The following is a 108009-nucleotide window of genomic DNA, read 5'->3' as shown; positions in this document are numbered from 1 at the left end:
TTGTTCCGTGAACGCGCGGCTCAGGCGTCCGAGTAGGTTAACCTCGCAGCGTCAACGGCAAAGCGTTCGGCGAGATCCGTCTTGATATCGATGTCCAGCGGCTCAGGTTTTTGCTGACCCTTTCGCGCGTTGGGAGAGTCGTTAAAGCCGTTCAGGCTGCGGATCCACATCGGCTTGTCCGGGTAGCTGACCACAGGCATGAACCGCGCCAGGCGCTGGTGGGCGAAATTCATAATTGTCAGATCGCTGTTACCCTGAACGTACATGCCCAAACCTGCGGAAATCAGGCTGCGATGCAGCCGCAGGGCGCGCGGTGCGCCACGGCTGACGTCCAGCAGATAGCCGCAATTGAAATCTATGGTGATTGCAGGGTGTCGTTTGATCAGGCCGGTGAAGTCACCTATCGCCCCGCGCAACCGTTCGATAAAATCCACGGCCACCGCATCGTCGTCATCCAGCCGAAATTGAAGGCATGGTTTTCCGGGGTCCGTACGCGCCTGATTCAGAATGCGCTTCATAACCTTGCGGTGTTCGTCCGGTGTCTCTGCAATGATGCGAACTTGCTTTACACCAGCTGTCAGATCGTACAGCCTGTCCGAAGCATCCGCCGGCAGGCAATTTCCGACAACGATAAGAAACTCAAAATCCTCGTCGGTTTGATCCTTGAGACCGGGCAGGGTGACAGTTTCCAACAGATGGAACCGCTCATTCAAACGTTTTGAGGAATAGAGAAAGGCCCGGCGGTCTTCAATCGTCTCATGCTCGATTTGGAATCCTCCGATGGCAGGGTAGGAAAAGCGGCACAGGCCGGTAACTTGCATGATCTATCTCTTGTAACTCGCGTGGCGTGACTATGCGTGCGGCTTTGACAGGCTACAACTTACAATATGCTGCTCATCTGTTGCGGGCATTGATAAATCAGCATATTTCGGCCAGCGAACGGGTATTCCCCAAGCGCTGTTGACACTGCGCCCGACTCCCCCTATTACGCGCGACATCTCGGTGCCGGGGGCCGCCCCACAACCGATTCCAGTAATGAACTGGTCAAGGCCCGAACAATTTTGTCGTTCGCGCCCTCTGATAAACAACCGCGACGTTCACCTCGGAATGGGAACGCTCGCGGGTTTTGCGCTTGTGGACGCATAAGTGCAGCGAATTTAACCGCACGCAGCCGCGTGCATGTCATGTGTGTTGCAAAACGGGGAAGAAACCGGAATGCCAACTATTCAACAGCTGATCCGCAAGCCGCGGCAGCCCAAAGTAAAACGCTCGAAGTCCATGCACCTGGAGCAGTGCCCGCAGAAACGCGGCGTCTGCACCCGCGTGTACACCACCACACCTAAAAAGCCGAACTCGGCGATGCGTAAGGTTGCCAAGGTGCGCCTGACCAACGGGTTCGAGGTCATCTCGTACATCCCCGGTGAAAGCCACAACCTGCAGGAACACTCGGTTGTTCTGATCCGTGGCGGCCGTGTAAAAGACCTTCCCGGTGTGCGTTACCACATCCTGCGCGGTGTTCTGGATACTCAGGGCGTCAAAGACCGTAAGCAGCGTCGTTCGAAATACGGCGCGAAGCGTCCCAAGTAAGAAGGAGAGGCTGATATGTCACGTCGTCACGCCGCCGAAAAACGCGAAGTTCTGCCTGACGCCAAATTTGGCGACAAGGTACTGACCAAATTCATGAACAACCTGATGATCGACGGCAAGAAGTCGGTCGCAGAGCGCATCGTTTACAACGCATTTGACCGCGTTGAAAACAAGGTAAAGCGCGCTCCTGTCGAAGTGTTCCACGAAGCGCTCGACAACATCAAACCGTCGGTCGAGGTTCGCTCGCGCCGGGTTGGTGGTGCAACCTATCAGGTTCCGGTCGAAGTCCGTCCTGAGCGCCGCGAAGCTCTGGCCATCCGTTGGCTGATCACCGCTGCGCGCGGCCGCAACGAAAACACCATGGAAGAACGCCTCGCCGGTGAGCTGCTGGACGCTGTACAGTCCCGCGGTACTGCCGTGAAGAAGCGCGAAGACACCCACAAGATGGCCGAGGCGAACAAAGCCTTCAGCCACTACCGTTGGTAATTCAGAGGCTTATCAAAAATGGCACGCGAATATCCGCTCGAACTATACCGTAACTTCGGTATCATGGCGCACATCGACGCAGGTAAGACCACCTGCTCGGAGCGTATCCTGTATTACACTGGTAAATCCCACAACATCGGTGAGGTGCACGACGGTGCAGCCACCATGGACTGGATGGAGCAGGAGCAGGAACGCGGCATCACCATCACTTCGGCTGCGACCACCACGTTCTGGGAGCGCACCGAGGACGGTCAGACCGCCGATACCCCCAAGCACCGCCTGAACATCATCGACACCCCCGGCCACGTTGACTTCACCATCGAAGTCGAACGCTCGCTGGCGGTTCTCGACGGTGCCGTCTGCGTTCTGGACGCAAACGCTGGTGTTGAGCCCCAGACCGAAACCGTGTGGCGTCAGGCTGACCGCTACAAGGTTCCGCGTATGGTTTTCGTCAACAAGATGGACAAGATCGGCGCTGACTTCTTCAACTGCGTCAACATGATTGAAGACCGCACCGGCGCACGCGCTGTTCCGGTTGGTATTCCGATCGGTGCCGAGTCCGAGCTGGAAGGTCTGATCGACCTGGTCACCATGGAAGAGTGGCTGTGGCAGGGTGAAGATCTGGGCGCAAGCTGGATCAAAGCTCCGATCCGCGACAGCCTGAAAGACATGGCTGACGAATGGCGCGGCAAGATGATCGAAGCGGCCGTCGAAATGGACGACGACGCGATGATGGAATACCTGGAAGGCAATGAGCCCGACGTTCCGACCCTGCGCAAACTGCTGCGCAAGGGCACACTGGAAATCGCGTTTGTTCCGGTTCTGGGTGGTTCGGCGTTCAAGAACAAAGGCGTACAGCCGCTGCTCAACGCCGTGATCGACTATCTGCCCAGCCCGCTGGACGTTGTTGATTACATGGGCTTCAAACCCGGCGACGAGGAAGAAGTTCGTGACATCGCCCGTCGTGCAGACGACGACATGGCCTTCTCGGGTCTGGCGTTCAAAATCATGAACGACCCCTTCGTTGGCTCGCTGACCTTCACTCGGATCTACTCGGGCACCATGAACAAAGGTGACTCGATCCTGAACTCGACCAAAGGTAAAAAAGAGCGCATCGGTCGTATGATGATGATGCACTCGAACAACCGGGAAGAGATCGAAGAAGCGTTTGCAGGCGACATCATCGCGCTGGCGGGTCTGAAAGACACCACCACCGGTGACACCCTGTGTGATGCGAAGGATCCGGTGGTTCTGGAAACCATGACCTTCCCTGATCCGGTGATCGAGATCGCGGTTGAGCCCAAAACCAAGGGCGACCAAGAGAAAATGTCCCAGGGTCTGGCCCGTCTGGCCGCCGAAGACCCGTCCTTCCGCGTGGAAACTGATCTGGAATCCGGTCAGACCATCATGAAGGGCATGGGCGAACTTCACCTGGACATCCTGGTTGACCGTCTGAAGCGCGAGTTCAAAGTCGAGGCGAACATCGGTGCGCCGCAGGTGGCCTATCGTGAAACCATCTCGATGCCGGTCGAGCACACCTACACCCACAAGAAACAGTCGGGTGGTTCGGGTCAGTTCGCGGAAGTCAAGCTGGAGATCCAGCCGACCGAAGCAGGCGAAGGCTATTCGTTCGAAAGCCGCATCGTTGGTGGTGCCGTTCCGAAGGAATACATCCCCGGTGTTGAAAAAGGCATCAACTCGGTCATGGACAGCGGCCCTCTGGCTGGCTTCCCTGTGATCGACTTCAAGGTTGCCCTGCTGGACGGTAAGTTCCACGACGTTGACTCGAGCGTTCTGGCGTTCGAAATCGCATCGCGGATGTGTATGCGTGAAGGCATGCGCAAAGCTGGCGCGAAACTGCTGGAACCGATCATGAAGGTCGAAGTGATCACCCCGGAAGAATACACCGGCGGTATCATCGGCGACCTGACCTCGCGTCGGGGCCAAGTGTCTGGACAAGAGCCGCGCGGCAACGCCATCGCAATTGATGCGTTCGTTCCGCTCGCGAACATGTTCGGCTACATCAACACTCTGCGTTCGATGTCGTCGGGCCGTGCCCAGTTCACCATGCAGTTCGACCACTACGATCCGGTTCCGCAGAACATCTCGGACGAGATCCAGGCGAAATACGCATAAGCGAAGATTTGAGGGAGCTCCGGTCAGGGGCTCCCTTCATTACCGAAAAAGGAGGCCATCATGGCAAAGGAAAAGTTTGAGCGTACAAAACCGCACGTCAACATCGGCACGATTGGCCACGTTGACCATGGTAAGACGACGCTGACCGCAGCAATCACCAAGTATTTTGGTGACTTCAAAGCGTATGACCAGATTGACGGTGCGCCGGAAGAGAAAGCGCGCGGCATCACCATCTCGACCGCCCACGTGGAATACGAGACCGACAACCGCCACTATGCGCATGTCGACTGCCCCGGCCACGCCGACTACGTCAAGAACATGATCACCGGTGCCGCGCAGATGGACGGCGCGATCCTGGTTGTGAACGCAGCTGACGGCCCGATGCCGCAGACGCGTGAGCACATCCTGCTGGGCCGCCAGGTTGGCATCCCGAAGATGGTCGTGTTCATGAACAAAGTTGACCAGGTTGACGACGAAGAGCTGCTGGAACTGGTGGAAATGGAAATCCGCGAGCTGCTGTCGAGCTATGAGTACCCCGGCGACGATATTCCGATCATCGCAGGGTCGGCTCTGGCCGCGATGGAAGGCAACAACCCGGAAATCGGCGAAGAGAAAATCAAGGAACTGATGGCGGCTGTTGATGACTACATCGACACCCCCGAGCGTGCTGTTGACCAGCCGTTCCTGATGCCGATCGAAGACGTGTTCTCAATCTCGGGCCGTGGTACTGTTGTGACCGGTCGTGTTGAGCGTGGCGTGATCAATGTTGGCGACGAGATCGAAATCGTCGGCATCCGCGACACCACCAAGACCACCTGCACCGGCGTTGAAATGTTCCGCAAGCTGCTGGACCGCGGTGAAGCGGGCGACAACATCGGCGCGCTGCTGCGTGGTGTTGACCGTGACGGCGTTGAGCGTGGCCAGGTTCTGTGTAAGCCGGGTTCGGTGACACCGCACACCAAGTTCGAAGCCGAAGCCTACATCCTGACCAAGGAAGAAGGCGGTCGTCACACCCCGTTCTTCGCGAACTACCGTCCGCAGTTCTACTTCCGGACCACTGACGTGACCGGCACCGTGACGCTGGCCGAAGGCACCGAGATGGTCATGCCCGGCGACAACGTGTCGTTCGGCGTTGAGCTGATCGCCCCCATCGCGATGGAAAACGGCCTGCGCTTCGCGATCCGCGAAGGCGGTCGCACCGTCGGCGCTGGCGTTGTGTCGAAAATCATCGAGTAATTCGCACCCGCGAATAGCCAAAGAAAGGGCGCCCCTCGGGGCGCCCTTTTTCGTTTTTGCCTCAGCTCACAGTGATGCTAACCTCTTTCATATTGAGACATTGCAATAGAAAAGAGGTAATCAGATGCACTTTTCGACGCGTTCAATCTGTCTTGTCGCAGCAATCGCTTTCTCCTCTACCTCGGCGTCCTCGCAACAAATCGCTGATAGAATTTATCTCGGTGGGCCAATCGTAACGATAAACGATGCAGCTCCGTCCGCTGAGGCTGTCGCCGTCAAGGACGGGCGCATTCTTGCCGTGGGGTCGCTGTCTGATTTGTCAGCACATCAGGGGGAAGGAACCGCAACCTATGATTTGGAAGGGCGCGCGATGCTTCCGGGTTTCGTCGATAGCCATGGACATGTCGTCATGGGGGGCTTGCAGGCGCTGTCCGCTAATCTTCTCGCGCCACCGGATGGCGAGGTTGTTGATATTGCCAGCCTGCAATCCACGCTGTCAGACTGGGCCGAGGAGAATGCGCAGGCCGTTGAACAGGTTAAAATGATCATTGGCTTTGGCTACGACAATGCTCAACTAAAGGAACTGCGCCATCCTACACGGCACGAGCTGGACATGGTGTCCAAAGACTTGCCTGTCATTATTATTCATCAGTCTGGGCACTTGGGTGTCGCAAACTCGAAGGCCTTAGAATTGGCTGGCATCACAGCCGCTTCAGAAGCTCCTCCGGGTGGAGTAATTCAGCGCGATGACGGTGGGGAACCAAATGGTGTATTAGAAGAGTATGCGTTCTTTTCGGTTCTTGTCCCCATGCTAGGAAATTTGGGTGAGGAAGGTCTGGCGGCATTCGCCCGTGCAGGTGCCGATCTCTGGGCAAAGTTTGGATATACAACCGGACAAGAAGGCCGATCTTCGGGTGAAATTGTAGAAGTTCTCAGGAAAGTTGCGGCCGAAGACGGGCTTCCAATCGACGTGGTAGCGTTTCCGGATGTTCTTGAGGCCAGGGAATTTATTGGTGCCAACACCTCAAAGAACTACAATGACCGGGTTCGAGTCGGGGGCTGTAAGCTCACGATTGACGGTTCGCCTCAGGGTTTCACAGCATTGAGGGATCGACCCTATTATGATCCGGTTGGGAACTATGCTGCCGGGTATTCAGGATACGCCGCTATCACGATGGAGCAACTCCAGGACGCGGTGAACTGGTGTTACGAGAACGGGTTCCAGATTCTTGTGCATTCCAACGGTGAGGGAGCATCTGACATGCTGATTGCGGCCCTAGAAGAAGCGCAGATCAAGTATGGCGACCCTGGTAACCGTCCTGTTCTGATTCATGGCCAGTTTCTACGAGAAGACCAGGTTGCGAGCTTTAAGCGCCTTGGTGTTTTTCCGTCGCTTTTCCCTATGCACACCTTTTACTGGGGCGATTGGCACCGGGATCACACCGTTGGGCCGATCAATGCAGACAATATCTCACCCACCGGATGGCTGCGCGAGCGGGACATGATGTTTGGTACACACCACGATGCCCCGGTGGCCTTTCCCGACAGCATGCGTGTCCTTGCCGCAACCGTCACTCGCCGTACTCGGTCCGGTGATATCTTGGGGCCGCATCAGAGGGTCGATGTTATGACTGCCTTGAAGGCCATGACGATCTGGCCTGCGTGGCAGCATTTTGAGGAGGATGAAAAGGGCTCGATCGAGGTTGGAAAGGTGGCGGACTTTGTGATCCTGTCGGATGACCCCACAGCGGTTGATCCGGAAACATTGGCGGAACTTGAGGTGCTGGTGACCGTCAAGGCGGATCAGGTTATCTATGAGGCCGTGGAAGGGGTCAAAGAGGGCAATTTGCAGTTCTCGCCGTTTTCGAATGACCCTGTGATTGCTCATCTCTTTTTGCATGCGGTGTATCAGGGGATGAAGGTTGAAGACCCGTGGCTGGTGCGGAATTAGTTGGGGTTCATCGCAGTAGTCTCAGGAAACACAGAGAAAGTCGTACCTGGCGACAACGTGTCGTTCGGCATTGAACTGATCGCGCCGATCGCGATGGAAAACGGTCTGCGCTTCGCCATCCGCGAAGGCGGCCGCACTGCTGGCGCGGGTGTTGTGTCGAAGATCGTCGAATAATCACGGTAGGTCGGACATCAGCCCGGCATATCAGTGAGACTAAAAAAGGCCGTCCCGAAAGGGGCGGCCTTTTTGTTTGAATTCAATAATCCCGAGACGCACATAACAAGTGCGTCGAAAATCATCGCGTAAGGCGGCTTTGCCTGCTGGTGGGCGGCAGTTGCTCTGAAAGAATTAAAAACCGCTTAGTCGGGCGCGGTTTGGTGCCATTTGTTTTCCAAATGCCTCCCATCCACCATGAGCAAGGGAGCGTATTTACCAGGAGGGTAAATAACGAAACAATCCTCTCTCTGTGCGACCTCCAAGCGCTTGTCTGGATTCGAGTTGTCAGAATTCCAAGGATACAACACTTCACAGAGTTTTCCTGGAGGCACTTCATACAATTCAAGATGAGGTTCGATCAGGACGTTAAGTGATTCAGCATCTTTCTCATTTAATACGGTCAATATTAATGTGGTGAAATCCGATAAATCTACCATCCTTATCCCTTCTTTTGCGAGCCCAGATTGAGAGCGTTTAGGGTTCATTCATATATTGCCTACTGCTGTTTCATGTGCTTGCAGGCGGTCATCTAACCGTTCGTCTACATCAGATAAGCTTTGCATGAAAATGGAAGCCGCGGCCCCAACTTTTTGGCTTGCCAAACCCCACCAACCCCACTATCACGCGCGGGTTCTCCATAAGAACGTCAAGGCGGGGTGATTCCCGCCTTTTGGGTTCGAAGAGGGTTGGCGATGCGCGTCTGTCCTCCTCTCAACCTCAACGCCTGATAAAAGGCTGTTAATATGCAAAGCCAAAACATCCGTATTCGGCTGAAGGCATTTGACTATCGCGTTCTGGATGCCAGCACGCAAGAGATCGTCAACACTGCCAAGCGGACCGGCGCGAACGTGCGCGGCCCGATCCCGCTGCCGAACAAGATTGAGAAGTTCACGGTTCTCCGTGGCCCTCACGTAGACAAGAAATCCCGCGACCAGTTCGAGATCCGTACGCACAAGCGTCTCTTGGACATCGTTGATCCGACCCCCCAGACCGTTGACGCGCTGATGAAGCTCGACCTCGCTGCTGGTGTGGACGTCGAGATCAAGCTGCAGTCGTAAGATCGGAGGGTATAGATTATGCGCTCTGGTATTATCGCAAAAAAAGTTGGCATGACCCGCCTGTTCATGGAAGACGGCAAGCAGGTCCCTGTGACCGTTCTTCACCTGGACAACCTGCAGGTCGTTGCACAGCGTACCGCTGACAAAGACGGCTACACCGCCGTTCAGCTGGGCGCCGGTGCTGCCAAGGCAAAACGCACCTCGAAAGCCATGCGCGGTCACTACGCCGCTGCAAAGGTCGAGCCCAAGCGTAAGCTGGCCGAATTCCGCGTCTCCGAAGATGGCCTGATCGATGTGGGTGCCGAGATTTCGGCAGAACACTTCCTGGAAGGTCAGAAGGTTGACGTTTCGGGTACTTCGATCGGTAAAGGTTTTGCCGGTGCGATGAAGCGTTGGAACTTTGGTGGTCTGCGCGCCTCGCACGGTGTTTCGATCAGCCACCGTTCGCACGGTTCGACCGGTCAGTGTCAGGACCCGGGCAAGGTTTTCAAAGGCAAGAAGATGGCCGGTCACATGGGTGCTGCCCGTGTTACCACCCAGAACCTGGAAGTCGTCAAAACCGACGCCGACCGGAACCTGGTCTTCATCAAAGGCGCCGTTCCCGGACCGAAATCGGGCTGGGTCACCGTCAAGGACGCCGTCAAGAAGAAAGCACCGGAAGGCCTGCCTTTCCCGGCTGCTGTGAAGTCGGCTGTCACCGAGGCAACCGAAGCACCTGCGGAAGAAGCGCCCGCAGAAGGTGGTGAAGCATGAAACTTGATGTAATCAAACTGGACGGCGGCAAAGCCGGCAACATCGAGCTGGATGCGGACCTGTTCGGCCTCGAGCCGCGCGCGGACATCCTGCACCGCGTGGTCCGCTGGCAGCGCAACAACGCGCAGGCTGGCACCCACAAGGTAAAGACCCGCTCGGAAACCAGCTACTCGACCAAGAAGATCTATCGCCAGAAGGGCACCGGTGGCGCACGCCATGGTGACCGCAACGCGCCGATCTTCCGCAAGGGTGGTATCTACAAGGGCCCGACCCCTCGTTCGCACGGCCACGACCTGCCGAAAAAGTTCCGCAAGCTTGGCCTGCGCCACGCTCTGTCGGCCAAAGCCAAAGCAGGTGAACTGGTTGTGATCGAAAACGCCGAAGCCGAAGGCAAGACCGCCGCTCTGGCCAAACAGGTTGCAAACCTGGGCTGGAAACGCGCTCTGGTCATCGACGGCGCGACCGTGAACGAAGGGTTCCTGAAAGCGTCCAAGAACATCGAAGGTCTGGATATCCTGCCGTCGATGGGCGCAAACGTCTATGACATCCTCAAGCGTGACACCCTGGTGCTCACCAAAGCGGCTGTCGAAGCACTGGAGGCTCGTCTGAAATGAGCGCGAAGGCAGAACACTACGACGTGATCCGCAAGCCGATCATCACCGAAAAGTCGACCATGGCGTCCGAAAACGGCGCGGTTGTCTTTGAAGTGGCGATCGACAGCAACAAGCCGCAGATCAAAGAGGCCGTTGAGGCGCTGTTTGGTGTGAAGGTCAAAGCGGTGAACACCACCGTGACCAAAGGCAAGGTCAAGCGGTTCCGCGGCCAGCTGGGCCGTCGGAAAGACGTCAAAAAAGCATATGTGACCCTAGAAGAGGGGAACACCATCGACGTGAGCACCGGTCTCTGATCGAACCCGTCTTTGGAGAGAGATAAAGGCCCCCGCGCAAGCGGGGGTTTTTGTTGTGCATGTCTACCAAATGATCAACGGCACTTGGCACGAGGGCGCTTGGTACTCGGGGTAGTTCTTAAGTGCGTAAAGTACACCTAAAACATTGGTGTTATTTAGTCGTTCCCCTTGTTCAAGCCATTCTCCGGCGTCGCCGACTAACTCGGAGTACAATGCCGGGTCCTTGCCGCGAGTGACGAGGCCGACATCCGGTTGGAAGACAAGGCCGGTCGCAGAGCCCTGACGCTCATCGATATCGACCCAAAAAGCCGTTGTCTGTGAGAAAAGGAGTCTCTCATCGTTGCCGACGGACAAAATTTGAAAGTCCGGACCCCGGACCACCGGTAGTGGAGTTCCAAAAGATCGAGATAGATCGAACAGCGCCTGATAGGAGACAATCACGCCGTTAGGCAAGCGCACACAGGTTCCATAGTCTTCGATACGATGGTGTAGAAACAAGACAACATAGCCAAGCACAGCAGTCGCGATTACAGCGAGGAGGAAGGCGGTAAAGCCTTTGGTCAAAGAAAACGAGCGGCCGCAGTGTTGGGGCATTTTTTTGAGCTGAATTTTAATTTCCTATCGCGCCCCAAGATCTATTCCAGCCAACCATCAAATAACCGTTAACGCTCTTTATATTGAATTGCTTTTGAACGCGCAGAAACACCGTACCCTTTGCATGTTACTGGGTCAGCTCAAACGTTGGTAGCGAATTGCGATGATTCCGAACCGCTGCACCGCAAGCGGACCTTCGGATAAGAGCGCAAGGCGTGCCGGAGACTGCCCGTGGGATGGCGCTGCAACGGCTAATCAGTGCGATTTGTGGTGCCAAATACATCCGAATTCTTAGCGAGGTGCAAACTTCCCCAAAGTGCCAGCCCGCCGAGACGGACAGTCGCTGGCGGGGCGGCCTTCGGCCTTGTCCCGCGCCCCACCGCGAATAGTTCGCAGGATTACTGCTTGCTTAGTCAACACCACGGACCATCCCGCTGAAACTAAGTAAGAAACGAAAGACCCCGCCAATGCGGGGTCCAATTTGCTTGCGCTATTTGCGAATAACAAACGTCAGCCTGCTATACAGCTATTGGCAGCATCAGCCTGAGCCTGCGTCACACCGTTTTTGGGCAAAACGCGCTCTTTAATCTGACCGCCGGAAATAGTGGTTTCAACCGCCAGCTGTGATTTGATCCCTGCAGCTTTGGCACATTCGAATACTTTTTCTTTTGACGCAGCACGCGATTGGTTTTCCGCGGCACCGCCATTTTGACTAGAGGTTTCAGCACATGCAGCGATGAATGCGCAGCCAAGCGCAGCAACGATAACTTTTTTCATTCTGGTTTCTCGGGTTCTGTGGGAATCAACTTATGAAATCGACTTGAGGCAGTTTTCAAAGGCAATAGCCTCTTTCAACGGAACTGTGCTTCCGGGGGGATCCGTCTTCAGTGATCTTTCTCCTGTGGGAGAGGTTTCCACGATGAAATCTATCTCGATACCTGCAAGGTCGCGGCATGTGTCGACGCTTTGCTGGTCAGGAATTTCTGTTGTGCTGCACGCTGCGATAAACGTAAGCCCACCGACTGCAGCGAAGCGCAGTGTAATCTTCTTCATGTTGATTTTCCTTTGTACTAAAGAAGGTTAAGAACGATCTACATGGTCGGTTCTTACGCGCAACAGCGCGCTGAAAGATTCAATCAAGAGTTGCTTAATTGCCATCGAAGGATACTGATTGCCCCATACCATAACTTTCTTTTTTTGATAAATTGGATGCCCAGATAGCGTTATGATTTGGAAGGAGGAGAGCTGTTGGTCCTCCGACAGAGGCGAGAGACGGTCAGTTAAAGTACCCTCGTTCTTTGTTGGAAAGTGAAGCCTTTCCCCTATAGACACCCACCCCCAACCCTGTTAAACGCACCCAATCTTGCGGCCTCGGATTCGTTCCGGGGCCTCTGATATTTGTAACCGGGGACCTTCGGGGCCCTATACCCTTGGCACCTACGGGGGCCTATCACATAGCAGGGAAACTCCCTGCACTTGCTAAACGGAAGACAGAAAGCATGGCACTCAAGTCGTACAAGCCGACGACGCCGGGCCAGCGCGGGCTGGTGCTGATCGACCGTTCGGAGCTTTGGAAAGGACGTCCGGTCAAGTCTCTCACAGAGGGTTTGACCAAATCGGGCGGCCGGAACAACACCGGACGGATCACTTCACGCCGCCGCGGCGGTGGCGCAAAGCGTCTCTACCGGATCGTTGACTTCAAACGGAACAAATTTGATGTCGCGGCAACCGTCGAGCGGATCGAATATGACCCGAACCGGACCGCATTCATCGCACTGGTAAAATACGAAGACGGCGAGCAGGCATATATCCTGGCTCCGCAGCGTCTGGCTGTTGGTGACAAGGTCATCGCGTCGGCAAAAGCTGACATCAAGCCGGGCAACGCAATGCCGTTCTCGGGCATGCCCATTGGTACCATCGTCCACAACATCGAGATGAAGCCTGGTAAAGGCGGTCAGATCGCACGTGCGGCCGGTACTTACGCTCAGTTCGTTGGTCGCGATGGCGGCTACGCTCAGATCCGTCTGAGCTCGGGCGAACTGCGCATGGTCCGTCAGGAATGCATGGCCACCGTTGGTGCCGTGTCCAACCCCGACAACAGCAACCAGAACCTCGGTAAAGCCGGTCGTATGCGCCACAAGGGCGTTCGTCCGTCGGTTCGTGGTGTTGCAATGAACCCGATCGATCACCCGCACGGTGGTGGTGAAGGTCGGACCTCGGGTGGCCGTACGCCGGTTACTCCGTGGGGTAAGGACACCAAGGGTAAGCGTACCCGCAACAAGAACAAAGCGTCCCAGAAGCTGATCATCCGCTCGCGGCACGCCAAGAAGAAGGGACGTTAATCTATGTCTCGCTCTGTTTGGAAGGGTCCTTTCGTCGATGCTTACGTGCTGAAAAAAGCCGAAGCAGCGCGCGAGTCGGGCCGCAACGAAGTCATCAAAATCTGGTCGCGTCGTTCCACCATTCTGCCCCAGTTCGTGGGTCTGACCTTTGGTGTGTACAACGGCCAGAAGCATATCCCCGTCAACGTCTCGGAAGACATGATCGGTCAGAAGTTCGGTGAATACTCGCCGACTCGTACCTATTATGGCCACGCCGCAGACAAAAAAGCGAAGCGGAAGTAAGTCATGGGCAAGGAAAAGAACCCCCGCCGCGTGGCTGAAAACGAAGCAATGGCGAAAACCCGCATGCTTCGCACCAGCCCGCAGAAACTGAACCTGGTTGCGCAAATGATCCGCGGCAAGAAAGTTGAGAAGGCTCTGACCGACCTGACTTTCAGCAACAAGCGTGTCGCGCAGGACGTCAAGAAGTGCCTGCAGTCCGCAATCGCCAACGCCGAGAACAACCACAACCTGGACGTTGACGAACTAATCGTCGCCGAAGCATGGGTTGGCAAGAACCTGGTCATGAAGCGCGGCCGCCCGCGTGCACGTGGTCGGTTTGGTGCAATCATGAAGCCGTTCTCGGAGATCACCATCAAGGTGCGTCAAGTTGAGGAGCAAGCCTAATGGGTCATAAAGTAAATCCGATCGGCATGCGCCTGCAGGTCAACCGCACCTGGGACAGCCGCTGGTACGCCGACACCAAGGACTACGGTGATCTTCTGCTGGAAGACCTCAAGATCCGTGAGTTCATCAACAAAGAGTGCAAGCAGGCCGGTGTTGCCCGTGTGATCATCGAACGTCCGCACAAAAAGTGCCGCGTTACGATCCACACTGCACGTCCCGGTGTCATCATCGGCAAGAAAGGTGCAGACATCGAAGTTCTGCGCAAAAAGCTTGCTCGCATGACCGACAGCGAACTGCACCTGAACATCGTCGAAGTGCGCAAGCCCGAGCTTGACGCGCAACTGGTTGCCGAGTCCATCGCTCAGCAGCTGGAACGTCGTGTTTCGTTCCGTCGCGCCATGAAGCGCTCGGTTCAGAACGCCATGCGCATGGGCGCCCTTGGTATCCGGGTGAACGTCGCGGGTCGTCTGGGCGGCGCCGAGATCGCACGGACCGAGTGGTACCGCGAAGGCCGCGTGCCTCTGCACACTCTGCGTGCCGACATCGATTACGCACATGCCGAAGCGATGACTCCTTACGGGATCATCGGGATCAAGGTCTGGATCTTCAAAGGTGAGATCATGGAGCACGATCCGCAGGCACGTGACCGTAAAGCACAGGAACTCCAAGACGGCCCTGCACCTCGTGGTGCTGGTGGCGGTCGTCGCTAAGGAGGGAAAGATATGCTTCAACCAAAGCGTACTAAATTCCGCAAGATGCACAAAGGCCGGATCAAGGGCGAAGCCAAAGGCGGCTCTGATCTGAACTTTGGCACCTACGGCCTGAAAGCTCTTGAGCCTGAGCGTGTAACCGCACGCCAGATCGAAGCTGCACGTCGTGCCATGACGCGTCACATGAAGCGTCAGGGCCGTGTCTGGATCCGCATCTTCCCCGACACTCCGGTCACTGCAAAGCCGATCGAAGTTCGTATGGGTAAAGGTAAAGGTTCGGTCGACCGTTGGGTTTGCAAGGTCAAGCCTGGCCGCGTGATGTTCGAGATTGACGGCGTCAATGACGACATCGCCCGCGAGGCCCTGCGCCTGGCGGCGATGAAGCTGCCGGTCAAGACCCGCGTCGTATTGCGCGAAGACTGGTAAGCGATTGGGGGGAAACCCCGTTCGTGACAAGATTGACCCCCGTCGGGAAACTGGCGGGGGTTTGTTTCTTGGGGGCTCTGCCCCCGCCGCGGCAAGCCGCGACTCCCCCGGGATATTTATAGCCAGATGAAGCAGGGGATCCGTACTTCATCTGGTCCCAAATATCCCGGAGCGCGAGGCAGAGCCTCGCAAATCACCCATCGCCTTCTGATTGAGGCTGGTCTAAGAGATGAGCCATGCCTCAGATTGAATCACTCTTCGTTACCCGTCTCTATCGCGCAGCTTTGTCCGAGTTCGATCCCAAGATCGACGCGGATGAGTTGGAAAACTCTTGCCTTGTCATCGCCGAGGATGATGAGGCCGGGCAGGACTGGTGTGAAGAAAACGGCTATCCCGGCTACACCAGCTATGCTTCGTTGACCGATCTGCCCTGGCGGTTCCCGATCTTCGCCGATCTGGTCAAAGCACTGGACCAGCATGTCGCGGCCTTTGCCAAGGATCTGGAGTTCGATCTGGGCGAGGGAGAATTGAAGCTGGAAGACCTGTGGATCAACATCCTGCCCGAGGGCGGCATGCATTCCAGCCACCTGCACCCGCACAGTGTGATCTCGGGTACGACCTATGTGGCCATGCCCGAAGGGGCGAGTGCGTTGAAACTGGAAGACCCCCGTTCTGGCCGCATGATGGCCGCGCCGACGCGGCTCAAAGGTGGTCGCCGGGATTTGCAGCCGTTCATCTATATGAAACCGCAGGTGGGCGATGTCCTGCTGTGGGAAAGCTGGCTGCGCCACGAGGTGCCGCTGAACATGGCCGAGGAAGAGCGGATTTCGGTGAGTTTTAATTACCGCTGGGACTAACTGCTTTGGGTTTAGCTGGCGCGGGTGTAGAAATAGCAGAGCCATACTCATTCCCAAATTCCGCTAGAATCTCTTGAAATTGATCCACCCAAGTCTGAACGACACCAGAAAAGTCTTTCCAATCGACTTTCGCGGTTCCTTCGCTCATTCTATGAGCCAACGCGGCATCGGCTAGGTATTGGTCTATCGCGGTTCTAAGCGCTGTCATCCGCCACTTCGCGACAAGCATTGCTTTGTAGCGTTTATGCCAACCGAATGCATGACCCGATGCGGCAACCATAGTGCCTAAAGCCGTCAATGCGATCGAGATAGGCCAACCTGCGCCAAGACCAGGATTTTTGCCGAGCGCAAAAATCGCAGTCAATACCGTTGCAAACATAGGGAAAACAAGGGTCGAAATCGCGATAACGTTAAAGCGATCTAGAGCCCATTTGCTGTCTCTAAAGAAGTTGTGTTCGAGTTCGATAATTCGTGCGCGTAGTATGGTTATTCTACCGGCTAGTTCGGGAAGCTCGCGCTCAAGTTCTCGAAAATTGAGCCTAACTTTAGTTCCGTTATTCTTCTTTTTGAATAGCGATTCTGAGGGTTGAACGTCTGCCATGATAGGGTACTCGAAAATGCAGTGTCGTGTTATCCAATAGAGTGTATCAGAATCCTTTTGGGCGTAAAACAGCGGTGGAAGGTTAGTCACCAAACTTCCTCTTGCCACCCACCCCCCAAACCCTTATACGGCGGCATCCTGCGGTCTCCCGGCGTTGTCGGGCGATTCGTATGTCTATCATTCATCCACCAGGTCAAAGGTGACCCGTGTACGGGGCCTTCTGGTGTTTTGAGCAAAGGAAAAAGGCGATGAACGCCCAAGAACTGCGTGACAAGACCCCGGACCAGCTCCGCGAGGAACTGGCCAACCTGAAGAAAGAAAGCTTTAACCTGCGCTTTCAACAGGCAACCGGTCAGCTGGAAAACACAGCCGGCATCAAAGCGGCCCGCCGCAATGCTGCCCGTGTCAAAACCATTCTGAACGAAAAGGCCGCTGCTGCGGCATCCGAGGAGTAATCAGATGCCCAAGCGTATCCTTTCCGGCACCGTAACCAGCGATGCAAACGAACAGACTGTAACCGTATCCGTCGAGCGCCGCTTTACGCATCCGGTTCTGAAGAAAACCATCCGTAAGTCCAAGAAATACCGGGCTCACGATGAAAAGAACGCCTTCAAGGTCGGCGACACAGTCCGCATCATCGAATGCGCGCCGAAATCGAAGACGAAACGTTGGGAAGTTCTGGAGGCGTAAGCCCCCAGGATTTTCCCATTTGTCGAAACCCTGGGGGATCTAACAAGACCAGCCCCCACAGGTCGGGAGAAACCACATGATCCAGATGCAGACCAATCTGGATGTCGCTGACAACTCCGGCGCACGCCGAGTTCAGTGCATCAAGGTCCTGGGTGGTTCCAAGCGTAAATACGCCTCCGTCGGCGACATCATTGTCGTCTCGGTGAAGGAAGCCATCCCGCGCGGCCGCGTAAAGAAAGGTGACGTCCGCAAGGCCGTCGTCGTACGCACCGCCAAAGAAGTCCGTCGCGAAGACGGCACCGCGATCCGTTTCGATCGCAACGCCGCCGTCATCCTGAACAACAACAATGAGCCTGTAGGTACCCGTATCTTTGGCCCCGTTGTTCGTGAACTGCGTGGCAAGAACTTCATGAAAATCATCTCGCTGGCTCCGGAGGTGCTGTAATCATGGCTGCTAAACTCCGCAAAGGCGACAAGGTCGTCGTGCTGGCCGGCAAGGACAAGGGCAAAGAGGGGACTATCACCTCGGTTGACCCGAAAGCCGGTAAAGCTGTTGTCGACGGCATCAACATTGCCATCCGCCACACCCGCCAGACCCAGAACTCGCAAGGTGGTCGCCTGCCTCAGGCAAACCCGATCGAGCTGTCGAACCTGGCTCTGCTGGACAAGAACGGCAAAGCAACCCGCGTTGGCTTCCGCATGGAAGGTGACAAGAAAGTGCGCTTCGCCAAGACCACGGGGGACGTGATCGATGCTTGATACCGCAAACTATACCCCGCGTCTGAAAGCTCAGTACGCTGAAACCATCCGTGCCGCTCTGAAAGAAGAGTTCGGCTACAAGAACGACATGCAGCTGCCCAAGCTGGAAAAAATCGTTCTGAACATCGGTTGTGGTGCTGAAGCCGTCAAAGACTCGAAGAAAGCGAAAGCTGCTGTCGAGGATCTGACTGCAATTGCTGGCCAGCAGGCCGTTGCAACCAAGGCGAAGAAGTCGATCGCGGGTTTCCGCGTCCGTGAAGACATGCCGCTGGGTGCGAAAGTGACCCTGCGCGGTGACCGGATGTACGAATTCCTGGATCGTCTGATCACCATCGCGATGCCTCGCGTTCGTGACTTCCGCGGTGTGAAGCCGTCTTTTGATGGTCGTGGCAACTTTGCCATGGGCATGAAAGAGCACATCGTGTTCCCCGAGATTGACTTCGACAAGGTCGACGAAGTCTGGGGCCTGGACATCGTAATCACCACCACAGCGAACACCGACGCTGAAGCAAAGGCACTGTTGAAAGCATTCAACATGCCGTTCAACGCGTAAGCGCCGGGAGGATTGAGACATGGCTAAAAAAGCAATGATCGAACGCGAGAAGAAGCGCGAACGCCTGGTGGCCAAATATGCCGCAAAGCGTGCCGAGCTGAAAGAAATCGCGAATGACGAGAGCAAGCCGATGGAAGAGCGCTTCAAAGCGCGTCTGAAACTGGCGAAACTGCCGCGCAACAGCTCGGCTACCCGTCTGCACAACCGCTGTCAGCTGACCGGTCGTCCCCACGCTTACTACCGTAAGCTGAAGGTCAGCCGTATCGCGCTGCGCGAGCTGGGTTCTGCTGGTCAGATCCCCGGCATGGTGAAATCGAGCTGGTAAGGGAGACATAGATATGAATGATCCTATCGGCGATATGCTCACCCGTATCCGCAACGCGCAAATGCGCGGCAAGTCCACCGTTTCCACCCCGGCATCCAAGCTGCGCGGTTGGGTTCTGGACGTGCTGGCGGACGAAGGTTACATCCGTGGCTATGAAAAGACGACCGGTGAAAACGGTCATCCGGCCATCGAAATCAGCCTGAAATACTACGAAGGCACCCCTGTTATTCGCGAACTGAAGCGGGTCTCGAAACCCGGTCGTCGCGTGTACATGGGCGTCAATGACATCCCGCAGGTCCGTCAGGGTCTGGGCGTGTCGATTGTCAGCACTCCGAAAGGTGTGATGTCGGACGCAAACGCTCGCTCCAACAATGTTGGCGGCGAAGTGCTCTGCACCGTCTTCTAAGGAGGTCTGCAATGTCTCGTATTGGTAAAAAACCGGTCGAGCTGCCCAGCGGCGTTACCGCCTCTGTGTCGGGTCAGACCATCGAAGTTAAAGGTCCGAAAGGCACCCGCAGCTTCACCGCCACCGACGACGTTACGCTGTCGGTTGAAGACAATGTGGTCAAGATCGACCCTCGCGGCATGTCCAAGCGTGCCCGCCAGCAGTGGGGCATGAGCCGCACCATGGTTGCCAACCTGGTAACCGGTGTAACTCGGGGCTTCAAAAAAGAGCTGGAGATCCAGGGTGTTGGTTACCGGGCTCAGATGCAGGGCAACACCCTGAAGCTGAACCTGGGCTACAGCCACGATGTTGATTTCACTGCTCCGGAAGGTGTCACCATCACCGCGCCGAAGCAGACAGAGATCGTTGTGGAAGGTATCGACCAGCAGCAGGTGGGCGAAGTCGCGGCCAAAATCCGCGAATGGCGCCGTCCCGAGCCGTACAAAGGCAAGGGCATCCGCTATAAGGGCGAGTTCATCTTCCGCAAGGAAGGCAAGAAGAAGTAAGGACGCAGACAATGGCAAACAGCAAAAGAACCCTGTTTCTGAAGCGCCGCCTGCGCGTTCGGAACAAACTTCGCAAAGTCAACGCAGGCCGTGTACGCCTGTCGGTTCACCGTTCGAACAAGAACATCAGCGTTCAGTTGATCGACGACGTTCGTGGCGTGACCCTGGCCTCGGCCTCGACCCTGGAAAAAGATCTGGGTGTTGTTGGCAAGAACAACGTCGAAGCGGCCACCAAAGTGGGCGCGGCCATCGCCGAGCGTGCCAAGAAGGCAGGCGTCGAAGAGGCCTATTTCGATCGTGGTGGCTTCCTGTTCCACGGCAAGGTGAAGGCAGTTGCCGACGCTGCGCGTGAAGGTGGCCTGAAGATCTAAGACTTGCGGGCGGGTTTCGATCCGCCCCGATGATCCGGGAGCCCTGACGAAAGTTGGGGCTCACTTGGATTGAACAAAACGGCGCCGCAAGCGCCTCTAGAGAAAAGGGATGCCAAGATGGCAGAACGTGAAAACCGTCGGGGCCGTGGCCGCGACCGTGAAGAAGCACCGGAATTTGCCGATCGCCTGGTCGCAATCAACCGCGTGTCGAAAACCGTAAAAGGTGGTAAGCGCTTTGGCTTCGCTGCTCTGGTGGTTGTCGGCGATCAGAAAGGCCGCGTGGGCTTTGGCAAGGGTAAAGCGAAAGAAGTACCTGAGGCCATCCGTAAGGCGACTGAGCAAGCCAAGCGTCAGATGATCCGCGTGCAACTGCGCGAAGGTCGGACCCTGCACCACGATATCGAAGGCCGTCACGGCGCCGGTAAAGTGGTTATGCGCACCGCACCTGAAGGTACTGGTATCATCGCCGGTGGTCCGATGCGTGCCGTGTTTGAAATGCTGGGCGTGAAGGACGTTGTGTCCAAGTCGCTGGGCTCGCAGAACCCGTACAACATGATCCGCGCCACCATCAACGGCCTGCAGAAAGAGCAGAGCCCGCGTTCGGTTGCCGCACGTCGTGGCAAAAAGGTTGCTGACATCCTGCCCAAGCGGGACGAAGCACCAGCTGCTGCTGAAGCAGAAGCATAAGGAGAGCGACCCATGGCAAAAACCATCGTCGTCAAGCAGATCGGTTCCCCGATCCGTCGCCCCGCCGAACAGCGCGCAACCCTGATCGGCCTGGGCCTGAACAAGATGCACAAGACCCGTGAACTGGAAGATACCCCTTCGGTTCGCGGCATGGTCAACAAGATCCCGCATCTGGTTGAGATCATCGAAGAGCGCGGCTAAGCGTTGATTTAATGAATTGAAACGCCTCCGGCAGTGCCGGGGGCGTTTTTTGTGAGGTACAGCTGCCGGATTAGCGCCTGAAGCCAAACATCGCTGCCCAATTCTTCATTGTCATTCCCGCGCGGTAGTCGCGCTGCATGTCACTATCGAGAGCTTCGACCAGGACCCGGTTTTCCAACCAGATTTCAACGCACTCAAACGGACCGCGATTACACACTCGGGTTGTCCAGCCTTTTTGGTGAGCCTGGTTGAGTAGGTCTTGTTGCGACAGGACTGATCCAAGCGCGACATGAGCGAATGTCGGCGAAGGGTCCGTATCGCCGACTTTGCAGTTTACCTGTTCTGGGCCAGCGATCAGGGTATGGGTTGACGGATATACTTCAATTGCTGCCCCGTTGTCTGCCTCGGAAAATGCAATCCACGAGTCTGGGAATGGGGGAAATGGCATCGCTTCGCCGCCCATGATCTCAGCCAAAAACTTCGCGACATCCTCGGGATCTGAAGCGGTGATGGACAAGTGCAATATCGACATATGTTACCTCATCAAAAAATGAGACTAGTCTGGCTCAAGCTGCGGGCTTTGTCAGGGCGCTATTTTCACGGGTCGTTTGCCATTCACTAAACGCATACCGGCTAGACCAAAACGCGCGTTGTTAGCGGTATCGAACACTCCTATCTGAGCCTTGTCCACAAAGGAACAAATGGAAACGCCCGGGGAATACGCCTCGGTACAGAAAGGATTAATGATATGGCACATACAGCTACACTGACACATGGCGGCTTCAATCTGACTGCCCGCATCGCGAACCTGATCGAGCGCGTGAAAGAAAACCGCGCCCGGGCCGCTGAGTATAACCGCACCTATGGGGAACTTCAGCGTCTGAGCAATCGCGAACTGGACGATATCGGCATTCGCCGCTGCGACATCGCGGATATCGCGCGCGATCACGCTTACTGTTCGTAAGACCCAAACCACTCACAACGAAAGAGGCGCCATCCGGGCGCTTCTTTTGCTTTTGGCGGCAATCAACAACAAACCTTGCAACCAAGGGCACAACGCTGTAGAGCGCTCCGGTGGATTTCCGTCCACGAGAATCAAAACCAAGAAACGCCGTGGTTGGCCCATCACGCTTCGGGGGTCACATCCGGCTTAGGAGAAGCGACATGAAACTGAACGAATTGCGCGACAATCCTGGCGCCAGCCCCAAACGCACTCGCGTTGGCCGCGGCCCCGGTTCCGGCAAAGGTAAAATGGGTGGCCGTGGTATCAAAGGCCAGAAATCCCGTTCGGGTGTGGCTATCAATGGCTACGAAGGCGGCCAGATGCCGCTGTACCAGCGCCTGCCCAAGCGTGGCTTCAACAAGCCAAACCGCAAGGAATTCGCCGTTATCAACCTGGGCCTGATCCAGAAATTCATCGACGCCAAGAAACTGGACGCCAAAGCAGCGATCACCGAAGACGCTCTGGTTGCCTCCGGTCTGGTCCGTCGCAAGCTGGACGGTATCCGCGTTCTGGCCAAGGGCGAAATCAGCGCCAAAGTGAAACTGGAAGTAACCGGTGCTTCGAAAGCTGCCGTTGAGGCAGTTGAGAAAGCAGGCGGCTCACTGACGGTCACAAAAGCTGCTGCGGCAGAGTAAGCGCTTGTGAGCGGGCGCAGACCCGCTTACATAGACCTCAGAGTTTTCCAAGACGCCGCCCGAGCCGGAAAACGGTTCCGGGCGGTGTTTGCATAAGAGAGACCGATTTATGGTATCAGCAGCAGAACAAATGGCAGCCAACACAAGCTGGGCTGCTTTGGGCAAAGCCACCGATCTGCGCAACCGCATCCTGTTCACGCTCGCATTGCTGATCGTCTATCGTCTGGGCACCTTTATTCCGGTGCCGGGGATTGACGGGCAGGCACTGCGTGAGTTCATGGAGCAGGCGGGGCAGGGCATCGGCGGCATGGTTTCGATGTTCACCGGCGGGGCGCTGGGGCGGATGGGTATCTTTGCCCTCGGCATCATGCCCTATATCTCGGCCTCGATCATCGTGCAGTTGCTGACATCGATGGTTCCCGCGCTTGAGCAACTCAAGAAAGAGGGCGAGCAGGGGCGCAAGAAGATCAACCAATACACCCGTTTCGGCACCGTGGCATTGGCCACTGTTCAGGCCTATGGTCTGGCTGTTTCGCTTGAATCGGGCGATCTGGCAACCGATCCGGGCCTGTATTTCCGTTTCTCGACCATGATCACGCTGGTTGGCGGCACCATGTTCTTGATGTGGCTGGGTGAACAGATCACTGCGCGGGGCATCGGCAACGGTATCTCTCTGATCATCTTCGTCGGCATCATTGCCGAGGTTCCTGCGGCGCTCGCACAGTTCTTTGCCTCGGGTCGCTCGGGCGCAATTAGCCCCGCCGTCATCGTTGGCGTGATTGTCATGGTGATCGCCGTTATCACTTTTGTGGTCTTCATGGAGCGCGCTCTGCGCAAGATTCACATCCAATATCCGCGCCGCCAGGCCGGTATGAAAGTCTACGAGGGTGGCTCGAGCCACCTGCCGGTCAAAGTAAACCCGGCGGGCGTGATCCCGGCGATCTTTGCAAGTTCGCTGCTGCTGCTGCCGGTGACGATCTCGACCTTCTCGTCGGGCGCGACCAACGGGCCGGTCATGTCGTGGCTGTTGGCCAACTTTGGCCCCGGACAGCCGCTATACCTGCTGTTCTTCGCGTCGATGATCGTGTTTTTTGCCTATTTCTACACGTTCAACGTGTCGTTCAAGCCGGACGATGTGGCGGACAATCTGAAAAAGCAAAACGGTTTTGTGCCGGGTATCCGTCCGGGCAAGAAAACCGCCGAGTATCTGGAATACGTGGTCAACCGCGTGCTGGTGCTTGGCTCGGCTTATCTGGCGGCGGTCTGTCTGCTGCCGGAAATCCTGCGGGGCCAGTTTGCCATTCCGTTCTATTTCGGCGGCACGTCCGTGCTGATTATCGTCTCTGTGACCATGGACACGATCCAACAGGTCCAGAGCCACCTGCTGGCGCACCAATACGAAGGGCTGATTGAAAAGTCCCAACTGCGCGGCAAAAGCAAGAAACGCGGCAGAAAGGGAGCTGCTCGTCGATGAATATCATTCTTCTGGGGCCCCCGGGGGCGGGCAAAGGCACGCAGGCGCAGCACTTGGTTGAAACCCGAGGTATGGTGCAACTCAGCACCGGTGACATGCTGCGCGAGGCCAAGACCTCGGGTACGGAAATGGGCCAGAAGGTTGCGGCGATTATGGACGCGGGCAAACTGGTCACCGATGAGATCGTGATCGGCCTGATCGAAGAGAAGTTGATGACTGAAAAGGGCGCGGGTTTTATCTTTGACGGTTTCCCCCGCACTCTGGCACAGGCCGATGCGCTGGCCGCGTTGCTGACCAAGGTCGGGCAGTCGCTGCACACCGTGATCGAAATGCGCGTCGACGACGAAACGCTGGTCAAGCGCATCGTCAATCGCGCCGAAGAGGCGCGCGCCGCCGGTAAACCCGTGCGGGCGGATGACAATGAAGAAAGCGTACGTATCCGGTTGATGGAGTACTACAAGAAAACGTCTCCGCTGATTGGATACTACTACGCCAAGGGCGATCTGCGGCCGGTCAATGGTCTGGCGAGTATCGAAGAAGTAACGGCTTCGATAGAGGCCATTCTCGGCTGAGTTCAGGTTGGGGCTTGACGGCCCCTCCAAAAGCCCATATCGACCCCCATCCCTAAAGGGAATCAAGACCGCATGTGGGATTCGTCCCAAATGCCCCGACCACCTCGAATAATGCTGAACCCTCTGGCGGCACTGCCACGGTAAAGCGTTGTGAAAAAAGGTTCTGGAGTTACGGAACCGCAACGAAAAGGAAAGTGACACGTGGCACGTATTGCCGGCGTAAACATCCCGACTGCAAAGCGGGTACCAATCGCCCTCACATATATCACCGGTATCGGAAACACTTCGGCCAAAGCGATCTGCGAAGCCGTAGGCATTGAAGCGCACCGTCGCGTCAACGAACTGTCCGACGCCGAAGTTCTGGCCATCCGTGAGCACATCGATGCAAACTTCACCGTCGAAGGTGACCTGCGTCGTGAAGTTCAGATGAACGTCAAGCGTCTGATGGACCTGGGCTGCTATCGCGGTCTGCGTCACCGCCGCAACCTGCCGGTTCGCGGTCAGCGTACCCACACCAATGCTCGTACCCGCAAAGGCCCCGCAAAGGCCATCGCTGGTAAGAAGAAATAAGGGAGGGTCTGACCGATGGCACGTGACAAGACTCGCGTTAAGCGCAAAGAGCGTAAGAACATCGCATCGGGCGTCGCCCATGTGAACTCGACCTTCAACAACACCAAGATCCTGATCTCGGACGTACAGGGCAACGCCATTTCGTGGTCGTCTGCCGGTACCATGGGCTTCAAGGGATCGCGGAAATCGACCCCCTACGCCGCTCAGATGGCTGCAGAAGATGCAGGCAAGAAGGCGCAGGAACATGGCGTCAAGACGCTGGAAGTCGAAGTTCAGGGCCCCGGTTCGGGTCGTGAATCGGCTCTGCGCGCGCTGGCTGCCGTGGGCTTCAACATCACGTCGATCCGCGACGTGACTCCGATCGCTCACAACGGTTGCCGTCCGCCGAAGCGCCGCCGCGTCTAAGCGAATTTGAATTTGGCTGGGGCTGCGTTTTTGCGCGGCCCCAGCACGTCATTTTGAACCTCGGGCGTCTGCACCTTGTTGGTCATGGGGCGCGGACAGGAATGGAGGGATTACATGATCCATAAGAATTGGGCAGAATTGATCAAGCCGACCCAGCTTGACGGCAAGCCGGGCAACGATCCGGCACGTCAGGCAACCCTGGTTGCCGAGCCGCTGGAACGTGGCTTTGGTCTGACCCTGGGCAACGCGCTGCGCCGCGTTCTGATGAGCTCGCTGCAAGGTGCGGCCATCACCAGCGTTCAGATCGACAACGTCCTGCACGAGTTCTCCTCGGTCGCAGGTGTACGTGAAGACGTCACCGACATCATCCTGAACCTCAAAGGCGTTTCGCTGCGCATGGAAGTCGAAGGGCCCAAGCGCCTGTCGATCAATGCCAAAGGGCCCGCAGTTGTCACCGCAGGCGACATCAGCGAAAGCGCTGGCATCGAGGTTCTGAACCGCGATCACGTCATCTGCCACCTGGACGATGGCGCTGACCTGTTCATGGAACTGACCGTCAACACCGGCAAGGGTTACGTCTCGGCTGAGAAGAACAAGCCCGAAGATGCACCCATCGGCCTGATCCCGATCGACGCGATTTATTCGCCGGTCAAAAAGGTTGCCTATGACGTTCAGCCGACCCGTGAAGGTCAGGTTCTGGACTATGACAAGCTGACCCTGAAGATCGACACTGACGGTTCGATCACTCCGGAAGACGCGCTGGCCTTTGCCGCACGTATCCTGCAGGATCAACTGTCGATCTTCGTCAACTTCGACGAGCCGGAATCGGCTGGCCGCCAGGACGAAGATGATGGTTTGGAGTTCAACCCGCTGCTGCTGAAGAAAGTGGACGAGCTGGAACTGTCGGTCCGTTCGGCAAACTGCCTGAAGAACGACAACATCGTTTACATCGGCGATCTGATCCAGAAGACCGAAGCCGAGATGCTGCGCACTCCGAACTTCGGCCGCAAGTCGCTGAACGAGATCAAAGAAGTGCTGTCCGGCATGGGTCTGCACCTCGGCATGGATGTCGAGGACTGGCCGCCCGACAACATCGAAGATCTGGCGAAAAAATTCGAAGACGCGTTCTAATCGCGTCTTCCTAAATGCCCGGGACTGCCGGGGACAAAACGGGCACTTCCGCCCCAAGGAGAGCCGGTGACACGCATCGCCGGCCAGACAAAGCAAAACGCGAAAGAAGGAACTGAAAAATGCGTCACGCACGTGGTTACCGCCGCCTGAACCGTACTCATGAGCACCGCAAGGCTTTGTTTGCGAACATGGCTGGCTCGCTCATCGAACATGAGCAAATCAAAACGACTCTGCCCAAGGCAAAGGAACTGCGCCCGATCATCGAAAAGCTGGTCACTCTGGGCAAGCGCGGCGACCTGCACGCCCGCCGTCAGGCCGCAGCACAGCTGAAAGAAGACAAAGACGTCGCAAAGCTGTTCGAAGTTCTGGGCCCCCGCTACGCCGAGCGTCAGGGCGGTTATGTCCGCATCCTGAAGGCTGGCTTCCGCTATGGCGATATGGCCCCGATGGCGATCATCGAATTCGTTGATCGTGACGTCGACGCCAAAGGCGCGGCTGACAAAGCCCGCGTTGCCGCTGAAGAGGCAGCTGAGGAATAAGCCTCACTCAAATCTGAGGCCTAACCCCCGTGCTCCAGGCGCGGGGGTTTTCTTTTTGCGTATTGTGAGTTTTCCGAAATTGGATGTCTTGTTCCATCCGGACTGGCGTTTGGGAAGGAAATTACGCTAGTTGCTCTCGGCTTTCAGAATTCCATCCGCTGACGCACCCGCCGAAAGATTGGCATCTGAGAAATCCTGGGTCTCGGGAAGCTCAAGATGCAGCGATGAGGTATGGTCGATTTCCACCTGCCCGCGGTGCAGGACGTAATCCAATACGTGGCCCCCTGTCGTGCGATCATCCGAGATGAAATGCAGGTGATATCCCGGCACACCGATACCCACTGCGTAGTCAGGGCACCGGAAGCCGAGAATTGTGCCCTTCACATCATTCAGTTCAAATTCGGCCTGTGTCTTTACCACCTCCAACAAAGGCTTGTAGGGCCGTTCCTGCCGCAAGACGTTTCGATATTTAATGTGCTTGATCAAACCGGTGAAGCGGACCGCATAGAACAGGTTTTTCGCTTCGGCCATAGCATCCAGCTCGCCCTCAAAACCTCCTTTGTTTATTGATGCGTCCAAGGACAGCGAAACCGTGGGCTCGAAGTTGATGACCGCCGCGTATGGGGTTAGCGCGCTGTCACTCGCAACCGAGGCTTTCCCATCCCCGTCGAGGCGATAGGCAATGCCATCCAGAACCACCATTTCTCCGTCCAGCGCGTTAAATGTGCCCAGACCGAAATCTCCGTGTTCCAGCAACTGCCCGATGGAAACGGTCCCGTCATAAACACCCTGCATGACCGCGCTCAGCAACGAGGTCTGGTAATATTCGTGCGCATGCTCGTCTGGCGTGAATTGCTGTTCCTGATGATGAGACGCAAGGGCCGTCGCAAAGGTCAGTTCCCGATCCTGATGCATGTAGGTTCCTCCCTCGGTGGTTGCTACATTGCACTCAGTGTATCCTAATGTGGTACCGATCGCCTTAGATAAGTGCATCGGTCAGGGTGCCAAGCCGCTTGCATTCCCGCCATCTGCCCCGCATATCCGATTGGCAGGGTTTCCGGAGGGTTTGTTATGCTGAGAATCATGTGTTCCCTTGTGATGTTGATGAGTGCAGTACCAGCGACAGCAGAAACACGTGTTCCGGAAAGCCAGTCAGAGATCAGCCTTGGATTTGCCCCGGTGGTGAAACAAGCCTCCCCCGCCGTTGTGAACATCTATGCCAAGATCGTGCGTCAGGGGCGCAGCAATCCCCTGTTTGCGGACCCGTTCTTTCGGGACTTCTTTGGAAACGGCTTTGGGAACGCACGGCCCCGGGTGCAGAACTCGTTGGGATCGGGAGTCATCCTATCAGATGATGGCTATGTCGTGTCCAACTACCATGTGGTTGGGGCTGCCACAGAGATCCGGGTCGTCACGACGGACCGCCGCGAGTTTTCTGCGACCGTGATCTTGGGGGACAAGGAAAGCGATATCGCAATTCTGCGGCTGGATGAGGCGGAGGACCTGCCGTTTCTGAAGCTGCGCGACTCGGATCATGTCGAGGTCGGTGAGCTGGCTCTTGCCATCGGCAACCCCTTCGGGGTGGGGCAGACAGTATCGTCGGGCATCATCTCGGGGCTGGCGCGAACCGGTACTGCCACAGGCAACGCGCGGGGCTACTTCATTCAGACCGATGCTCCGATCAATCCCGGCAATTCTGGTGGGGCTCTGATCGACGTGAATGGCGATCTGATCGGGATCAACACATCGATCCTGACACGGTCGGGCGGGTCGAACGGGATCGGTTTTGCCATACCGGCCAATCTGGTGGCTGAGTACCTGCACCAAGCCCGCGCCGGGAATGAGCGTTTCATCAGCCCCTGGGCGGGCATGGCCGGACAGCACATGAGCGTCGACATTGCCGAGTCGCTGGGCATGACATTGCCACAGGGTGTAGTGATTTCCGATCTGCATCCGCTCAGCCCGTTGGGAGAGGCCGGGCTGCAGGTTGGCGATGTTGTCACCCATGTCGATGGGAAAGAGGTGAACTCACCCGCTGAAATGAAGTTCCGCATGTCGATTGCTGGCGTTGGCGGGACTTCGGCTCTGACGCGGCTGCGGGGGAGCGATAAGGATGAGGTCAATGTCGCACTGATTCAGGCCCCTCAGATACCGGCAGCGGAAGAGACCAAGCTGGACGATCAAACGGTTTTGCCGGGAATGGTGGTGGCACGCGTAAACCCCGACATGATCACACGGCTGGGATTGGGGCTGTCACAGACCGGCGTGGTTGTGGTCGACCCGGGCCCGTTCGGCGCGCGTGCAGGCCTTCGATTGGGCGATGTGGTGAATGCGATCAACGGGGCCACGATCCAAAGGCCGGCGGATGTGGCCGAAGCGCTTACCGATCCTGCGCGACGGGTCCAAATCGACCTGCAGCGGGGTGGGCGGGCTGTATCGCTGCGATTCCGGTTGTGACGGGATGAGCGATCTGTTCGATACCAATGACGCAGCGCCAACCGAGGCCCCGCATCGGCCATTGGCCGACAGGTTGCGGCCCAAGGTGCTAAGCGATGTGATCGGACAGGAACAGGTTCTGGGCCCCGAGGCGCCTTTAGGGGTGATGCTGGCGGCGGGCAGCCTGTCCAGCCTGATTTTCTGGGGGCCGCCGGGTGTTGGGAAAACCACGATCGCGCGATTGCTGGCCCAGGAAACGGATCTGCATTTCGTGCAGATCAGCGCGATTTTCACCGGCGTTCCTGATCTGAAAAGGGTTTTTGAAGCCGCAAAAATCCGCCGTCAGAACGGGCAGGGGACGTTGCTGTTCGTGGATGAAATCCATCGTTTCAACAAAGCGCAGCAGGATGGGTTCCTGCCTCATATGGAGGACGGCACGATCCTTCTGGTCGGCGCAACGACCGAGAACCCGTCATTTGAGTTGAACGCTGCTGTTCTCAGCCGCGCTCAGGTCTTGATTCTGGAGCGGCTGGATCTTGGCGATCTGGAGCGTCTCACACAGCGCGCTGAGAAAGAGCTGGGCAAGGCGCTGCCTTTGACCGGCGCCGCGCGCGAGACGCTGCAGGAAATGGCGGATGGGGATGGGCGTGCGCTGCTGAACCTGATCGAACAGGTCTCGGCGTGGACGGTCGACAATCCGCTGGACCCGGAAACGCTGGCCAAGCGCCTGATGCGGCGTGCGGCAAAGTACGACAAGTCCGGGGACGAGCATTACAATCTAATCTCAGCCTTGCACAAATCGGTGCGCGGGTCCGATCCGGATGCTGCGCTGTATTGGTTTGCGCGGATGCTGGAAGGGGGGGAGGACCCCCGCTATATCGCCCGTCGCCTGACCATCATGGCGGTGGAGGATATCAGCCTGGCCGATCCGCAGGCGCAGGCGCTCGCCCTGCATGCCTGGGAAGTCTATGAACGGATTGGCAGCCCCGAAGGCGAACTGGCGTTGGCACAGGCGGTCGTTTATCTTGCGCTGGCACCGAAATCGAACGGAGCCTATGCGGGATACAAAGCCGCGCGCGAACTGGCCCGTCGGTCCGGTAGCGAACCGCCGCCGATGCATATCCTGAATGCGCCTACCGGTTTGATGAAAGAACAGGGGTTCGGCGCTGGTTACAAATACGATCACGATCAGGAAGACGGGTTTTCCGGGCAGAACTATTTCCCCGAAGGTATGGAGCGGCCCGAGCTTTACAAACCCGTCGAGCGCGGGTTTGAGCGTGAGTTGAAGAAACGTCACGACTATTTCTCAAGACTGCGGGCGCAGCGCAAAGGGGACTAGCGTCGCGCCTTGACTCTTGCGATGTGGCGCGCGACAGACGCGCATGTTTTCTGAGGCACTTGGCTACACGCACGCCATGCGGATGCACCGCATGGAAAAGGGGATATTGACATGAGCGGCGTACAGATGATCACCGTGGCAGAGGGTGATGGCGACCAGCGACTGGATCGCTGGCTGCGTCGGCTGTTTCCCCATGTCAGTCAGGGCCGCATCGAAAAGATGTGCCGCAAGGGTGAGCTGCGCGTGGACGGCGGGCGGGTCAAGGCGTCGACCCGGTTGGCGGTTGGCCAATCGGTGCGTATTCCGCCGTTGCCGGATGCTGATTACAAGCCCGCAGAGGTTCAGCGCCAAATCTCGGATGCGGATGCGAAAACGATCCAATCCTGCGTGATCTACCGCGATGATCACATTCTGGCCTTGAACAAGCCGCACGGCCTACCGGTACAGGGCGGTAGCGGGCAAAGTCGCCACGTCGACAGCCTGTCCGAGGCGTTGCGGTTTGGCTATGACGAAAACCCGCGCCTTGTGCACCGGCTGGACAAGGACACGTCGGGCGTTTTGCTGATGGCACGCACGCGCGAGGCTGCCAAAGATCTGACGGCGGCCTTCCGCCATCGCAACACCCGCAAGATATACTGGGCGCTGGTCGCAGGCGTGCCGACGCCTTATCTGGGCGAGATCAAGACAGGGCTGGTCAAGGCACCCGGTCATGGCAAGCATGGCGAAGGTGAAAAAATGATCGCTGTGCATATGAATGAGGTCGACGAGACGCCCGGTGCAAAACGGGCGCATACGCTTTACGCCACGCTTTATCGGGTTGCAGGCCGCGCCGCCTGGGTCGCGATGGAACCGGTTACCGGTCGCACCCACCAATTGCGGGCGCATATGGCGGCCATTGGTCATCCAATCATTGGCGATGGAAAATATGGCGGTTCGGGGCAGGAAAACCTGGGCGATGGCTGGGGTGCACAATTGGGTGGCATCATCAGCAAAAAGCTGCACCTGCATGCGCGGAGCCTTGCTTTTGAACATCCCGCGACGCGTAAGCCTGTCACCATTACAGCCCCGTTGCCTGCGCATATGAAAGACAGTTGGGATACGCTTGGCTGGACCGAAGATTTGGCAGCAGACGATCCGTTCGAGGAATTGCGATGAGCAAACCCTTGCGTCTGGTTCTGTTCGACGTGGATGGCACTCTGGTCGACAGTCAGGGCAGTATTGTCTCGGCCATGATCGCGTGTTTTGACGCTCTGTCCCTGCCGGTGCCGGATCGCGCGGCGATATTGTCAATTGTTGGGTTGTCATTGCCTCAGGCCATGGATCGTCTTGCACCAGATCAGTCTGCCGATACTCAGGCGCGATTGGTGGAGGGGTACAAACAGGCCTATTACGTCCAGCGGCTGGAGCAGGGAGCGGCCAGTTCCCCTCTTTACCCCGGCGCGCGAGAGGTAATCGAAACACTGCATGCAATGCCTGAAATCCTGCTTGGTGTGGCGACTGGGAAATCCCAGCGCGGATTGGATGCGCTGATCGAGGGGCACGGGCTGGAACGATATTTCGTGACCCGCCAGGTCGCGGATCATCATCCCTCCAAACCGCATCCATCGATGATCGAAACTGCTTTGAATGACACCGGCGTTGACCCGGCAAACGCGGTCATGATTGGCGATACGAGTTTTGATATGGAGATGGCCGCCGCAGCTGGTATTGCCAGTATCGGGGTCAGTTGGGGGTATCACGACCGAACAGCATTGCATCTTGCAAATCACGTGGTCGATACATTCGGACAAGTGCCGGGTGTTCTGGCCGAACTTTGGGAACAGTGAAATGAGCGACTGGAAACCGAAGCGCTTTTGGACATCAAGTGCAGTGGTTAAAGCTAAAGACGGCTATTCAATCGAGTTGGACGGGCGTCAGATCAAAACACCGGCCAAAGCAACTTTGATCCTGCCGACCCGGGCCATGGCGCAAGCGGTGGCCGATGAATGGGACGCGCAGGAGAAAGAGGTCAACCCGGCCACAATGCCGTTCACCCGTTCGGCCAATGCTGCAATTGACAAAGTGCGCCATCAGAAAGCCGAGGTCGCCGATATGTTGGCCGACTACGGGGACACGGATTTATTGTGTTACCGCGCGACCCATCCCGTGGAATTGCAGGCGCGTCAGGCCGAAGCCTGGGACCCTGCCCTGGATTGGGCGGCCGAGGCGCTGAAGGCCCGGCTGGTTCCGGTTTCAGGGGTCCTGCATCAACCTCAATCCACTGCGGCGCTGGAGACCCTGCATCGCGAGGTTCACGCGCTGGATGAGTTCCGACTCGCCGCCTTCCATGACCTTGTCAGCCTGACCGGCTCGCTGATTCTCGGTTTTGCCGCAGCACGGGATTGGCGCAATCCAGACGAGATATGGCGCATTTCGCAACTGGATGAAAATTGGCAGATCGAACAATGGGGCGAAGACGAAGAAGCCCAACAGGTGGCCACCCGAAAAAGAGCCGCCTTTTTGCATGCAAAACGGTTCTATAACCTATCGGTTTGAGCCTTATTTCCTTGATTTTTAGCGATCTTGCGCATTCAACGGCCCTCAACCCATCGAATTCACTGATCCAACCCTTGACGTTTGTTTATGAATACGCCCAAACTCGGGCCACTAAAGGGGAGACACCTTTTGGGTAACCTTTCCGGTGCGCAAGCGCCGGATTGAACCGTTCCTCAGGGATGGAAAATCAGGAAGAGGTAAAAATGAAAAAATCCGTAATCTTGGGCGTCGCAACGATCGCCGGCCTTGCTGCTGGCGCAGCTGCGGCGGGAACTGTTGATGATGTCAAGGCACGTGGCAAGCTGAACTGCGGCGTTGCAACCGGTGTTCCCGGTTTCGCAAGCCCGGACGCCAACGGCGAATGGCAAGGCTTTGACGTGGCTGTGTGCCGCGCTGTTGCTGCTGCTGTTCTGGACGATCCGACCGCTGTTGAGTTTATTCCGACCACCGGTAAAACTCGCTTTACTGCGCTGGCCTCGGGTGAGATCGACATGCTGGCCCGGAACACCACATGGACCTTCAGCCGTGACGTCGACCTGAAGTTCGAATTCGTCGGCATCAACTACTATGATGGTCAGGGCTTTATGGTTCCCAAGGCGTTGGGCGTCAGCTCGGCCAAGGAACTGGACGGCGCAACTGTCTGCATTCAGACCGGTACAACCACCGAACTGAACCTGGCGGATTTCTTCCGCATCAACAACATGAGCTACGAGCCGGTTCCGATCGAAACCAACGCCGAAGCGCAGCAGCAGTACCTGGCCGGTGCGTGTGACGTTTACACAACCGACGCGTCCGGTTTGGCGGCAACCCGTGCAACCTTCGAAAATGCCGGTGATCACGTGATCCTGCCCGAAATCATCTCGAAAGAGCCGCTGGGCCCACTGGTCCGTCACGGCGACCACGAGTGGGGTGATGTCGTCCGCTGGACTCTGAACTCTCTGATCGCAGCCGAAGAACTGGGTGTGACCTCGGCCAATATCGACGAATTGTCGAGCGGCCCGGGCGACAACCCCGAAGTGAACCGCCTGCTGGGTACCGAAGGTACTCTGGGTGAGATGCTGGGTCTGGATGCAACCTGGGCGCAGCGCGCGATCAAAGCTGGTGGTAACTATGGCGAAGTCTTTGCCAAGAACATCGGTGAGGAAACTCCGATCGGTCTGTCGCGTGGTCTGAACGCACAGTGGACCGATGGTGGCCTGCTGTATTCGCCGCCGTTCCGCTAAGAAATCAACGGAAAAGGGCGCAGGACAACCTGCGCCCTTTTTCCTTACATAAGAAACACACCCGGACAGATCTGAGCAGAGACAAACTCTGCCAATAACAACCGGGATGCACGGGGATAAACATAGGTCATGACGACTCTTACTGACCCGCCGAAGGAGCACTTCCGGCTGTCGATGCTCCTTTACGATACGCGGTACCGATCTGCGACCATTCAGGTCATAGCGATGATTGGTTTCATGCTTCTGGCAGCCTGGCTTGTTTCCAACGCAATTCAGAACCTCGAAGCGTTGGGTAAAACTGTCGAGTTTGGTTTTTTCGGCGAACCGGCCAGCTATGACATCAACCAACGACTACTGGAATACGACTCGCGCGATACTCATTTGCGCGCGGCCTTTATCGGGCTGCTGAACACGCTGGTTGTCGCGGTTTTGGGCTGTATCACCGCCACTATCGTCGGTGTCATGGTCGGTGTTCTGCGTCTGTCCAACAACTGGTTGGTTGCGCGGATCATGACTGTCTATGTCGAGATGTTCCGCAACGTACCAGTGCTGTTGTGGATCGTGTTCGCCATGGCAATTCTGATCGAGAGTTTACCTGCGCCGCGTGCGTTCAGGGGGGATAACCCCGAAGCCACGATGAGCTTGTTCGACTCGGTCGCTGTCACCAACCGCGGGGTCTATATCCCCGAATTTCTGTTCTCGCGCGGATTGGGTGATATCCATCTGTTCGGCACAACAAGCCTGCGTTTCGATGTGTCGCTGGACCTGATCGCGTTCCTGATCGTGTTTGGCGGCAGCATCTTCGCCATGCGCAAGGTTTCTGCCTGGGCCAACGCGATGCAGGAAAAGACCGGTGATCGTCCGACCATCTGGCATTTCCAGCTGGGTCTTTTCTTCGTGCCGTCGGCCATCCTGTTGACCGCTTTGGGTTTCCATCTGGGTTTCCCCGAGTTGAAAGGCTTTAACTTCACTGGCGGTACTCATCTGCGGAATTCGCTGATTGCCCTTTGGCTGGCCTTGTCGCTGTATACGGCGGCCTTCATTGCCGAGATCGTGCGCGCGGGTATCCTGGCCATTTCGAAAGGTCAGACCGAGGCTGCATCTGCGCTGGGCTTGCGTCCGGGCCGGACAATGCGCCTTGTGATCCTGCCGCAGGCACTTCGGGTGATCATCCCGCCGATGATCTCGAACTATCTGAACCTGACCAAGAACTCATCTCTGGCGATCGCGGTCGGATATATGGACATCACGGGTACCTTGGGCGGCATCACCATGAACCAGACCGGTCGTGAGCTGGAATGCGTTCTGCTGCTGATGCTGATCTACCTGTCCATCTCGCTGAGCATTTCGGCGGTGATGAACTGGTACAACAACCGTGTCAAACTGGTGGAGCGGTAATATGAGTGATGTTTCATTTGTCCGCACGGAAATGCTGCCGGAACAGACACCGCCTGCATCCGAAGTGGGAGTTCTGGGCTGGATCAGGCACAACCTGTTCTCAAGCTGGCTGAACGCGATCCTGACGATCATCTCGCTGGTCTTCATCTATTATGTTCTGTCGAACATTCTGGCCTGGACGTTCCAATCCGTTTGGAACGCCAATTCCCTGTCGGAATGCCGAGAGATCATGATGGCAACATGGGGTGACACCCATGGTCATGCGTGCTGGGGCGTTATCAAGGATCGTTGGTTGCAACTGCTGTATGGTTTCTATCCACCGTACCCCGCGGAACCGACTGCAACGTGGTCGAACCCGCCCGAAACCGGAATATGGCCCGCCTATTTCCGGCCCAATCTAACCTTCATCCTGTTGCTGGTTGCGATTGCGCCGGTGTTGTTTACCAACGTACCGCGTAAACTGCTGATCGTCACGGCGGCCTACCCGTTCCTGCTGCCTTGGCTGATGTGGGGCGGGTCGATCTGGGGGCCGCTTATGGTCGCCGCCGGATTTGCAATCGGGTATTTCGCATACAAGCTTGCACACCCGATTGCGGGCTCACTGACGGCTATTATCGTTGCGATAGTGTTGCCGCTGCTGTGGTGGCTGTTTGCATCCGGATCTGTCGCCGATGCGATCAATTCGGTCATCCCGATTGGCATCGCCTCTGTAGAAAGCCGCGACTTTGGTGGCTTTATGCTGGCGATCCTGCTGGGGGTTGTGGCCATTGGTGTCTCGCTGCCGATTGGCATCGTTCTGGCGCTGGGCCGTCAGTCCGACCTGCTGATCGTCAAATACCTGTGTGTGGGCTTTATCGAGTTCATTCGCGGTGTGCCGCTGATCACCCTGTTGTTCGTGGCATCCCTGCTGCTGAACATCTTCATGCCACCGGGCACCAATTTTGACATCATCCTGCGGGTGATGATCATGATGACCCTGTTCTCGGCTGCCTATATGGCCGAGGTGATCCGGGGTGGTCTGGCAGCGCTGCCGCGAGGTCAGTATGAAGGGGCCGACAGTCTGGGCCTGAACTACTGGCAGGCGCAGCGGCTGATCATCATGCCACAGGCGCTGAAAATCTCAATCCCGGGCATCGTGAGCACATTCATCGGTATCTTCAAGGATACGACGCTGGTTTCGATCATCGGTCTGTTCGACGTGATCGGCCTCACCAACGCGATCCGCGCCGATACCGCCTGGAATGGCGTCTACTGGGAACTGTTCGCCTTTATCGGCGCTCTGTTCTTCGTCGTCTGCTTCTCCATGTCCCGTTATTCCATGTATCTGGAGCGCAAGCTTCAGACTGGCCATCGTTAAGGAGTTCAACACATGTCTGAACTTGCAATTGAACGCGAAATCGACCGCTCGAAGATGCAGGTGAGCGACGAGGTCGCCATCGAAATCACCAACATGAACAAGTGGTACGGATCGTTCCATGTGCTGCGCGACATCAATCTGACCGTCAATCAGGGCGAGCGGATCGTGATCGCGGGGCCGTCAGGGTCGGGTAAATCCACCCTGATCCGCTGCCTGAACGCGCTGGAAGAACACCAGCAGGGCACGATCATGGTGGATGGGATTGAGTTGTCGAATGACCTCAAGAACATCGACAAGATCCGGTCCGAGGTTGGCATGGTGTTCCAGCACTTCAACTTGTTCCCGCATCTGACCATTCTGGAAAACTGCACGCTGGCCCCGATCTGGGTGCGCAAGACGCCCAAGAAGGAGGCCGAAGAACGTGCGATGCACTTCCTGGAGAAGGTGAAGATCCCCGAGCAGGCCGATAAGTATCCTGGCCAGCTTTCGGGGGGGCAGCAGCAGCGTGTGGCGATTGCCCGCTCGCTGTGCATGATGCCGCGGATCATGTTGTTCGATGAACCGACATCGGCCCTTGACCCTGAGATGATCAAAGAGGTGCTCGACACCATGATCGAACTGGCCGAGGAAGGTATGACCATGTTGTGCGTGACGCATGAGATGGGATTTGCCCGTCAGGTTGCCAACCGCGTGATCTTTATGGATGCCGGCCAGATTGTGGAACAGAACGAACCGGAAGAGTTCTTCAACAACCCGCAAAGCGAGCGGACCAAGCTGTTCCTAAGCCAGATTCTGGGGCACTGATCCAGTCGGAGAAACGTGGAAAGGCGGGGTTTGCCCCGCCTTTTTCTATTCCAGCAACTCGCGGGGGATGGCAAAGCCCTGAACGTGGCCGCTGTGCCAGACCATCTTTGTCCAGTCTCGAGTGTTGAACTGAATGACCGTCGTGGCGCAGGACGGATAATCGTGAAACCTGGCGTGATCTGGCGCCTTTCGCACGATTTGGCGGGCGAAGACGGCGATACCGGGGTTGTGCCCCAGCATCAGGACCGTCTCTCCTGTGGCGGTGGACAGAACAGCCAGCATTTCGTCAGAGCTTGCGTGATACAGGTCCTGAGTGAAGCTGATCGTTGCAGCCTGTAACCCCATCCTGTCCCAGGTTTCGCGTGTACGGGTTGAGGTAGAGCTTATCACCTCATCCGGTAGCCAGCCGTTTTCCTTTAGCCAATGTCCTATTGCCGGGGCCGACTTACGTCCCCGCTTGTTCAGGGGGCGGTCATGGTCGCTCAGCAACGGATCATCCCAGCTGGATTTTGCGTGACGGGTCAGGATCAGGGTGCGGGTCATGAAGGATGAAAAGCTTTCATATGATGGGCGGACTGCTCCGGGTCACGGCCAGCGCCCTCGCTTACGGGGCAGGCCAGCCGAGCCAGGCAGCCACCTGACATACAGGTTTGTCCTGCGGAGGTGGACAGATGGCTGTGGCAGGCGTCGACGTCATAGAAAATATTCGTGTTCAACGCTCCTACCGGACAGGCCTGCGCGCAGGGGGCCGGGCAGTTATCACAAGGCGACCCGGCAGTCGTCGTCGGAATGGCGAATTCCTTGGCGAAATGTAACGCACCGCGGAACGAAATCATCATGCCGACCGTATCATGCACCAGCGCGCCGACCGGGCTGCTGAACGTGCGGCCGGATTTCAAAGCCCAGTCTATGAAGGGCGCATAGGGCGGGCCGCCAAATGGGAAATACACCTCAGCCCCCAGTTCTCGAGCCATTTGCCCGATCACGCGGGTCGACCAGCGATCCACCGGATCAGGCCCATGCCATTCCGGTGCGGCTTTCAAGGTTGGCCAAAAGGCCGAGCCCGCTCCCAAAAGGACCAGGGTTCCACCGTCAAGTCCCTTGGCACCGCTGATCCGAGGATGGGTCGCGCCCATGACGATCAGCCCCTTCTGATGGGCAACGCGCCCCACCCAGCCATAGCTGATTGCAGCTATATATGCAGAGGGTGGGGGATATCCGGTCATTTCACCTCGGCGCGGTGTGTCAATCAGGGCGGATCAACGATCCGGCACCGTGCTCGGTAAACAGCTCTAAAAGCACGGCATTGGGCGCGCGTCCGTCCAGAATAACAACGGCGCGGACCCCGCTGTGCAGTGCATCCAACGCTGTTTCGGTTTTGGGGATCATGCCGCCCGCGATGGTGCCGTCCATCGTCATTTCGCGGATCTGACCGGCCTTCAGCTCGGTCACAACCTCACCGCCCGCATTCTTGACGCCCGAGACATCCGTCAGCAGCAACAGGCGATCGGCTTTCAGAGCCGAGGCAATCGCCCCCGCCGCGGTATCCCCGTTGATGTTGAAGGTCTCGCCATTCTTACCCGCACCCAACGGCGCAATCACCGGGATAACATCATGCGAGAACAGGTTGTGCAGGATAGCCGGGTCCATTTCGGACGGAGAACCGACAAAACCCAAAGATGGATCGGCCTGATCGCATACAATCAGGTTGGCGTCCTTGCCGGACAAACCCACAGCGGTCCCGCCCTGACCATTGATCGCCTGCACGATGCGTTTGTTCACGAGGCCGGACAGAACCATTTCAACCACTTCGACGGTGGCTTTGTCGGTCACACGCTTGCCGCCCACAAACTCGGACTGGATGTCCAGTTGATCCAGCATCGCGTTGATCATGGGGCCACCGCCATGCACGATCACTGGGTTCACACCGACCTGGCGCATCAGAACAACATCGCGGGCAAAGCTTTCCATCGCTTCGTCGCTGCCCATGGCATGGCCGCCCAGCTTGATGACGACAATGGCGCCATCATAGCGCTGCAGATACGGCAAGGCGCTGTTCAAGGTGGCTGCGGTGGCGATCCAGTCCCGGTTCATATCTCGTGTCTTCATGGCTGCTGTCCCTCTGGCGTCCCGTGTTAGGGCCTTTGGACGGTGCTGCCAAGTGCGAAGCTACTCAAGATGCGCGATGATCGAGCGCAGAGTGGGGATGCCATCCCCTTTTTCGGATGATGTCAGTACGATTTCCGGAAAAGCCGCCGGGTGCTTGGATAACGCGGCGCGTACCTGGTCCAGAACCTTTTCACGGTCCTTGGCCTTGACCTTGTCTGCCTTGGTCATCACGCATTGAAAAGTGACGGCGCTGGTGTCCAGCAGCTTCATGATCTCGTCATCCACGGGTTTCACCCCATGGCGCGAGTCAATCAGAACAAAGGCGCGGCGCAGGGTCTGTCGACCGCTCAGGTATTGTTTCAGCAGCCGCTGCCACTTTTCCACCACCTTCACCGGCGCATTGGCATAGCCATAGCCGGGCAGGTCGACGAGGTATAGCTCGGGCCCCTGGGTGAAAAAGTTGATCTCTTGCGTACGACCCGGAGTATTTGAGGCCCGCGCCAGCCCCTTGGTGCCGGTCAGTGCATTGATCAGGCTGGATTTTCCAACGTTGGAGCGACCAGCGAAACAGACCTCCAACCGGTCGGGGGCGGGCAGGCCATTCATGGCGACCACGCCCTTCACGAACTCTGAGGGTCCGGCGAACAACTTGCGACCACGTTCCAAAGCAAATTCATCCGGGTCGTCGGCCAGTGGAAACGGCAGGGCAGTCATAGCACCCGTACCTCATCGTCGAGGCGGATTTCGCCTCCCCGAATGACCTCGGCATAAACGCCGAAATCCTGATGATCCCAACTGTTTAACGCCCCAAGGGTATCTGCGTCGCGTTCACCCGTTTCGGGATTGGCCGTGGTCGCCAGGCATCGCGTGATGCGCTCGCGGACATGCAGCACCGCTTCGCCGATCTGAATGTCGCGGCCCAGCCAGTCGAACTCTTCCCATAGCGGCAGACCTTCGAACCAGATGTTGCCACGCCACCGCACGGGCGACAGGCTTTTACCCAGCTGCTGTTCAACCGCCCGGTGCGAGGCCATGTTGCACAGGCTGATCGAGGGGTAATCGCTATCGGTCATGCCTCGGCCCGGAACCCGGACAATCCGCGCCGAGGCCGCACGATCCTCTGGCATCAGGGGTTGGACCCAATCCAGAAACACGTCCTGCTGCGTGTCAGGTTCAAAGCTCAGGTCCGGGCGATCCGGATGACTCAGCTTCACCTGATTGCCGTCCAATTCCGCTGCAATTGCCATCAGCTTAGGGGCCTTCGCGCCACGGCTGAAATTGGCACAGGGCGCCCACTCGGTGCCGTCGATTTTCGAGGCCTCATGTGCAATCGCCCAAACGCGATCCCCGGGCATGGTCTGCCCGGGGTTCACTGTCACTTGGTCCAGGGCCTCACGCCCGTGGCTTTTGATCGGGTGCCGCCAAAGGGCCGAGACTGTCCCGCTCATTTGTCGCCCGTCTTGGGTGTTCGTTTGAAGCCGGATTTGATGTTACCGAACACATCCGGCTTATACCCCTGGCTTCGCATGATCAGATATTGCTGGGTAAACGTGATCGTGTTGTTCGCGATCCAGTAGACCACCAGACCACTGGCAAACCCGCCCAGCATGAACATGAAGACCCAAGGCATCCAGGCAAAGATCATCGCCTGCGTTGGATCGGTTGGTGCCGGGTTCAGTTTCTGCTGCAACCACATCGAGATACCCAGCAAAAGCGGCAGGATGCCGATGAAAATCAACGCCATCAGCGTATCTGGCTGCGGCCCGGCCCAGGGCAACCATCCAAAGAAGTTGAGGATCGAGGTCGGGTCCGGTGCGCTGAGGTCCCGGAACGGGCCGAACCACGGTGCCTGACGCAGTTCGATGGTGACAAAGATCACCTTGTACAGCGAGAAGAAGATCGGAATCTGCATCAGGATTGGCAAGCAGCCCGCAGCGGGGTTTACCTTTTCTTTCTTGTACAGCTCCATCATGCCTTGCTGCATCTTCTGACGGTCATCGCCCGCGGCTTCTTTCAGGGCCTCCATCTGCGGCTGGAGTTCCTTCATCTTGGCCATCGAGACGTAGGATTTGAAGGCCAGCGGGAACAGGATCGCCTTGATGATCAGCGTCAGGCCGATGATCGACCAGCCCATGTTGCCGATCAGTGCGTTGATGTTGTGCAGTAGCCAGAAGATCGGCTTGGTCAGGAAGTAGAACCAGCCCCAATCGATGCTGTCGACGAATTTCTGAACACCTTCGGCCTGATACTCACGAATGGTTTCCCATTCCTTGGCACCGGCAAACAACTGGGTCGTGACCTCTTCGGTGGCACCCGGTGCCACTGTCAGCGTCGGTAGAACTGTTTCTGTCTGGTAGATTTTACGGCGCGCATCGTACTTGGCAGCCGCCTTGAAAGTAGCGCCTTCGGCCGGGATCAAAGTGGTCATCCAGTAGTGATCGGTGAAGCCAACCCATCCGCCTTCCTTGACCTGAAAGACCTCGGCCTGCGCGCGTTCGTTGGGGTCGATGTCGAAGTCGCGGACATCGCCATAGTCGATTTCGTCCAGTACGCCATCGGCCATGACCATGACGCCTTCGTGCAGGATGAAAAAGTTCTTCAGGCCCGGCAGGTCACCATCTTCGCCGATGCCGTGGCGGGCCAGAATGCCATAAGGCGCCATGCCAACCTCGGCATCGGTTGCGTTTTCTACCGATTGCGTGACCGAGAACATGTAATTCTCGTCAACCGAGATCGTACGGCGGAAGGTCAGACCGTTCCCATTGTCCCAACGCAGGGTGACGGGACTGTCCACGCCCAAAGCCTCACCTTGGTCAAGTGTCCACAGCGTGTTCGGGCCGGGCACATCCGAACCTGACAAACCTGCACCAGGTGCCCAGCCATAAAGAGCGTAGTAGGCGGACTCGGACCCGACGGGCGAAAGCAATTCGACGATCGGGGCGCCTTCTTCGATCGAAACCTTGTAGTCTTTGAGGAACAGCTCATCAATGCGGCCGCCGGACAGCGACAGGCTGCCTTTCAGACGTGGGGTGTCGATTTCGACCCGTGGCGCTTGTTCATCTGGCAGAGTCTCTTCGGCCGCTGCGGTCGCTTCGTCTACCGTGCCAGAGCTGGCGGCGCTTGGCGTCTGAACCTTGTTGCTGTCCGTGGCGCTGATTTCGGCCTGATCCGGTGTCACTGCGGGTTCAGGTGGCGGGAAGAGCACAAACCAAACCAGGATCACCAGAAAGCTGAGCACGGTTGCGAGGATGAGATTCTTATTCTGTTCGTCCATCTGGGACAGCCACCTTGAGCAGTGAAACACACCCGGTGGGTTCAACAGAGTGCAGCCCCAAAGGTCAAGCAGAATCGCCCGTCAAACTGCATCGACGCGGCGATCGGCGCAGGGAATTTATGATTTCCGCCCCATTTGCCGCTTGATTTCGGGAAGACCCTTTGTTCTGGTCCGGTGGGTCGCGATCCAGTCCAGAGTTTTTTCGAAAGGCATGGGGCGTCCGATCCCAAACCCTTGCACGTGATTGCTGCCGAGCTGGGCCATCAAAGCGTGCTCTCCCGGAGTTTCGACACCTTCAGCCAGAGTTTCGAGGTTCAGTCGCTCGGCCATGGTCAGAATGGCGCTGACAAGCTGTTGCTGGCTGGGGTCCTGGTCCGCCTTGGTGACAAATGTGCGGTCGATTTTGATGCGGGACACGTCAAAGCGTTTGATTGAGGCAATCGAAGCATGGCCGGTGCCAAAATCATCCAGATCGATACAGCACCCCATCGCGGCCATGCCCGTCACATTCCGGGTGATGACGTCATCAGGACGGCGCGAGAAAACAGTTTCAAGGATTTCGACGGCCAGGCGATCAGGGGGCAGGTCGAATTGGTCCAGTTCCCATTTCAGGCGGTCGATCAGACTTGGATCACGCAGTTCTTCCGAAGAAAAGTTGATTCCGACCCGGGGAACGAAAACACCAGCGCGATCCCAGGCGTTCATCGCCTCGAATACGTGATGGCGCATCACCTGGCCCAGGCGCTGCAACAACTCGGCTTGTTCGGCGAACGGAAGAAAGACCTGCGGCCCCATGATACCCTTGGCTGGATGTTCCCAACGGGCCAGCGCCTCAAACCCGGTGATTTCCCCCGTATCGGTCGATATCTGAGGCTGAAACCACGGGCGAATCTGACCATTGTCCAACGCAGTTTCGAATTCCTTGCGCAGATTGGCACGCACCAGCGCCCGGCGACGGGTTTCCGACGAATAGGCCCGAATAGTGGAGGGACCATGCCGCTGCGCCTCGGTCAGGGCGGCAATCGAGGCGTCCGTCCAATCTTTAACATCGGTGCATTGAACGCTGGATTGCAGGCAGAACCCAATAGAGCAGGACACATAGACACCGGCGCCATTCACCAGAACCGGTTCTTCAATCGCAGCCTGAATTCTACCGGACATCTGAATGCACGCCTCAAGATCCAGCTGTTTTGACGGGCGCAAACCGACCAGAAACCGATCTGAACTGAGCCGAGTAAGTATGTCGTGGCTGCGGATCACGGACAAGATGCGGTCACTGAACTGCAGGGCGACGTGGTCGGCGGCAGCCTGGCCGTGAATGTCGAGCAACCCGGTGTGGTCATCCAGTGCAATTGCCAAACAGGCCGCGTTTTCGCCACTGGATTGCGAGGTTTTCTGAATACATTTCATCTGTTCCTGGAAAGTGTCCCGCGGTATGGCACCGCTTGCCCGCCCACCCGCATCAGCGATGGTATGCGTATGGCTACCAAGGACTCCGGCGATGGCGAAGAGCAGCGGTAAACCAAGCGCCGCGCTGATCAGCGCTGTTTCGCCGCCAAGCCAGAACGCAGACAGACAGACTGCCGGGACAAATGCCAAGGCTTGCGGGCTGTCCACTACGACATGCAGAATTTCGCGAAAACGTTCAGCGGGCGATGGTTTGGGCATATTGGTCTACGGCCTTCGGCTTGTGCATGGATCGCACAAGCCAACCGTAGGAAACCAATCTGAGTCAGTCGTTAACGCAGCTGAGGAATTTCGCCTGAATTTTCGTCTTTTTGTATCGGATCAAGCGAAAGGTTCGCAAAATCAAACAGTTTCGGGTCCAGAAGATGCGAAGGGCGCGCATTGGTCAGCGCCCGGAACATCACCTGCCGGCGTCCCGGCGCGTTCTTTTCCCACTGATCGAGGATCTGCTTCACCTGTTGGCGCTGCAGCCCGTCCTGACTTCCACACAGATCGCAAGGGATGATGGGATAATCCATGGCTTTTGCGAACTTTTCACAATCGGCCTCGGCGACATGGGCCAGCGGGCGATAAACGAACAAATCGCCCTCCTCATTGACCAGTTTGGGCGGCATGGTTGCCAGCCGTCCACCGTGGAACAGGTTCATGAAGAAGGTTTCCAAGATATCATCTCGGTGATGGCCCAGAACAACAGCGGAACAGCCTTCCTCGCGCGCGATACGATACAGGTTGCCCCGACGCAGGCGCGAGCATAGCGCGCAATAGGTGCGGCCTTGCGGGACCTTGTCCATCACCACGGAATAGGTGTCCTGATACTCAATCCGATGGGGTACCCCCATGCGGCCCAGGAACTCGGGCAGGATGGTCGCAGGGAAGCCCGGCTGCCCCTGATCCAGATTGCAAGCCAGCAGGTCGACAGGCAGCAACCCGCGCCATTTCAGCTCATAGAGCACCGCCAGAAGCGTATAGCTGTCCTTGCCGCCTGACAGACAGACCAGCCAGCGAGGCGTTGTTCCTTCGGCGGTGCGGTCCACCATCCCATACTGTTCAATTGCCTCACGCGTTTGGCGCACGATGCGTTTGCGCAGTTTCTTGAACTCGGTGGTCGAGGGCGCGCCAGCGAAAAGCGGGTGGATATCGTCGGCTTCATCAAACATGGGCGGGGCCTATCGCAGATGGGTGAACCGGGCAAGGGTCAGGGTTTTTCGTCATCGGGTACGGGGTCGTAACCATCGCCACCCCAGGGATGGCAGCGTCCAATGCGGCGCGCGGCCAGCCACGCGCCTTTGATCGCCCCATGTTTTTCCAAAGCGTCCAGCGCGTATGCTGAACATGTTGGTTGATAGCGGCAATTGAATCCGACCCAAGGACTGAAAATCAACCGATAGGCCCGCACGGGCAGAGCGAAGGCTTTAGCCAGAAAGGTCATTTACGCCCACCATGCAGCTTGCGCAGGGCATAGCGTAAGTCATCTTTGAGTGCCGCAAATGGACGTGCGGCAGTCACGTCGGCGCGGCCAATCAGGACGTAGTCCCAGCCTTCCTGACCGTTTGCAGGCAAAATAGCCAGCGCAACCTCGCGTAAGCGGCGTTTGGCACGGTTGCGGGCTACTGCGTTGCCGACTTTTTTCGAGCAGGTGAACCCAACACGAATGCCAGCGGCTTCGTCAGGCGCACGTCTGCGGCCCTGCACCATCATCGACGAGGTACCTTGCCTGCGCGCGCGTGCAGTTTTCAGGAAGTCAGAGCGGTTTTTGAGGACGGTCAAAGCAACAGGCACACAAACGGACGCCGCCGGGGGCTTGACCCTCGGCTGGTTACTACCATCCTCAGGGGCCTCCGGCGGCGTCATGTTCATAACCTGAAAGGTCGAGCGGTCTTACGCGCTCAGCGACTTGCGGCCACGTGCGCGGCGCGCGTTCAGGATTTTGCGGCCGGCTTTGGTGGCCATGCGCGCGCGGAAACCGTGGCGGCGTTTGCGAACCAGGTTCGAAGGCTGATAGGTGCGTTTCATCGCTCCGTCTCCAATCTTTGGCGGTCGGGTGCGGCGCGGATTCGCCTGCCCGTGGTGTTCGAAGCCCGTCCTCTACTGGCTCGTGCTGGCTAAGTCAAACCCTCTGATCCCGGTTTTCGTCCCTTTTGCAATATTTTTGTAACCTGAACTGCCAAAAGATTTCAAAAACCGTGTTTGGACCGGAAAACACTCACATTCTTCGCCACAATTATCAAGGCCGCGTGAAGCCCCTGTTGCCAGGTCTCGGCTAAGCGCATGTTGGGGGCGGAATGATTGAAAAAGAACCGGAAACTCAGATGAGCGATACGTCTCAGATGCCGCGCAGCGGGTTGGCACGTCATATTCCTTTGCTTGTGATTCTGGCCGTTGCGGCGGTCGGTTTTTTCACGCTGGGCGATTACCTGACCTTTGAGACCCTGCGCGACAACCGCGAGGCCTTGCTGACCTGGCGCGACGGCAACTACTGGGCCATGGCGGCGGCCTTCGTCGCCATCTACATAGTGATTGTGGCCTTTTCGCTGCCTGGAGCCGCTGTTGCCTCGATGACCGGAGGATTCCTGTTTGGCCTGTTTGCCGGAACCGTGTTCAACGTAATCGCGGCCACTATCGGCGCATCGGCCATCTTTCTGGCGGCGCGCTGGGGGCTGGGAGAGGCGCTGACATCCAGGTTGGAATCGTCGGAAGGGACCGTCAAAAAACTGAAGGACGGTCTGCGCGAGAATGAAATCTCGGTTCTGTTCCTTCTGCGGCTTGTGCCTGTCGTCCCGTTTTTCGTCGCCAATCTTGTTCCTGCGCTGGTCGGTGTGAAGTTTCGCAACTTCCTGATCACGACGGCGCTGGGTATTATCCCCGGCGGTATTGTCTACACTTGGATTGGCGTGGGTCTGGGCGGCGTGTTTGACCGGGGCGAGACGCCGGACGTGTCTCTGCTATGGGAGCCTTTCGTAATAGGCCCCATCATCGGCTTGTGCGTGCTGGCCGCTTTGCCGATAGTCATCAAATCCGTGCGGGGCCAGAAAGGCGCGTAAATCATGCAAGATCTGAAAACCGATATCCTGGTGATCGGAGCCGGGTCAGGTGGCCTGTCCGTCGCCGCAGGGGCCAGCCAGATGGGCGCAGATGTTGTCCTGCTGGAGGGGCACAAAATGGGCGGTGATTGTCTGAACTACGGCTGCGTTCCGTCCAAGGCTCTGATTGCAAGCGGCAAAGCAGCCTATGGGCAATCCCACGCTTCGGCCTTTGGCGTGGCGGATATGCGGGCGCAGGTGGACTACGCTGCGGCGAAGGATCATGTTCATGACGTGATCGCGCAGATCGAGCCGATGGACAGTCAGGAGCGGTTCGAAGGCTTTGGCGTCAATGTCATCCGGGAATACGGGTCTTTTGTGTCTCGAACACAGGTTCAGGCGGGTGACACTCTGATCACGGCGCGTCGGATCGTGGTGGTCACCGGGTCCTCGCCTTTGGTGCCGCCGTTGCCGGGTCTGGATCAGGTGCCATACTACACCAATGAGACAATCTTTGAGCTGCGCGACAAACCTGAACATTTGCTGATCATCGGCGGTGGGCCGATCGGGATGGAGATGGCGCAGGCTCATGCGCGGCTGGGCTGCAAGGTGACCGTGATCGAAGGCATGAAGGCGCTGGGCAAGGACGACCCCGAGGCGGCAGCTATCGTGCTGAAGACATTGCAGGCCGAGGGTATCAACATCCATGAAAACGCGATGGTCGCCCAGATACGGGGGCAGGCGGGCGCCATCGACGTGGTAACGGACAATGGTGACATATACTCAGGCACCCATTTGCTGCTGGCCGTCGGGCGTAAAGCCAATATTGACCGGCTGAACCTCGACGCGGCTGGAGTTGAAAAAACACGCACTGGAATCAAGACCGACGAGAGCCTGCGCACCACCAATCGCCGCGTATATGCGATTGGCGATGTGGCGGGCGGGCTGCAATTCACGCATGTCGCCGGGTACCAAGCAGGTATCATTATCCGCTCGGCTCTGTTTGGTTTGCCGTCCAGGGCCAAGACGGCCCATATCCCTTGGGCGACCTATACAGACCCGGAATTGGCGCAAGTCGGCCTGACCGAGGCGCAGGCGCGTGCGCATCACGGGGATAAGGTTGAGATCGCGCGCTTCGACTACCACCATAACGACCGCGCCATATCCGAGCGGAAAACGAAAGGCTTTATCAAGGTCATGGTCGTAAAGGGCAGGCCTATCGGCGCTACAATCGTGGGGCACCAGGCCGGTGAATTGATCAACTTGTGGTCGCTTGCGTTGGCCAATAACCTAAAAATGGCTCAGATCGCTGCGATGGTTTCCCCATATCCGACGATTGGAGAGCTTAACAAACGTGTGGCGGGGGCCTATTTCTCGCCAAGGCTGTTTGAGAATCAGACGGTTAAACGAGTGGTCAGGTTCGTCCAGCGCTGGATCCCCTGACCGGAAAAGGAGCGTCATTTGAATTCGCTTTCGGGCCGATTTCTGATCCTGACGACGGTCTTCGTAATGTTGGCCGAGGTTTTGATCTTTGTGCCTTCGATTGCCCGGTTTCGCGAAGACTTCCTGTTGAACAGGCTTGAACGCGCTCAGATCGCCTCGCTGGCTTTGCTGGCGGATGACATGCTGGCGGACGATCTTGAGGCCGAATTGCTGGCAAATGCCGGGGTCTATAACGTGGTGTTGCGCCGCGACGAGGTGCGACAGTTGATGCTGTCCTCGCCAATCCCGGATCAGATCACCCAGACCTATGATTTGCGCGACGCCAGTGCCTGGGTTCTGATCCGTGACGCGACATCGCGACTGTTTACACCTGGAAATGAGGTGATCCGGGTGATCGGCGCACCGGTCAAAGACGCCGGGCTTCTGATCGAGGTCACGATGGACAGCGATCCGCTGCGCATGGCCATGACCGACTATGGCCTTCGCATTCTGGGCCTGTCCTTTGTCATTTCAATCATAACTGCGTCCTTCCTTTTTCTGGCAGTCCGCGTTGTTCTGGTCCGCCCCATCAAAGGTGTGGTCGGTTACATGCAGCGCTACGCCAGTGCGCCCGAAGACGCACGAGGCATCATTTCACCCAATTCAAAGGTCACTGAGCTTCGCGAGGCCGAAGAAGCGCTCAAGACCCTGCAAACCGACCTGACGCAGGCATTGAAGCAACGAGAAAGGCTGGCTCAGGTCGGTGGCGCGGTTGCTAAGGTCAGTCATGATCTGCGGAACATCCTGACGTCGGCACAGCTTTTTACTGACCGGATCGAAGGCAGCGACGACCCGCTGGTGCGCCGCATGGCACCGAAATTGGTCAACTCCATCACCCGCGCGGTTTCATTGTGTGAAAGCACTCTGGCCTTCGGACGAGCCGAGGAACCAGCCCCCACACTGACAATGGTACCTGTCCACAACGTTGCCGAGGACGTTGTCGCCAGCGAACAGCTTGCGACGTCGGACACCTGTGTGGAGATCACCAATAATGTACCGCAGGACCTAATGGTTCGCGCCGACCCCGAGCAGTTGTACCGTGTCATTCTGAACCTTGTTCGCAACGCCCGACAGGCGCTTGTCACGTCCGGTCAGCCCGGCAATGTCACTGTTTCAGCCCATGAAACCGAGACGGATTGGTGCATCGAGATCAAGGACACAGGCCCCGGTCTGCCGCCGAAAGCAAAGGAAAATCTGTTCACACCTTTTCAGGGTGGGGTACGCAAAGGCGGTTCTGGTTTGGGGCTTGCGATTTCGCAGGAACTGGTACGCGGACATGGCGGAGACCTGGTGCTGAGGAACACCGGACCAGAGGGAACAACCTTTGAAATAAGGCTCCCTCGTGGGGATGGGACTTTTTGAAAGATTTTTGCAGAATCCGCTTGCACGTCCACCGCCCCGGGTCTACATAGCGCCTCACCAACGCGGACCGATAGCTCAGCTGGATAGAGTACTTGACTACGAATCAAGGGGTCGGGGGTTCGAATCCTCCTCGGTCCGCCACTTGGTAAAAACTTTCCACGATATCAATAACTTACGCGACGTTTTTGTTCAGATATTTGCGATCTGAACAATTTGCGTTCCCGAAACGTCCACGGACAGCATGCGTTTCTGGTCCGCTTACTTGGTGTAGCGCTCTACTGCATACAGTGATTCATGTCCTGACCAAGTCATGATCTGATGGGACCTTGCGCCGTTCTCAGCCATCCTTGAGCAGCACGTATCTCTTATGCGCTCGACAATCAGGGTGGTGTGCTTCTGTGGGTGTTGTCTGAACGAACCCGAACGCCTCGCAAATGCAGCAAGGGAGGCCGCGAACAGATTTCAGGTATGCCGGGTCCGGCCTGGCCTTGCCTACCTTTTGGCACAACGGTGGTTTGTTCAGGGGTTCATGCCGTGACCCCCGACGATGCCTCGACAGAAATCCAGAACGTCAGCCTTGGATTTGTCGAACTGCTCTTTTCCCATGGCCTTGAGGCTCTGGCTGTGGGGGGGTGATGCAGTGAATGATTGGGCCGTCGATCTTTACGATGGCGTAATGAACTTACGAAATTCATCTGGTAAGCACAGAAATTAAACTTGCCTGTCAGGCCCCGCGTTGCTGATCCAAGTGATGGCGATAGGCAGCAACAACAGCGAGCTACATAGCCTCAAGCGTATGTGAGAGACCGTTTCGGATGTGATCTTCCAACAGCTTCTTTGCGGTGCTCGCGTCTCTGGTCAATGCGGCATCGAACATGCCCTTGTGCTCCTTGACTGCCTCTTCACCGCGATAGGTCAGTACTAGCATCTGATACCGCAGATACTTGTCGTAGATGATCGAGTGCAGAGACAGAAGGTTCTTGGAGTTGCAGGCCGCGATCATTGCTTGGTGAAACTCCCAATCATACCGTTTCCAGGTTTCTTTCTCGGACTCGTCGCCCTTAAGAAGCTGCTGCTCCATCAGGTGCAGTTTGTGGTGTGCGGCAACGAGGTTGCCTTCCCAGTCCGTGTCGCCATTCGCAATGGACAACTCCAACGCGTGGCATTCCAACAGGACGCGCAGCTCTGAAATCTCGGTCAGGTCTTCTCGTGAAACCGGCGTGACCAGGAAGCCCCGTTGCTCGGGAGCTTCGACAAATCCGTCGCTGGCGAGCCTGTTCAGCGTTTCACGAAGTGTCGAAAGGCTTGCCGAGTAGCGTTCCTTCAAAGCGTCCAGCTTCAGTTTGGAGCCGGGCTGCAGCTCCCCGAAGATGATGTCCCGCTTGATGCGCTGATAGGTACTTGCACCTATCGTAGATGGCTGTTTCGCCATGCGTTTCACCCGATATTATCAGTTTCCTCGTTCAATTAGCATTTTTCAGAGACATCAGCAATCCAAACTGATGTATGGTAAAAATAAAAATATCATACATTATTGCGGAATCGCGAAAACCCCAATACGGTCGTGCCAAGTTGGGCAAAGCAGCCCGATTGCTATCATCGGTTTCGGGATTTTCCGGACCCTCCGGAAGGAAGCAAAGTGTCTCAGAACTTTCGCATTGCCATTGTCGGCATTGGTCTTGTTGGACGACGCCACGCAGACGCTATCCGAGCGTTGCGCCATGTTGATCTCGTCGCGGTGGTCGACCCCAGCGATGAAGGTCGTGCTTACGCCGTTGAGCACGGGGTCGCATGTTACGAGACCCTCGAGGAAATGTTTGCAAATCAGACGCCGGATGGAGCTGTTCTTGCGACCCCGACCACGCTTCATGTTGATCAAGGCCTAACCTGTGTTCGACATGGTTGTCCCGTTCTTGTCGAAAAACCGATCGCCGTAGAAGCCACCGCTGCGCTTGAGCTTGTTCAAGCAGCGGAGAAGGCCAATGTGCCACTGATGGTCGGACATCATCGTCGGCACAATCCTCTGATCCGGTCGGCTAAGGAAGCTATTGTCGATGGGAAGATTGGCGATGTGCGCGCTGTCCATGCGAATTGCTGGTTCTATAAGCCAGACGAGTATTTTGATGCTGCGCCCTGGCGAAAGAAACCCGGCGCAGGGCCCATCTCGGTCAATCTTGTCCATGATGTGGATCTGCTGCGGTACCTGGCCGGGGAAGTCATGACCGTACAGGCGCAGTCGGCTGCATCGCAGCGGGGTTACGACAACGAAGATGTTGCCGGTGCTCTGTTGACGTTCGAAAGCGGAGCGATAGGAACCATAAGTGTGTCCGACAGCATCGTTGCTCCATGGAGCTGGGAGATGACGTCTCAGGAATATCCAATCTATCCGTCGACCACTGAGAGTAGTTACATGATCGGTGGCTCTCATGGTTCGTTGTCCGTTCCCGATCTTCGATTGTGGAGTTACCAGAGTGAGCAAAGGGACTGGTGGACGCCAATCTCATCAACCGCGCTGAAGAAGGGTGCGTCTGACCCTCTGGTCAATCAGCTTGGGCACTTTGTTGAAGTAGCTCGGAGCGAAGCAGAGCCGATTGTGTCTGGATGGGAAGGTTTCAGGACGCTTCAAGTTATTGAAGCTATTCAGAATTCCTGCAGAACAGGTGATACGGTCAAGATCAAAAACTTACAAAAAACACCAATGGTAGGTATGACGGCAGTCCAAAATATCTGATATTTTGTAAAACATCTTGCAAAATGTCCAAAATAGGTCAAAACTCTGAATCGCAAAAAGAAGCATCATGATGTCTCAGGGAGGAGCAAAGTGATTACCAAACTTACCCGCCGGGCTGCTGTATCAGCCCTGGTTGCAACCGGTGTTCTGTTTAGCGCAACAAGCGGTGCGTTGGCGGAAGACAAAGTGCAACTTCGCCTCGCAACATCAGGATCGGAGACCGACCAGCGCTCGGTCGCTATGGCCGAGGTTTTCGCGCCCATGGTCGCTGATTTCGCAAGTTATGAGCCCAGCTACAACGGCACGATCTTCGCGCAAGGCACTGAGCTGGACGCCATCAGTCGCGGCAATCTGGAGATGTCGATCACCTCGGCGCAGGAGCTGGCACAGTTCTTCCCCGAGTTTTCGATCTTTACAGCAGGCTATGTCCACCAGGACGCAGCGCATCAGGTGGCTGTCTTCAACGATCCCTTGATGGATGCCTTCAAGCAAAAGGCCGAAGAAGAGCTGGGCGTCAAACTGCTGTCGGTCATGTATCTGGGCCGTCGTCAGGTGAACCTGCGCCAGCCCAAGGATGAACTGACCGTCAGCACTCCGGCTGATCTGGAGGGTGTGAACCTGCGGATGCCGGGCACCGATGCGTGGCAGTTCCTTGGCAAAGCGCTGGGTGCCGCCCCGACACCAATGGCGTTCTCAGAGGTTTACACAGCTCTGTCGACCGGTGCCGTTGACGGTCAGGACAACCCATTGCCGACCGTGGTTGATGCCAAGTTTTACGAAGTGACCAATCAGATCGTCCTGACATCGCATCTGGTCGACCTGAACTATATCGCCATCGGCAAAGAGGTTTGGGACGGGCTGACACCGGAACAGCAAGCCAAGGTTCAGGAAGCTGCGGATGCAGCGGCTGAATCCGGTCGCCAGAAGCAGCTTCAGAAAGAAGAGGACCTTGTCAGCTTCCTCAAGGAACAGGGCATGGAGGTCTACGAACCCGACCTGGCGGCATTCCGCGATCAGGTACAGTCGATGTATCTGGAAAGTGAATTCGCCGGATCATGGCCGGACGGTGTGCTTGAGCAGATCAACGCTCTGGGCAACTAAGGTCGTCTGAAGAAGGGAGGGAGAACCACGATGAAAGGCTTCATAAAGGGGTTCTCCCGACTGACCGAAGCGATTGCCGGCGGGATGCTGGCGGCAATCTTCCTGATCTTCCTTCTGCAAATTCTTCTGCGGTATTTCTTCACCCCCGCTGGTTGGACGCTTGAACTCATCGGCATTCTTTGGGTCTGGGTGATCTTCTTCAGCTGCGCGTTTATCGTGCGCGAGAGAGATCACGTGAAGTTCGACATCATCTACCTGTCGGTACCCCGACGTGTCCGTCAGGTCTTTGCGATGCTCGCAGCCGCCGCCATCGTCATTGGGATGCTCTACAGCTTCCTGCCGACATGGGACTACATCGACTGGATGAAAATCCGAAAGACCGCGACCGTGCGCAACCCGTTCTCGGGCGAGAAGGTACCGCTGCGCACCGTGTTTTCAATTTATGCGGTGTTCATGCTGGTCGTGGCCGCGCGGTATGGATGGCTGTTCTTTGACATCCTGCGAAATGGCCCACCAAAAACCGAGCTGGAACTGGTCGTTGGGTACAACGTGGTTGACGATCATCCCCGCGTCGACGGTGAAGACAACGAGGACGCAGACAAATGAGTTTTGAACTTCTTTCCTGCCTGCTCGCTCTCTTTCTTCTGGCAGGCATCGGGACACCTATCGGCTATTCCATCCTCTTGGCCTCATTGGTTTATCTGGGCACGGCCGGACTGGACGTCGCCCTCGCAGGCGAGAAGATCCTGCAAGGCTTTTACAAAAGCACGATCCTGCTTGCCGTGCCTTTGTTCATCGTCGCCGCCAATATCATGAACGCAGGGTCGATCACCGACCGCCTTCTGAACTTCTGCGTCGCTGCCGTCGGGCGTTTCAAGGGCGGCCTTGGGCACGTGAACGTGGTGGCGTCGCTGATCTTTTCCGGCATGTCCGGTTCGGCTGTCGCGGATGCTGCAGGTATCGGCAAGATCATCATTGAGATGATGACCAAGGATGGTCGCTATAGCCGAGGTTATGCTGCCGCGATCACAGCGGCATCGGCCACCATCGGTCCGATCATTCCGCCCTCGATCCCGATGGTCTTGTATGCGCTCGTTTCCAAGGCCTCTATCGGGTCGCTGTTCCTGGCCGGTATTTTGCCGGGTCTGATCATGGGCGTCGTCCTCATGGCGATGAACTACTATCTGGCCGGAAAGCGGAACTTTGCATTGGAAGAACCTGTTCCACTGCGCGAATTGCCAGCTAAAACCGCCAACGCGTTCCCGGCACTGCTGATGCCCGCAATCCTGCTGTACGGCATATATGGCGGCGTCACCACCCCGACCGAGGCTGCCGCCGTAGCTGCTTTCTACGCCTTGCTACTGGCAGCATTGTTCTACCGCGCACTGACCTTCCGTGGCCTCTATCAGGTCTTCGTCGACAGTGCCCGTTCGTCGGCGGCCGTTGGGGTTGTCATTGGTGGCGCATTCATTCTGAACTTCATCGTCATTCAGGAGCAAATCCCTCAGTCGATCTCGGCACTGCTGGAGGGTTCGGATGTCAGCCCGATTGTGTTCCTGATCCTGGTTAACCTGCTGATCCTCGCGCTGGGATGCGTGTTAGACGCAACAACGATCATCCTGGTGATTGTGCCCCTGTTCATTCCAACCTGCGAAGCGCTTGGGATTGATCTGGTGCATTTCGGGGTGCTGGTCGTCGTGAACTCGATGATCGGTCTGATCACGCCGCCCTATGGCATTCTGCTCTTTGTGATCAACGCCGTGACCGACATTCCGTTGCGTGAAATCATCTCGGAAATCTGGGCTTTCCTCGCGGTTCTCATCTTCGCCCTGGTGATCATGATGCTGATGCCGGATCTGGTCCTGTGGTTGCCGCGTATGTTTGGATATCAGGGATAATGTGCCTCTCGGTTTCGACAACGTCGATCCCCGGTGATCTGGCCGAAAAACTGAGTGCTATCGCCGACGCGGGGTTCGGAGGTGTCGAATTACACGAACCGGATTTGACCGCTTTTGACGGACCGCCATCGCAAGTCCGCAAGATTGCATCGGACCTCGGCCTGAAGATATGCCTGCTACAACCCTTCCATAATCTTGAAGGCCAGCCCGAAGCCGGACGTGAGCGCGCCTTTGATCGACTGAAGCGCAAACTCGACCTGATGAGCGAGCTGGGAACGGAATTGCTGCTCATTGGGTCCGCGTTCGAGGTCGATGCCGCTGCGACCGAAGAACAGGTAATCGCAGATCTTGGCGAAGCGGCCGAGATCGCGAAAGAGATGGGATTGCGTCTGGCCTATATGGGCTTGCCATGGTCGGATCTTATTCACTCGGATGAACAGGCGTTAGGCGTCGTTGATGCTGTCGACAGCCCTCATTTGGGGCTGGCCTTGAATTCCTTCTTCTCGCTTGCCGACGGATCCAAACCAGCCCGCCTTCGGGACATTCCTGGAGAGCGGTTGTTCCATGTGCAACTGTCCGATGCACCCCGGCTTGAGATGGATATCCGCAGGCTCAAACGGCACTTTGGGCTTTTGCCGGGGCTCGGATCACTGAACCTTCCGGGCTTCGTGCGGGTGTTGTCCCGCGCCGGATACAAGGGGCCTTGGTCGATTGCGCGCGTCAACGAAGCAGCTCCTCAACCCGGTGGCCGAACACTGGCCCGAGACAGCTACAGGTCGCTGGTGAACCTCCTGGATGAGGTAGCCCGCACCGAGCCGGGAGCCGATTTCGGCATCCCGGACCTGCCGGAGCGCGTCTATGCGTCGGGCTTTGAGTTTGTCGAATTTACGGCTGATGAGGTAAGCGGCGCTCAGCTGGCAAACATGCTGTCAGCAATGTGTTTTCGAATGGAGCGAAAGCACGTCACTAAGTCCGTCGAGCTGTGGCGGCAGGGCGCGATAAACATCGTTGTGAATACCGAAAAGGAAGGTTTTGCCCATTCGGCGTTCCTAGGTCACGGCCCCTCCGTTTGTGACATGGGGTTGCGTGTCAAAGATGCGGATCAGACGGTTCAGCGGGCGACCGCGTTGGGCGCGCCGAATTTCTCACAGCCGGTGGGGACAGGGGAACTGGATATCCCGGCCATTCGGGGCGTTGGTGGCAATGTTGTTCATTTCATCGATGAGAAATCCGATCTCCATCGGGTTTGGGACATCGAGTTTGAGCCAGTCGCCAAGACCAAAGCGACCCAGCCTGCCGGTCTGCGCCGCATCGACCATCTGGCACAGACGATGCGTCATGATGAGATGCAAAGCTGGCTGCTCTACTACATTTCGACCTTTGAGATGGCCAAGTCTCCTATCGTGAATGTGGCAGACCCGTCCGGCGTCGTTCAAAGCCAGGCCATCGAAAGCCCCGAGGGCGAAGTGCGCCTGAACCTGAACGGGGCCGTTGGGCGCCGAACACTGGCGGCGTCATTCCTTGAAGATGGTTTTGGCGCCGGTGTTCAGCACATTGCCTTCCAGTCGGATGATATTTTTGAGACCTCAGCTCAATTGATCAAGTCCGGTTTTCCCAGCCTGACGATTCCGGAAAACTACTACGCCGATCTGCAAGCGGCATTCGGATTGGATGACGACCTGATCGCTCGGCTGCGCGTCGGGAATATCCTTTATGATCGGGCAGCGGGTGCCGAGTATTTTCAGATCTACAGCAGCCCCATCTTTAATGGCTTCTTCTTCGAAATTGTTGAACGCCGTATGGGCTATGCTGGTTATGGCGCGCGCAATGCACCCATTCGCCTTGCTGCGCAAAGCAAAACCCAGCCGGTGAAAGAGGTGCAGACGCAATGACCGCGCAGATGACAGACGATGAGCGCGCCGTTCGCCAATGGTGGCGTACCTCCATCATCGACATGAAGCCTGGTCAGATCGCTTTTCGTGGCAACGCCATAGAGGACCTGATCGGGAACGTTTCATTCCCGCAGATGATCTGGCTGATGGTACGGGGTGATCTGCCTAGCGACGCGCAAGCGCGCCTGTTCGAGGCTGCTTTGGTCGCAGGCGTGGATCACGGCCCGCAGGCCCCCTCGATCGCGGCGGCGCGTATGGCTGCGACCTGCGGGGTAGGTCTCAATAATGCGATGGCGACTGCGGTGAACATGCTGGGCGACGTGCACGGTGGAGCAGGCGAGCAGTGTGCAGAGCTGTACTATGATATCGCGGTCCGCATGGATGCGGGAGCTTCGCTGAATGACGCTGTTCGGGATGGCTTGGACAGTTGGCGCGAGACCTACGGCAAGATCGTATCGGGCTTTGGTCACAGGTTTCACAAGCCTGTCGACCCACGCGCACCACGTTTGATGCAACTTGTTCGTGATGCGGCGGCAGCAGGCACAGTTTCTGGCCGGTTTGCCGATATCGGAGAAGAGGTTCAAGCCGAACTCGGTCGTCAACGTGGCGGTCGGCCGATTGCCATGAATATCGACGGCGCGACAGCTGTGATCTTCTGCGAGCTTGGCTTTCCTGCGCCCTTGTCGCGGGGGCTGTTTTGCCTGTCCCGCTCGGTTGGAATACTCGCCCACGCTTGGGAACAGATGAACCAGGGGGGGCGGAACAAAGGGCCGATGCCCCCGAATTACTTACCCCTCTACGAAGACAGGAATGATGACACGTGAGACATCGAAATCCTTCCGGGTCGGCCTTATCGGCTGTGGTCGTATCAGCGATATTTATCTAAAAACACTATCCAAATTCTCAAACGTTGAGGTCGTGGCTTGTGCAAGCCTCGATCCTTCGGAAAGCCGCGCCAAAGCGGATCAATACGGTGTCGCCCAGGCCTGCACGCCAGATGAAGTGTTTGACGATCCGACAATTGATTGCGTTCTGAATCTGACAATTCCGGCGGCGCATGCCGAAATCAGCCTGCGTGCGTTGGAGGCGGGCAAGCACGTCTATTCCGAGAAGCCGCTGGTTATGGATCGAACGGATGGTAAGACGATTCTGCACATGGCCTCTGAAAAGGGGTTACTGGTCGGTTGCGCACCCGACACGTTTTTGGGCGGTCGTTGGCAAACCGTTCGGCGCTTGATTGATGAGGGTGCCATTGGCAAACCCACAGGGGTTTTTGCCCATGTCGGTACCCACGGGACGGAGCGCCACCATCCCAACCCGGATTTCTACTATAAGGCGGGTGGTGGGCCATTGCTGGACCTTGGGCCGTACTACCTGACCGCCATGATCTGTTGCCTTGGTCCCGTTGACCGGGTTGCCGGAATGGCTCGGCGCACGTTCGACAAAAGGATGATCGAAAATGGCCCTCGCAACGGTGAATGGATGGATGTCGAGGTCGACACGCATTCCCTAAGCCTGCTGCAGTTCTCGTCCGGGGCTATAGGGTCGATGACCATGAGCTTCGACGTCTGGGACAGCGAAACGCCGCGGTTCGAGATCTACGGTGAAAAAGGCACCATCAGCATACCAGACCCTGACCCGGTACATGGGGCCAACATCTTTCAGGGGGATGTCTGGTTGAAGACGCGGGACACCTCGCGCTGGTCTCATCAGCCCCGTCCAACCGGTCGCGAAGACTGGCAGGTGGTCGAAAACAAACACAGGTTCAATAAAGACAGCCGCGGGCTCGGCCTTTTGGATCTGGCCCTGGCGGCACAAGAAGGACGCCAACCGCGTGCAAGTGGAGCGCTGGCTTATCATGTGTTCGAGGTCATGGACGCAATCGAGCGGGCGCCGAAATTTGGCGCCTATCAGACGATAGAAAGCCGTTGCGCGGCTCCGGAGCCTCTGCCGGTCGATTTCCTATTGAATGAGAGGAAGGAGTTGGTTCATGCCGATTGAGACACTCGACTTTGCCCAGCCATTCTTTCGCGTCCAGCACATCACCAGTGAAGACGGAATTTCTATCGAGGGTCGCGCCATCGTCCTTAACCTTGGGGGGCGAAACCTCTCTGTCGAGGATCAGACCATTGCACCGCTTTCCTCTGTGATCGTGCAAGACAGCACGCTTAGCGGCGTGGAACGTGCAGTCATTGTCCACGGTTTCGACGCCCATGCCGATGAAAACGAGTTGTTCGCATGGGTGAAAGATACGTGGCCATCTGCTTTTGATGTCCGCCAAGAGGAGCGTCTGCGCGGTGTCAGCCACTACATGTCGCCAAAGGTCTTCGTGGGTAACGTTGGACTGACCATGTACCATTCCGGTTCGGTCCCATTGAATGTCGGATTGCACAAGGATCATCCGTTCTGCCCGGTACCGGGGTTTCGCGAAGTGCATACGCAAATCGTAGGCTTTGGCAAAATGCAGCAATGCCGTGAGCGGGATGTTGAAACCCTTTACCTCGAAGAATTCATGGCCCCCGGCACGACGCACAAGCCGATGTATGACGCTGAAGGCAACTATCCCTGGCATCAATACGAGACGATTACCCCCAGCATCTTCATGGCGGTGGAAATGCTGCCAGAGGGCGTACGGGTCCCGGAAATGGAGGTTCAGAATGGCTGAGAGACTTTTACCCGAAGACCTGAACTTTGACGGACCTTTCCCCCGGTTGTCTCGCCGTTTGCGGCTGGGCGTTGTTGGCGGCGGACGGATCTCTGTCACGCAAGCAACGGCCTCGCGGATGACCGACCGGTGGGAGGTCACCGCAGGCGCGCTCAGTTCAGATGCCGCGCGCAGCAAGGCGCGCGGAGCTGAGTGGTTCTTGCCAGCAGACAGGTGCTATGCGTCATTCGACGAGATGGCACAGGCCGAGGCGGCGCGCCCGGATGGCGTAGATGCCGTCATGATCACTACCCCGAACCACGTTCATTTTGAAGCCGCCAAAGCGTTTCTGGAGGCGGGTATTGACGTGCTGTGCGACAAGCCCCTGACCAACGAAGTCGCCGAGGCCGAGGGGCTTGAGGGAATTACCGCGCGCACGGGACACATCTTTGCTGTCGGCTATGCGATGTCGTGTTTTCCAGTAATCCGTCAGGCCAAACAAATCGTGGCGGAAGGCGGCATCGGTAAAATCAACCAAATCCATGTCGAGTTCATGCAAGACTGGATGACGCCCGACGATGTGGCTGATGCGCCCCATGTCAAATGGCGGCTGGACCCAAAGATTTCTGGTCCGACCAGTTGTGTCGGCGATATCGGCACCCATGCCGCGCATCTCGCCAGTTTTGTCTCGGGCCTGCCCTTGACCGACCTACGGGCCGAGTTTCATGTCTGCGGCGCGCCAAAGCCTTTGGAAGACACGGTGTTCATGTTTACCCGCTATCAAAAGGAAGTTCCGGGAACCTTGATGGCAACACGCCTTGCCCCCGGGAATCGGGGAGGGTTGCGGTTGCGCATATTCGGGAACGAAGGAGGTCTCGAGTGGGACCTGGAGAATTCGGAACAGCTGAAGTTCAATCGGTTCGGTGAGCCGGATCGTATCATCAGCCGAGGTCACGGGCATGGCATCGGCCCGGGCGCAGAACGTCTAATCCGGACCGCGCGCGGCTTCCCAGAAGGGATTATCGAAGCCTGGGCCAACCTCTATACGGAATTTGCTATGGCCGTAGCCGCGCGTCGGGATGGCGTTACCGTTCCGGATGATTGGCTTACTTATCCCAGTGTCGAACAAGGTGCAGATGGCGTCCGGTTTATTGAAGCCTCCGTGCGCTCACACCAGTCCGGAGGTGACTGGGTCACTCTCTAAGGCTCTGCCAACAAGAATGAAAAACACGCCCGGGCCGTTGCCCGGGCGCTTTCATTTCCTGCTCAGTATTAAAAGTTGATATTTTTAAAAATATCAGATATTTTTTACTACGTGTGATGAATTTGAGATTCGCAGACACGTGGAGCTGCCGTTCATGGTGAAACCCGAAGAGGCTGGCGCAAGCCCCTCTCTCTATTCCTTGGCGCATCTGACGCTGATTGGCTGTACGCCGCCCGAGTTGGTCTATATCGCCGCGCGGGCCGGTTACGATGCCGTCAGCCCCCGATTCATTCCGATGCATGTGCCCGGTGAATTCACTCAATCCCCGATCGACAAGGCACAGGTGCATGCCACCAAAACTGCTCTCTCTACCACTGGCTTGAAAGTCCTCGATATCGAACTTGCGCGCATCACAGAAGATGTCGATCCGCGCAGTTTTGAGCCTTCTCTGGAGATCGGTGGGGAATTGGGTGCCAAGCGCATGATCATGAGCGCGTGGACCAATACCCGCGATGATCGTGACTTCCTGATCGACGTCTATTCGGAAACCTGCGAACTGGCGGCACCCTACGGGCTAACAGTGGACCTGGAGTTCCCAAGCTTTTCCCGCCTTCGTACTCTGGATGAGGCGCTTGACATTGTCCGCGCCTCCGATCAGCCGAATGGCGGTATTCTGGTTGATACGCTTTATCTGCATCTCAGCCGCGTGGATTTGGGAGAGTTGCTACACGTCCCCTCGGACCTGTTTCACTTCCTGCATATCTCTGATTGCCTGCCCGGCATCGCCGATACGCGTGAGGGCATGATCCAACTGGCCCGCGATGCGCGGCTGTATCCCGGCGAAGGCTGGATTGATTTCACCGGCATCATCGAACGGATGCCGCCCGTCGACTATTCCATCGAACTGCCCAACCAAAGCCGCGTTGCCGAGTTGGGATATGAAGAACACGCGCGTCGCTGTCTCAGCCACGCCAAGCGAACATTCGGCGAGGCGCGGTCACAGCGTCGTATGCCCGATGCTGCAATTCTAAAACACCAAGAGGATCATCATGGGCAAAGAGCTCACTGAAAACGACCGACAACTCGCGGCCGATATGCTGGCACGCGCCCGCGCTGCCATGGCCGAGATCGAGGATTGGGATCAGGACAGGCTGGACCGCCTGTCTCAGGCAATTGCGTGGTATGCGGGTAATGAGAAAACCTTCACGCGTCTGGCCCAGCAAGGCGTGGACGAAAGCGGTATCGGAGATCGCGAAGGGCGCCCTGCGAAGCGATTCAAGATTCACATGGTGCTGCGTGATGTTCTGCGCACGCCCTCGACGGGGATCGTCGAAGTCGACGAAGAAAAGGGGCTCGTGAAATACGCCAAACCTGCTGGTGTGATCGCATCCTTGATTCCCATGACCAACCCTGCGATGACGCCACCGGTGACCGGCGTGTCCGCCGCAAACGCCCGGAATGCGGTCATCTTCAGCCCGCACCCGCGAACCGCCCATACCACCTTTGAGATGGTCGAGGTCATGCGCGCAGCCTGCCGTGCCGCCGGTGCCCCCGAGGATTTGTTTCAATCGATCCGCAAACCGTCGATTCCGCTCACTCAGCACCTCATGGAAATCTGCGACCTGACGCTGGCGACCGGCGGTAAGCCCATGGTCAAAGCGGCGTACAGTTCAGGGCGTCCAGCTTATGGTGTCGGCGCGGGCAATTCATCCGTTGTCATCGATGAGACAGCCGACTTGGACATTGCCGCTCAGAATACACGTATTTCCAAGACGTCCGACTTTGGCTCGGGTTGTTCGGCCGACGGTAACATCATTATCCAGCGTTCGGTCTACGACGATATGGTCAAGGCGCTGGAGGCCGAGGGCGGCTACCTGTGTTCGGACGAAGAGAAGGCTATGCTCGAAGCGGCCATGTGGGATGAAAAGGGAAACCGTACGTTTCCGACCATCGCCTGTCCGCCGCAGCAAACGGCCAAGGTCGCCGGATTTAGTATCCCCGAAGATCGCAAATTCCTGATGGTTGAAAATCAGGGGCAAATCGGGTCGCAACATAAGTTCTCCAAGGAAAAACTGACCACGTTGATGGCGCTATATCACTTCGACACATTCGATGACGCGCTGGAAACGGTCAGCCAGATCTACAACACCGGGGGCAAGGGACATTCCTGCGGCATCTACAGCCACAATGACGATCACATCGACCGGTTGGCGCGTCTGGCTCCGGTCAGCCGCATGATGGTTCGACAGCCTCAGTCCAAGGCCAATGCGGGTGCCTGGACCAATGGCATGCCTATGACCAGCAGCCTGGGCTGCGGCATCTGGGGCGGCAACATCACCAATGAAAACGTCACCATGAAACATATGATGAACTACACCTGGGTCAGCCGTCCGATCCCCGAGGATCGCCCTTCGGAGCCGGACCTGTTCGGTGAATTCTACGGACAGGAGGTCGCGTGATGGACGCAAGCAAACTGGACGGCAAAACCGTTGCCGAGCATATCGTTGATTTCCTGGAGCGTCGTGAGGTCAAACATGTGTTCGGTCTATGCGGGCACACGAATATAGCGGTTCTGGCCGCGTTGGCGGAAAGCCCCATCGATTTCGTCACCGTGCGGCACGAACAAATAGCCAGCCACGCGGCAGATGCCTATGCCCGCGTGACGGGCAAGGCCTCGGTGGTGCTGTCCCATCTCTCCCCGGGGCTGACCAATTGCGCCACCGGGGTCGCCAACGCCGCACTGGACTGTATCCCGATGGTCGTGATCGCGGGCGATATTCCTACGCACTACTACGGCAAGCATCCACATCAGGAAGTGAACCTGCACGCAGACGCTGCCCAGTGGGAGATTTATCGCCCCTTTGTCAAACGAGCATGGCGCGTAGATCGGGCGGACCTGATGGCCGAGATTCTGGAAAAGGCGTTTCATCTCGCTGAAAGCGGCCAGCCCGGACCGGTACTGGTCAATGTCCCCATGGACATCTTTTCAGAGGTGATCCCCTCGGACAGTTTCGACCGTATTCGCGACAACACGCGCGCTCTCAAGAAACCGTCGATTGACGACGAGACAGCGGGAGAGATTGTCGAAGCGTTGGCTAAAGCCGAAAACCCAGTCGCTTATGTCGGGGGTGGTATTCTTCTGGCACAAGCCAGCGAGGAGTTGCGAGAATTTGTTGAACATATGGGCCTTCCAGTCGCGCATTCTCTGATGGGTAAAGGCGCGTTGCGAGACGACCATCCGCTTGTGCTTGGAATGACCGGGTTTTGGGGCACCGAATTGGTCAACCAGACCTGCTTGAACGCGGACTACATCTTTGCCGTGGGCACTCGGTTCAAAGAGGCTGATTGTTCCAGCTGGTATCCCGGCTATACGTTCAACATTCCCGGCTCGAAGGTCATCCATATCGACATTGAGCCGCAGGAGATCGGTCGGAACTATCCCACCGAGATCGGAGTCGTTGCTGACGCCAAGGCCGCTTTGCGCGTCCTCAACCGGGTCGCCCGCGAGATGTATCCGGACGGCTTCAAGCGTCCCACGCTGGAGCAGAAGATCGCTGGCTTCCGGACGGACTTCAAAGCGCGCAATGTGGAAATGGCGACCTCATCGGCCTTTCCAATGATGCCCGAGCGTATTCTGGCAGATACCCGCAAGGCACTGCCCGAGGATGCCATTATCACCACGGACGTTGGGTGGAACAAGAACGGTGTCGGGCAACAGTTCGACATTTTGACGCCGGGTTCAATCCTGACCCCGGGCGGGTTCGCGACGATGGGTTTCGGCCCTCCGGGCGCGATCGGCGCGAAACTGGCGGCACCTGATCGCGTTGTACTCAGTCTGGTTGGTGATGGTGGCTTCGGTCAAAACCCGTCGATGCTCGCAACGGCCGTCGAACTCGATCTGGGCATTATCTGGCTGGTTATGAACAACAACGCCTTCGGAACGATCGCCGGCCTTCAAAAAGCGCATTATGGTTTGACATACGGGACTACGTTCCCTGGATCAGCTGCAGCTCCCGCAAACGGACCGGGTTATGCAGACATCGCACGAGCCTACGGTGCGGAAGGGCACAGGCTAAGTGCTGCTGATGAATTGTTGCCTGCTTTGGAAGCGGCAATCGCCAGCGGCAAACCAACTGTCCTTGATGTACCGATGATCAACAATCCGACGCCAACTACCGGGCATTGGAACATCCTCGACATCTATTCGCCAGATAGGGATGTTTCGCACGTTGCAACCTGACGTAGTTTAGAATTTGGGCGTACTTCTACGCACAAGGCACTTGCCAATGTCTGCGAAACAGAACGGCAAGTGCCGCTATGCTCACGTTCAGTATCTTGGGCCAACATTGCGTCGTAGAAGAGATGATCTCGTCAACTGAAACATAACCGGCATAGAAAAAAGCTTATAAGTGCTTTGGGTCAGAAATGCTTGACGTTTGGGTCAGAATAGAATGACGGAATTTACCGATTTACTGAGGTTTTGGGTGTCAATTGAGTCAAACATCAGTGACGTTCCACAGTAAATGTTGAACGTCACACGAACCTGACCTAACTGTCATAGTTGAACCAGAAACTAGGTGAACGTTCGACACTGGAAGGCACCCCAAAAAATTCTCCTATAAGAAACGAGAATAGATTCTGAGCTGCAGATTAGTTGCTGGAGCTAGAACTTAGGTCCAACTTTTGGGGTGTCGGTTTGCTGTTTCTCGCGGCCCAGAGCCGACCTTCGACCACCAATCGAGATGCTGCAGCCACAACCCGTTTTCCGGACATTCGCCGCAGGCACAAAATCCTATGATCTGTGAATGAACAGGCCGCGGACAAACTCCCATTTCGCTGCGGGTATGCCAATTTCGCCCTACGAGAAAGGTGGTGACGGTTTCAACCCGGTCAAACGAGGCCATGTGCTTTGGCAAACGGGTCCCAGTCCTTATTTTTGTGCCAATCGTATTCACTCCATGTAGCAATTTTTTCGGCTGTCTCTAGGTCGTGTATCAGCGCGATGGCACCCAAAGCCATATCCATCCCTGCTGAGACACCGGTAGAGGTAATGAACTTGCCGTCTTCTACCCATCGGGCTTGTTTCACCCAATCGACCTGCGGGTATTGATCCGCGATTTTTGTGTAAGCTGCTTTGTTCGTAGTGGCGCGACGTCCGTGCAAAACACCTGGGCCTGCGAGAAGCAATCTGCCTGTGCATACGCTCAAAACATACTCGGCTTTACCTGCCTCAGGCTCCACCAAGTAGTGAACCGGTGCAAACGCTTCGGAAAAAGCCGCCATTCTTCCGACGCAGTACTCGGGATCATCCGAACATATTGATCCAGCGGATCAACATGGGGGCCAGGCAGATCAGCAAGAGGACCGGCATCCTGCACATTGCCATGACCGCGGACATCTGCACCGGGAGGCGGTTGGCTTTTTCCTGTGCTCGCAATTCGTGGTCCAGTCTCATGTCCGTTGCAAACCGGCGCAATGAGGCCGAGATGCTGGTTCCGTATTGGTTGGATTGCAAAAACGCATTCGCAAATGAATTCATTTCGTCAATACCGACCCGTTCCGCCATATCCAAAAACGCGGCTTGGCGCTCTTTCCCAGCTTGCAACTCCAATTGAAGGATTGAGAATTCCTGCGAAATCTCGGGGGCAGCTTGCGCCATTTCGTGCGACACGCGCACCATCGCACCATCGCACCATCGCAGCATCGAAGCCCAGCCCGGCTTCGATGGCCACCTGCAACAGATCCAGGGCATTTGGCAGGCAGTATTTGACAGCACGCTTCTCTGAGTATCTTCGGCGGACCGCAGTGTCGAGAAAATGCGATGCTCAGCAACCTGGATGGCAGTCTCGTTCATACGTTTCCCCTTCCACCTGACCAAGCTTTGCCCATTTTCACCGGTCAAGTAAGCGGTAGTGTGTCACACCCTGGTTGAACACTCAGAGAATACATTGTTCATGTTCTGTTAATTTTGACCTTCGTTTGAAAACAATGTCGCTGCACCTGTTACTGCGGTGAAGTATTGTGTGAAACTTGAGAAGAGTTGATATTGAAGTACCGTTCAGTTTTTCATCGACGGATTGCACGGCAGCCTTACTGCGTTGGGCTAAGCTCCGTTTTGGGTTGACGAGCCGTTTTGCAAGGTCCGTCAACTGCATGTTCTTGCAGTTATTGCGCTCTGTGTTGCTGTCATCATAGCCCCTATAGAAACACTTGAACCAGTGAGTACATTGGTCGAGCTTCGATTGGAGGCCAAAGCTCAGATCGACATGAGCCATTTCTTGAAAATTCTAACCGTGACACGCTCCTGATCTCCGGGGCGGCAGACGAAATATAGCCCGCGATCCAGCGGAACACGGCTTTCGTCGAGACGAACCAGCCGACCGAGCTCCAAATCTCTTTCGGCCAGAAGATGTCTGGCCAGTGCCACGCCTTGCCCGTCTATCGCGGCCTCTAGCAGAACAGCACTATCCACATACTTGATGCTTTGGGAGTTGATCCGATCAGCGTCTAAACCAACTTGTGCGGCCCAGCTTTGCCATCCGACATTAAAGGCGTCGTGCAATAGCGGAAGATCAGCCACATCCTCGACCCGCATCGGTAGCCGGGCTTGCCCGACAAGGGAAGGCGCGGCAAGGACAACTAACTCCTCTTGTCTTATTCGTTCATGATGCAGCCCCTCCCAACCGGGTTCCCCAAACCGTAGGGCGACATCGACTTCGGATGTATTGAAATCTGCAAAGGCGTCATTTGTGTCCAGTAACAATGCGATGCCAGGGTGTTCTCGCTGAAACGAGCTTAGCAGAGGCACAAGCCATTTTAGCGCCAGCGATGTGGACAAAGATACCGTAATGGACTGGCGGTGATGTAGTCGCTTCACCTCTGATACGCCCAGCTGCAATGCAGAAAACGCGCCGCGCGTTGATTGATGCAAGCGCTCTCCGGCTTTTGTCAGTTCCACGCCGTTGGGGCGGCGATGGAAAAGAGTCACGCCAAGATGCAGTTCCAGCAACTTTATCTGCCGACTGATCGCTCCGTGGGTGACGTTGAGCACATCCGCGGCCTTGGTCAGGCTTGAGTGGGTTGCGGTTTCGTCAAAGGCCTGTAGGGCGCGGAGGTGTCTGAGGTTTTCTGGCATGTGAGAAAAACTAACAGCAATATCCTAAAAACTCGATAGGCCTGCCTAATTCCACGGAGGTACACTGATATCAACGCAATAATTCTCACATACTATGCACCTAAAGAAAGGGGACGCCATGCCCGAAATCAAAGTCGCACTGATGACAGGTACAGGACAAGGCATTGGCCGGGGCTGCGCTATTGAAATGGCAAAGGCGGGTTACAAAGTCTCGCTGATGTCGCCCTCCAACAGGTCTGTAGAGCTGGCGGAGGAGCTTGGGGGCATTGGCCGTCGCGGCTCTGTTCTGGATGTCGATGACTTGCAGGCGATGATCGACGACACCATGGGCGAGTATGGGCGGATTGATGCAATAGTCAGCAACATGGGTCACGGCGGGACGGTGCCGGAAGCCATCAAGACCGTTGGCTTCGATCCTGACTTTGACGGGCCGCTTTTGGAACTCAGCGACGCATTATGGCACGAAAGCCTAGACATGTATGTGCTGAACGTCGTCAAGATTGCCCGTATCGTCACGCCCATACTGATCGAACAAGGCGGGGGTGCTTTCGTAAATATCTCTTCCATGAATACAATCGAGCCACGTGCACCCTATCCCATGAGCATGCTGCGCGGCGCTCTGCACAGTTTCTCAAAGCTCTATGGGGATCGTTACGCACGGCACAATATTCGTATGAACAACCTTCTGCCCGGGTTTTGCGAGAACGTGAATTTGTCCGAAAGAGCCCGCAGGGAAATTCCTGCGCAGCGGCCAGCAACGTTTGAAGAAATTGGAAAGGCTTGTGTCTTTCTCGCCAGCGACGCAGCCCGGTATATAAACGGTCAGAGTATACTGTCCGATGGCGGCATGAACCGCGCGGTACGATAGAAACGAGACGGTGAAGTATGATTGTAAAAGCACTCAAAGATATCATTGATACTAAACGCGACGTTGCCGGGCCGGGGTGGAACAGCAGAAGACTGTTGCTCGCGTCAGATGGTATGGGGTTTTCGCTGACGGACACGATCATCAAAAAAGGCGCAGAGCTTGAGCTGGAATACACCCACCATTTAGAGGCGTGTTACTGCATCAAGGGCAGGGGGCAGATCAGGGCGTTTGAAGATGAAACCTGGTATTCCCTTGAACCGTTTACCCTTTATGCCTTGGACCAACATGACCGACATTTGGTGCGTTCGACAGAGGCTGATCTGCGGCTTGTCTGCGTCTTTAACCCGCCGCTAAGCGGGCGCGAAGTACACCGCGAAGACGGAAGTTATGCCCCAGCTACATCCGGATGAGCACAGTGATGTGTTGCGCAGGTTGGCCATTCACCCCGAGTACGGCATCCGGCCAAATGAGCGGATCCCAAGTGCTCCGCCCGCGCGATCAATGGCCGTGATCGGGCGCACGGAAGTGCTGGGGCATTACCGGCCTCTTAGAAATTGTACACTTCTGAAACCTCGGCCGTCATCGGGCCGTCGGGGCGGTACTCGCTCTCGGCGGGTTGGGCAAACAAGCTAGAACGGAGGGTGTTTGTCACGGTTCATTTCCACTTGGTGTAGCTTCAAGCGTTGCGGTTGAAGCCGCGCGAACAGCACGCGAGGCTTCGATTGTGGCATGTGTCGCGAATTCTTCGTGATGGCGCTCGGTCTTGTTCAAGTCATACAGGTAGTTGACCATCGCGCCGCTTGATTGAGCTTGGCCATTCGGCGACAGATCTGCCTCGGCGTGTAGGTCATAAAGTTCGGCGCCATTCCCCAAGTGAAATCGGGCCACGGGATCCAGCGGCATGCCATCTTTGCGCTTGGCAAACATCAGGTACCGAGCGGCCATCGCGCGCAGATCCTGAGGTGAAGCTGTTCCCGCAAGTATGGCTTGGGCAATGTGGCCGTGCTCTGGATGTTCCGTTTCATCGGCCAACCATCGATTCAACCCCGGTATCGGTGACAAGGTTACAAAGCTATCAATGCCCCGAAGCTCTCGCGACAGTTCGGTCACAACTTGTTTAATGAGCAGATTGCCAAAGCTGATACCTGTCAGACCCTTTTGGCAGTTTGATATGGAATAGAAGGCTGCGACTTTTGCCTGTTCTGCTTCGATTGGGTTTCGATTTTCGGACAAAAGTGCATCGATCGCCGTAGGGATTTCGGTCGTCAGGGCAACTTCGACGAAAATCAGTGGCTCATCTGGCATCGAGGGATGAAAAAACGCAAAACAACGGCGATCCGGTGGGTAGAGCCTGCGTCGTAAATCGTCCAAATCGTTAATTTGGTGCACCGCCTCGTATGCGACGATCTTGTCCAGAACGCGGGCCGGGGTGTCCCAACTGATTTGTTTAAGAACAAGAAAGCCCCGGTTGAACCAGCTTCGCAGCAAATGGACGAAGTCAATATCTGTTCGCTTAAGTTTGGGGTTGGACTTGAGAAAGCGCAGAAGATCCACGCGCATAGCGACAAGTTCTTGCGTCGCGCCGGGCGGTTGATTCAACCGGCGCAATAATTCTTGGCGCTTGGGTTCTGCGACCTCACTCAGCTTGTGATACAGATCGACGCTTCGATCATTAGAGTAAAGCTGCGCTGTCTCTGCAAGCCGATCCGCGTCCAGTTCAAGCTGGTCGTTCAAGTGGCAGAAGAAATCCAGCTTCTCTGCGTCGCTAAGTGTTTGATACCGATCAAGGATCGTGGAGGCGAGCATGAAGCCCGATACTTCGCCCTCGGCCGACAAAAGCGCTTCGCACAGTTCCGCAATCGATCGTTTGTCTTCTTTGCCGCGCCTGTTCCCGGGGCGGTCCAGTAATTGGCTTAGCAGATCACCCAGAAACCAGTTCCGCTGCATGTCAGCTCTCCATCTGACTGCTCAGGTACTCGCCTGTTCTGCGGTAGTGGTCGATTAAGTGCCGGGTCGCGCTATCCGCGTCGTGGGCCAGTGCAGCGTCCAGAATCTGTTGATGTTCGGCCGCGATATCGCGCTTTTTGTAGCTTGATCCGCCAGCCGCCAGATAGCGGTAGCGAATGTTCAGATCATAAAGTTGCGAGCAATACCGAAGCAGCAGCGGTAAATTCGCGGCGTCCAACAAAGCCATATGAAACGCCTTGTGAGCGTCTTCAAAGTCATGAGCGCCGTTTTGGCTTGCCTTTTTCATGTGGTGATGGCGCAAAACAAGCCTGTCTTCCCAGGCTGCATCCGCATTTGCGATTGAAGCGCGCAATGCTGTTTCTTCGAGGTTGCATCGCAGTAGAAGGATTTCTTCGAAATTGCACTTGCTGACCGGGGCGGCCCGAAATCCACGCTGATCGATCCGCTCGACCAACATATCCGAGGTCAGAAGGCTGAGCGCCTCTCGAACTGGGCTTGCACCGGTATCCAGCAGTTTGCGAAGCTGCTCGATCTTGAGTTTTTGTCCCGGAGGCAACGCGCCGGTCAGGATCATTTCGCGCAGCTTTCGATACGCGCCATGAGTGGCCGATGTTTCTTTGCCCTCGATATCAAGCATGGCTTCCATATCCGACTGTTCCTTCCTAAGCGCGAACTTCGGGGTGCTTATTAACTGAGGGTGCTCGTTCCAGTCGATAGGCCAACTGTGAGGGTAAGCGAACCTTCGTTTATCAGCCAGCGCCTGAGTACAAAGCTGCGCGCCCCGCTTTTGTGCATGGGGTCGTCCTCGGCCAGTTTCCGTGCGGCCTCAAGACTGTCCGCGCGATAAATGATCAGGCCCATCCCCTGCATGTGATCGCCGGATTCGTCTGACATCGGCCCGGCAAACGCCAGCTGTCCCAAGCGTTCCAGCCGCGCCTGATAAGCCAAATGATCCGGCAGCGAAGCCTTTACATCTTCGGGCGCTTTTGCGGGCGTGCTGTGTACGACGTATAGCTCTAGGGCAAGTGCGCCACGGCTTTTTGCTTCTGATTTGTAGTCTGCCCAGGCAACCATCGGCGCTCTCCAAAAAATCGATATTAATTGACATATGGCAAAATAGTCGGCAAAAATCAAGCGAACTGATATGGATGGTGCGCATGAAATACCTGGTGGGAGAGACTTCGGAAGGTACGGCGGTTTTTGCTGTAAACGGTGAAAACGCAATAAATTTAACAGCTTTGGACCCCGCCATCGGCTCCGATCTGATGGGGTTGATAACCAACCCGGCGCTGGCCGACTCACTGGCTGACAAAATCGCTTCTGCCGACAATGTGCCGGTATCCTCGATCCAGCCGGCGCTGCCTATTGCGGCACCGGGTACGATCATTTGCATGGGGTTGAACTATACCGACCACATCAAGGAAGGCGGCTACGACATCCCGGAATATCCGACGCTGTTCATGCGGGGGAAGAACTCGATCATGGCGGCCGGGCAGCCAATGGTGCGACCTGCCTGTTCCGAGAAACTCGACTACGAAGCCGAGCTGATGCTGATCGTCGGAAAGCACGGGCGCCATATCTCGGAAGAAGACGCGCTGGATTATGTCTTTGGTTATACAGTGTTCAACGACGGGTCGGTGCGGGACTATCAGCGTAAAACCGTTCAGTGGACGCCCGGCAAAAACTTCGATGACACAGGCGCAATTGGTCCTTTTACCGTAACGCCGGACGATCTGCCCGAGGGGGCATCTGGGCTAAAGATCGAAAGCCGTGTGGGTGATGAGATCCTGCAAAGTTCGAACACCGCAAACATGATCTGGGGTGTGCGTCAGGTTATCGCGACGATTTCGGAATTCATGACACTCGAACCGGGCGATCTGATCGCTTTGGGAACACCGCCGGGTGTTGGTCACGCCAAAAAGCCTGGTCCGCGCTGGCTCAAGCCGGGCGAAACCGTTGAAATCGAGATTGAAGGCATCGGTATTTGCGCCAGTCCGGTCATTGACGAGAAAGACGCCAAGCCAAAGGTGGCCGCGGCATGAGCGCACCAACCGGCACAGAGCTGGAGGCACTTCGCGCCAAGGCGCAGCAGGATCATCGTGACCTGCGCGAACGCATTCCGCGCTTGTCAGATGATGCGATCGCCTTGATCCTGCGCGAGTCCAGATCGCATTACGCGTGGACTGACAAGCCTGTTTCCGACGACCTGCTTGAAGAGATCTATGACATCACGATCAACGGTGCGACCAGTATGAACACGCTGCCCGCGCGGTTCGTATTCGTGAAAAGTGCCGAAGGTAAAGAGCGGCTTGCCAATTCGCTAAAGCCGAAAAACGTGCCAAAGATGATGGGTGCGCCGGTCACGGCGATCATCGCCTACGATATGGCGTTTTGGACAGAGCTGCCGTTTCTGTTCCCGCACGAAGATCGTCGGCCATTGTATGAAAACAATCCGGAATACGTGGCCGATACTGCGTTCCGCAATGGAACGCTTCAGGGCGCATATTTCATGATCGCGGCCCGGGCTGTTGGGTTGGATGTGGGGGCTATGTCTGGCTTTTCGAACAAGATCGTCGACGAAGAATTCTTTGCTGGCACGACGCTCAAGTCGAATTTCCTCTGCAATCTGGGCTACGCGGACGAGACCGGTTTGTTCCACAAGCTGCCGCGTTTTCCATTCGATAAGGTATGCTCATATGCATAAAGGGGTGATGCTTTGACCATGAAAGTGAAGCCTGTCGTGACCTACCGCACGACAGCGCAGTGCCCGACGCATGCACGGACTGAGATCCCAATTCGCGATCTGGATGTGGTTATCGACGAACCTGTCGAACGGGGCGGAACAAATCTTGGCCCGTCTCCGACCGAAACCGCTATGGCAGCCTTGATCGCCTGCACGAACGTCATCGGGCACAAGAACGCGCACCGATTGGGAGTTGATCTTGGCACGGTGACAATCGACGCGAAATGCAGGCTGGATCGGCGCGGCGTCCTGATGGAGGAAGAGATCGATGTGCCGTTTCCGGAAATCGAACTCACCGTGAAATGCGACACGCCCGCCAGTCAGGAGGAGCTGACGCGCGTGGGCGAAGAGACCGCCAAATACTGCGCTATCGCAAAACTGTTTGAAGCGGCAGGCACAGACCTGACTGTCAACTGGGTCAAAACAAACCGATAGAAGACAAAGGACCCGATTTTCTGGGAGGAGAGAAATGAAAAACTGGACCAAACGCAGCCTTGTCGGAGCTGCTCTGGCAAGCGTCATGTCGCTGCCTCTGGCGGCAGAAGAAACCATTTCCGCAGTTGTAATTGACGGCTATCCTGACCGTGCATTGTGGGTGAAGGAGTTCACCAATTTCTTCATTCCCGAAGTAGACAAACGGCTGGCCGAGTCCGGCAATTACAAAATGAACTGGCAGGAAAACTATGGCGGTTCAATTGTAAAACCCAAAGGCGTTCTGGAGGGGATTCAGCTGGGCCTTGGTGACATTGGCATCGTCACAACCATCTTCCATTCGTCGAAGCTGCCCAGTCAGGGCATTTCCGGCTCGACACCTTTTGTGGCATCGGACTCCCGTGCTGTGGCCAAGGCCGTGGACGAAATCGCGCGTGAGTACCCGGCGATGCAAAACGAGTTCGCTGCGCAGAACCAGGTCTATCTGGCGACAGGCGTGGTTCTCGACACGTATCAGATATTCTGCACGGAACCCGTCGTGTCGGTCGCCGATCTTGAGGGCCGTAAGATCGCGGGCGCGGGCCTTAACCTGCGGTATCTTGAGGGCATCAAGGACGCGGCTGGTGTCCGCGGTGGCCTGACTGATTTCTATAACATGCTTCAAACCGGGCTGGTGGATTGTGGAATGCTGTGGCCCGAAGCTGCGAAGACATTCAAGATCGCCGAGGTAGCCCCCTATATGCTCAGGGCCGATCTGGGTGCTGTGAACTCGAAAACCATTACGGTTAACGCCGACTATTGGGCCAATCTGCCGGACGAGGTCAAAGATGTGTTGAAGGCCGTTGCCATCGATTACCGCGACCACGTGGCCGGTATCGCAATGGACCGGGCCGCTGCATCGCGGGATGCCTATGTTGAAGCGGGCGGAACAATCGTCGAAGTGTCGGACGAAGACCGCGCGGCTTGGGCAAACGCCATGCCGAACGTCGCGCAGGAATGGGCTGCGACGCTGAACGAGAACGGCGAACAGGGAACCGAGATGCTGGCTGCATATCTGGGCAAGCTTCAGGATGCCGGTTTCACCGGAGTGCGCGACTGGACGGCTGAATAACCGTCCGGCGATCCACGAAAGGGGCCTTTTATGCTGAAGACCGCTATTGCTGGGCTGTCGCGGGTCGCCAATTCGCTCGCAATAGCTGCCAACGCCCTGGGAACGCTCGTTGTCCTGGCGTTGGTGGTCATTTTGAACGTGGACGTCATCGCGCGGGGTCTGTTTTCATCCCCGCTGCGCGGCACCTACGAAATGGTCCAGTTTTCGGTCGTGATGATCGTTTTCCTGCAATTGGCCGACGTGGTCAGAGTGGACCGGCTGACACGGTCAGACGGGTTCCTGAACCTGATGCATCACCGCCGTCCCGGGCTGACGGCCAACCTGAGGCGCATCATCAACGCCATCTCCGCGATCTTCATGGGTCTGATTGCCTATGTGACCTTTCCCGAATTCCTGCATATGTGGGAAACGCAAGACTATTTCGGAGTGCCGGGTCTTTTCACATTGCCTTGGTGGCCGGTCAAACTGGTCATCGCGTGCGGGACTGCGCTTGCCTGCGTGATCTTCCTGCTCAAGGTTGTCACGGCGCAGGACCGCCCGCAGCTTGTACGCACCCCGGAACATGACGAGGCCGCAGAATGACGCCGATTGAGATTGGCCTGATTTCGGTCGTAGCAATCGTCTTCCTGATCTATGCAGGCGTTTACATTCCGATTGCTCTGGGTGTGGTCTCTTTCGTGTCGATTTGGCTGATGCGGGACAATTTCACGCTGGCTCTGAACCTGTTGAAAGTGGCGGTCGGCGACAGCGCGATGGAATACAGTTTCGCGACCATCCCGCTGTTTACCTTCATGGGGCTTATCGTCTCAAAAGCCGGGTTGGGCCGGGACATCTACGAGGTTATGACCATGCGGTTTCGCAAGGTCAAAGGTGGTATTGGAATGGCCACGGTCGGGGCAAACGCCGTTTTTGCTGCTGTGACCGGATCGTCAATTGCATCTGCATCTGTTTTCACCAAGGTCTCGGTCCCGCAGATGATGGCGCAGGCCTATAACCCGCGCTTTGCAGTTGGCGTCGTTGCCGGGTCGTCGGTGCTGGGCATGATTATCCCGCCTTCAGCCATGTTGATCATCTATTCCTTTGTTGCTGAGCAATCCGTGGGCGACATGTTTCTGGCCGGTGTCATTCCCGGTATCATGCTGGCGATCGCCTATGTCGCTGCGATTTGGGTCATGGGCCGTTTCACGCCCGCATTCGTAGGCGGCCGGGTTGTCGAAGACACCGAGTGGATGTCCGGTCGTGAGGTCGCCTCAAAAACACTACCGACACTGTTCATCATCACTATCGTTCTTGGCGGGATCTATACGGGTTGGTTGACCGCAGTCGAGGCAGGGGCCGCCGGAGCCTTTGTTGCGCTGATCATTGCTGTTGCGCGCAAGTCGATGTCACCGCGCGCGTTTTGGGATGCGTTGCTGGAGACCGGCCATATCACAGCAGCGATTCTGTTCCTGATCACGGCGGCGTCAATCTACAGTCGTATGCTTGGGTTGGCAGGCTTGCCCAACCAATTGCAGGACCTGCTTGCCGGGAATTCCGCCTCCTTCTGGACAATCATGCTGCTCTACGTTCTGTTGATGCTGTTTCTGGGGACATTGCTGGATACGGCATCGATCATTCTGATTGTTGTCCCGTTGTTCCTGCCTATGGCCGAGGCGCTGGATATGTCGCTGATCTGGTTTGGCATTATCACCGTTGTTGGCGCAGAAATCGGGCTTTTGACCCCGCCTTTGGGCATATCTTGCTTCGTCATCAAATCGACGATCAACGATGACCGAATATCGCTCAAGGATGTGTTCATGGGCGCACTTCCCTTTGCGTTCGTGATGCTGATCGTTCTGTTTATTCTGATCGAGTTCCCGATCCTCAGCCTTGCGCTGATTTAAGGAGGCCAAGATGCGCTCTGTCACCAAAGACAATATCACCGATGTCTTCATGGGATATCTGTCTAAAGACACTGATCCGCGGATGCGTGAAATCATGGGGTCTTTGGTCAAACACCTCCACGACTTTGCGCGGGAAACCAACCTGACGCATGACGAATGGCGCGCCGGGATTGCGTTTCTCGAGGGATGCGCAGCGGTGGAAACCGAAGACAGGCATGAGTTCGTTCTGGCCTCGGACGTGCTGGGCCTGTCGTCGCTGGTGGATATGCTGCATTCAAGTTCGGATGCGACAAGCTCATCCGTGCTGGGTCCGTTTCACGTCTCTGGCGCGCCCCCGTTGCCAATTGGTGGCGATATGAAACGTCATTATAGCGGGCCGGTTCTGCTTGCCGAAGGCGTGATCCGGGACACCCAAGGCAATCCGATTGCTGGCGCTGAACTCGACATATGGCAAACGGCTCCAAACGGCCTCTATGCCAGTCAGGATGATGAGCAGGACACGTATTCGTTCCACGGGCTGATGACAGTTGGCGAGGATGGAAAATATGCGTTTACGACAGTCAAACCGGTTGAATACACCGTGCCATCCGATGGGCCGGTGGGCGATATCCTGCGGGCGTGCGGACGCCATCCCTGGCGGCCGTCGCACCTGCATTACATCGTCAAGGCCCCTGGCTACCGCACACTAGTGACCGAGATTTTCCCCGACGACGATCCCTATCTGGATCAGGATACAGTCTTTGGTGTTCGGGACGATCTGGTGATGACGTATGTGGAACGGCCAGCTTCGGAATTTCCCGATGGCATGGAGCTTTCCGGGAAAATCACTGAACCCTTTTTGCACGTGACTTTCGATGTGATGCTTGCCCGAGCCTGAATATTATGGGGATTTTGAAATCAGAAGTCGTTTCCAAAGTGTCAGTGGCTAGTGCGGCGGTATAGACCGAGTCGCTACCATTCCTGGGCAATTCCTGGCGGGCGAGTCTAATGGGGTAAGGCGAAGCTTCGCAATTCTTCAAGAAACCCTCAGGCAGACTTCAAGCACCATCTGAACCGGACGCCCAATGTTACTTCGTTACTTAACCCCAAGTACGGAGATACTCATGACCATTCAGGAAACGATCACACCCAACTTTGACGCAATCAAAGCCAAGCAAAACGCTGCTTGGGCATCCGGCGACTATGCCGTCGTTGGCACTACGCTGCAAATCGTTGGCGAGCGATTGGCGGAAAGCATGGACCTGGTGCCGGGTGCAAAAGTTCTCGATGTAGCGGCTGGCAACGGAAACGCGACACTGGCATTCGCGCGGCGATTTCATGAAGTGACGTCGACGGATTATGTTGCAGCTTTGCTGGACAAAGGGCGGGCACGAGCCGTGGCCGAGGGGCACACTGTGCAGTTTCGTGTCGCGGATGCCGAGGATCTGCCGTTCGAAGACGGTCGCTTTGACGCGGTGGTTTCGACTTTTGGTGTTATGTTTGCCCCAAACCAGGCGCGCGTGGCGCGCGAACTTGTCCGCGTTGTGCGTTCGGGTGGATTCATAGGATTGGCCAATTGGACGCCAGACAGCTTCATTGGCCAGATGTTGAAAATTGTGGGCAAACACGTCACACCTCCGGCGGGTCTTATGCCACCAAGCCGATGGGGGAATGAGACGGCCCTTTCCGAGTTGTTCCCCGAAGCAAACAACATTCAGATCACCACTGAGAACTTCGTTTTCAGGTACAAGACGCCTGCGCATTTTGTGGATCTGTTTCGGTCACTCTATGGTCCGGTTCACAAGGCGTTTCTTGCGCTGGAGCCCCAGGGGCAGGCTGCGCTTGAGGCAGACCTTCTGGAATTGATCGACCACTTCAATACCGCCGAAGATGGCTCGGTGCGCATCCAAAGCGAATATCTTGAGGTGATCGTTCAGACCTGATCACACCAGTTGTTTCTGCTTAAAAGCCCCACGCGTGGTTCGCGCGTGGGGCATTATTTTTGGCGCTATCGATCCGGTAGCATCGGTAGTCTGACCAATGGTTTGCCGTTCAAAGACTACTCTTCAGCCAATCCTCAGCCAAGGCTCAAGCAGGGACGCCCGACTTCCTTCATTCCAGACTCACCGATCAACTCCCGTGTCAGGCAATGCCTTTGCACGGAGGAATTTCAAACGAAGGAGAATACCGTGATCAGATACCTCATCGCCTTTTGGCGCTTTCTACATGCCCCATCAATTCGATCTCGACTGAAAGATGTGTCCCAGCTGGCCGACCGGGATCGGCTGGATCTCGGGCTTCGTCCGAAATCTGAAACCCTGTTGCCATATAGCCCATTGCCCTGAGGAGACGGCCATGAAACGTTTTTTTATTCTTGTGTATGGGCTGTTGGCCTACTTTCTGTTTCTCGCCGTTTTTGGTTATATGGCGGGCTTCCTGTTAGGGTTTCTTGTGCCGAAGGGCATTAATGATCCGGGCCACCTTGACGACTTTCACCCGTTCACTGCCGTCCTGATCAACCTCGCTTTGGTAGGGTTGTTTGGCGTTCTACACAGCATTCTGGCACGAGACTGGGCAAAGGCTTGGCTGTATCGCGTAATGCCCGCTGCGGCCGAGCGCAGCACATTTGTCTTGCAATCCAGCCTCTGTCTGGCGCTTGCCATGTGGGGTTGGCAACCGCTGACCGGGACCATTTGGCAGGTCGATGGTGTGGCTGCCATGGTGATTTATGCGGGATTTGCTGTTGGAGTAGGGATCGTCCTGTGGTCGACCTTTCTGATCGATCATTTTGAGTTATTCGGCCTGCGCCAGATCTGGTGCAGCTTCACGCGACAGGCGATGCCCGAGCCAACATTTCGAACGCCAGCGCTTTATGGGTTTGTGCGTCACCCTTTGCAACTTGGCATCGTAATCTTGCTGTTTGCCACACCGCATATGACCTGGGGCCATGCCTTGTTTGCTGGTTCCATGACAGCCTACATCTTTGTCGGTCTCCATTTCGAAGAACGCGCTTTGCGCCGAGCGTTCGGAGACCGGTATGTGGCCTACCAGAGCACTGTTCCAATGTTGTTTCCCGGCCTGCGCGCCATAAACAGCTACCGTAAAAGCTGACACTCTTCATAAAGTCACCAAAACGCACAAATGACGGAAACCTTCTCTGACACAATCCCGGATGTTATACGTGCTATATGGTTTTTGAGTTTGACGACTTTGAACTTGATACCGACCAGGTCGAACTGCGCGACAATGGTCGCGCCGTTCCCCTTGAGCCCAAGAGTTTCGACCTTCTTGTTTTCCTGATCCAGAACCATGATCGCGTCTTGTCTCGAGACGAGATTTTCGACCAAATCTGGCCGGATGTTTTTGTAACGGATGCCTCTCTCTCTACGGCAATCGCACAAATTCGGCGCGCCTTGCGGGACGATGGAAACGCCCAAAGATACATTAAAACGATCCGGGGCCGGGGGTTTCGGTTTGCCGCCCCGGTCAAGCAAAAGGCATCGGCCAGACCGAAGACGGCATCTGCAGAAAATGGATCAAGTGCCACTCAGGATCGTCCCGTGGCCGGCCCGCCCGTTATTGTGGTCATTCCATTTGATCTTATCGGAACGGATGACACTCATCACGCTATCGCCGAAGCATTGCCGACAGAACTGATCACCACCCTGTCGCAATTGAAATGGGTAAAGGTTATTGCCCGGGCTTCGGCGTTTCAGTTTCGCGGTCGGATGTTTTCGATCAAAGAGATTCGGGAAACGCTTGGTGCCGCTTATGTCCTTTCCGGTTCCGTCGAACTTTCCGGTACGCGCCTGTCGATTGCCGCTGAACTGGTGGATGCCCGAACCGAGCACATAGTCTGGACCGATGCTTTCAGTGGCAAGATTGACGATGTGTTCAACCTTCGTACGCAGATCGCCCGGGAAATCGCAAACATTACAGAATATCGTTTGGCTTTGAATGAATCGGACAGGTTGAACCATGTTCCCTCCGAGAATCTGGACGCCTGGGGCCACTATCATCGCGGAGTGCGCGCGATGTTTCACTACAACCAATCGGATAACGAGGTGGCTGGAGATCATTTTGCAAAAGCTGCAAAGCTGGATCCGAAATTTGCCAGGGCGCAGGCCGCCCTGTCCTACACTGAGTTTCAAAATTACTTTCAGCAGTTTGGTGAAAAATTCAGCCATCACAAAGCGCTTGCGCTTGAGCACGCACAGACCGCAGTGAAACTCGACCCGCTTGATCCATACAGCAACCTGATGCTGGGGCGTGCAAAGTGGATATTGGGCGAGGTCGAGAATGGGCTGATCTGGGTCAATAAATCGCTGATGCTGGCACCGAATTACTCATTTGGCTATTACAACAGTGCGCTTCTCAATACCGTTTTGTGCGATGGAGAGCGGGCTGAAACCCATGTCGCGTCCGCGCTGGTGCGCAGCCCGATTGACCCCCATATCCAGACGATGCTTGGCACACGCGCCCTTGCAGCATTTGTGCGGGATGATGCGGATCAGGCCCTTAGGTATGCTGAACAGGCAATGCAAACACACAATGCGCATGTGCATGTTCACCTGATCGCAGCGGGGATTTATTCAAACTACGGCCAGGAAGACAAAGCGATACGCGCGCTGAGCGAGGTCAAAAAAAGAAACATCGATATGCGAACATCGGGGTTTTCCGCGCATTTCGAACTACGCCATGAAACACGCAAGCATGCACTGTTCGGAGCCTTGGAGCGCCTGGGTGCCTAGCCCAGGGCTCGGGTAACGAGGCGCAAGTTACGGTAAAATCACTTATTGCGCGCGCTCCAGCTCCACGTGCCGCTTGGGGGCAATAATCGTGCCGTTATCCACGAGCCGCGCCATCGTGTACGCATCGGCGAACCCTCCGGGACGTCTGGCGTAGCGGCGCAATGTTCCTTCGATTTCGAAACCAAAAGCTTCGTAAAGAGCTATCGCGCGCGCGTTGTCCGACCAGACCAGCAACCCCGTACGTTCCAGTTGCAGCCAGTTGTCAGCGAGATCCAGCATGGCGTTCAATATCGCTTTACCGACACCCTTGCGTTGGAACTTGCTGTGGACGGCGATCAGGTCGATTTCACCAACGTGGTTATGGCGCGGTGTTTCGGGAAAAGTGCGCATCTGAGCAAAGGCGACAACTGCTTGATTAGCCTCGGCAACGATGCGGTATAGTCCGGGTTCCGCTGTAGTTCGCTCCGCTACCAGTGCCTCGGGCACTAGGGGCAGGCGCATTGTGCCCAGCATGACCGTCGGGTCTGAAAGAATTTCTGCAACGGCCTTTGTATCTTCCGGAGCGACAGCTCGTATTGAGATTTCCATTTTATGGTCCCTTTTTAGCAGAGACGATCCGGAGATGCCCCGGATCGAATTCGTTGGGGGCGCTATTGCGCTGCGACGAAGTGCACGTGTTTGCAGGCATGGCCCATCGCATCGACATGGCGATGATCGGTGCCACAACACCCACCCATGACACGAAGATTCGGCAACAGCTTCATAAGTCTGCGATAATCTTCACCCAGCTCTGTTGGGTTGCCATCATCCAGAACTTCGCTTTCGTCCAGTTCGGCATGAGACATACGCGACGCGTTTGCGCGGACACCGCCGATGCGGTTCAACCATTCACCTTCGTCGTGCAAAACGTGGTCGAAATGATCTGGATGGGCGCAGTTGACCATGAAGTAATGCGGGTACCCGCCCGTGGCTTCATCGACTTGGCGGATGGCGTCCGCCAGCGTCTGGCCTGTCGCAAGCGCACCATCCGTCTCGACCGTGAATGCAATGACGACTGGCACGTCTTGATCTTTCGCGGCCAAGGCGATTCCCAGCGCCTCGGGCGTGTTATTCATCGTGATCGCGGTTATCATGTCCGCTCCGGCCGTGGCCATGGCGGCGATCTGAGGCGCATGGTAATCCCGTGCTTCGATTGCAGTCATCAACTCGCCGGGCACGTAACCGTCACCTCTGGGCCCAACACAGCCGCTGATGACGAGCGGAGATACACTGTCTTCATGCTGATTGCGCAAAGTACGCATCAGATAAATGGCATCTGCATTGACCCGGTCCAACTCAGCCGCGCTGTAGCCGAGTTTCTGCCCCCAATCCCGGCTCGAGCGCCAGGTCGGACTTTCAAGGATGAAGCCCAAATTATGTGCCCGGGCAACCGCAATGTGACGCTCATAATAATCAGTAAGCGCGCGTCGTCCTTCTTCGGAGTCCAGCAGCACGAAGGACGCGAACAAAGGCAGGTCGATGCCATCATGGAAAATAAGTGTGGTTTCGATGCCGCCGTCTGACAGGAAATAGCCATCTACGGACAGAGGTAGTTTTGGGGTCGTCTCAGGATCAGGCATTTGCGCCTCCTTGGGTCATGTTTCGATCATGAAGCACTAGGCCGATCGAGATCGCGCTGCTGGGAGATGACGTGGAGATTTCCGGGATATTGCGGGGTTTCCTAATCCTAGTATGCTTGAAGAAAGGTCTTCATCGGGCGAATTTGCGCTGTGAAATATGCGTTTGAACCTTTTCTTCTGGACGCTGCGCTCCGAGAACTGTGGTGCGCAGGACAACCAGTTCACCTGCAGCCGCAGGTCTTCGATCTTCTTTTACTGTTGGTCGAAAATGCCCATCGTGTGGTTAGCCGCGATGAGATTATTGAAAAGATCTGGAATGGGCGCATCGTGTCTGATGATGCAGTCTCTAGCCGCATAAGAGACCTTCGACGTGTGTTTACAGAAACAGGAAATGACCCGGGCGTTATTCGTACGACACGAGGTCATGGGTTTCGCTTTGCGGGAAATGTAACGCTACAAGCGGCTGCAGTGTCGTCGGTTGACGCGTACCGGAAGCGCACTGTTCGGGACAGCCATTTGGCCGCTGGGAACCCGGTCGTCGACCACCCGCAGCCCTCTATCGCTGTATTGCCATTTCAGAGAAACGGTGACCAGGACAGGTTTGAGGCTATTGAAGAAGCAATTCCGAGAGAGTTGATCATGACCCTGGCGAGCTTGCCTTGGATCAGAGTAATTTCGCATGGCTCGGCATTCAAGTTTCGTGGCAGTCAGATCGACCTGACACAAGTCAACCAAATCCTGAACGCGCGCTATTGTTTGACAGGTGTAATAGACCTGACTGGCAACCGCATTACGATTGATACAGAACTGTCGGATACAAGCAGTTCCCAGGTCATCTGGGCTATGCGCAAAAGCGCAAGCATTGATGATATTCACGCTTTGCGTGCTGAAATTGCGGCAAATGTCATCATGGTTGCGGAACTTGAGATTCCACTTCATGAAACATCGTCGCTGGGTCAGGCCGCAGCAGAAAATCTGGATGCCTGGTCTGCCATGCATCTGGGGTTTAGATACATGAGCCAATTCAGCCGCGCCGGGAATGAGAAGGCGAAAACTATGCTGACCCGCGCATTGGAGTTGGACCCTCATCTGGCACGTGCTTGTGCCGGTATGGCTTTTGTTCATTTCCAGAACGCATTCATGCGGTATAGCTCTGATCTGGCTGCCGAAGCTGAGAATGCGCGGCGGTTCTCGGAACTTAGCCTTTCACTGCAGCCAAGAGATCCATTTGCGAATTTCATGATGGGAAGATGCCATTGGTTGGATCATGATCCCGAAGGCAGCAAACAATGGTTCCGACAGTCAATAAATTCATGTCCGAATTACACCTGGGGGCACTATGGTGCCAGCTGGGCCAGCGTTTTCACCGACGATTTCAAAACTGCGACCGAGAATGCTGATCGCGCGATAGATCTAAGCCCGATTGATCCGTTCAGGCCCGGCATGACCGGTAACAAGATGTGGGTGTATATCGCGCGAAATGATTTGGATGAGGCAGTAAAATGGGCAGAGATAGCGGCACGGACACCGTGGTCTCATGCTGGAATGGCTTATTTCGCTGCGATGAGTAACTGGCTGAACGGCAGTGCCGAAAAGGCGCAATGGTGGGTCGAAGAATCTCGTCGGCGCAATCCTGAACTGCGAAAAGAGCACATATTGGCTCTTGTCCCGGCCTCAAACTCCGGTTTCAGAGGCGTTCTGAATGAATCTATGGCAGGATTGGGTATTTGATCGAATTTGGGCGCGCTCGTTGGGTTCTCTCACGCTAATGAGGCTGCCTTCCGCGTTTACTGGTTGCCTTTCCGGCAATCGCCTTTCGGCTGACGGGGCAGGTCTAGATGGCTAAAGCCAAAGAAACGGTTGTGAGCGCCGAGAACGATCCCGTTTGGAACGTGTGAGCGTTCAGACATCCCGGTGCAGGAAAGTGATGAAATACAATGGAATACGTGCTGGGTTTCTTGTCATGAACCGCTGTGTCAGCGTGACAATCCAGAGTTGTGACCCTATCGCTTCAAACAGTTGCCCCTTTCCGCCGAATTAAGGTGCCAAGGCTGCCAGCGCAGACCCCGACGACGATGGCAATGATCAGTTCTAATGGCTCGATTTGGGAAAACCGCCAACCTGCGAAAACCAAAGTCTCCAGCACGCCGATAACGCCACCCATCACCGCGCCAAGCCACAGGCGTTTGGTCATCATTCCCAGTGCAAGGCCAAGAATGCCGGGCAAGCTTAGGATGTTGCCCCCGATTGTTCCAAGAATATCAAGCATCTAAGCCCCCGTTCAGTCCGCTTTGTTCAGGAAGGTTCGGATATCGTCCCCAGAGGCCGCCGCGTGTTCCAGCAGCGTCTCGCCGTCGACTGCGTCTGATATCTTCTGGTATTCTTCCAGATAGTTTGGCGGCAAACTATGAGCGATGCCCTGGTGGCAGTCGATGCAGGTCATCCCGGTGTCGATGGCGCGCTGGTGTTCGGACGCTGCGCGGGTCTCCTGAATGGTGAAGTCCATATAGTCGAAATTGTGACAGTTGCGGCATTCGCGGCTGTCGGATTCTTTCATCTTTTTCCACACGGCAGAGGCCATGCTGAGGCGATGGGCTTCGTATTTCTCGGGTGTGCTGATGGTGCCGGCCAGCTCATGGTAGACGTCCTTGACCGCCATGATCTTGGCCTTGATCTTGTGGTTCCACTCGTCCGGTACGTGACAGTCCGAGCATATCGCGCGAACACCGGAATGGTTGTTGTAGTGGATCGTCTCGCGATACTCTCCCAGGTTGGTTTCCATGGTATGGCACGAGACGCAGAACTCTTCTGTATTGGTCAGTTCCAGGGTCCAGTGGAAACCGCCCCAGAACAGGATACCTGCCAGAAACCCTGCGAGGATCAGAAAGCCGGAACTGAACATCACCGCAGGCGTCCAGATTGTGTTCCAGAGGCGACCAAGCCAGCCGCGATTTTCGGGGGAGTCTGCCATGTCGGTGCTCCTTTCAGTCTTGCGTTGGGTCAGTTGCCAGTGGAGGGCTGGAATACGTTTTCCACCAGGGGCGGGGCGTCAGCCTGAGGAACGTGGCATTGGTTACAGAAATACCGGGTGCCTGCGATCTGATCCAACTCGCGACCTTCTCGATCCAGATAGTGGGTCATCGACAAAGTGGGCGCGTTGCGCTCGCCCGCTTTGGTCCAGTCGTGGCACGACAGGCATTGGTTGGTTCGAATGTCGATCTGGTATTGTTCTATCGAATGCGGGATCAGCGGCGGCTGCTGGCGATAGTTGCGCTGCTGACGTCCTTCAACGGTACGGTGGATTTGGTCCAACGGCACCGGCTCGTCTACTTCGGCCCCACGCAGAGTTTCAACCTGAGCGGATTGCGCAATGGCCCATCCGCTGAGCAATAAAACGGGTAGAAGGGCAATTCCGCCTGTAACGATCGACTTTTTCATTTTGGCACTCCCCTAGATAGGTCTGGCGGCGCGCGGTTTGGGCGCGGCAACTGGATCGGATGATCGAACGAGGTGGTCGTCGAACCGATGGGTGAATTTGAAGACATCGACTGCACATACATCGATGCAGCGGCCGCAATTGGTGCAGTCCGGCGATAGGATCAGCGGGGTGCTCTCTGCCTTGCCCCGAAGGGCGGGCGAGATCACCTGGTTTTCAGGGCACACGGCATAGCAATCCATGCAGTCATTGCAGGCCGACCGGTTGGTTGCGCTGACACGCATCAGGCTTTTTGTGCCAACCAGTCCGTAGAAGGCCCCGACCGGGCACAAGTGGCCGCACCAGCCGTGGCGCGAGACAAACACATCGAACAGGAAGATCGCGCCGATCATGACCCAGACAAAGCCCATTCCGAAAATCAATCCCCGGTGTAGCATGGTGATCGGGTTCACCAGTTCCCAGGCGATGACACCGGCCATGCCGGATACAATCAACACGGTGGTCAGAATCCAAAGTTTTGTATTGCGCTTTGGCTGCCAGCCTTTTTGCAGACCAAGCTTTGTATGCAGCCAGTGTGCGGCATCAGTGATCGGGTTGATCGGGCATACCCACGCGCAATAGACGCGCCCGCTGATCAAAGCATAGGCGACAAGAACGACGACCGCACCGATGGCGGCGGTCAGTTCCGGCCAATGTCCGGCGATCAGGCTTTGCAGGAAAATGAAAGGATCGGTCAGCGGCAATACGCCAAGGGTCAAGGAACCGGCCAGCGTGCCTTGCACGATCCAGATACCAAACCAAGGGCCGAGAAGAAACAGACCCAGAAAGACAATCTGGCTTACGCGGCGCAACAACAGGTACTTATGGGCACCGACCCACCCTTTGGCTTCAATGGCCTCGTGCCCAATTGGTGTGTGCGTCCGGGCGGTCATTGGGTGACCTCCGGCAGTTTGAAAGAGGGCTGAAACCCGCCGGGAGCAGATAGAGTGTCCGTACCGGTTCCGGGCAAACGGTCTGGCAGATCAATGATGTCGTCGACCAGTGGGGCGCCCTTGGCCTCTTTCTCTTCCCAGCCCAGGCGATAGTGATCGGCTGAGCTGCCGCGCGCCAGCCGGATCGGCAGGACTTTGATTGCGGCTTCGGGCAGAACGCAGCTTTTCTCGCACACGCCGCAGCCGGTGCAGTGGTCGGCATGAACGGTGGGTGCAAAGATTGCGTGATGCCCCGACCGTGTGTTGTGTGACGCTTCCAGCGAGATCGCCTCATCTATCACCGGGCAAACGCGATAGCAGACATCACAGCGCAGCCCGAGGAAATTCAGGCAGTTTTCCTGATCGACCAGAACGGCCACACCCATTTTCGCATCATCGATATTGTCCAGCTTGGGGTCCAGCGCCCCGGTCGGGCAGGCCGAGATACAGGGGATGTCGTCACACATCTCGCAGGGGATATCCCGGGCGGTGAAATATGGCGTACCCGTAGCCGCGGCATCGACACCAAGTTCCGCGAGTTTGAGCGTGTCATAAGGACAATCCCGCACGCACAGGCCGCACCGGATACACGCAGACAGGAAGTCTTTTTCAGGCAGGGCACCGGGCGGGCGCAAGGCCTCGGCAGGTAACGCCCTTGCATCCCGCGCCAGCCAGGCCAACAGAGACCCGGCTGCCACGCAGCCGCCCGCTGCGCGCGCCGAGTCCTGAAGGAACCGGCGGCGCTTTGGCGAAAGGGGTGTACCAACGCGAGACATGGGTCTTACCTTTGCCTTGCCAGCCTGTTACGCGCGCTCGACCTTGCAGGCGCACTTCTTGAAGTCGGTCTCTTTCGACAGCGGGCAGGTGGCATCCAGCGTCAGCTTGTTGGTCAACTGATGCTCGTCAAACCAGGGCATAAAGACCAGACCACGCGGCACTTTGTTGCGGCCCCGGGTTTCGACCCGGCTGACAACTTCGCCACGGCGGGTGGACAGGACGATCTCTTGCCCGCGCCTCACGTCACGTTCCCGTGCGTCCTCGGGGTGCATATAGACCACAGCGGACGGGTATGACCGGTGCAGTTCCGGCACGCGACGCGTCATCGAGCCCGAGTGCCAGTGTTCCAGCACACGACCGGTGCAAAGCCACAGATCATATTCTTCATCGGGCTCTTCCGCTGCGGGTTCGTAGGGGGCAAAGATGATATTCGCCTTGCCGTCCTTCTTGCCATAGAACTTCACGTCTGCGCCTTCGGGCACATAGGGATCGTACCCTTCGCGGAAGCGATAGAGAGTCTCTTTGCCGTCCACGACCGGCCAGCGCAGACCACGAGCCTGGTGATACGTGTCGAACGGGGCCAGATCGTGGGCGTGACCGCGCCCGAATTCGGCATACTCCTCGAACAGGCCTTTCTGGACGTAGTATCCAAAATGTTCGGCATCGTCGTTGTCAAACCCTTCGGCGGTTTCGGACAGCGGGAACTGGTCCACTTTGCCGTTGGCGAACAGAACGTCATACATGGTCTTGCCACGATGTTCGGGCATGGTGGCCAGCAGTTCCTCGCCCCAGACCTCTTCGACAGTGAAGCGTTTCGAGAATTCCATGACCTGCCACAGGTCAGATTTCGCCTCACCCGGCGCTTTGACCTGCTGGCGCCAGAACTGGGTGCGCCGTTCAGCGTTGCCATAGGCGCCTTCTTTCTCGACCCACATGGCGGTCGGCAGGATCAGGTCGGCAGAGACTGCGGTGACGGTCGGGTAGGGGTCCGAAACAGTGATGAAGTTTTCCGGGTTGCGATAACCGGGATAGCCTTCTTCGTTGATATTGGGCGCGGCCTGCATGTTGTTGTTGCACTGCACCCAATAGGCGTTCAGGTCGCCGTCCTTCAGCTTGCGGTGCTGCAATACGGCATGGAAGCCCGGCTTGGGCGGGATGGTTCCGGCAGGTACGTTCCAGGCGGTCTCACAAATCTCGCGGTGCTTGTCGTTGGCCACCACCATGTCGGCGGGCAGGCGGTGGGCAAAGGTTCCGACCTCGCGCGCCGTGCCGCAGGCCGACGGCTGACCGGTCAGCGAGAAAGGCGAATTGCCGGGCTCTGAAATCTTACCGACCAAAAGGTGGACGTTGTACATCAGCGAGTTCACCCATGATCCGCGTGTGTGCTGGTTAAAGCCCATGGTCCACAGGCTCATGACCTTACGGGTCGGGTCGGCATATTGCTGGGCCAACTTCTCGAGCTTGTCGGCCGGTACGCCAGACAATTCGGACACGTATTCAAGCGTATAAGGCTCGACCGCTTTGGCGTATTCGTCAAAGCTGATGGTTTCCAGCTTGCCCGAGTTCGGGTTCGCGGCTTCCTGTTGCAACGGATTGTTTTCGCGCAGGCCATAACCGATATCGGTCGCCGTCTTGGTGATGTTAACGTGGTTGCGCACGAAGAATTCGTTCACCGCGTTGTTTTGAATAATGTAATTGGCGATGTAGTTCAGGATGGCCAGATCGGTTTGCGGGGTGAAGACCATGCCGTTATCGGCCAACTCGAACGAGCGATGTTCGTAGGTCGACAACACGTGCACTTCGCAGCCGGGTTTGGTCAGGCGGGTATCGGTCAGCCGCGACCAAAGGATCGGGTGCATCTCGGCCATGTTTGAACCCCACAGCACAAACGTGTCTGCGTGTTCCAGATCATCATAGCAGCCCATCGGCTCATCAATGCCAAAGGTCCGGATGAAACCAACGACAGCGGACGCCATGCAGTGGCGCGCGTTCGGGTCAATGTTGTTCGACCGGAACCCCGCTTTCATCATCTTGGCGGCGGCATATCCTTCCCAAACAGTCCACTGACCCGATCCGAACATGCCGATGCTGGTCGGCCCCTTCTTGGCAAGCGCCTCTTTCCATTTGGCGGCCATAACGTCAAAAGCTTCGTCCCAGCTTACGGGCTCAAACTCGCCATTCTTGTCATATACACCGTTGGTTTTGCGCAACAGCGGGGTGGTCAGCCGGTCCTGACCGTACATGATCTTGGACAGGAAATAGCCCTTGATGCAGTTCAGGCCCCGGTTCACCGGCGCGTCCGGGTCGCCTTGTGTGGCGACGACGCGGCCTTCCTTGGTGCCAACCAGAACCGAGCAACCTGTACCACAGAACCGGCAAGGTGCCTTGTCCCAGCGGATGTCGGGCGCGGCGACCTGCGCGTTGGCCTGACCGGCGGTCATTGGAATGCCTGCGGCCGATGCAGTAGCTGCTGCGGCGGAGGCTTTCAGAAATGTGCGGCGGGATTCAGATGTGGTCATTGCATGGGCCTCCTGCTGGATGGTTGGCTTGGGGCATCTGGGCGCGGAGCTTGCTCCGCTATATCTTCGAAATGGTGATAGGTGAGCGACAGAGAAATCACGCCGGGGATCTGATGTAGATCCATGATGGTTTCCGAGGCGAGCCGTTCGGCCGTGTCTTCGACGACCACAACGAAACGGCCATCTTCTGCTTCGGCATGAAGTTCGACGCCATTTGTCCCGACCATCGCAGCCCGGGCTGTTTCGGACTTGTCCGGTGCGACGTGGACAAGACATCCACAAATGTTCATTGGGTTACCTCCATGGCATCAAGGCTGACCTGATGCAGTGCGATCGCGCCCGCCGGGCACGCCGCAACGCAGCCGCTACAGCCTGAGCAGAGTTCAGTATTCAGGGTGGGTTCCGCGCGGCCTCCAAGCTGAAGGCGGAAACGAATAGCCTCCTGTTCGCAATTGTCCTGGCATATTCGGCAGCTGACACCGTTCATTGACAAGCACGAGGATGCCTCGACGCGGGCGCGCCATTGCCAGCTGGGGATAAGGTCTGCATCCAGCGCCTGAGTAGGGCAGGCCTGGGCACAGGCGCCGCAGAACGTGCAGGGCCCATTGGCTGCGACCAGTTCCGGAAAGCCATCCGAGCCAATTGCAATGACATTTTCAGGACACGCGGCTGCACAGTCGTCGCATTGCGAGCAAAGTTCTTCAAAGCCTGCGGCTGACCCCGGAGGCCGGATCGCATTTGAATTCTTCCGCTGTAGCTGCGCGCTTAGAAAAGCGCGCCTGCTGGTCATTTGGCTCATTAGCTGGCGACTCAATATTGGCGGGCGTAAACGTTCGTATGTCTGCTTAGCCTTCAACGCGGGGCCAGAAATTGATCTGGGTCATTTTTGAAGCGAATAATTTGTAACTAGTTTGTGCATGCAAAATCTTGAGCTTTGCAGTTGCCGTTGATTAGAAACAAAAAAGTTGGAAAGAAGTATGTGATCTGTTCCTTTAGCGCAGCATCCCACCAACCTTCGTGTTTTGCGGGTTTGCGACAAAGGCTCAGCTAGAAGAGATTGGGGCGTTAGAACTGGCCAAGGGCTTTGGATAAGGTGGGTTCTGACGGTACAAGATTTTCGGCGAAACTGTCCAAAGGCGAAGGCATTACATGAAACTGGAATTTCATCATATCAATTTTGTGGCGGATGACGTCGATCGCATGCACGATTTTTACACAGACGTTCTTGGGCTGGACGATATTCCGCAGCAGAATTTCCCACGTACCGAGGCGCAGAAAAACGCTGGTTATGACGGCAAAATCAAGTTCGCGACGGAAGGCAATATGCAAATGCACCTTGCCGAGCGCGCCTTTGACGTGGCTTTCCGGAATGGTCAGGTGATCAACCCGGTCGAACGAGGCCATATCGCCTTTCGCACGGACGATATCGAGGCTTTCTTGAAACTTCTTGATGACAAAGGCATTCCATATTCGGATTACGGCACCGCCTTCGCCAAGGAATGGCATCAGGTTTTCTTTCACGACCCGGAAGGCAACGTGATCGAGGTTCACCAACAGATCACGTCACCGCAACAGGTGTCGGAAGCCTAAGAGGCCGGTGCAAACTGCACCGGGCTGAAAGGCCTAATCGAACCAGGCCTAAAGTGCCTGACTGTCCGCGTCGAAGAAACGGAGTTTGTCAGCCGCGAAATGCAGGCCGATCTTTGTATCCGGCGTCAGGTCGGTATCGCCATTCAACCGCACCGTCACTTTTTCCTCGGTGCCGCAATCGACGATCAGGAAGGTGTCCGCGCCGAGGTATTCCACGACTTCGATGATGCCATCGCACTGCCCTGCACCGGGTTCAACGACCTCGATGTGCTCGGGCCGGATGCCGAGTTTATTTGCCGAGCCAGACAAGTCGAACGAGCCGCTGCCGCCATTCTCAAGCTGGTAAGATCCACCCGTTGTCGTGCAGTTCAAAATGTTCATCTTCGGGCTGCCGATGAATTGGGCCACGAACAGGTTGGCGGGGCGTTCGTACAGCTCGCGCGGGGTGCCGACCTGTGCGATTTTGCCGTATTCAAGCACGACGATCCGATCGGCCAATGTCATCGCCTCGACCTGATCATGGGTTACATAGATCATCGTCCGCTTCAGGTTTTGGTGAAGCTTTGCGATCTCGTACCGCATTTCCACCCTAAGGGCTGCGTCGAGGTTTGACAGGGGTTCGTCGAACAGAAATGCGGTAGGATCCCGCACGATAGACCGGCCAATGGCAACCCGCTGCCGTTGCCCGCCGGACAGATCCTTTGGGCGACGTTCCAGGAACGGCCCAAGCTTGAGAACCTCGGCGGCTGTGTTGACCTGCTTGGCGATCTCAGCCTTCGGAGCCCCTGCCACTTTAAGCGAGAATCCCATGTTTTCGGCCACAGTCAGATGCGGGTATAGCGCGTAGGATTGAAAGACCATTGTCAGGCCGCGCTTCGAGGGCGGATGGTCTGTAACGTCGCTGTCATTGATCAGAAGCGATCCGCGCGAGATGTCTTCAAGCCCGCCGATCATGCGCAGCAGCGTGGACTTTCCGCAGCCGGAGGGACCCACGAAAACAATGAACTCGCCTTCTTCGATTTTAAGGTCAACGCCTTTGATGACCTGAGCCGTGCCAAACCATTTTTCGACCGATTTCAGTTCGATGCTGCCCATTAGTTCCTCCCTGCCCAGTGCAGCCAGACAGCTGCAGTCCAGGTGAATGAATTGCCCCCGGCAGGGCTGCCGGTAAGTGGATCGTAATATTCCGCGAAGCCATTGGCTGAGATCAGTTGCGCTGTTTTCTGACGTAGCGCCTCAGCTTCGGGCAGGTGCCCCATATCAGCCAATCCAAAACCGATCAGCATGTTCATGAACCCCCAGGTGGGTCCTCGCCAATACCTGCGCTGGTCGAAGTTAGGCATTGCTGGGTCATAGCTGGGAACCGGATAGGGCACGTCCGCAAGCGTTGCCTGCAAACGCTCCAGCATGGGCTGTGAATCGAGGCCCCCATACCAACAAAGATATGATGCGTTTGAGACGCTTCCTGCCCAGTCACCGGTCAGCGCGTCGCGCGAGTCAAACGAATTCAGCGTGTCATTCCATAAGGATCGCGCCCCGGCGTCCAGCTTTTGAATGTCTTCGCTTAGCCCGTCCACAGCGATACCTAGTTCTTCGCTAATCGCTAGAAGATCACGTGCGGCGCGCAGGGTGATGAATGTCATCGTCGGATCGGCGACCCGGAAGGGATTTAGGCTCAGCAGCTTCTGTTGGTCCCAGTCGGCCTGACGCCCGATCTGAACCAGTTTGATATAGCGATCGTAGTCGTATTTCGTAGGCCGGTCGGCGCTGTTGACGTGACTGGTGTCCCGGCGCTGATATTCTCCAACACCTTTGGGATCGATCCCTTCCATGGCCTTGTCCCAGTCGGGCGCGTTGTCGCGTCCCGCTTCCCATGGATGCGTGGTGCAAACGGCGCCGTGGTCATCAAGCCGCCATTTCATGATCCAGCGATGCCAGGCCAGCAGAGCCGGAAAGAGCGCGCGAATGCGTGCCTCGCCAGCTTCACCATCCTTTTCCCAGATCTTTCGTGCCATCGTTGCGGCCACTGGAGGTTGGATGATGCCCGAGGACGGGATCGGCCCATGGCCGCCCCAGACATCCGGGCCGGGGAAATACCCATCATCCTGTTTGTGGAACAGGATATGCGGCACCATTCCATCGTCCCACTGTCCGGTAAACAGCGTCTCCAGTTCGACCCAGGCCCTGTCGATATCGAACTCGGCGAAGCCAAGGGCAGCAATCGCGCTATCCCAGTTCCACTGGTAAGGATACAGCCCTTCGGTCGGGATGGTGTAGCCGCCACGATCATTGGCGATCAGGATGTTGCGCGCCTCGCGGTCGGGGTTTGTATGTTGGTTCATCTCGGTCATCCTTTGACGGATCCTGCAGTCAGGCCCTTGGTCATGAATCGTTCAAGCCCCAGAAACAGCGCCATGATTGGAACGGTGGCGATTACCGCACCGGCCATCAGGTGCTGCCGGGGTATTTCCGAGGAGTTCAGCATTGTGACACCTCGGGTCAGAGTAAATTTCGACGGATCGTCCAGCAGCATGAAGGCCAGCAGGAACTCGTTCCAAGCGATCATGAAGACATAGAGCGACACCGACGCCAGCGCAGGCAGGCTGAGTGGCAGGGTGATCTTCCAGATCACCGCCAGCCGCGACAGCCCGTCCATCAGACCGGCCTCTTCCACTTCGGTTGGCAGGCCCCGGAAGTAGCCTTGCAACATGTAGAGAGCGACCGGGATCGTGGTGACCGGGTAGATCATCACAATGCCAAGGATCGAGTTGCGCAGCCCGGTCAGCGAGAAGGCAATGTAGATCGGCAGCGCCAGAACGATCATCGGCACCATATAGATCAGCAGGATCGAGCGTGAGAACGCCTTTTGCCCTTTGAACCGGAACCGTGCCACGGCATAGGCTCCGGGGACGCTGAACAACAGGGTGATGAACACCGTCAGGACCGAGACGTAAAGCGAGGTCCACAGATAGGTGCCGAAATTGAAATCGCGGAACAGCTCGGTGTAGCTGCGGAACAGTTCGGTGCCCTGCGACAGGTCGACCGAGAAATCCAGCGGGTTCTGCAACAAAGCCTGCTGTGATTTCAGGCTGGTCATGACCATCACATAGAAGGGGATGATCACAATCGCGGTGAAGAAGATATAGCCGAAGCCGGTGCAGAACCGGATCACTGCGTCTTCGTATTCGTGACGGGTGAGTTCTCCGAACGGCGTCTCTTTTAGTATTGCCGCCATGGAAAGGTGCATGATGACGGCCACTGCGACCACGGTAACCAGAACCGCCTGTAGTGAAGTGTCGGAACCAATCAATACCGGCCCGAACCCGGTCAGGCAGGACAGGCCCAAAAGGGCAGAAACCCCTAAACGGGCCGGTGCGCGTTGCGTCGGGAAGCGGACATAGACCAAACCGGCCGCAGCCCCCCAGATCAGGCAGAGCAGGGCCTGTGGTCGGAACGCAGCCCCGGTCGAGAAGGACATGGTGATGGCGATCGTGGTGGCGATCACCACCAGCCAAAGCGCGCCCAAAAGCGGGGCGGTTATATACCCTTTGCGCATCACAGACCCTCCTCGCGGCTGATGAAGCGGAAGAACACGAAGCTGAAAGTGATCAGGCACATCAGGATCACCACGGCCACGGCCGCGCCTGCACCAATGTTGGAAATCGCAAAGGCCTGTTCATAGACATTCACGGTCAGCGTGCGGGTACCCGCGTTGCCACCGGTCAGCAGGAAGATGTCGTCGAACTTGTTGAACGTCCAAATGAAGCGCAGCAGGAACAGCACCGAGAGGATGCCCAGCAATTGCGGGATGCTCAGCAGCCAGAACTTCTGAAACGGAGAGGCCCCGTCCATATCCGCCGCCTCGTACATGCTGGAGTCGATGGATTGCATCCGTGCCAGAATGAACAGGAAGGACAGCGGGAAATAGCGCCAGATCTCGAACACGGTCACCATGATCAGCGCCAGTGGTCGTTCACCGAAGAAATTGATTGGTTCGCTGCTGAGGCCCATCTGAACCAACAACGCATTTGCGGAGCCCGAGAATGGATCGAACAAGGTGACCCATGTAAAGGCCACAGCAATGACCGGGGCCACATAAGGGAACAGGTAGAGCCCCCGTATGATACCTTGCCCTTTGAAGCTTTTGTTCAGCAACAAGGCTGCAAACAGACCCATCACCAAGGCGCCGATGGTGCCGAAGACGGTGTAGAACAGCGTGACCCACAGCACGCCCCAGAACTCGTCACCGTCAAAGACGCGGGCGAAGTTTTCAAGGCTGAACTCGAAGTTTGTTAACACGCTGGGCCCGCTACCAGTCATGGCGGGTTCGGACCCTTCGATCAGCTCCTCGAAGGCATCCGGTTCTCCGTCCACGGTGATCGGAATACGGATGCGTTCGCGCTGACCGCCTTCCAGAGTGCCGAAATCACAAAACAGGTTTTGCCCGTCCAGAATGCAGGGGCTTGTCACTTCGCGGGCGGTTACGCCGTCGGGCAGAACGTCGGTCAGAGTGACGCCACCAACGGCGATTTCCTGGCTTGAGTTCCGAACTCGATATTCGATCCGCAGATCGTCTCCGGATCCGCGCAGGCTTTCACGCACGACCGGCGCAGGTGGGCGCAGGTCGGACAGGGTGAACGGCTTGAAGCTGATCCAGATGATCGCAAGCAAGGGCAGGATCACCACAAGCGATACACTGATCACGGTCGGAGCCAGCAGCGCCCAGGCCAGACGCGCCTCGCGTTTGGCTAACGCCCCGGTTCCTGTCGGTGGGGTGGCCGAAGTCATGGGATACCTCGAAGGGTTGGGGGCAGCGGCGTGAACGCCGCTGCAAATGCCAGAGTAGGGTCGCGTTATTCGACTTTGGCGAGTTCGTCATTCATGGCGGCAACAGCCGCTGCGGCGTCAATTTCACCGTCAATATACTGACGAACGACGCGGTTGATGGCCTGGCTGTTGATCATCTTCGACGCCAGCGCCAACTGACCCTCGGACACGCCCCAGCGCTGGGCAACATCCAGACCGCCAACGATTTCATCGATCATGGCTTGCTCATAGAGATCACCCAGCGGTGCTTTACGATCAACGCCAACGGGCAGCGCGGCCCAGGCTTCGGCAAAGGCGGTCGGGTTATCGGCGTTGCCACGGCGAACCGGGAACTTGCCTTCGGGCGCGATGGCCAGAGTTTGGGTGTAACCGTCATCCATTGCAAACTTCACAAAGTCGATTGCTGCATCGGTGTCCGCATCGCTGGTGATGCCGAAATACCGAACGTCACCCCATGCTGCACCATCCGGGTTCGATGGGCCGGAGAGTTTGGTCACGATGCCGGTCTTACTGGCCAGATCGCGCGAGGTCGGGTCGTCGTTGATGGTTGGCGGGGCACTGTCGCGCAGACCGGCCAACTCGTCCAGAATGAAGGGCGACCAGATGATCATTGCTGCTTTGCCGTCGAAATACAGCTCGCGCGATTGCTTCCAGTACAGCTCACCCGGAGGCGAGGCCTCGGAGATCGCTTTGTAGAAGTCCAGAACCTCGGTGGTCTTGGCTTCGTCCAGCGGCTGGAACCCATCGGCGCCAACCGGGCTGACACCGTTGGCAAGGAAGACATGTTCCAGCACCTGGCTCATGAAGTTTTCGTCAACCTTGGTGGCTGAGACAAAACCATACATCTCCGGCGGGTTATGCAAGGCTTCCAGCGCAACCTGAATGTCGGCAAAGCTATCGGGCGCTTCCAGACCGGCCTCGTCGAACAGATCCTTGCGGTAGACCACCATCTGAGTCCAGCCGTCGACCGGAACTGACGCGGTTTCACCGTCGAATGCCGCCATGGAGAGAGGGCCGGGGGCAAAGGTCCCTGCGCCCAGATCCTCGATCACCTCACTGGCGGCTCCGGTGTCCAGAATACCAGCCTCGGCCCAGGGCAGGGCATACTGCAGCGGATGGTACACGACATCCGGCAGGTCACCGGCCGCAAAAGCAGCGGTTGCGCGGGTGCCCAGATCACTTTCGGTGACCGGGATGACCTCAACCGTTGTGCCGGTTTCGGCCTTGAACTGGTCGGCCATCTCTTGCTGTCTGGCCAGACGCTCTGGTTGCTCCTCAGTGGTCCAGAAGCGGATCGTGTCGGCCTGCACAGACAGCGCGGTCAGCGCCAGTGCAAGCGACGAGCCAAGCATCAGCTTCGCGGCTTTAGGTGTGAGTTTCATTGGTGGTTTCCTCCCAATTTCCGTTCGTTGGAGTTCAGTATTTTTTCCGCCAACCCTTCCGGGGTCAGCGTAGGTGGTCCGTCGGATGCGCGTTCTGTCAGCGTTGCCTCGCCAAGCTCGCGTAACGTGTCCGGATCTTCGCCGCGGATTTGACGGATCAGAAGTGTCGCCAGTCGCGCTCCCGCTGCGCGGGAATCGACGTTAAAGGTCGTCAGGCCCGGACGGGCATATTGGCACTCGGGGATTCCATCGTAGCCGATCACCGAAATCTCGTGACCAACGGTCAAACCCAGATCCGTGGCCACAGAATAAAACCCAAGTGCTGCCAGATCGGTTGCAAAAACGATTGCTGTCGGTGGCCGATCCAGACGCAGCAGTGCCCGACCTTCCTCAGCGCCTTCCTCTCGGGTTCTTGCGCCATTGCGTACCAATTCTGGATCAAGGGGAAGCCCGGCAACGTTCAGCCCTTCAAAGTACCCGTCACGACGCAGGTTGCTGTAGTTAAACTTCAGATCGCTACCCACATATCCGATGCGCGTGTGTCCATATCCAGCAAGCCGTAAAACAGCTTTTCGGATGGCGGCTTCACCGGAGATATCGAACCAGGATGTGTTTTCAGGTGGTTTTGCGCGGCCATAGGCGGTGCGCCCGTACAGGATAAACGGAACCTGCATATGGCGTAGAAACCGCACGCGCGAGTCGTTGACGGCAGTCCGGGGCAGGATGAAACCATCGGCTTTGTGTTCTTCGACCAAGCGGCCCAGAACCTTGAGCGTATCCTGTTCGGACTGCGCTGTCGAAATGGTCATGGTCCAGTCGTACCCGCTGGCGGCCTCACAAGCGCCCGCCAGAAACTCTTGCAGGAACGGGTTGTGGCCGTCGGGTTCGTCACTGTTTAGAACCATGGCAATGGCCCGAACCCGCCCGGTTCGAATGGCCTGAGCATGGCTGAGCGGCCGGTAACCCAATTTTCGTGCCGCAGTTTCGACGCGTTTACGCGTAGTTTCGGAAATGTCGGTGTATCCGTTCAACGCCCTTGAAACGGTACTTTTTGAAAGCCCGAGATGAGCGGCCAGCTCATCCAGTTTTATCCGTCCGGAGACAGGTGGGTGTTCCACCTTAGATGTGTCACGCCGATGTGTCAGATTCGCTCCCATTTTTCTTTTTTTGGCTCCGAAACCGGTTTCGGCAACTAAAATTTAACCGATTTTTGCATTTTTTCGCTGTTCTCCGTCATAACCTGTGTCGGAATGCCAGTCGTATGCCGAAGGAGCAGAAGCGTTTTGTACTATGCTTCCCTGGTGGCCATCAGGGTTGGGATATGGGCTTCTGTGCTTTGGGCATCTGAAGCGGGTCTTTGAAAATGGCATGTGATCGCCTAGATTTGGCCGATGGCAAAAGTCTTTGCAAATAAGGCGACCCTACCTGCGGGCGGCGGCGATTTTTCACTACCGTCCCTGTCCGTTGGTATTTTCCTGAATGACCAGCCTGGGCACCGTCTTGCTGTCGGATCATCGCGCGGGACACATCAGCCGCTGAGCAGGAACCAAGGGTGGATTTTACCGGCCGGCAGCAATGGTATCTGTGAGTATGATGATGACCTTGAATTTGTGATGGTCAGTCTGGATGACCGTGTGCTGGGTGAGTTTGGGTTGGAAAGTGGCTTGGACTTTCAGCCCATCGTCGGAGATATTGATCCCCTGCTTCTGAACCTGAGCCTGACTGCAAGCACGGCGTTGGGCGGTGGAACACTGTATCGTGAAACCATGCAACGGGCGCTGGCCGCGCAGATCGTCGAGACAGTCAAGCCAACGCCGGACTGGCACGCTGATATTGAAGATGCACGGCTGACGCGGGTGTTGGATTACATCCATGACAATATTGGGCAAGATCTGTCCCTGTCGGACATGGCAGATTGCGCGGCTATGAGCGCCGCACATTTTTCAAAAGCGTTCAAGACCGCTGTAGGTTTGTCGCCGTTACAATACGTCATTGCTGCCCGGTTGGACATGGCCTCGGTATTGCTGCGAACGTCAAAGCTGAGCGTTGCCGAAATTGCCTGGCGCGTTGGCTATCAGGATGTCAGCCGGTTTGGGCAACATTTCAGGCGCAAGTTCGACACAACACCAGCAAGCTTTCGGGCGGAATAGAACCGCCCTGCCCATTCGCCTGCCGTTATTGACTTGCTGCAACACGCTCGACCGCGATTCCAACCAGACCGCGATCACCGGTTTCCCATAGCGCTGTCATGGTCAGTGATGTCACCAACCATCGGTCACCATTGTGCTCCAGCTTGTAAGTGTAACGTCCGCCCAATGTCCAAAGCTCATCCTTGATGCGATGTGTCGCCGTGAAATCGGCTTCGGCTGTCGCGAGGTTGCCATTCAGTGACGTGACCGTTTCGTTTGTCACCATATGGTGCGTGCTGTCGAAACCGGGCAGAAGAGCGGACCATGCATGGATCAACTCATCGGGGGTTTGAGTTGATGGTTCCCCACCCCACAGGCTGGTGTAATCGGTCGTTACGGTATCGGCAAAAGCGTCGCGGACGCGATCCCATTGGTGACGATCCGCCCCGGCTGCGATGTCCGTGATTGAACGATTGATTTCTGCCTGATCGGCAAGTGCAATGGTGCCTGCTAAAGTTGTCGTAGCAACGGCTGTAATAAGTTTAAGGGACATCTTCATGCTCCGTTCAAAGATCAGATCGGGGCACCGGCCAAACCAGACCGGTGCCAATATTGCTTAACTCTGCTCACCGGCCCGAAAATGGGCGGCAACGGTGTCAGCAGCGCGCTCGACGTCTTCCGGGTTGTCGTAGAAATCGAACTGCGTCACGTCCTCAAGCCATTGCATGCTGGCATCACCGGCAAACCCCTCCAGAAAGCTGCGAACACCTTGCGGAATTGCGGCGCTATCGGAATGGACGATGGCCAGCGGCTTATCCAATCGTTGGGGATTGTCTGCAGGATGGTAGGTCAGCCAACCCTCCCAGCCCGCATTGTTCCACTGGTTGTCATATTCAGGGATCGCGCCCCGGTCGGCCTCGTAATAGTATCCGCCGATTGGCATTAAAACGCCCTCGGCGCCTTCGGGGCCTGCTGCCGGGATGATCTGACCGCCTGCCTTTTCGGCGGTTTGGGATACCTCAATCAGTCCGGCCACACCTTCGGCCCCACCATATACGGCTTCGACAATCTCACTATTTTGCAGCCACGGTGCGACCAATCCCACACGCTTGACCAACGGATTGCCAGCAACGGCGTCCACCATGTATCCGGCTGACGCGCAGATCCCCAGCCCGTTGATCTGCGTGGCATCAACCTCGGGCAGGGTGGCCAGAACCTCGAAAGCTTTGGCGATGTCCGAGGTCTTTGCCTCGGGGCTCTCGACGAAACGGACGCCATTTGGCAGATCGCCGGATTTACCCCAACCGCGAAAGTCGAAGGTGAAGGCCGCAAAACCGCGTTCCACCATTTCACGGGCATAGTTTGCAGGCATCTGTTCCTGCACCGAGGTCCAGGCTCCTGTCACCACAACGGCAGGCAATGGGGTGCCGTCGAACGCTTCCGGCAGATAGAGCGTACCGGACAAGGTCGCGCCCTCGTTTTCGAAGGTCACGGTACGGGTTTCGACATCCGCTGCGGCGGCGGACGCCATTAGGATCGCGGCGGCGCTGAGTTTGGTCGGATTCATTGTTTTCTCCATCACAGAATTTGCGGGGTTGTTCTGTGGGGAAGATGAACCTTTGCACCGGGCTTGAGAGGCGCGATTCCTGTGCTTTGTTATGTAAATCCTGTCGGATGTTCACACAGGTTTGCGGGCAATGACCCAAATCGGGTGATATGTCAGGGATACGCCGGTTTCATCACCGAACTGCGCGGTGTAATCCTGCGTGAACTGTGTGAGACGGGACTTGGTCCACCCTTTCTGTGCGCGACCATTCACGCCGGTTATGCGCAAATGTTCCAGGACATCACGGGGTGAGGTAAATCGCAACTCCTGCCGGGCCTCTCCGTAGGTCACAATCTCTAGGTGATCTTGGATAGTTGCGATCAAATCGAGTGGGTTGCACAGACCGGGGGCCTTGGCGGTCGAGCCGCAGTGAACAAGCTGGTGATATTGATCCGGTCCGAACCCGGACACGGCCAGCCAGCCACCGGGCGCAAGTGCCGACGCAGCCTTGCGCAGGAATGCGACGGGGTCGGGCAGCCATTGGATCATCGAGGCAGTGGCGATCAGATCTGGTTGCGTTGGCCATTCGACAACGCGGGCGTCGCCGGGCAGGAATGTGGCATTGACGGCCCGGGCGGTCGAATTTGCTTTGGGTGACAAGTCGTTGACGGTGAATGTGTCGAACGTGAAGAATTCGTTCAGGCGCTGGGTCAGATGGCCTGTGCCGCAACCGAATTCCAGCGCCGATCTGAAATGATCCGGCGCAGCGTGGTCACGTAGAAGATGTGCCAGATCCGTGGCGATCCGGGCTTGCTGGTTTGCGGCTTCGTGATAGGTGCCAAAGCTGCGGCTAAAGCTGCGCTGGACGCGCTGAGCCAATTGGACGTTCATGCGATCCAATCCTTCCAGCTTTGTCCGGCGCGAAACGGGATATGAGCGCCAGGTATCGCCCGAACGGTAGAGGCTTGAGGCTGCCAGGCGACCGCCTGAGCCTGCGTTGGAATGATGCGATCCCGCTGGGGAATCCAGACGCGGTCAAATGCGCGTTCCCGGGCTGGGCCACGGCCAATGACGGCATGCAGTTCCTCTCGGGCCGCGGTCAGATCGATCTTGGGGACAGGAGCCTGTATTCCTGCGCGGCGGCAAAATTTGGCAAAGCTGTCTTCGGTCAAATGGTCAGCCGTTGCGCGGATCATGTCCGGAGAGATACCTGTCAGTGAATCAGCAGGCGTCAACGTTCCACTGGCGGCGACCAATCGGTCGGGCGTGAACCCGGTCTGCTCCAGCCAATGCGCTGCCGAAGCCACGCCAAAGGAAAAGGCCAGCAGGTTGATCCTGTCATATTGCTTCAGGTTCGGCAGAGGGTCGTCCAAATGTCGGTAATCTTCAACGAACAGGACATCGTCTTCGCCCAACAGGCCTTCGAAGGGTGCAGAACCCAGTGCCCACCCCCCAAAAACCAGAAGCAGGTTCTTGGTCCCGGTACGGGCCAGCCACCGATGTTTCATGATGCACTTCTCGCCAATGCAAACATCGCTGCCGTAACCCGGCTCAGCTCGTCTGGTGAGATGACGAAGGGGGGCATGCAGTAGATGTTGCGTCCGAACGGGCGGAGCCAGACACCGGTTTCCGCAGCACGACGATGAGCGATCGATGGGTCGACATGGGTTTCCATCTCAATCACTCCGATAGCCCCCAAGACCCGCACATCGGCCACACCCGGCAGACCCTTTGCCGGAGCCAGCTCAATCGCAAGCTGATCGGCGATGGAGTTGACCTCCTGCCGCCAGTCGCGGACGGATAGCTGTTGAAGGCTGGCGACAGCAGCGGCGCAGGCCAGCGGGTTGGCCATATAGGTCGGGCCGTGCATCAGTACGCTCGCGTCACTTTCGCCAATCCCACGTGCGACGTCTTCAGAAGTCACAGTGACAGCCAAGGAGATGTGGCCGCCCGTCAGTGCCTTGCCCAGACACAGGATATCGGGAATGATATTGGCGTGGTGCATGCCGAACAGTTCTCCGGTCCGTCCAAAGCCGGTGGCGATCTCGTCAAAGATCAGCAGCACATCATGTGCCTTGCACAGCGCTTGCGCCTGTTGCAGCCACGCCGGGTGATAAAAATACATCCCGCCTGCACCCTGAACGACGGGCTCCAGGATCAGCGCCGCGATCTGTGTGCTTTTATTGGTTAACAGCCGGTCCAGCGCGCCCAGGCTGTTGACTTCGGGATCTTCGGACCAATCCTGATCAAACCGGACTTGCGGGCGCGGCAGGAAATGCTGGATCGACAACGCACTGCTGAACAGCCCGTGCATCCCATTGACCGGGTCGCAGACACTCATCGCTTTCCAGGTGTCGCCGTGGTAACCGCCCCGGATGGTGGCAAATTGCGTCCGGTCGCGGCGGCCCATGGCCATCTGGTACTGAACGGCCATTTTCAACGCGACTTCAATCGCGACGGAGCCGCTATCGCTGTAGAAAATGCGATCCATCCCATCCGGCAGCAGGTCGATCAATTCGCGGCCCAGCGAGATTGCGGGGTCATGGGTCAAACCGCCGAACATCACATGGGGCAAGCGTTCCAACTGATTCTGCATCGCGCCGACGATGGCCGGATGACGGTGCCCATGAACCGTGCACCACCACGACGACATCGCGTCGATCATTTTTGTCCCGTCCGCACGCGTCAGCCAAACCCCTTCGGCCTCGGTGATCAGATGCATGGCCCCGGGATCAAGCACGTTTGTGTAGGGATGCCACAGGTGGCGGGCATCAAAGTCCAGAGGTGTCACAGGAAACTCCGGATATGGTCAACGTCGATGGCATCAAAGGCCTTGGTCAGCGTCTCGCGCGAAAGTGGGTCGAGATGCGGTAGCCGACCCAGATGCCGGACGTCACACATTTGAACAATGGTTTGCTCTACATCCGGTTCGGGATCGCCGACAAAAGCGACGCCAATCACAGGGCACCCGGCGTCACGTAGCGCCATCAAAGACAGCGTCGTGTGGTTGATCGTCCCAAGTGCAGTGCGGGCGACCAGTACAACGGGCTTCTGCCAATGCGCGAAAAGATCAAGGTAGAAATGCCTGCGGTTCAAAGGCACCATAATGCCGCCGGCACCTTCGACAACCAATGACCCCTCGACCTGAGGGAGGGTCAGTTGGGACAACTCGATCTCGATACCCATGTCCTCGGCCGACAGATGCGGAGAGGCAGGCATATTCAATCGATAGGCCTCGGGCAGGGCTTCCGCCCCTGACAGCGCCACCACCGTTTCCGTGTCCGTCGCATCTTCCAGACCGGATTGCACCGGTTTCCAGTATCGCGTGCCCAAAGCCGCCGTCAGCCCGGCAGAGAATACGGTCTTGCCGACGCCCGTGTCGGTTCCGGTGACAATGACGGTGTTCATGCGGCCTCCTTCCGGTAATGCGCCAACGCCTCGAACAGGGCGGTGACATCGGCGTTATCGACATTGCCTGTGATCGAAACCCGCAGCCTGGATGTATCACGCGGCACGGTTGGGGGACGAATGCCCCGAACATCGAAACCCTGCGCCTGTAGCGCGGCAGCAGCGGTCATGGTCCGGGCTTCATCGTCCAGAACGACCGGGATAATCTGACTGTTTAATGCGTGTTGTGGGATGCCTGCGTGTCGGGCCCCGGCGTGGGCATGTTGA

Annotated in this window: 123 protein-coding genes, 1 tRNA gene and 2 pseudogenes (2 of these 126 running past the window's edge); 77 read left to right on the top strand and 49 right to left on the bottom strand. The window is 56.7% G+C overall.

Annotation, left to right across the window (positions count from 1 at the left end; translation table 11 throughout):
• Positions 1-36, top strand: the 3' end of a protein-coding gene (locus ACP0GE_RS08735) for a DMT family transporter (RefSeq protein WP_424831567.1). The gene continues 834 nt to the left of window position 1, outside the view; only the last 36 of its 870 coding nucleotides appear in the window; the start codon falls outside the window, past its left edge; the stop codon is at positions 34-36.
• On the opposite strand, the gene ACP0GE_RS08730 is transcribed toward ACP0GE_RS08735, so the two are convergent.
• Positions 21-821 (bottom strand): putative rhamnosyl transferase, encoded by an 801-nt coding sequence (locus ACP0GE_RS08730; protein ID WP_424831566.1) that lies wholly within the window; start codon positions 819-821, stop codon positions 21-23. The genes ACP0GE_RS08735 and ACP0GE_RS08730 overlap by 16 nt on opposite strands.
• 394 nt (positions 822-1215) lie before the next feature.
• Here ACP0GE_RS08730 and rpsL point away from each other — a divergent pair, with 394 nt between their 5' ends.
• The 6 genes and pseudogenes from rpsL to tuf (ACP0GE_RS08700) all read left to right on the top strand — a co-directional run.
• Positions 1216-1587 (top strand): 30S ribosomal protein S12, encoded by a 372-nt coding sequence (rpsL, locus tag ACP0GE_RS08725; RefSeq protein ID WP_005621086.1) that lies wholly within the window; start codon positions 1216-1218, stop codon positions 1585-1587.
• A 15-nt stretch (positions 1588-1602) separates the two neighbouring features.
• The gene (rpsG, locus tag ACP0GE_RS08720; protein WP_010441203.1) at positions 1603-2073 is read left to right on the top strand and encodes a 30S ribosomal protein S7; all 471 of its coding nucleotides are present in this window, start codon (positions 1603-1605) and stop codon (positions 2071-2073) included.
• 18 nt (positions 2074-2091) lie between these two features.
• Positions 2092-4209 (top strand): elongation factor G, encoded by a 2118-nt coding sequence (fusA, locus tag ACP0GE_RS08715; protein ID WP_424831565.1) that lies wholly within the window; start codon positions 2092-2094, stop codon positions 4207-4209.
• A 60-nt stretch (positions 4210-4269) separates the two neighbouring features.
• Complete coding sequence (gene tuf, locus ACP0GE_RS08710) at positions 4270-5445, top strand: elongation factor Tu (RefSeq protein WP_424831564.1); 1176 nt, start codon at positions 4270-4272, stop codon at positions 5443-5445.
• Positions 5446-5569: 124 nt separating this feature from the next.
• Positions 5570-7396, top strand: coding sequence for an amidohydrolase (locus tag ACP0GE_RS08705; RefSeq protein WP_424831563.1), 1827 nt, complete (start codon positions 5570-5572; stop codon positions 7394-7396).
• A gap of 30 nt (positions 7397-7426) precedes the next feature.
• A pseudogene (gene tuf, locus ACP0GE_RS08700) lies at positions 7427-7570 on the top strand (elongation factor Tu); the annotation flags it as partial.
• A 185-nt stretch (positions 7571-7755) separates the two neighbouring features.
• Here tuf (ACP0GE_RS08700) and ACP0GE_RS08695 read toward each other — a convergent pair.
• Positions 7756-8097: a hypothetical protein gene (locus tag ACP0GE_RS08695; RefSeq protein ID WP_424831562.1), complete on the bottom strand. Its 342-nt coding sequence runs from the start codon at positions 8095-8097 to the stop codon at positions 7756-7758.
• Positions 8098-8355: 258 nt separating this feature from the next.
• On the opposite strand from ACP0GE_RS08695, the gene rpsJ reads away from it, so the two are divergent.
• The 4 genes from rpsJ to ACP0GE_RS08675 are packed head-to-tail and all read left to right on the top strand — an operon-like array spanning position 8356 to position 10330.
• Positions 8356-8670, top strand: coding sequence for a 30S ribosomal protein S10 (gene rpsJ, locus ACP0GE_RS08690; RefSeq protein WP_008756422.1), 315 nt, complete (start codon positions 8356-8358; stop codon positions 8668-8670).
• 18 nt (positions 8671-8688) lie between these two features.
• Positions 8689-9423 carry a 50S ribosomal protein L3 gene (gene rplC / locus ACP0GE_RS08685; RefSeq protein WP_424831561.1) on the top strand — a complete coding sequence of 245 codons (735 nt, stop codon included), beginning with the start codon at positions 8689-8691 and terminating at the stop codon, positions 9421-9423.
• On the top strand, positions 9420-10037 hold the full coding sequence (rplD, locus tag ACP0GE_RS08680) for a 50S ribosomal protein L4 (RefSeq protein ID WP_170694153.1): 618 nt from the start codon (positions 9420-9422) through the stop codon (positions 10035-10037). Before rplC ends, rplD begins: the two co-directional genes overlap by 4 nt.
• Positions 10034-10330 carry a 50S ribosomal protein L23 gene (locus ACP0GE_RS08675; RefSeq protein ID WP_008757532.1) on the top strand — a complete coding sequence of 99 codons (297 nt, stop codon included), beginning with the start codon at positions 10034-10036 and terminating at the stop codon, positions 10328-10330. The genes rplD and ACP0GE_RS08675 overlap by 4 nt, the downstream gene beginning before the upstream one ends.
• Positions 10331-10393: 63 nt before the next feature.
• Here the strand turns inward: ACP0GE_RS08675 and ACP0GE_RS08670 are convergent, their stop codons facing one another.
• The 3 genes from ACP0GE_RS08670 to ACP0GE_RS08660 form a co-directional block, all read right to left on the bottom strand.
• Positions 10394-10924 carry a hypothetical protein gene (locus ACP0GE_RS08670; RefSeq protein WP_424831560.1) on the bottom strand — a complete coding sequence of 177 codons (531 nt, stop codon included), beginning with the start codon at positions 10922-10924 and terminating at the stop codon, positions 10394-10396.
• 510 nt (positions 10925-11434) lie between these two features.
• Entirely contained in the window at positions 11435-11701 is a 267-nt protein-coding gene (locus ACP0GE_RS08665; RefSeq protein WP_424831559.1) for a hypothetical protein, read from the bottom strand.
• A 30-nt stretch (positions 11702-11731) separates the two neighbouring features.
• Positions 11732-11977 carry a hypothetical protein gene (locus tag ACP0GE_RS08660; protein ID WP_424831558.1) on the bottom strand — a complete coding sequence of 82 codons (246 nt, stop codon included), beginning with the start codon at positions 11975-11977 and terminating at the stop codon, positions 11732-11734.
• Positions 11978-12423: 446 nt separating this feature from the next.
• On the opposite strand from ACP0GE_RS08660, the gene rplB reads away from it, so the two are divergent.
• The 6 genes from rplB to ACP0GE_RS08630 all read left to right on the top strand — a co-directional run bounded on the left by rplB (position 12424) and on the right by ACP0GE_RS08630 (position 15925).
• Positions 12424-13266, top strand: a complete 843-nt coding sequence (gene rplB / locus ACP0GE_RS08655; RefSeq protein WP_170356688.1) for a 50S ribosomal protein L2 — start codon at positions 12424-12426, stop codon at positions 13264-13266.
• Positions 13267-13269: 3 nt separating this feature from the next.
• Positions 13270-13548 (top strand): 30S ribosomal protein S19, encoded by a 279-nt coding sequence (gene rpsS / locus ACP0GE_RS08650; RefSeq protein ID WP_005980699.1) that lies wholly within the window; start codon positions 13270-13272, stop codon positions 13546-13548.
• Between the two features lie 3 nt (positions 13549-13551).
• Entirely contained in the window at positions 13552-13932 is a 381-nt protein-coding gene (rplV, locus tag ACP0GE_RS08645; RefSeq protein ID WP_155148675.1) for a 50S ribosomal protein L22, read from the top strand.
• Positions 13932-14642: a 30S ribosomal protein S3 gene (gene rpsC, locus ACP0GE_RS08640; protein WP_008758042.1), complete on the top strand. Its 711-nt coding sequence runs from the start codon at positions 13932-13934 to the stop codon at positions 14640-14642. Before rplV ends, rpsC begins: the two co-directional genes overlap by 1 nt.
• Positions 14643-14654: 12 nt before the next feature.
• Positions 14655-15068: a 50S ribosomal protein L16 gene (rplP, locus tag ACP0GE_RS08635; protein WP_424831557.1), complete on the top strand. Its 414-nt coding sequence runs from the start codon at positions 14655-14657 to the stop codon at positions 15066-15068.
• Between the two features lie 236 nt (positions 15069-15304).
• On the top strand, positions 15305-15925 hold the full coding sequence (locus ACP0GE_RS08630; protein ID WP_424831556.1) for a 2OG-Fe(II) oxygenase family protein: 621 nt from the start codon (positions 15305-15307) through the stop codon (positions 15923-15925).
• On the opposite strand, the gene ACP0GE_RS08625 is transcribed toward ACP0GE_RS08630, so the two are convergent.
• Complete coding sequence (locus ACP0GE_RS08625) at positions 15906-16526, bottom strand: hypothetical protein (RefSeq protein WP_424831555.1); 621 nt, start codon at positions 16524-16526, stop codon at positions 15906-15908. The genes ACP0GE_RS08630 and ACP0GE_RS08625 overlap by 20 nt on opposite strands.
• 248 nt (positions 16527-16774) lie before the next feature.
• On the opposite strand from ACP0GE_RS08625, the gene rpmC reads away from it, so the two are divergent.
• The 11 genes from rpmC to rpmD all read left to right on the top strand — a co-directional run bounded on the left by rpmC (position 16775) and on the right by rpmD (position 21063).
• A complete protein-coding gene (gene rpmC, locus ACP0GE_RS08620; protein WP_010437082.1) occupies positions 16775-16981 on the top strand; it encodes a 50S ribosomal protein L29 in 207 nt (68 codons plus the stop codon).
• Positions 16982-16985: 4 nt separating this feature from the next.
• The gene (rpsQ, locus tag ACP0GE_RS08615) at positions 16986-17216 is read left to right on the top strand and encodes a 30S ribosomal protein S17 (RefSeq protein ID WP_008757253.1); all 231 of its coding nucleotides are present in this window, start codon (positions 16986-16988) and stop codon (positions 17214-17216) included.
• A 76-nt stretch (positions 17217-17292) separates the two neighbouring features.
• Positions 17293-17661, top strand: a complete 369-nt coding sequence (rplN, locus tag ACP0GE_RS08610; RefSeq protein ID WP_008757934.1) for a 50S ribosomal protein L14 — start codon at positions 17293-17295, stop codon at positions 17659-17661.
• A 2-nt stretch (positions 17662-17663) separates the two neighbouring features.
• Positions 17664-17975, top strand: coding sequence for a 50S ribosomal protein L24 (gene rplX / locus ACP0GE_RS08605; protein ID WP_170440482.1), 312 nt, complete (start codon positions 17664-17666; stop codon positions 17973-17975).
• Positions 17968-18528, top strand: coding sequence for a 50S ribosomal protein L5 (gene rplE / locus ACP0GE_RS08600; RefSeq protein WP_424831554.1), 561 nt, complete (start codon positions 17968-17970; stop codon positions 18526-18528). Before rplX ends, rplE begins: the two co-directional genes overlap by 8 nt.
• A 19-nt stretch (positions 18529-18547) precedes the next feature.
• A complete protein-coding gene (rpsN, locus tag ACP0GE_RS08595) occupies positions 18548-18853 on the top strand; it encodes a 30S ribosomal protein S14 (protein ID WP_010437098.1) in 306 nt (101 codons plus the stop codon).
• 13 nt (positions 18854-18866) lie between these two features.
• On the top strand, positions 18867-19259 hold the full coding sequence (rpsH, locus tag ACP0GE_RS08590) for a 30S ribosomal protein S8 (protein WP_068340741.1): 393 nt from the start codon (positions 18867-18869) through the stop codon (positions 19257-19259).
• An 11-nt stretch (positions 19260-19270) separates the two neighbouring features.
• Complete coding sequence (rplF, locus tag ACP0GE_RS08585) at positions 19271-19804, top strand: 50S ribosomal protein L6 (RefSeq protein WP_424831553.1); 534 nt, start codon at positions 19271-19273, stop codon at positions 19802-19804.
• Positions 19805-19815: 11 nt separating this feature from the next.
• Positions 19816-20175, top strand: coding sequence for a 50S ribosomal protein L18 (gene rplR, locus ACP0GE_RS08580; RefSeq protein WP_039523386.1), 360 nt, complete (start codon positions 19816-19818; stop codon positions 20173-20175).
• 117 nt (positions 20176-20292) lie between these two features.
• Positions 20293-20862 (top strand): 30S ribosomal protein S5, encoded by a 570-nt coding sequence (gene rpsE, locus ACP0GE_RS08575; protein WP_155148691.1) that lies wholly within the window; start codon positions 20293-20295, stop codon positions 20860-20862.
• Positions 20863-20874: 12 nt separating this feature from the next.
• On the top strand, positions 20875-21063 hold the full coding sequence (gene rpmD / locus ACP0GE_RS08570; protein ID WP_008757946.1) for a 50S ribosomal protein L30: 189 nt from the start codon (positions 20875-20877) through the stop codon (positions 21061-21063).
• Positions 21064-21133: 70 nt separating this feature from the next.
• Here rpmD and ACP0GE_RS08565 read toward each other — a convergent pair whose 3' ends face one another.
• On the bottom strand, positions 21134-21595 hold the full coding sequence (locus ACP0GE_RS08565) for a VOC family protein (RefSeq protein ID WP_424831552.1): 462 nt from the start codon (positions 21593-21595) through the stop codon (positions 21134-21136).
• 216 nt (positions 21596-21811) lie between these two features.
• Here ACP0GE_RS08565 and ACP0GE_RS08560 point away from each other — a divergent pair, with 216 nt between their 5' ends.
• From ACP0GE_RS08560 to rplQ, 8 genes are all read left to right on the top strand, one after another.
• On the top strand, positions 21812-22027 hold the full coding sequence (locus ACP0GE_RS08560; protein ID WP_424831551.1) for a DUF1127 domain-containing protein: 216 nt from the start codon (positions 21812-21814) through the stop codon (positions 22025-22027).
• Between the two features lie 200 nt (positions 22028-22227).
• Complete coding sequence (gene rplO, locus ACP0GE_RS08555) at positions 22228-22701, top strand: 50S ribosomal protein L15 (protein ID WP_424831550.1); 474 nt, start codon at positions 22228-22230, stop codon at positions 22699-22701.
• Between the two features lie 109 nt (positions 22702-22810).
• The gene (gene secY, locus ACP0GE_RS08550) at positions 22811-24175 is read left to right on the top strand and encodes a preprotein translocase subunit SecY (RefSeq protein WP_424831549.1); all 1365 of its coding nucleotides are present in this window, start codon (positions 22811-22813) and stop codon (positions 24173-24175) included.
• Positions 24172-24747 carry an adenylate kinase gene (locus ACP0GE_RS08545; RefSeq protein WP_424831548.1) on the top strand — a complete coding sequence of 192 codons (576 nt, stop codon included), beginning with the start codon at positions 24172-24174 and terminating at the stop codon, positions 24745-24747. The genes secY and ACP0GE_RS08545 overlap by 4 nt, the downstream gene beginning before the upstream one ends.
• A 201-nt stretch (positions 24748-24948) precedes the next feature.
• The gene (rpsM, locus tag ACP0GE_RS08540) at positions 24949-25317 is read left to right on the top strand and encodes a 30S ribosomal protein S13 (protein ID WP_008757392.1); all 369 of its coding nucleotides are present in this window, start codon (positions 24949-24951) and stop codon (positions 25315-25317) included.
• Positions 25318-25332: 15 nt separating this feature from the next.
• Positions 25333-25722 carry a 30S ribosomal protein S11 gene (gene rpsK, locus ACP0GE_RS08535; RefSeq protein WP_008757289.1) on the top strand — a complete coding sequence of 130 codons (390 nt, stop codon included), beginning with the start codon at positions 25333-25335 and terminating at the stop codon, positions 25720-25722.
• A gap of 114 nt (positions 25723-25836) precedes the next feature.
• The gene (locus ACP0GE_RS08530) at positions 25837-26853 is read left to right on the top strand and encodes a DNA-directed RNA polymerase subunit alpha (RefSeq protein ID WP_010437127.1); all 1017 of its coding nucleotides are present in this window, start codon (positions 25837-25839) and stop codon (positions 26851-26853) included.
• Between the two features lie 119 nt (positions 26854-26972).
• Positions 26973-27392 carry a 50S ribosomal protein L17 gene (gene rplQ, locus ACP0GE_RS08525; protein ID WP_170334079.1) on the top strand — a complete coding sequence of 140 codons (420 nt, stop codon included), beginning with the start codon at positions 26973-26975 and terminating at the stop codon, positions 27390-27392.
• A 126-nt stretch (positions 27393-27518) separates the two neighbouring features.
• Here rplQ and budA read toward each other — a convergent pair whose 3' ends face one another.
• Positions 27519-28307: an acetolactate decarboxylase gene (gene budA, locus ACP0GE_RS08520; protein WP_424831547.1), complete on the bottom strand. Its 789-nt coding sequence runs from the start codon at positions 28305-28307 to the stop codon at positions 27519-27521.
• 183 nt (positions 28308-28490) lie between these two features.
• Between budA and ACP0GE_RS08515 the strand changes: the two genes are divergently transcribed.
• From ACP0GE_RS08515 to ACP0GE_RS08475, 9 genes are all read left to right on the top strand, one after another.
• The gene (locus tag ACP0GE_RS08515; RefSeq protein ID WP_424833827.1) at positions 28491-29849 is read left to right on the top strand and encodes a trypsin-like peptidase domain-containing protein; all 1359 of its coding nucleotides are present in this window, start codon (positions 28491-28493) and stop codon (positions 29847-29849) included.
• A 4-nt stretch (positions 29850-29853) separates the two neighbouring features.
• Positions 29854-31167 carry a replication-associated recombination protein A gene (locus ACP0GE_RS08510; RefSeq protein ID WP_424831546.1) on the top strand — a complete coding sequence of 438 codons (1314 nt, stop codon included), beginning with the start codon at positions 29854-29856 and terminating at the stop codon, positions 31165-31167.
• A gap of 111 nt (positions 31168-31278) precedes the next feature.
• The gene (locus tag ACP0GE_RS08505) at positions 31279-32322 is read left to right on the top strand and encodes an RluA family pseudouridine synthase (RefSeq protein ID WP_424831545.1); all 1044 of its coding nucleotides are present in this window, start codon (positions 31279-31281) and stop codon (positions 32320-32322) included.
• On the top strand, positions 32319-32993 hold the full coding sequence (locus tag ACP0GE_RS08500; protein WP_424831544.1) for an HAD-IA family hydrolase: 675 nt from the start codon (positions 32319-32321) through the stop codon (positions 32991-32993). The genes ACP0GE_RS08505 and ACP0GE_RS08500 overlap by 4 nt, the downstream gene beginning before the upstream one ends.
• Before the next feature lies 1 nt (position 32994).
• On the top strand, positions 32995-33702 hold the full coding sequence (locus ACP0GE_RS08495) for an ATP12 family chaperone protein (RefSeq protein ID WP_424831543.1): 708 nt from the start codon (positions 32995-32997) through the stop codon (positions 33700-33702).
• A 203-nt stretch (positions 33703-33905) separates the two neighbouring features.
• A complete protein-coding gene (locus ACP0GE_RS08490; protein WP_424831542.1) occupies positions 33906-34925 on the top strand; it encodes an amino acid ABC transporter substrate-binding protein in 1020 nt (339 codons plus the stop codon).
• Positions 34926-35054: 129 nt separating this feature from the next.
• Positions 35055-36323, top strand: coding sequence for an amino acid ABC transporter permease (locus ACP0GE_RS08485; protein WP_424831541.1), 1269 nt, complete (start codon positions 35055-35057; stop codon positions 36321-36323).
• Between the two features lies 1 nt (position 36324).
• A complete protein-coding gene (locus tag ACP0GE_RS08480; protein ID WP_424831540.1) occupies positions 36325-37680 on the top strand; it encodes an amino acid ABC transporter permease in 1356 nt (451 codons plus the stop codon).
• A 12-nt stretch (positions 37681-37692) separates the two neighbouring features.
• Positions 37693-38484 carry an amino acid ABC transporter ATP-binding protein gene (locus ACP0GE_RS08475; protein ID WP_424831539.1) on the top strand — a complete coding sequence of 264 codons (792 nt, stop codon included), beginning with the start codon at positions 37693-37695 and terminating at the stop codon, positions 38482-38484.
• 45 nt (positions 38485-38529) lie between these two features.
• Here ACP0GE_RS08475 and ACP0GE_RS08470 read toward each other — a convergent pair whose 3' ends face one another.
• The 11 genes from ACP0GE_RS08470 to rpmH all read right to left on the bottom strand — a co-directional run bounded on the left by ACP0GE_RS08470 (position 38530) and on the right by rpmH (position 47347).
• Positions 38530-39027 carry a SixA phosphatase family protein gene (locus ACP0GE_RS08470; RefSeq protein ID WP_424831538.1) on the bottom strand — a complete coding sequence of 166 codons (498 nt, stop codon included), beginning with the start codon at positions 39025-39027 and terminating at the stop codon, positions 38530-38532.
• The gene (locus tag ACP0GE_RS08465) at positions 39024-39710 is read right to left on the bottom strand and encodes a ferredoxin (protein ID WP_424831537.1); all 687 of its coding nucleotides are present in this window, start codon (positions 39708-39710) and stop codon (positions 39024-39026) included. Before ACP0GE_RS08465 ends, ACP0GE_RS08470 begins: the two co-directional genes overlap by 4 nt.
• Positions 39711-39729: 19 nt before the next feature.
• Complete coding sequence (gene argB, locus ACP0GE_RS08460) at positions 39730-40593, bottom strand: acetylglutamate kinase (protein WP_424831536.1); 864 nt, start codon at positions 40591-40593, stop codon at positions 39730-39732.
• Positions 40594-40653: 60 nt separating this feature from the next.
• Positions 40654-41307 carry a ribosome biogenesis GTP-binding protein YihA/YsxC gene (gene yihA, locus ACP0GE_RS08455; protein WP_424831535.1) on the bottom strand — a complete coding sequence of 218 codons (654 nt, stop codon included), beginning with the start codon at positions 41305-41307 and terminating at the stop codon, positions 40654-40656.
• Positions 41304-42041 carry an MOSC domain-containing protein gene (locus tag ACP0GE_RS08450; protein ID WP_424831534.1) on the bottom strand — a complete coding sequence of 246 codons (738 nt, stop codon included), beginning with the start codon at positions 42039-42041 and terminating at the stop codon, positions 41304-41306. The genes yihA and ACP0GE_RS08450 overlap by 4 nt, the downstream gene beginning before the upstream one ends.
• Positions 42038-43867: a membrane protein insertase YidC gene (gene yidC / locus ACP0GE_RS08445; RefSeq protein ID WP_424831533.1), complete on the bottom strand. Its 1830-nt coding sequence runs from the start codon at positions 43865-43867 to the stop codon at positions 42038-42040. The genes ACP0GE_RS08450 and yidC overlap by 4 nt, the downstream gene beginning before the upstream one ends.
• A gap of 117 nt (positions 43868-43984) precedes the next feature.
• Positions 43985-45535: a putative bifunctional diguanylate cyclase/phosphodiesterase gene (locus tag ACP0GE_RS08440; protein ID WP_424831532.1), complete on the bottom strand. Its 1551-nt coding sequence runs from the start codon at positions 45533-45535 to the stop codon at positions 43985-43987.
• 71 nt (positions 45536-45606) lie between these two features.
• Positions 45607-46491, bottom strand: a complete 885-nt coding sequence (gene ttcA, locus ACP0GE_RS08435; protein WP_424831531.1) for a tRNA 2-thiocytidine(32) synthetase TtcA — start codon at positions 46489-46491, stop codon at positions 45607-45609.
• 38 nt (positions 46492-46529) lie between these two features.
• Positions 46530-46763: a membrane protein insertion efficiency factor YidD gene (gene yidD, locus ACP0GE_RS08430; RefSeq protein ID WP_424831530.1), complete on the bottom strand. Its 234-nt coding sequence runs from the start codon at positions 46761-46763 to the stop codon at positions 46530-46532.
• Positions 46760-47185, bottom strand: a complete 426-nt coding sequence (gene rnpA / locus ACP0GE_RS08425) for a ribonuclease P protein component (RefSeq protein WP_424831529.1) — start codon at positions 47183-47185, stop codon at positions 46760-46762. Before rnpA ends, yidD begins: the two co-directional genes overlap by 4 nt.
• A 27-nt stretch (positions 47186-47212) precedes the next feature.
• The gene (gene rpmH / locus ACP0GE_RS08420) at positions 47213-47347 is read right to left on the bottom strand and encodes a 50S ribosomal protein L34 (RefSeq protein ID WP_005980833.1); all 135 of its coding nucleotides are present in this window, start codon (positions 47345-47347) and stop codon (positions 47213-47215) included.
• A gap of 269 nt (positions 47348-47616) precedes the next feature.
• On the opposite strand from rpmH, the gene ACP0GE_RS08415 reads away from it, so the two are divergent.
• The 4 genes from ACP0GE_RS08415 (at position 47617) to ACP0GE_RS08400 (ending at position 51339) form a co-directional block, all read left to right on the top strand.
• Positions 47617-48375: a TVP38/TMEM64 family protein gene (locus ACP0GE_RS08415; protein ID WP_424831528.1), complete on the top strand. Its 759-nt coding sequence runs from the start codon at positions 47617-47619 to the stop codon at positions 48373-48375.
• A 3-nt stretch (positions 48376-48378) separates the two neighbouring features.
• Positions 48379-49797, top strand: coding sequence for a dihydrolipoyl dehydrogenase family protein (locus ACP0GE_RS08410; RefSeq protein ID WP_424831527.1), 1419 nt, complete (start codon positions 48379-48381; stop codon positions 49795-49797).
• Positions 49798-49815: 18 nt separating this feature from the next.
• Complete coding sequence (locus tag ACP0GE_RS08405) at positions 49816-51198, top strand: ATP-binding protein (RefSeq protein WP_424831526.1); 1383 nt, start codon at positions 49816-49818, stop codon at positions 51196-51198.
• Positions 51199-51262: 64 nt separating this feature from the next.
• Positions 51263-51339, top strand: a tRNA-Arg gene (locus ACP0GE_RS08400).
• A 637-nt stretch (positions 51340-51976) separates the two neighbouring features.
• Here ACP0GE_RS08400 and ACP0GE_RS08395 read toward each other — a convergent pair.
• Positions 51977-52630, bottom strand: a complete 654-nt coding sequence (locus tag ACP0GE_RS08395; RefSeq protein ID WP_424831525.1) for a GntR family transcriptional regulator — start codon at positions 52628-52630, stop codon at positions 51977-51979.
• A gap of 207 nt (positions 52631-52837) precedes the next feature.
• Here ACP0GE_RS08395 and ACP0GE_RS08390 point away from each other — a divergent pair, with 207 nt between their 5' ends.
• From ACP0GE_RS08390 to ACP0GE_RS08335, 12 genes are all read left to right on the top strand, one after another.
• On the top strand, positions 52838-53929 hold the full coding sequence (locus tag ACP0GE_RS08390) for a Gfo/Idh/MocA family protein (protein ID WP_424831524.1): 1092 nt from the start codon (positions 52838-52840) through the stop codon (positions 53927-53929).
• Between the two features lie 90 nt (positions 53930-54019).
• Positions 54020-55030 (top strand): TRAP transporter substrate-binding protein DctP, encoded by a 1011-nt coding sequence (gene dctP, locus ACP0GE_RS08385; protein ID WP_170674874.1) that lies wholly within the window; start codon positions 54020-54022, stop codon positions 55028-55030.
• A gap of 30 nt (positions 55031-55060) precedes the next feature.
• The gene (locus tag ACP0GE_RS08380) at positions 55061-55636 is read left to right on the top strand and encodes a TRAP transporter small permease (RefSeq protein WP_424831523.1); all 576 of its coding nucleotides are present in this window, start codon (positions 55061-55063) and stop codon (positions 55634-55636) included.
• On the top strand, positions 55633-56928 hold the full coding sequence (locus ACP0GE_RS08375; RefSeq protein ID WP_170328647.1) for a TRAP transporter large permease: 1296 nt from the start codon (positions 55633-55635) through the stop codon (positions 56926-56928). Before ACP0GE_RS08380 ends, ACP0GE_RS08375 begins: the two co-directional genes overlap by 4 nt.
• Positions 56928-58820, top strand: coding sequence for a bifunctional sugar phosphate isomerase/epimerase/4-hydroxyphenylpyruvate dioxygenase family protein (locus ACP0GE_RS08370; protein ID WP_424831522.1), 1893 nt, complete (start codon positions 56928-56930; stop codon positions 58818-58820). The genes ACP0GE_RS08375 and ACP0GE_RS08370 overlap by 1 nt, the downstream gene beginning before the upstream one ends.
• Positions 58817-59644: a citryl-CoA lyase gene (locus ACP0GE_RS08365; RefSeq protein ID WP_424831521.1), complete on the top strand. Its 828-nt coding sequence runs from the start codon at positions 58817-58819 to the stop codon at positions 59642-59644. Before ACP0GE_RS08370 ends, ACP0GE_RS08365 begins: the two co-directional genes overlap by 4 nt.
• A complete protein-coding gene (locus tag ACP0GE_RS08360) occupies positions 59634-60821 on the top strand; it encodes a Gfo/Idh/MocA family protein (protein WP_424831520.1) in 1188 nt (395 codons plus the stop codon). Before ACP0GE_RS08365 ends, ACP0GE_RS08360 begins: the two co-directional genes overlap by 11 nt.
• Entirely contained in the window at positions 60811-61485 is a 675-nt protein-coding gene (locus ACP0GE_RS08355; protein ID WP_424831519.1) for a hypothetical protein, read from the top strand. Before ACP0GE_RS08360 ends, ACP0GE_RS08355 begins: the two co-directional genes overlap by 11 nt.
• The gene (locus tag ACP0GE_RS08350) at positions 61478-62668 is read left to right on the top strand and encodes a Gfo/Idh/MocA family protein (protein WP_424831518.1); all 1191 of its coding nucleotides are present in this window, start codon (positions 61478-61480) and stop codon (positions 62666-62668) included. The genes ACP0GE_RS08355 and ACP0GE_RS08350 overlap by 8 nt, the downstream gene beginning before the upstream one ends.
• A gap of 154 nt (positions 62669-62822) precedes the next feature.
• Positions 62823-63737 (top strand): sugar phosphate isomerase/epimerase family protein, encoded by a 915-nt coding sequence (locus ACP0GE_RS08345; protein WP_424831517.1) that lies wholly within the window; start codon positions 62823-62825, stop codon positions 63735-63737.
• Positions 63718-65127 (top strand): aldehyde dehydrogenase family protein, encoded by a 1410-nt coding sequence (locus ACP0GE_RS08340; protein ID WP_424831516.1) that lies wholly within the window; start codon positions 63718-63720, stop codon positions 65125-65127. Before ACP0GE_RS08345 ends, ACP0GE_RS08340 begins: the two co-directional genes overlap by 20 nt.
• On the top strand, positions 65127-66908 hold the full coding sequence (locus tag ACP0GE_RS08335; RefSeq protein ID WP_424831515.1) for a thiamine pyrophosphate-binding protein: 1782 nt from the start codon (positions 65127-65129) through the stop codon (positions 66906-66908). The genes ACP0GE_RS08340 and ACP0GE_RS08335 overlap by 1 nt, the downstream gene beginning before the upstream one ends.
• A 650-nt stretch (positions 66909-67558) precedes the next feature.
• Here ACP0GE_RS08335 and ACP0GE_RS08330 read toward each other — a convergent pair.
• From ACP0GE_RS08330 to ACP0GE_RS08320, 3 genes are all read right to left on the bottom strand, one after another.
• Positions 67559-67951 carry a DJ-1/PfpI family protein gene (locus tag ACP0GE_RS08330; RefSeq protein WP_424831514.1) on the bottom strand — a complete coding sequence of 131 codons (393 nt, stop codon included), beginning with the start codon at positions 67949-67951 and terminating at the stop codon, positions 67559-67561.
• Positions 67952-67973: 22 nt separating this feature from the next.
• On the bottom strand, positions 67974-68522 hold the full coding sequence (locus tag ACP0GE_RS08325) for a type II secretion system F family protein (protein WP_424831513.1): 549 nt from the start codon (positions 68520-68522) through the stop codon (positions 67974-67976).
• 402 nt (positions 68523-68924) lie between these two features.
• Positions 68925-69803: a LysR substrate-binding domain-containing protein gene (locus tag ACP0GE_RS08320; RefSeq protein WP_424831512.1), complete on the bottom strand. Its 879-nt coding sequence runs from the start codon at positions 69801-69803 to the stop codon at positions 68925-68927.
• 118 nt (positions 69804-69921) lie between these two features.
• Between ACP0GE_RS08320 and ACP0GE_RS08315 the strand changes: the two genes are divergently transcribed.
• Positions 69922-70671, top strand: a complete 750-nt coding sequence (locus ACP0GE_RS08315; RefSeq protein WP_424831511.1) for an SDR family oxidoreductase — start codon at positions 69922-69924, stop codon at positions 70669-70671.
• 17 nt (positions 70672-70688) lie between these two features.
• The gene (locus ACP0GE_RS08310) at positions 70689-71081 is read left to right on the top strand and encodes an ectoine synthase (RefSeq protein ID WP_424831510.1); all 393 of its coding nucleotides are present in this window, start codon (positions 70689-70691) and stop codon (positions 71079-71081) included.
• A 238-nt stretch (positions 71082-71319) separates the two neighbouring features.
• On the opposite strand, the gene ACP0GE_RS08305 is transcribed toward ACP0GE_RS08310, so the two are convergent.
• From ACP0GE_RS08305 to ACP0GE_RS08295, 3 genes are read right to left on the bottom strand one after another with little or no spacing between them, the layout of a single operon-like run.
• The gene (locus ACP0GE_RS08305) at positions 71320-72618 is read right to left on the bottom strand and encodes a malonyl-CoA decarboxylase domain-containing protein (RefSeq protein ID WP_424831509.1); all 1299 of its coding nucleotides are present in this window, start codon (positions 72616-72618) and stop codon (positions 71320-71322) included.
• Position 72619: 1 nt separating this feature from the next.
• Positions 72620-73285: a GntR family transcriptional regulator gene (locus ACP0GE_RS08300; RefSeq protein WP_424831508.1), complete on the bottom strand. Its 666-nt coding sequence runs from the start codon at positions 73283-73285 to the stop codon at positions 72620-72622.
• Positions 73286-73326: 41 nt separating this feature from the next.
• Positions 73327-73713 (bottom strand): YciI family protein, encoded by a 387-nt coding sequence (locus tag ACP0GE_RS08295; protein ID WP_424831507.1) that lies wholly within the window; start codon positions 73711-73713, stop codon positions 73327-73329.
• Between the two features lie 83 nt (positions 73714-73796).
• Between ACP0GE_RS08295 and ACP0GE_RS08290 the strand changes: the two genes are divergently transcribed.
• From ACP0GE_RS08290 to ACP0GE_RS08245, 10 genes are all read left to right on the top strand, one after another.
• Positions 73797-74681 carry a fumarylacetoacetate hydrolase family protein gene (locus ACP0GE_RS08290; RefSeq protein ID WP_424831506.1) on the top strand — a complete coding sequence of 295 codons (885 nt, stop codon included), beginning with the start codon at positions 73797-73799 and terminating at the stop codon, positions 74679-74681.
• Positions 74678-75343, top strand: coding sequence for a malonic semialdehyde reductase (locus tag ACP0GE_RS08285; protein WP_424831505.1), 666 nt, complete (start codon positions 74678-74680; stop codon positions 75341-75343). Before ACP0GE_RS08290 ends, ACP0GE_RS08285 begins: the two co-directional genes overlap by 4 nt.
• An 18-nt stretch (positions 75344-75361) precedes the next feature.
• Positions 75362-75817, top strand: a complete 456-nt coding sequence (locus ACP0GE_RS08280; RefSeq protein WP_424831504.1) for an OsmC family protein — start codon at positions 75362-75364, stop codon at positions 75815-75817.
• A gap of 34 nt (positions 75818-75851) precedes the next feature.
• A complete protein-coding gene (locus ACP0GE_RS08275; protein ID WP_424831503.1) occupies positions 75852-76925 on the top strand; it encodes a C4-dicarboxylate TRAP transporter substrate-binding protein in 1074 nt (357 codons plus the stop codon).
• A 30-nt stretch (positions 76926-76955) separates the two neighbouring features.
• Positions 76956-77507, top strand: a complete 552-nt coding sequence (locus ACP0GE_RS08270) for a TRAP transporter small permease subunit (protein WP_424831502.1) — start codon at positions 76956-76958, stop codon at positions 77505-77507.
• Positions 77504-78808, top strand: a complete 1305-nt coding sequence (locus ACP0GE_RS08265) for a TRAP transporter large permease (protein ID WP_424831501.1) — start codon at positions 77504-77506, stop codon at positions 78806-78808. The genes ACP0GE_RS08270 and ACP0GE_RS08265 overlap by 4 nt, the downstream gene beginning before the upstream one ends.
• A gap of 10 nt (positions 78809-78818) precedes the next feature.
• Positions 78819-79685, top strand: a complete 867-nt coding sequence (locus ACP0GE_RS08260; RefSeq protein ID WP_424831500.1) for a dioxygenase — start codon at positions 78819-78821, stop codon at positions 79683-79685.
• A 226-nt stretch (positions 79686-79911) separates the two neighbouring features.
• The gene (locus ACP0GE_RS08255) at positions 79912-80730 is read left to right on the top strand and encodes a class I SAM-dependent methyltransferase (protein ID WP_424831499.1); all 819 of its coding nucleotides are present in this window, start codon (positions 79912-79914) and stop codon (positions 80728-80730) included.
• Between the two features lie 412 nt (positions 80731-81142).
• A complete protein-coding gene (locus ACP0GE_RS08250) occupies positions 81143-81898 on the top strand; it encodes a methyltransferase family protein (protein WP_424831498.1) in 756 nt (251 codons plus the stop codon).
• A gap of 77 nt (positions 81899-81975) precedes the next feature.
• A complete protein-coding gene (locus ACP0GE_RS08245; protein ID WP_424831497.1) occupies positions 81976-83538 on the top strand; it encodes a winged helix-turn-helix domain-containing protein in 1563 nt (520 codons plus the stop codon).
• 42 nt (positions 83539-83580) lie between these two features.
• Here the strand turns inward: ACP0GE_RS08245 and ACP0GE_RS08240 are convergent, their stop codons facing one another.
• Complete coding sequence (locus tag ACP0GE_RS08240; protein ID WP_424831496.1) at positions 83581-84126, bottom strand: GNAT family N-acetyltransferase; 546 nt, start codon at positions 84124-84126, stop codon at positions 83581-83583.
• 62 nt (positions 84127-84188) lie between these two features.
• On the bottom strand, positions 84189-85157 hold the full coding sequence (locus ACP0GE_RS08235; protein ID WP_424831495.1) for a homocysteine S-methyltransferase family protein: 969 nt from the start codon (positions 85155-85157) through the stop codon (positions 84189-84191).
• Positions 85158-85307: 150 nt separating this feature from the next.
• Here ACP0GE_RS08235 and ACP0GE_RS08230 point away from each other — a divergent pair.
• A pseudogene (locus ACP0GE_RS08230) lies at positions 85308-85583 on the top strand (winged helix-turn-helix domain-containing protein); the annotation flags it as partial.
• 213 nt (positions 85584-85796) lie between these two features.
• Positions 85797-86888 (top strand): tetratricopeptide repeat protein, encoded by a 1092-nt coding sequence (locus tag ACP0GE_RS08225; protein ID WP_424833885.1) that lies wholly within the window; start codon positions 85797-85799, stop codon positions 86886-86888.
• A 280-nt stretch (positions 86889-87168) separates the two neighbouring features.
• Here the strand turns inward: ACP0GE_RS08225 and ACP0GE_RS08220 are convergent, their stop codons facing one another.
• The 8 genes from ACP0GE_RS08220 to napF are packed head-to-tail and all read right to left on the bottom strand — an operon-like array spanning position 87169 to position 93650.
• On the bottom strand, positions 87169-87426 hold the full coding sequence (locus ACP0GE_RS08220; protein WP_424831494.1) for a hypothetical protein: 258 nt from the start codon (positions 87424-87426) through the stop codon (positions 87169-87171).
• Positions 87427-87438: 12 nt separating this feature from the next.
• Positions 87439-88128 (bottom strand): NapC/NirT family cytochrome c, encoded by a 690-nt coding sequence (locus ACP0GE_RS08215; RefSeq protein ID WP_424831493.1) that lies wholly within the window; start codon positions 88126-88128, stop codon positions 87439-87441.
• 29 nt (positions 88129-88157) lie between these two features.
• Positions 88158-88595, bottom strand: coding sequence for a nitrate reductase cytochrome c-type subunit (locus ACP0GE_RS08210; RefSeq protein ID WP_424831492.1), 438 nt, complete (start codon positions 88593-88595; stop codon positions 88158-88160).
• A 12-nt stretch (positions 88596-88607) separates the two neighbouring features.
• Positions 88608-89525, bottom strand: coding sequence for a quinol dehydrogenase ferredoxin subunit NapH (gene napH / locus ACP0GE_RS08205; RefSeq protein WP_424831491.1), 918 nt, complete (start codon positions 89523-89525; stop codon positions 88608-88610).
• Positions 89522-90340, bottom strand: a complete 819-nt coding sequence (gene napG / locus ACP0GE_RS08200; protein ID WP_424831490.1) for a ferredoxin-type protein NapG — start codon at positions 90338-90340, stop codon at positions 89522-89524. Before napG ends, napH begins: the two co-directional genes overlap by 4 nt.
• A gap of 27 nt (positions 90341-90367) precedes the next feature.
• Positions 90368-92860 (bottom strand): nitrate reductase catalytic subunit NapA, encoded by a 2493-nt coding sequence (napA, locus tag ACP0GE_RS08195; RefSeq protein WP_424831489.1) that lies wholly within the window; start codon positions 92858-92860, stop codon positions 90368-90370.
• On the bottom strand, positions 92857-93150 hold the full coding sequence (locus tag ACP0GE_RS08190) for a chaperone NapD (RefSeq protein ID WP_424831488.1): 294 nt from the start codon (positions 93148-93150) through the stop codon (positions 92857-92859). Before ACP0GE_RS08190 ends, napA begins: the two co-directional genes overlap by 4 nt.
• Positions 93147-93650, bottom strand: coding sequence for a ferredoxin-type protein NapF (gene napF, locus ACP0GE_RS08185; protein WP_424831487.1), 504 nt, complete (start codon positions 93648-93650; stop codon positions 93147-93149). Before napF ends, ACP0GE_RS08190 begins: the two co-directional genes overlap by 4 nt.
• 359 nt (positions 93651-94009) lie before the next feature.
• Here napF and ACP0GE_RS08180 point away from each other — a divergent pair, with 359 nt between their 5' ends.
• Complete coding sequence (locus tag ACP0GE_RS08180) at positions 94010-94450, top strand: VOC family protein (protein ID WP_424831486.1); 441 nt, start codon at positions 94010-94012, stop codon at positions 94448-94450.
• Positions 94451-94498: 48 nt separating this feature from the next.
• Here ACP0GE_RS08180 and ACP0GE_RS08175 read toward each other — a convergent pair whose 3' ends face one another.
• From ACP0GE_RS08175 to ACP0GE_RS08150, 6 genes are all read right to left on the bottom strand, one after another.
• Positions 94499-95545 carry an ABC transporter ATP-binding protein gene (locus ACP0GE_RS08175; RefSeq protein WP_424831485.1) on the bottom strand — a complete coding sequence of 349 codons (1047 nt, stop codon included), beginning with the start codon at positions 95543-95545 and terminating at the stop codon, positions 94499-94501.
• Entirely contained in the window at positions 95545-96792 is a 1248-nt protein-coding gene (locus ACP0GE_RS08170; RefSeq protein ID WP_424831484.1) for an MGH1-like glycoside hydrolase domain-containing protein, read from the bottom strand. Before ACP0GE_RS08170 ends, ACP0GE_RS08175 begins: the two co-directional genes overlap by 1 nt.
• Positions 96793-96797: 5 nt before the next feature.
• Positions 96798-98006, bottom strand: a complete 1209-nt coding sequence (locus ACP0GE_RS08165) for a carbohydrate ABC transporter permease (RefSeq protein WP_424831483.1) — start codon at positions 98004-98006, stop codon at positions 96798-96800.
• The gene (locus tag ACP0GE_RS08160) at positions 98006-99238 is read right to left on the bottom strand and encodes a carbohydrate ABC transporter permease (RefSeq protein WP_424831482.1); all 1233 of its coding nucleotides are present in this window, start codon (positions 99236-99238) and stop codon (positions 98006-98008) included. Before ACP0GE_RS08160 ends, ACP0GE_RS08165 begins: the two co-directional genes overlap by 1 nt.
• Positions 99239-99303: 65 nt before the next feature.
• Positions 99304-100659: an ABC transporter substrate-binding protein gene (locus ACP0GE_RS08155; RefSeq protein ID WP_424831481.1), complete on the bottom strand. Its 1356-nt coding sequence runs from the start codon at positions 100657-100659 to the stop codon at positions 99304-99306.
• Positions 100656-101816, bottom strand: a complete 1161-nt coding sequence (locus ACP0GE_RS08150) for a LacI family DNA-binding transcriptional regulator (protein WP_424831480.1) — start codon at positions 101814-101816, stop codon at positions 100656-100658. The genes ACP0GE_RS08155 and ACP0GE_RS08150 overlap by 4 nt, the downstream gene beginning before the upstream one ends.
• Before the next feature lie 234 nt (positions 101817-102050).
• On the opposite strand from ACP0GE_RS08150, the gene ACP0GE_RS08145 reads away from it, so the two are divergent.
• Entirely contained in the window at positions 102051-102809 is a 759-nt protein-coding gene (locus ACP0GE_RS08145; RefSeq protein ID WP_424831479.1) for a helix-turn-helix domain-containing protein, read from the top strand.
• Between the two features lie 25 nt (positions 102810-102834).
• On the opposite strand, the gene ACP0GE_RS08140 is transcribed toward ACP0GE_RS08145, so the two are convergent.
• From ACP0GE_RS08140 to ACP0GE_RS08110, 7 genes are all read right to left on the bottom strand, one after another.
• A complete protein-coding gene (locus ACP0GE_RS08140; RefSeq protein ID WP_424831478.1) occupies positions 102835-103341 on the bottom strand; it encodes a nuclear transport factor 2 family protein in 507 nt (168 codons plus the stop codon).
• 63 nt (positions 103342-103404) lie between these two features.
• The gene (locus ACP0GE_RS08135) at positions 103405-104355 is read right to left on the bottom strand and encodes an alpha/beta hydrolase (RefSeq protein WP_424831477.1); all 951 of its coding nucleotides are present in this window, start codon (positions 104353-104355) and stop codon (positions 103405-103407) included.
• A gap of 111 nt (positions 104356-104466) precedes the next feature.
• The gene (locus ACP0GE_RS08130; protein WP_424831476.1) at positions 104467-105225 is read right to left on the bottom strand and encodes a methyltransferase; all 759 of its coding nucleotides are present in this window, start codon (positions 105223-105225) and stop codon (positions 104467-104469) included.
• On the bottom strand, positions 105222-105842 hold the full coding sequence (locus ACP0GE_RS08125) for a pimeloyl-ACP methyl esterase BioG family protein (RefSeq protein ID WP_424831475.1): 621 nt from the start codon (positions 105840-105842) through the stop codon (positions 105222-105224). The genes ACP0GE_RS08130 and ACP0GE_RS08125 overlap by 4 nt, the downstream gene beginning before the upstream one ends.
• Complete coding sequence (bioA, locus tag ACP0GE_RS08120) at positions 105839-107125, bottom strand: adenosylmethionine--8-amino-7-oxononanoate transaminase (RefSeq protein WP_424831474.1); 1287 nt, start codon at positions 107123-107125, stop codon at positions 105839-105841. Before bioA ends, ACP0GE_RS08125 begins: the two co-directional genes overlap by 4 nt.
• Positions 107122-107742: a dethiobiotin synthase gene (bioD, locus tag ACP0GE_RS08115; protein WP_424831473.1), complete on the bottom strand. Its 621-nt coding sequence runs from the start codon at positions 107740-107742 to the stop codon at positions 107122-107124. Before bioD ends, bioA begins: the two co-directional genes overlap by 4 nt.
• Positions 107739-108009 carry the 3' portion of an 8-amino-7-oxononanoate synthase gene (locus tag ACP0GE_RS08110; RefSeq protein ID WP_424831472.1) on the bottom strand. It continues 863 nt past the right edge of the window, so only the last 271 of its 1134 coding nucleotides appear in the window; its start codon lies beyond the right edge, outside the window — the gene reads right to left on this strand; the stop codon is at positions 107739-107741. Before ACP0GE_RS08110 ends, bioD begins: the two co-directional genes overlap by 4 nt.

The sequence above is a fragment of the Ruegeria sp. genome (assembly GCF_965243365.1).
Taxonomy (GTDB): domain Bacteria; phylum Pseudomonadota; class Alphaproteobacteria; order Rhodobacterales; family Rhodobacteraceae; genus Ruegeria.
This window is presented reverse-complemented; position numbering and strand designations above follow the sequence as displayed.

What these genes read in the sequence shown, in the direction of transcription:
- ACP0GE_RS08190 (WP_424831488.1), bottom strand. Translation starts at nt 93,150, where the DNA reads ATGAACATTTGTGGATGTCTTGTCCACGTCGCACCGGACAAGTCCGAA.
- rnpA (WP_424831529.1), bottom strand. Translation starts at nt 47,185, where the DNA reads ATGACGCCGCCGGAGGCCCCTGAGGATGGTAGTAACCAGCCGAGGGTC.
- rpmD (WP_008757946.1), top strand. Translation starts at nt 20,875, where the DNA reads ATGGCAAAAACCATCGTCGTCAAGCAGATCGGTTCCCCGATCCGTCGC.
- ACP0GE_RS08275 (WP_424831503.1), top strand. Translation starts at nt 75,852, where the DNA reads ATGAAAAACTGGACCAAACGCAGCCTTGTCGGAGCTGCTCTGGCAAGC.
- ACP0GE_RS08330 (WP_424831514.1), bottom strand. Translation starts at nt 67,951, where the DNA reads ATGGCGGCTTTTTCCGAAGCGTTTGCACCGGTTCACTACTTGGTGGAG.
- tuf (WP_424831564.1), top strand. Translation starts at nt 4,270, where the DNA reads ATGGCAAAGGAAAAGTTTGAGCGTACAAAACCGCACGTCAACATCGGC.
- yidC (WP_424831533.1), bottom strand. Translation starts at nt 43,867, where the DNA reads ATGGACGAACAGAATAAGAATCTCATCCTCGCAACCGTGCTCAGCTTT.
- ACP0GE_RS08380 (WP_424831523.1), top strand. Translation starts at nt 55,061, where the DNA reads ATGAAAGGCTTCATAAAGGGGTTCTCCCGACTGACCGAAGCGATTGCC.
- argB (WP_424831536.1), bottom strand. Translation starts at nt 40,593, where the DNA reads ATGAAGACACGAGATATGAACCGGGACTGGATCGCCACCGCAGCCACC.
- ACP0GE_RS08265 (WP_424831501.1), top strand. Translation starts at nt 77,504, where the DNA reads ATGACGCCGATTGAGATTGGCCTGATTTCGGTCGTAGCAATCGTCTTC.
- rplQ (WP_170334079.1), top strand. Translation starts at nt 26,973, where the DNA reads ATGCGTCACGCACGTGGTTACCGCCGCCTGAACCGTACTCATGAGCAC.
- ACP0GE_RS08705 (WP_424831563.1), top strand. Translation starts at nt 5,570, where the DNA reads ATGCACTTTTCGACGCGTTCAATCTGTCTTGTCGCAGCAATCGCTTTC.
- ACP0GE_RS08695 (WP_424831562.1), bottom strand. Translation starts at nt 8,097, where the DNA reads ATGAACCCTAAACGCTCTCAATCTGGGCTCGCAAAAGAAGGGATAAGG.
- ACP0GE_RS08325 (WP_424831513.1), bottom strand. Translation starts at nt 68,522, where the DNA reads ATGAACGAGACTGCCATCCAGGTTGCTGAGCATCGCATTTTCTCGACA.
- ACP0GE_RS08440 (WP_424831532.1), bottom strand. Translation starts at nt 45,535, where the DNA reads ATGCCCAAACCATCGCCCGCTGAACGTTTTCGCGAAATTCTGCATGTC.
- ACP0GE_RS08410 (WP_424831527.1), top strand. Translation starts at nt 48,379, where the DNA reads ATGCAAGATCTGAAAACCGATATCCTGGTGATCGGAGCCGGGTCAGGT.
- rpsL (WP_005621086.1), top strand. Translation starts at nt 1,216, where the DNA reads ATGCCAACTATTCAACAGCTGATCCGCAAGCCGCGGCAGCCCAAAGTA.
- rplC (WP_424831561.1), top strand. Translation starts at nt 8,689, where the DNA reads ATGCGCTCTGGTATTATCGCAAAAAAAGTTGGCATGACCCGCCTGTTC.
- yihA (WP_424831535.1), bottom strand. Translation starts at nt 41,307, where the DNA reads ATGACTGCCCTGCCGTTTCCACTGGCCGACGACCCGGATGAATTTGCT.
- ACP0GE_RS08660 (WP_424831558.1), bottom strand. Translation starts at nt 11,977, where the DNA reads ATGAAGAAGATTACACTGCGCTTCGCTGCAGTCGGTGGGCTTACGTTT.
- ACP0GE_RS08395 (WP_424831525.1), bottom strand. Translation starts at nt 52,630, where the DNA reads ATGGCGAAACAGCCATCTACGATAGGTGCAAGTACCTATCAGCGCATC.
- napG (WP_424831490.1), bottom strand. Translation starts at nt 90,340, where the DNA reads ATGTCTCGCGTTGGTACACCCCTTTCGCCAAAGCGCCGCCGGTTCCTT.
- rpsN (WP_010437098.1), top strand. Translation starts at nt 18,548, where the DNA reads ATGGCTAAAAAAGCAATGATCGAACGCGAGAAGAAGCGCGAACGCCTG.
- rpsC (WP_008758042.1), top strand. Translation starts at nt 13,932, where the DNA reads ATGGGTCATAAAGTAAATCCGATCGGCATGCGCCTGCAGGTCAACCGC.
- rplD (WP_170694153.1), top strand. Translation starts at nt 9,420, where the DNA reads ATGAAACTTGATGTAATCAAACTGGACGGCGGCAAAGCCGGCAACATC.
- ACP0GE_RS08665 (WP_424831559.1), bottom strand. Translation starts at nt 11,701, where the DNA reads ATGAAAAAAGTTATCGTTGCTGCGCTTGGCTGCGCATTCATCGCTGCA.
- ACP0GE_RS08505 (WP_424831545.1), top strand. Translation starts at nt 31,279, where the DNA reads ATGAGCGGCGTACAGATGATCACCGTGGCAGAGGGTGATGGCGACCAG.
- ACP0GE_RS08285 (WP_424831505.1), top strand. Translation starts at nt 74,678, where the DNA reads ATGAGCGCACCAACCGGCACAGAGCTGGAGGCACTTCGCGCCAAGGCG.
- ACP0GE_RS08215 (WP_424831493.1), bottom strand. Translation starts at nt 88,128, where the DNA reads ATGGCAGACTCCCCCGAAAATCGCGGCTGGCTTGGTCGCCTCTGGAAC.
- ACP0GE_RS08290 (WP_424831506.1), top strand. Translation starts at nt 73,797, where the DNA reads ATGAAATACCTGGTGGGAGAGACTTCGGAAGGTACGGCGGTTTTTGCT.
- ACP0GE_RS08670 (WP_424831560.1), bottom strand. Translation starts at nt 10,924, where the DNA reads ATGCCCCAACACTGCGGCCGCTCGTTTTCTTTGACCAAAGGCTTTACC.
- ACP0GE_RS08130 (WP_424831476.1), bottom strand. Translation starts at nt 105,225, where the DNA reads ATGAACGTCCAATTGGCTCAGCGCGTCCAGCGCAGCTTTAGCCGCAGC.
- ACP0GE_RS08245 (WP_424831497.1), top strand. Translation starts at nt 81,976, where the DNA reads ATGGTTTTTGAGTTTGACGACTTTGAACTTGATACCGACCAGGTCGAA.
- ACP0GE_RS08350 (WP_424831518.1), top strand. Translation starts at nt 61,478, where the DNA reads ATGGCTGAGAGACTTTTACCCGAAGACCTGAACTTTGACGGACCTTTC.
- ACP0GE_RS08480 (WP_424831540.1), top strand. Translation starts at nt 36,325, where the DNA reads ATGAGTGATGTTTCATTTGTCCGCACGGAAATGCTGCCGGAACAGACA.
- ACP0GE_RS08295 (WP_424831507.1), bottom strand. Translation starts at nt 73,713, where the DNA reads ATGGTTGCCTGGGCAGACTACAAATCAGAAGCAAAAAGCCGTGGCGCA.
- rpmC (WP_010437082.1), top strand. Translation starts at nt 16,775, where the DNA reads ATGAACGCCCAAGAACTGCGTGACAAGACCCCGGACCAGCTCCGCGAG.
- ACP0GE_RS08450 (WP_424831534.1), bottom strand. Translation starts at nt 42,041, where the DNA reads ATGAGCGGGACAGTCTCGGCCCTTTGGCGGCACCCGATCAAAAGCCAC.
- ACP0GE_RS08530 (WP_010437127.1), top strand. Translation starts at nt 25,837, where the DNA reads ATGATCCATAAGAATTGGGCAGAATTGATCAAGCCGACCCAGCTTGAC.
- secY (WP_424831549.1), top strand. Translation starts at nt 22,811, where the DNA reads ATGGTATCAGCAGCAGAACAAATGGCAGCCAACACAAGCTGGGCTGCT.
- ACP0GE_RS08145 (WP_424831479.1), top strand. Translation starts at nt 102,051, where the DNA reads ATGGCAAAAGTCTTTGCAAATAAGGCGACCCTACCTGCGGGCGGCGGC.
- rplP (WP_424831557.1), top strand. Translation starts at nt 14,655, where the DNA reads ATGCTTCAACCAAAGCGTACTAAATTCCGCAAGATGCACAAAGGCCGG.
- ACP0GE_RS08305 (WP_424831509.1), bottom strand. Translation starts at nt 72,618, where the DNA reads ATGCAGCGGAACTGGTTTCTGGGTGATCTGCTAAGCCAATTACTGGAC.
- ACP0GE_RS08500 (WP_424831544.1), top strand. Translation starts at nt 32,319, where the DNA reads ATGAGCAAACCCTTGCGTCTGGTTCTGTTCGACGTGGATGGCACTCTG.
- napA (WP_424831489.1), bottom strand. Translation starts at nt 92,860, where the DNA reads ATGACCACATCTGAATCCCGCCGCACATTTCTGAAAGCCTCCGCCGCA.
- ACP0GE_RS08255 (WP_424831499.1), top strand. Translation starts at nt 79,912, where the DNA reads ATGACCATTCAGGAAACGATCACACCCAACTTTGACGCAATCAAAGCC.
- ACP0GE_RS08335 (WP_424831515.1), top strand. Translation starts at nt 65,127, where the DNA reads ATGGACGCAAGCAAACTGGACGGCAAAACCGTTGCCGAGCATATCGTT.
- ACP0GE_RS08310 (WP_424831510.1), top strand. Translation starts at nt 70,689, where the DNA reads ATGATTGTAAAAGCACTCAAAGATATCATTGATACTAAACGCGACGTT.
- ACP0GE_RS08415 (WP_424831528.1), top strand. Translation starts at nt 47,617, where the DNA reads ATGATTGAAAAAGAACCGGAAACTCAGATGAGCGATACGTCTCAGATG.
- rplF (WP_424831553.1), top strand. Translation starts at nt 19,271, where the DNA reads ATGTCTCGTATTGGTAAAAAACCGGTCGAGCTGCCCAGCGGCGTTACC.
- rpsJ (WP_008756422.1), top strand. Translation starts at nt 8,356, where the DNA reads ATGCAAAGCCAAAACATCCGTATTCGGCTGAAGGCATTTGACTATCGC.
- ACP0GE_RS08170 (WP_424831484.1), bottom strand. Translation starts at nt 96,792, where the DNA reads ATGAACCAACATACAAACCCCGACCGCGAGGCGCGCAACATCCTGATC.
- ACP0GE_RS08220 (WP_424831494.1), bottom strand. Translation starts at nt 87,426, where the DNA reads ATGCTTGATATTCTTGGAACAATCGGGGGCAACATCCTAAGCTTGCCC.
- ACP0GE_RS08365 (WP_424831521.1), top strand. Translation starts at nt 58,817, where the DNA reads ATGACCGCGCAGATGACAGACGATGAGCGCGCCGTTCGCCAATGGTGG.
- ACP0GE_RS08160 (WP_424831482.1), bottom strand. Translation starts at nt 99,238, where the DNA reads ATGACTTCGGCCACCCCACCGACAGGAACCGGGGCGTTAGCCAAACGC.
- ACP0GE_RS08135 (WP_424831477.1), bottom strand. Translation starts at nt 104,355, where the DNA reads ATGAATCCGACCAAACTCAGCGCCGCCGCGATCCTAATGGCGTCCGCC.
- rplX (WP_170440482.1), top strand. Translation starts at nt 17,664, where the DNA reads ATGGCTGCTAAACTCCGCAAAGGCGACAAGGTCGTCGTGCTGGCCGGC.
- ACP0GE_RS08375 (WP_170328647.1), top strand. Translation starts at nt 55,633, where the DNA reads ATGAGTTTTGAACTTCTTTCCTGCCTGCTCGCTCTCTTTCTTCTGGCA.
- yidD (WP_424831530.1), bottom strand. Translation starts at nt 46,763, where the DNA reads ATGACCTTTCTGGCTAAAGCCTTCGCTCTGCCCGTGCGGGCCTATCGG.
- rpsH (WP_068340741.1), top strand. Translation starts at nt 18,867, where the DNA reads ATGAATGATCCTATCGGCGATATGCTCACCCGTATCCGCAACGCGCAA.
- ACP0GE_RS08515 (WP_424833827.1), top strand. Translation starts at nt 28,491, where the DNA reads ATGTTGATGAGTGCAGTACCAGCGACAGCAGAAACACGTGTTCCGGAA.
- rpsG (WP_010441203.1), top strand. Translation starts at nt 1,603, where the DNA reads ATGTCACGTCGTCACGCCGCCGAAAAACGCGAAGTTCTGCCTGACGCC.
- ACP0GE_RS08345 (WP_424831517.1), top strand. Translation starts at nt 62,823, where the DNA reads ATGGTGAAACCCGAAGAGGCTGGCGCAAGCCCCTCTCTCTATTCCTTG.
- napH (WP_424831491.1), bottom strand. Translation starts at nt 89,525, where the DNA reads ATGACCGCCCGGACGCACACACCAATTGGGCACGAGGCCATTGAAGCC.
- ACP0GE_RS08315 (WP_424831511.1), top strand. Translation starts at nt 69,922, where the DNA reads ATGCCCGAAATCAAAGTCGCACTGATGACAGGTACAGGACAAGGCATT.
- ACP0GE_RS08510 (WP_424831546.1), top strand. Translation starts at nt 29,854, where the DNA reads ATGAGCGATCTGTTCGATACCAATGACGCAGCGCCAACCGAGGCCCCG.
- ACP0GE_RS08490 (WP_424831542.1), top strand. Translation starts at nt 33,906, where the DNA reads ATGAAAAAATCCGTAATCTTGGGCGTCGCAACGATCGCCGGCCTTGCT.
- ACP0GE_RS08730 (WP_424831566.1), bottom strand. Translation starts at nt 821, where the DNA reads ATGCAAGTTACCGGCCTGTGCCGCTTTTCCTACCCTGCCATCGGAGGA.
- rplN (WP_008757934.1), top strand. Translation starts at nt 17,293, where the DNA reads ATGATCCAGATGCAGACCAATCTGGATGTCGCTGACAACTCCGGCGCA.
- ACP0GE_RS08360 (WP_424831520.1), top strand. Translation starts at nt 59,634, where the DNA reads ATGACACGTGAGACATCGAAATCCTTCCGGGTCGGCCTTATCGGCTGT.
- ACP0GE_RS08475 (WP_424831539.1), top strand. Translation starts at nt 37,693, where the DNA reads ATGTCTGAACTTGCAATTGAACGCGAAATCGACCGCTCGAAGATGCAG.
- ACP0GE_RS08250 (WP_424831498.1), top strand. Translation starts at nt 81,143, where the DNA reads ATGAAACGTTTTTTTATTCTTGTGTATGGGCTGTTGGCCTACTTTCTG.
- ACP0GE_RS08675 (WP_008757532.1), top strand. Translation starts at nt 10,034, where the DNA reads ATGAGCGCGAAGGCAGAACACTACGACGTGATCCGCAAGCCGATCATC.
- fusA (WP_424831565.1), top strand. Translation starts at nt 2,092, where the DNA reads ATGGCACGCGAATATCCGCTCGAACTATACCGTAACTTCGGTATCATG.
- rplE (WP_424831554.1), top strand. Translation starts at nt 17,968, where the DNA reads ATGCTTGATACCGCAAACTATACCCCGCGTCTGAAAGCTCAGTACGCT.
- ACP0GE_RS08300 (WP_424831508.1), bottom strand. Translation starts at nt 73,285, where the DNA reads ATGGAAGCCATGCTTGATATCGAGGGCAAAGAAACATCGGCCACTCAT.
- ACP0GE_RS08235 (WP_424831495.1), bottom strand. Translation starts at nt 85,157, where the DNA reads ATGCCTGATCCTGAGACGACCCCAAAACTACCTCTGTCCGTAGATGGC.
- ACP0GE_RS08140 (WP_424831478.1), bottom strand. Translation starts at nt 103,341, where the DNA reads ATGTCCCTTAAACTTATTACAGCCGTTGCTACGACAACTTTAGCAGGC.
- ACP0GE_RS08155 (WP_424831481.1), bottom strand. Translation starts at nt 100,659, where the DNA reads ATGAAACTCACACCTAAAGCCGCGAAGCTGATGCTTGGCTCGTCGCTT.
- rpsQ (WP_008757253.1), top strand. Translation starts at nt 16,986, where the DNA reads ATGCCCAAGCGTATCCTTTCCGGCACCGTAACCAGCGATGCAAACGAA.
- ACP0GE_RS08465 (WP_424831537.1), bottom strand. Translation starts at nt 39,710, where the DNA reads ATGACCGGATATCCCCCACCCTCTGCATATATAGCTGCAATCAGCTAT.
- ACP0GE_RS08180 (WP_424831486.1), top strand. Translation starts at nt 94,010, where the DNA reads ATGAAACTGGAATTTCATCATATCAATTTTGTGGCGGATGACGTCGAT.
- ACP0GE_RS08485 (WP_424831541.1), top strand. Translation starts at nt 35,055, where the DNA reads ATGACGACTCTTACTGACCCGCCGAAGGAGCACTTCCGGCTGTCGATG.
- rpsE (WP_155148691.1), top strand. Translation starts at nt 20,293, where the DNA reads ATGGCAGAACGTGAAAACCGTCGGGGCCGTGGCCGCGACCGTGAAGAA.
- ACP0GE_RS08125 (WP_424831475.1), bottom strand. Translation starts at nt 105,842, where the DNA reads ATGAAACATCGGTGGCTGGCCCGTACCGGGACCAAGAACCTGCTTCTG.
- rpsS (WP_005980699.1), top strand. Translation starts at nt 13,270, where the DNA reads ATGTCTCGCTCTGTTTGGAAGGGTCCTTTCGTCGATGCTTACGTGCTG.
- ACP0GE_RS08355 (WP_424831519.1), top strand. Translation starts at nt 60,811, where the DNA reads ATGCCGATTGAGACACTCGACTTTGCCCAGCCATTCTTTCGCGTCCAG.
- ACP0GE_RS08210 (WP_424831492.1), bottom strand. Translation starts at nt 88,595, where the DNA reads ATGAAAAAGTCGATCGTTACAGGCGGAATTGCCCTTCTACCCGTTTTA.
- ACP0GE_RS08165 (WP_424831483.1), bottom strand. Translation starts at nt 98,006, where the DNA reads ATGCGCAAAGGGTATATAACCGCCCCGCTTTTGGGCGCGCTTTGGCTG.
- rplO (WP_424831550.1), top strand. Translation starts at nt 22,228, where the DNA reads ATGAAACTGAACGAATTGCGCGACAATCCTGGCGCCAGCCCCAAACGC.
- ACP0GE_RS08340 (WP_424831516.1), top strand. Translation starts at nt 63,718, where the DNA reads ATGGGCAAAGAGCTCACTGAAAACGACCGACAACTCGCGGCCGATATG.
- ACP0GE_RS08545 (WP_424831548.1), top strand. Translation starts at nt 24,172, where the DNA reads ATGAATATCATTCTTCTGGGGCCCCCGGGGGCGGGCAAAGGCACGCAG.
- napF (WP_424831487.1), bottom strand. Translation starts at nt 93,650, where the DNA reads ATGACCAGCAGGCGCGCTTTTCTAAGCGCGCAGCTACAGCGGAAGAAT.
- ACP0GE_RS08320 (WP_424831512.1), bottom strand. Translation starts at nt 69,803, where the DNA reads ATGCCAGAAAACCTCAGACACCTCCGCGCCCTACAGGCCTTTGACGAA.
- ACP0GE_RS08630 (WP_424831556.1), top strand. Translation starts at nt 15,305, where the DNA reads ATGCCTCAGATTGAATCACTCTTCGTTACCCGTCTCTATCGCGCAGCT.
- ACP0GE_RS08280 (WP_424831504.1), top strand. Translation starts at nt 75,362, where the DNA reads ATGAAAGTGAAGCCTGTCGTGACCTACCGCACGACAGCGCAGTGCCCG.
- ttcA (WP_424831531.1), bottom strand. Translation starts at nt 46,491, where the DNA reads ATGTTTGATGAAGCCGACGATATCCACCCGCTTTTCGCTGGCGCGCCC.
- ACP0GE_RS08225 (WP_424833885.1), top strand. Translation starts at nt 85,797, where the DNA reads ATGACCCTGGCGAGCTTGCCTTGGATCAGAGTAATTTCGCATGGCTCG.
- ACP0GE_RS08495 (WP_424831543.1), top strand. Translation starts at nt 32,995, where the DNA reads ATGAGCGACTGGAAACCGAAGCGCTTTTGGACATCAAGTGCAGTGGTT.
- ACP0GE_RS08175 (WP_424831485.1), bottom strand. Translation starts at nt 95,545, where the DNA reads ATGGGCAGCATCGAACTGAAATCGGTCGAAAAATGGTTTGGCACGGCT.
- budA (WP_424831547.1), bottom strand. Translation starts at nt 28,307, where the DNA reads ATGCATCAGGATCGGGAACTGACCTTTGCGACGGCCCTTGCGTCTCAT.
- rplV (WP_155148675.1), top strand. Translation starts at nt 13,552, where the DNA reads ATGGGCAAGGAAAAGAACCCCCGCCGCGTGGCTGAAAACGAAGCAATG.
- ACP0GE_RS08270 (WP_424831502.1), top strand. Translation starts at nt 76,956, where the DNA reads ATGCTGAAGACCGCTATTGCTGGGCTGTCGCGGGTCGCCAATTCGCTC.
- ACP0GE_RS08565 (WP_424831552.1), bottom strand. Translation starts at nt 21,595, where the DNA reads ATGTCGATATTGCACTTGTCCATCACCGCTTCAGATCCCGAGGATGTC.
- ACP0GE_RS08260 (WP_424831500.1), top strand. Translation starts at nt 78,819, where the DNA reads ATGCGCTCTGTCACCAAAGACAATATCACCGATGTCTTCATGGGATAT.
- ACP0GE_RS08240 (WP_424831496.1), bottom strand. Translation starts at nt 84,126, where the DNA reads ATGGAAATCTCAATACGAGCTGTCGCTCCGGAAGATACAAAGGCCGTT.
- rplR (WP_039523386.1), top strand. Translation starts at nt 19,816, where the DNA reads ATGGCAAACAGCAAAAGAACCCTGTTTCTGAAGCGCCGCCTGCGCGTT.
- rpmH (WP_005980833.1), bottom strand. Translation starts at nt 47,347, where the DNA reads ATGAAACGCACCTATCAGCCTTCGAACCTGGTTCGCAAACGCCGCCAC.
- ACP0GE_RS08150 (WP_424831480.1), bottom strand. Translation starts at nt 101,816, where the DNA reads ATGGGAGCGAATCTGACACATCGGCGTGACACATCTAAGGTGGAACAC.
- rpsK (WP_008757289.1), top strand. Translation starts at nt 25,333, where the DNA reads ATGGCACGTGACAAGACTCGCGTTAAGCGCAAAGAGCGTAAGAACATC.
- ACP0GE_RS08470 (WP_424831538.1), bottom strand. Translation starts at nt 39,027, where the DNA reads ATGACCCGCACCCTGATCCTGACCCGTCACGCAAAATCCAGCTGGGAT.
- rplB (WP_170356688.1), top strand. Translation starts at nt 12,424, where the DNA reads ATGGCACTCAAGTCGTACAAGCCGACGACGCCGGGCCAGCGCGGGCTG.
- ACP0GE_RS08625 (WP_424831555.1), bottom strand. Translation starts at nt 16,526, where the DNA reads ATGGCAGACGTTCAACCCTCAGAATCGCTATTCAAAAAGAAGAATAAC.
- ACP0GE_RS08370 (WP_424831522.1), top strand. Translation starts at nt 56,928, where the DNA reads ATGTGCCTCTCGGTTTCGACAACGTCGATCCCCGGTGATCTGGCCGAA.
- ACP0GE_RS08560 (WP_424831551.1), top strand. Translation starts at nt 21,812, where the DNA reads ATGGCACATACAGCTACACTGACACATGGCGGCTTCAATCTGACTGCC.
- bioD (WP_424831473.1), bottom strand. Translation starts at nt 107,742, where the DNA reads ATGAACACCGTCATTGTCACCGGAACCGACACGGGCGTCGGCAAGACC.